Source organism: Pseudomonas quercus (assembly GCF_012033695.1).
Lineage (GTDB): Bacteria > Pseudomonadota > Gammaproteobacteria > Pseudomonadales > Pseudomonadaceae > Aquipseudomonas > Aquipseudomonas quercus.
This window is the reverse complement of record NZ_JAAVJI010000010.1, coordinates 70,935-182,086: the sequence shown is the minus strand read 5'-3', so window position 1 is coordinate 182,086 and position 111,152 is coordinate 70,935. Positions and strand designations below refer to the sequence as shown.

The following is a 111,152-nucleotide window of genomic DNA, read 5'->3' as shown; positions in this document are numbered from 1 at the left end:
CCACTTTTCGGAAGCCGTTGCTGCCTTCCAGGTAGGCAGCAACGGCTGTGAGCTTGAACTGATCGGTGTACTTACCCATGGATCCTCCCAAGGTTGGGTAGGTGTCCAACTTCTTGGGGGCAGTCCAGTCTTGTAGGACCTGGCGCAGCTAGGGAACGAATTGCACCTGATATCCCAAGTGTCTGTACGGCCAGGTTCGCCGGCTACGCCAGCTCCCACAGCGCACAGCCTGGTGCAAATCCTGTAGGACCTGGCGCAGCCAGGGAACAGCTTTTTCCGATGTTTCAGGGTTTGGGAAGGCTTGATCTGCCGGCTATGGCAGCGCCTACAGTTTCCGATACGACGGGTTAGCTTAATCTGCCCAAGGCAGGGCTCTGGCCTTGTTCAGGTTGTTCAGGTAATCCGCCCCGCCCAATTGCCCCATCTGCTGCCGAATCCATGCTGCCCGGCGCAGTACATACGGGCTGGGCCTTGCAGCACTCCACTCCCGTGGTGCAGGCAACACAGCTGCGAGCAGGCTGGCCTGTTGGCGTGAGAGGTTGGTTGCGCTGGTATGGAAGTGGTGCTGCGCTGCCGCTTCCGCACCGAATACGCCGTCATCCCATTCAGCACTGTTGAGGTAGACCTCAAGAATACGCTGCTTGGGCCACAGCACCTCGATCAATACCGTGAACCAGGCTTCCAGCCCTTTGCGCAGGTAGCTACGCCCAGACCACAGGAACATGTTCTTGGATACTTGCTGGCTGAGCGTACTGGCGCCTCGAAGTGCACCACCTTGCTCGTTGTGGGAAAACGCGGCACGTATGGCCTGAAGGTCAAAACCCCAGTGGAAGGGAAATTTCTGGTCTTCACCCGCGATAACCGCGACTTTCAAGTCGTCTGGCAGGCTGCTCCAAGGGCGCCATGTGCGCTGCAGGTCTATGGGCTGGCCGTCGAGCCACGACTGAACCTTGCGTTCCACCATCAAGGCCGTGCCAGGTGGCGGTACCCAGCGAAGCACCAGTACCAGCGCTACGCTACCAATGACAAACCACATGAGAACGCGACGAATGTGGTGCAGTAAAGTCCCTAGCATAGTGAGCTTGGCCCGGCCGAAAGAGCGGGCCATTATACAGGCCTGATGCCTGTCGATCTGGACGAACCTTTATGTTGCGTAGTTTCCTGATGTTGGCGGCCGTTTTCGGCTTTACCGGTGTTGGCTTGGGTGCTTTTGCTGCTCACGGCCTCAAAGGCCGTCTCACGCCTGAGTACCTGGCTATCTTTCAAACGGGTGTGCAATACCAACTGGTTCACGCCCTGGCCTTGCTAGGCGTTGCCGTGTTGGCTAACGTGCTGCCGGGCCGCCTGATCGGTTGGGCGGGCGCGTCGTTTTGCCTGGGTATCGTCTTGTTTTCCGGCAGCCTCTACGCACTTACCCTGACCGGTGTCGCCCGCTTGGGGATCATTACACCCTTCGGTGGGCTGGCTTTCCTGGCGGGCTGGGCCTGCCTGGGGCTAGCTGCCTGGCGCCTGGGCTGAGCCTGGCCGTCGCACGCGCCTTGGTCGAGAAGGGGGATCGGGCTAGAATGCACGCCCTCACTTTTCCAGATGGCGCCCTACATGCGCATACAGTTGAACGGAGATGCCTTCGAGCTGCCCGACGGTGAAACGGTCGCTGGCCTATTGGCCCGCATGGATCTGGCCGAGCGTCGTGTCGCTGTCGAGCTGAACCTGGACATCGTGCCTAGAAGCGCACATGCCAGCACGCTACTGAACGAGGGTGACCAGGTGGAAGTGGTGCAAGCCATCGGTGGTGGCTAGCCCTGCCTGTGTCCCCTGTTCACCCACCTATGAGGATTATCCAATGAGTACCTCCCGCAGCGACAAGCCGTTCGTTCTCGCTGGCCGTACCTACCAATCCCGCCTGCTGGTGGGCACGGGCAAGTACCGCGATCTGGAAGAAACCCGCCAGGCCATCGAAGCGTCCGGGGCCGAGATTGTGACGGTTGCCGTACGCCGCACCAACATCGGCCAGAACCCAGGGGAACCCAACCTGCTGGACGTGTTGCCGCCCAGCCGTTACACCATCCTGCCCAATACTGCAGGCTGCTACGACGCCCTGGAAGCCGTACGCACCTGTCGCCTGGCCCGTGAGCTGCTCGACGGCCACAACCTGGTGAAACTGGAAGTACTGGCTGACCAGAAAACCCTCTTCCCCAACGTGATCGAAACCCTCAAGGCCGCCGAAACGCTGGTCAAGGAAGGGTTTGACGTGATGGTGTACACCAGCGACGACCCGATCATTGCACGCCAACTGGCCGAAATCGGCTGCATCGCGGTCATGCCGCTGGCGGGGCTGATCGGTACAGGGCTGGGCATCTGCAACCCTTACAACCTGCAGATCATCCTGGAAGAAGCCAAGGTGCCCGTACTCGTGGATGCCGGTGTGGGTACTGCGTCGGATGCTGCCATTGCCATGGAGCTGGGCTGCGAAGCCGTGCTGATGAACTCGGCCATCGCGCATGCACAGAATCCCGTGCAAATGGCCGAAGCGATGAAACACGCGATCATTGCCGGCCGCCTGGCCTGGCTGGCCGGTCGCATGCCGAAAAAACTCTATGCCAGCGCGTCTTCACCGCTGGATGGCCTGATCAAATAAGAGCGTCCATGACTGATTCGCATAACACCCCGGCTGAGGGTGAGGGCACCCCGGCCCACCACCGTGCCATCAAAAGTTTCGTAATGCGCGCTGGCCGCATGACTGAAGGTCAGCAGCGAGGCCTGGAGCAAGGCGGGCCATTGTTTATCCTGCCGTTGGCCGACGCACCTGTAGACTTCGACCAAGTGTTTGGCCGTGCGGCCCCACGAACGTTGGAAATCGGCTTCGGTATGGGGCATTCCCTACTGGAAATGGCCGCCGCTGCGCCAGAACAGGATTTCATTGGCGTGGAAGTCCACCGGCCAGGTGTGGGCGCACTGCTCAACGGTGTGCTTACACAAGGTTTGAAGAACCTGCGCGTGTACGACTGCGATGCGATCGAAGTGCTCAAGCGCTGCGTGGCCGATGCCAGCCTGGACCGGTTGATGCTGTTCTTCCCCGACCCTTGGCACAAGAGCCGCCACCACAAGCGGCGCATCGTGCAGCCAGCCTTTGCCGAACTGGTACGCACCAAGCTCAAGCCCGGCGGCGTGTTGCACATGGCCACCGACTGGGAGCCTTACGCCGAGTACATGCTGGAAGTCATGAACGTGGCACCTGGCTACCGTAACCAGGCTGTTGGCGGTGGTTGCGTGGAGCGGCCCAGCGAACGCCCCATCACCAAGTTCGAGCGCCGTGGCGAGCGGTTGGGGCATGGGGTATGGGATTTGAAGTTCGAGCGGGTAGATTAACCGTTGCCTCTGTAGGGAGCGGGCAAAGCCCGCGAATACCTCTGCGCCTTAGCGCGTTTGTTCGCGGGCTTCGCCCTCTTCCTACAGTAGTTTGGCTATTTCCTATCAGCCACCACTCCAATGGCCACCAATACTGCAATCAATGCGGGTGCCAGGCTGTAGTTGTTGAATTGCTGCAAACCACGCAATACCCAAGGTGTGGCATGAATCAGCAACGCGCCACTGCCCACTGCGCAACCTAATGCTAGGGCCGGGGCGCGTAATGCGCCGCTGAAGCTCCCTACTTTCTGCGCGCCCCAATTTTTCACATGGGAGCCGAACAGCACCAGCGCGCAGCCTACCAATGCCAGGGCAATTTCCGACAGGTTGCCTCGGCACCAGCGCGACATTGTTTCAAGCACATCCAGTAGCGGTTCCATCTCGGGTCCTTAGGTCAAAAACAGTTGCAGAAGGTCGTTGAGAAACAGCTGGCCTCGTGGGGTCGCGGCCAGCCGCTCGGGATCTGCCAGCAGCAGGCCTTTGCGTTCGGCCACAGCGCGGCCTTCGGCCAGGGCAGCCAATGGCAAGCCGGTGCGTGCCGTGAACAGCGCGGCAGGCACGCCATCGGTCAGCCGCAAGGCATTCATCAGAAACTCGAACGGCAATTCTTCTGGTTCGAGTACCTTGTCGCCTGCCATGAAAGGTTTGGCCAGGTTCAGGTAGTCCTTGGGCAGGCGGGTTTTCCAGGTACGCCGTACGGTGCCGTCCGCTGCCGTAAGCTTGCCGTGGGCCCCAGCGCCGATGCCGATGAAATCCCCGAAGCTCCAGTAATTGAGGTTATGCCGTGCCGCACGGCCCGGCCGGGCGTAGGCCGACACTTCGTACTGGGCAAAGCCTGCACTGGCTAGCAGGGCCTGCCCGGCCTCCTGGATATCCCAGAGAATGTCGTCTTCAGGCAACTGAGGCGGCTGGTTCCAGAACACCGTATTGGGTTCCAGGGTCAGTTGGTACCAGGACAGGTGCGTAGGGGCGAGCGCGATGGCTTGGCGCAGGTCGCCCAGTGCTTCGTCCTGGCTTTGGCCGGGCAAGCCGTGCATCAAGTCCAGGTTGAAGTTATCGAACCCCGCCCGCCGCGCCATTTCCGCAGCCCGCAGCGCTTCATCGCCACTGTGGATACGCCCCAGCGCTTCAAGCTTGTCGGCCTGGAAGCTCTGCACGCCGATGGATAGCCGGTTGATGCCCAACGCGCGGTAGGCTGTGAACTTGTTCTGTTCGAACGTGCCTGGGTTGGCCTCAAGGGTAATTTCCACGTCAGCGGCCATAGGAATGCGCGCGCGCAGCCCGTCCAGCAAACGACCCAACGCTACCGCACTGAACAGGCTGGGTGTGCCACCGCCAAAGAAGATAGACGTCAGCGGCCTGCCTAGAGCTCCCGGCAGCTCTCGGTCGAAGTCGTCCAGCAACGCGCTGACATAGGCGTCTTCAGGGATGTCCGGCCCGGCTGCATGGGAGTTGAAGTCGCAATAAGGGCACTTTCGAACACACCACGGGATATGGATGTACAACGCCAATGGCGGCAAGTCAGGCATCGGCGTCACTCAACGCCCAAGCGCTGGCGCAACAGGGCCATGGCACGTGCCCGATGGCTGAGCTGGTTCTTTTCGGTAGGGCTGAGTTCAGCACTGGAGCAGTTGCGCTCAGGCACCCAGAACAGTGGATCGTAGCCAAAGCCATTGGCACCGCTGGCCGCCTGCAGAATACGGCCATGCCACAGGCCTTCGCACAGGATGGGCAGCGGGTCGTCGGCATGGCGCACTAGCGCCAGTACGCAGACGAACTGCGCGCCACGCTCGGCTTCAGGCAAACCTTCAAGGGCAGCCAGCAGTTTGGCATTGTTGGCTGCATCACCCTGCCCATCGGCGTAGCGAGCAGAATAGATGCCTGGCGCGCCGCCCAAGTGGTCCACGGCCAGCCCTGAGTCGTCCGCCAGTGCGGGCAGGCCCGACAGGCGTGAAGCATTGCGGGCTTTGAGAATGGCATTCTCAACAAAGGACAGCCCGGTTTCTTCCGGCTCGGCCTGGCTGAACTCGCCCACCGAGCGCAGGTGCACCTGGTGGCCCAGCATGGCCTGGAGTTCTTTGAGCTTGCCGGCGTTATGGCTGGCGAGTACCAACTGCGTAAGCGTAATCATGAGGTAAGGGCTTCATCCGTATCGGCGGTAGCGCGCCGAAAAATAGCGGGCAGCATGCCCCTCGACAGTGGCGGGGGCAAGCGCGGGGGCCAAACGGTCAAACGGCCATATGTTCAGGGCGCAGCTGGGGGCTGCTCAGCCGATAGATGCCAATCTCGCCCAGCAGGTTGGGCCAGGCCCGGCTGGCCCAGCCATGGCGGTGCTGGTGATCGACCGCCAGGCGTTCCAGTACTTGTGCATTGCGCTCCCGGCACAGGGCTTCGAAATCTTCGAAGGTGCAGAAGTGGATGTTAGGCGTGTTGTACCAGGTATAGGGCAGGAATTCTGACACCGGCATGCGCCCTTTGGTGGCCAGGTACCAGCGGCAACGCCAGTGGCCGAAATTGGGGAAGGTGATGATGCATTGCCGGCCAACCCGTAGCATCTCTTCCAGAATACGGTCCGGGTACTCCATGGCCTGCAGGGCCTGGGTCATGACTACCACATCGAAACTGTTGCTGGCGAAATTGCCCAGCCCCTTGTCGACGTTCTGCTCAATCACGTTCACGCCTTTGCGCACGCATTCATTGATGTTGTCAGGGTCGATTTCCAGGCCGTAGCCGGTCACGCCTTTGTGGTCGCGCAACCACGCCAGGAGTTCGCCATTACCGCAGCCCAGGTCGAGTACCCGGCTACCGGCCGGTATCCATTCCTGGATGATTTCCAGATCGGCTCTCATGGGCACCTCAGATCGCAATACGGTTCATATAGCGGGCAAATGCCTGCAAATAGCGTGGAATGGGGATCAGGAAGGCATCGTGGCCCTGGGGCGCATCGATTTCCAGGTAGGACACACTTTTGCGTGCTGCCATCAGTGCATCGACGATTTCCCGTGACCGGGCCGGTGAGAAGCGCCAGTCGGTGGTAAAGGACATGATGCAGAAATCTGCCGTCACGCCTGAAAGCGTTTTGGCCAGGTCATCCCCATGGGCAGCCGCGGGGTCGAAGTAGTCCAGCGCCTTGGTCATCAACAGGTAGGTGTTGGCGTCGAACCGCCCGGAAAACTCTTCACCCTGATACCGCAGGTAGCTTTCTACCTGGAATGCCACACTGTGAAAGTCATACGCCAGCTGATCGCTTTTGAGCTCTCGGCCGAATTTCTCGCCCATGGAGTCATCTGACAGGTACGTGATGTGGCCCACCATGCGTGCCAGCATCAGCCCGCGTTTGGGAATCACGCCTTCAGCCTGGAAGTCACCGCCGTGGAATTCAGGGTCTGAGAGGATGGCTTGCCGCGCCACTTCGTTGAAGGCGATGTTTTGGGCCGACAGCTTGGGTGCCGAGGCGATGGCCACACAATGGCGCAGCCGATCGGGGTAGCTGATCGCCCATTGTAGCGCTTGCATGCCGCCCAGGCTGCCGCCCACCACGGCCGCCCACTGTTTGATGCCCAGCCTGTCGGCCAGGCGGGCCTGGCTGTGTACCCAGTCTTCCACAGTAAGCACTGGGAAGGTCGCCCCAAACGGCTTGCCCGTAACAGGGTCGGTACTGCCAGGCCCTGTGGAGCCGTTGCACCCACCCAGGTTGTTCAAGGCAACCACAAAGAACCGGCGGGTATCGATGGGCTTGCCTGGGCCAATGGCGCTGTCCCACCAGCCTGGTTTGCGATCGGCTTCGCTATGAAAGCCGGCTGCATGGTGATGCCCTGAAAGCGCATGGCAGATCAGGACAGCGTTGCTGGCGGTGCTGTTGAGCTGGCCATAGGTCTCATAGACCAGTTCATAACTGGCCAGCGAGCGGCCACAGGCCAAGGGCAACGGTTCACTGAAGCGCGCCACCTGTGGCGTGACCAGACCAACCGAATCGTCGGGGAAGGCTGTAGGCATCGACCCTGCTCTCACTCAAATGAGGCGTAAGGATAAGGAGGGGGGGCGAAGGGGGCAAGGCTTTGCCCCTGTCTATCTTGCCCAGCATCACAAGCGCGGGCAAAGCCCGGCGCCTGGGCGGTTAGGATGCTATGCCTACCGGTCAGATCAACGTGCGCAGAATCTGCGGCATGCCAGTCATGGCCGCCAGGTTGTTGATCACCAGCATGTCCAGCAGCTTGAGCACCATGAAGGCAAGAATCGGCGAGATATCCAGGCCACCCAGGCTAGGCAGGAGGCGGCGGAAGGGTGCCAGTATGGGCTCGCAGATCTGGTTGACCAGTTCTGCGCCAGGGTTGTGGCTGGCCGGTGCGACCCACGAAAGGATCACACTGATAATCATGGCGAAGAAGAAGATGTTCAGAAACAGCGCAGTGACACCAATGATCGACCAGATCAACAGCTGCACAGGGTTACCTGTGGTGCCATAGGCCAGTAATAAGGTGAGCGCCATTACGACCAACTGAATGACGATGGCCAGCAGCAGCGAGGACATGTCCAGGCCGAACAGGCTGGGAATCACCCGGCGGATGGGGCGCAGCAGGGGTTGAGTGGCCCGCACCGCGAATTGGCTCAGGGGGTTGTAGAAGTCTGCCCTCACCAGTTGCAGCACAAAACGCAGCAGCACAATCAGCAGGTACAAGCTGCCAAGGGTTTGCAGCACGTAAATCAATGCGGTGTTAAGTCCAATCATCTAATGCTCCTTAGTTGGCCAGTTGTTCGGCCAGTTCTTTCGAACGGTGCGCCGCAGCGCTGAGGGCCTTCGCTACCAATGCTTCAAAACCATTCGCTTGGAAAGCCTTGATGGCGGCTTCCGTCGTACCTCCCGGCGAAGCGACCCGACGGCGAAGCTCGGCGGCATCCGCGTCGCTGGTCGATGCCATCTGTGCGGCGCCCAGTGCGGTTTGCTCAGCCAATGCTTCAGCGGTGTCACGGGGCAGCCCTAGGTCCACACCGGCTTGAGTCATGGCTTCGATCATCAGGAAAAAGTAAGCCGGGCCGCTTCCGGAAACAGCCGTCACAGCGTGTAGCTGCGCTTCGGTGTCCAGCCACAGAGCAAGGCCTACTGCGCCTAGCAACCGCTCGGTAACGGCTTTCTGGTCGTTCGTCACTTGTGCCGTAGCGTACAGCCCGCTGGCGCCTTGGCGAAGCTGTGACGGGGTATTAGGCATGCAGCGTACCACCGGGTATTCGCCCAGCCAGGCTTGCAGGCTGGCGCACGTGATCCCGGCAGCCACGGAGACGATCAACTGGCCAGGTTGCAAGGCGGGGCGCAAGGCCTCGCACACGCCCTTCATAACCTGCGGCTTGACGGACAGCACGATGACGTCAGCGCCTTTCACCGCTTCGGCATTGTCTGCAAAGGTGGCGATGCCGTAGGTGCTACCAATGCGCGCGCGGGTCTCCTCACTGCGGGCGCTGGCGGTTATATGGCTGCTGTCGATACCTTCAGCCCGTAGCCCGGCGATCAGGCTGGTGGCCATGTTGCCGGCACCAATAAAGGCAATGCGTGGTGTGCTCATGGGAAATCCTTCGAATCGGTTCAAACAGGGGCGTTGGGCGTGCTGTAGTCGCGGGCGCCAAAGAGCGCAGTGCCTATGCGTACCCAGGTCGCGCCTTGGGCGATAGCTGCCTCCAGGTCGTCACTCATGCCCATGGACAGCGTGTCCAGGCCAAGGCTTAGCCCATCGCGCAGGGCAGTGACCCGAGCAAAGGTCGCGTTCTGCTCGGTAGCCTCCGTGCTGGGCTCAGGAATGGCCATCAAACCACGCAAGCGCAGGCGTGGCAGTGCAGCGACGGCACTGGCCAGGGCCGCCAGGTCTTGCGGCTCACAGCCGGCCTTGCTCGCCTCGCCGCTGATGTTCACCTGCAGGCAGATGTTCAGCGGTGGCAGGTGGGGTGGGCGTTGCTCGGACAGGCGCTGGGCAATTTTGAGCCGGTCGACCGAATGCACCCACGCGAAGTGCTCGGCGATGGCCTTGGTTTTATTGGACTGGATCGGGCCGATGAAATGCCAGGTCACGTCCAGGTCGGTAAGCTCGGCCTGTTTGGCCAAGGCTTCCTGCAGGTAGTTTTCACCGAAATGATGCTGGCCTGCAGCATGGGCTTCACGTATGGCCTGGGCCGGCTTGGTCTTGCTCACGGCCAGCAGGTTCACGCTGCTCGGCTCACGGCCTGCAGCCTGGGCTGCCGCGCCAATTCGCGCACTCACCGAAGAAAGGTTGTCTGCTATGGTGGACATTACTTGGCGCCAGCGGCTTTAGGGGTCTGCGGCATTCTACCTGCTTGTCTGTATTTGGGGAGTCTCATGGACATTACCGAGTTGTTGGCCTTCAGCGCGAAACAAGGCGCGTCGGACCTGCACCTTTCTGCCGGGTTGCCGCCCATGATCCGCGTAGACGGCGACGTACGCCGAATCAACCTGCCGCCACTGGACAACAAGGCGGTGCAGGGGCTGATCTACGACATCATGAATGACAAGCAGCGCCAGGACTTCGAAGAGTTCATGGAAACGGACTTTTCCTTTGAGGTGCCGGGCGTAGCGCGGTTCAGGGTCAACGCCTTCAATCAGAACCGGGGTGCTGGTGCCGTGTTCAGGACCATCCCCTCCAAGGTGCTGACCATGGACGACCTGGGCATGGGTGATGTGTTCAAGCGCATCACGGATGTTCCCCGCGGGCTGGTGCTGGTGACAGGGCCTACAGGGTCGGGCAAGTCCACCACCCTGGCGGCTATGATCGACTACCTCAACAGCAACAAGCACCACCATATCCTTACCATTGAGGACCCGATCGAGTTCGTTCACGAATCCAAGAAATGCCTGGTGAACCAACGCGAAGTGCACCGTGACACGCTGGGCTTCTCTCACGCCCTGCGCTCGGCCTTGCGAGAAGACCCGGATGTGATCCTGGTCGGGGAGCTGCGAGACCTGGAAACCATTCGCCTGGCCCTGACCGCTGCGGAAACCGGCCACCTGGTGTTTGGCACCTTGCACACCACTTCGGCGGCCAAGACCATCGACCGTGTGGTGGACGTGTTCCCGGCAGAGGAAAAAAGCATGGTGCGCTCGATGCTCAGTGAGTCACTGCAGGCGGTGATCTCACAGACCCTATTGCGCAAGATCGGCGGGGGGAGGGTGGCGGCCCATGAAATCATGATCGGCACGCCGGCTATCCGTAACCTTATCCGGGAAGACAAGGTGGCGCAGATGTACTCGGCCATCCAAACCGGCGGTTCGATAGGTATGCAAACCCTGGATGCGTGCCTCAAGGAACTGCTGGCCAAAGGCATCATCGCGAAGGATACGGCCCGGGAAAAGGCAAAAAGCCCAGACAGCCTGTAAACCTGGCCCCTAACGTACTGCAGGTTGCCGGCCTCCGCCTTGGGCTGCAACCGGTCCAACAGCAGGCAGCCACGGTATGACCTGTAGGCGTTCGCGCAGCGCGGGCGCAGCGGGCGAACCTTGGCAACTGATACACCGCGGCGGCCCGTTCCCGGTCTCCGCCTTTGGCTGCGCCCGGTCCCACAGCAACCAAGGCTCACGCGCCTGCCCCCTTGTGGGAGTTCGCGCAGCGGACGAACCTTGGCAGCCATTACACCATAGCGACTTCAGGCTTCCGCCTTTGGCCACAACTGATCCCACAGCAAGCCGCCGCGCTGTAGCGACCTCAGCGTTGGGTAATGCGAAGGTTCGCCGTGGCTGGCTGCTTGGGCAATACCCGCTTGGCAACCACGTAATGCTGGTTCCAGTAAGGCTTGTTCAGTGTGTCGATAGACACGGCCTTGCCCCGGCGAGGCGCATGAATGAACTTGCCTTCGCCCAGGTAGATGGCCACGTGGTTTACACGGCCACTCTTGATATTGAAGAAGATCAAGTCCCCAGGCTTGAGGTCGGCACGTGCAACCTTGACGCCGTGGCCGTCTGCCATGGCATTGGAGGTGCGAGGCAAGTTCACAGCCTTCACGTCGTTGAAGGCGTACTTGACCAGCCCGCTGCAATCGAAGCCTTTGCTAGGGCTGCTACCGCCCCATTTATAAGGCGTTCCCAGCACGTTGACTGCGCGGCTCAGCACCGCATTGCTCTGGCTGTTCTGGCGAGCGGCCATTTGTGCAGCGGCGGCCTGCGCAGAATGAGGTACAGCCTTGCGTACCAAATGACGCGGCGCACGTGGCGCATGTTCGGCGGTACCTGCTTGGGCGGTGTAACCCGAGAAGCTAGGAGGAAGGGTTTGCTCACGGTTGGAGGCGTAAGCGGCCAGTGGACATAAAAGGCAAATGGTTAGCCATGTCTTGAATATTGGGTGCATTCGGCAGGGCTCAGTGTAGTGGCGCGAAACTTTATAACAGCTTTTTTGCCTGTTTTTGGGCCACTGGTCGATCCAGAATCCGCCCATACCGAACCTTAGGCAGTGTTTTGTGTCTATGTAAACCAGCTAACCCCCGTAATAGCCCGGTTTGGGCACACTCTCCAGGCAAAGACCGCTTGTCGGCTCGCCGTGCAAAAGTCACAATTCTTTCCAGAAATTTTAATTATCACCCCGCAAGGCATCCCCTATGAATACCTATCAGCCCGAACCGCGGCTGCACGATACCCATAGCCTGATCTTCGGTTATGCCCTCTGGATTTTCGGTTTCACCGGCGCTCACCGCTTTTATTACGGCAAGCCGGTCACAGGTACCCTGTGGTTTCTTACCCTCGGGCTGTTCGGCATTGGTTGGTTGATCGACCTGTTTCTGATCCCGGCCATGGATCGCCATGCAGACCTGCGGTTTCACAGTGGCCCACTGGACTACAACATTGCCTGGCTGCTGCTGACCTTCCTCGGCCTATTTGGCGTACACCGCCTGTACCAGCGCAAATGGATCACGGCGGTGATCTACTTCTTCACCGGCGGGTTGTTTCTGGTGGGCGTGCTGTATGACTTCTGGACACTCAACGATCAAGTGTCCAAGGAAAACCGCGACGCGTATCGGGGGTGAGACAGGTGCCCTGGCCATGCATTGAGCATGGCCCTAGGCGTGTTGAGCGTAGGACCATGCCTCTGCAAAGCGCACTCATGCAGGTTAAGTGACGGTTCAGGCCTGGTGGCTGACCTTTCCGTCCACCAAGGTATAGCGCACAGCGCCGGGCAAGCAGTGGCTCATGAACGGGCTGTTCTGGCCGCGGGAATGCCAGTGCTCGCCGGCCAGGGTGGTGGCATTCAGGTCGAACAGCACCACGTCCGCTGGTGCCCCCACCTTCAGTTCACCTGCCGGCAACCGCAGGGCCTGCGCCGGGCCTGCCGTCAAGCGGGCCAACAGGGTGGGCAGGTCCAGCACGCCTTCTTCCACCAAGGTCAGAGCCAATGGCAGCAACAGCTCCACACTGCTGATCCCGGGTTCTGTCGCACCGAACGGTGCCTGCTTGGCATCACGCTCGTGGGGTTGGTGGTGGCTGGAAATGGCTTGAATGACGCCGGCCTTGACCGCAGCACGTAACCCATCGCGGTCCTTGGCAGTACGTAGCGGTGGCAGCACGTGATACAGGCTTGAAAAACCGGTGAGCGCTTCGTCCGTGAGAATCAACTGGTACAGCGCCACGTCTGCTGTCACTGGCAAGCCACGCGCCTGGGCCTGGGCGATCATTTCTGCGCCACGGGCAGTAGTCAGCTGGCTGAAATGGGCGCGAACACCGCTTTGCTCCACTAGTAGCAGGTCCCTGGCCAGTGCCACTGTTTCAGCGGTCTCAGGTACGCCAGCCAAGCCCAGGAAACTGGCGATCGGGCCATCGTGCGCCAGCCCACCGGCCGCCAGGTCGCGGTCCTGGGAGTTGAACACCACGGTCAGGTCGAATGTGGCGGCATATTCCAGCGCTCTGCACAGGGTACGCGTGTTGTTGAAACTGTTCAGGCCATTGCCGAAAGCCACGCAGCCCACATCCCGCAAAGCTACCAGCTCAGCCAGCTGCTCGCCTTCCAGCCCTTTGCTCAATGCACCAACAGGAAACACCTTGCAGTGGCCGGCTTCGCGCGCACGGTCCAGGATCAGTTCGGCAACAGCCGAGGTATCCAGGATGGGGCGCGTCAACGGTGGGCAGCACAGCGAAGTCACACCGCCGGCTGCGGCGGCGCGGGTTTCCGTGGCGATGGTGCCCTTGCGGCTGTAGCCTGGCTCGCGCAACGAAACGTTGAGGTCTACCAGGCCTGGGGCGGCAATGAGCCCATGGGCGTCGATGTGTTGTGCCGCCCTGAAGGTGGCTGGGGCGGCGCCAATGGCCAGCACCTTGCCGTTCTCCAGGTGCAGGTCGGTGAGCTGGTCCAGGCCTGAGACAGGGTCGATCAGGCGGGCACCCATAATGCTTACAGTCACTGGAAACTCTCCTGCTCGATCTGCCGCTGTGCTGCCTGGCCGCTCATGGCCATGGACAGCACCGCCATGCGTACGGCAATGCCGTAGGTTACCTGGTTGAGAATCACCGATTGGGCGCCATCGGCCACGGCAGACTCGATCTCCACGCCACGGTTGATCGGCCCAGGGTGCATCACGATCGCATCAGGCTTGGCCAGGGCCAGCCGCTGGGTAGTCAGGCCAAACAGCCGGTAGAACTCTCCCTCGCTGGGCAGCAGGCCGCCTTGCATGCGTTCGCGCTGCAGGCGCAGCATGATCACCACGTCCACGTCCTTCAAGCCCTTGGCCAGGTCGGTATACACCGTCACGCCATACTGCTCTACGCCAACGGGTAGCAAGGTTTTGGGGCCGATCACACGAATGTCACGACATCCCAGGGTCTTGAGCGCAATCATGTTGGAGCGCGCTACTCGGGAGTGCAGGATATCCCCTACGATGGCCACGGACAGGTTTTCAAACCCTCCCTTGTGCCGGCGGATGGTCAGCATGTCCAGCATGCCTTGGGTGGGGTGCGCATGGCGGCCATCACCGCCATTGATCACCGCCACCTCTGGCGATACGTGTTCGGCAATGTAATGGGCGGCACCGGAGTCGGCGTGGCGCACCACGAACATGTCAGCCGCCATGGCTTCCAGGTTGCGCAGCGTATCGAACAGCGTCTCGCCTTTGCTGGTGGAAGAGGTGGACACGTTTAGCGTGATCACGTCTGCCGACAGCCGTTGGGCCGCCAGTTCGAACGTGGTACGGGTGCGCGTAGAGTTCTCGAAGAACACGTTGCATACGGTTTTGCCGCGCAACAAGGGCACCTTCTTCACTGCCCGAGCGCCTACTTCCAGAAATGAGTCAGCGGTGTCCAGAATTTCGGTAAGCAGCTCGCGGGGGAGCCCGTCTAAAGACAGGAAATGCCGTAACTGACCTTGGTCGTTGAGTTGCAGGGGGCGCTTTGCGTCGGTTGGCGTCATCGGGTGGACTCTTGAAGGCTGGCAGCAGCACCAATGGCCTGGCGCTCCAGGGTAAGCGGGGTAGGGCCGAGTAATTTTACCCGCTCGTCAGGGGCCAGGGACAGCGTGGCGCCCACTACATCAGGGCGGATAGGCAGCTCGGCTGCGTCCAGGTCCAACAGGCTTACCAAGGTCACGCTGGCCGGCCGACCGTAGTCGAACAGCTCGTTGAGTGCGGCACGCACCGTGCGCCCGCTCATCAGTACATCATCGATAAGCACAAGGTGCTGGCCTTCGATCTCGAAGGGCAGGCTGGAGGGGCGTACCTGAGGGTGCAGGCCGTTCTGGCTGAAATCATCACGGTAGAACGACACATCGAGCGTACCCAGCTCGGTGGCCTGCCCCAGCGCCTCCATCAGGGCCTGGGCAACCCAAACACCGCCGGTACGTATGCCGATGAAACGGGGGTTATCGATGCCTCGAGCCTGCAGCCTTGTCGTAAGGGCAGTGGCCATCTGGGCGATCAGGTCGGCGGGGTTGGGTAAGCTCATGCACACTCCAGGAAAGCGGCGGCCTGCGGCCGGGCAAGGTCAAGGTTCGGAAAGGTTTGCGGCGTTGGCCTCCAGCCAGCCTTCAAGTACCAGCCGTGCGGCGATCGCATCTACCGGGTTGTCCCGATAGCTGTGAGTCCGTTGCCCACGGGCTATGCGCTCGCCTTTGGCTTCAAAGGTGGTCAGGCGTTCGTCGTGGGTATGGACCGGCAGGTTGAAACGCCCATTGAGCTGGCGGGCAAACTTTTCAGCGCGGGCGCTCATGTCGCTGGGCGTACCGTCCATGTTCAAAGGCAGGCCTACCACCAGTGCATCGGGCTTCCACTCTTTAAGCAGGGCTTCGACTTTGAGCCAGTCCGGCACGCCATTCTGGGCTTTGAGCACGCACAACTCGCGGGCTTGGCCAGTGATCACCTGGCCAACAGCCAGGCCGATCTGCTTGCTGCCGTAGTCAAAGCCGATCAACAACCGAACCGCCATCAGGCGTGCCCCGCCTGGCTGGTGAGCAGGCTCAGGTTGATCCCGAGGCGCTTCGCGGCGGCCGTCAGCCGGGCTTCACTGGGTATATCGAACAAAATGGCAGGGTCGAAGGAGCAGGTCAGCCAAGCGTTTTCGGCCATCTCGCTTTCCAGTTGCCCCGCTTCCCAGCCGGCGTACCCCAGCGTGATCAAGCTTTGCTCGGGGCCGCTGCCGTCAGCGATAGCGAACAGCACGTCTTGGGACGTGGACAGCGATACGCCGCCCAGCTCTACCGTGGCATCGAACACCGGGCCACTGGTATGCAGCACGAAGCCGCGGTCCATTTGAACCGGCCCCCCGCCATACACTGGCACCAGTTGCGCCGACAACGGAGGCGTTACGTCTGGCCGGAGCTGTTCGAGAATGTCAGCCAAGTTCAGCTCCTGTGGCCGGTTCACTACCAGCCCCATGGCACCGCGCTCGGTGTGCTCGACGATATAGGTCAGCGTCTGGGCGAAATTGGGATCGGCCATGTGTGGCATGGCGATCAGGAACTGATGCTTGAGGTAGCTGGTTTCAAGGGTCTTCATAGGCGTAGTTTGGCGCTGCCTCTGGGGGCTTTCAAGCGGTGGGCATTCAATAGCAACCCTAATTGCTGGACAACCGGTCACCTTTGGCAAACCGCCAGGTCCGAATGATTTCGAGCCGGTCGATGTCCGAAAGGTCCCCGGTAAACGGCGCAAAAGGCGCTGCAAGGCGCACAATGCGCTGAGCAGCTTCATCCAGTAGAGGCTGCCCGGAGGACTCGAGTACCAACACTTCGTACAGTGAACCATCACGGTTGATCGACACCAGCATCCGTAGATTGCCGTAGATCTGCTGTTGGCGCGCCTGTTCGGGGTAGTTCAGGTTCCCGATACGCTCCACCTTCTTGCGCCAGTCTTCCTTGTACCAGGCCCCCTTGTCGCGCATGGTCGAGGCCGCGCTCAAACGGTAGATGCGGGGGCGCTTGGCATACGCCTGCTGCTCGTTTGAAAGTTCGGCTTCAAGGCTGGCGATCTCGCTGGACAGCTGGGAACTGTCGAAGTCGGGTGTGGCGGGCTGGGGCTTCTCGTCCACAGGCTGTTTCTGCGGCCGTGCTTCGGTCTTGTGCACCTGTGTGGCAGTAGTGGCCACGGCCTTGGTTTTCTGCGGCGCATCCTCGCGTACTGGGCGGGGCGCAGGGGGTGGGGTCACCTTGTTGATCTGCTCGCTCTGGAACGGCGCTACTTCCGTGGTTTTCGGCACGGCCTTGTGTTCGAGCGTGCCACTGCCCTGTTGGTTGTCCTGGGCGAGAAAGTCGGCTTTCTCTGGCGCCTTGTCACTTTTGAAGGTGGACAAGGTGATTTCAAGGGTTTTACTGATTTGCGCAGGCGGTTCCAGGCTGAAGCTCACGCCAAGAATGACGGCCAGGTGCAACAAGGCAGCAACGAGCAGCGCAAAACCCAAGCGGTCCGCGGGGCGGTCAGCCTTTGGCGCAAGCTTTGAAGAGAGCATGGTAAAACTGGTCATTAAGTACCCGGCCTGGCCCTGGGCGCGTAGCAGCGAATGGCGGGGCATGATACTCCATATGCCCCGCTTCGCGTCGCCCAGGTAACGTTAGCGCGCCTGAAGCTTGCGCTCGATGGCGTCCATCAGCAGGCCACCGATGTCTGTGCCGTAGGCTGCATCGATTTCCCGCACGCACGTGGGGCTGGTGACGTTGATCTCGGTCAGGTACTCGCCAATCACGTCCAAGCCTACGAACAAGAGCCCTTTCTCGCGCAGGCTGGGGCCTACCTGGGCAGCGATCCAGCGGTCACGGTCGGTCAGGGGGCGCGCCTCGCCACGGCCACCGGCTGCCAGGTTGCCACGGGTTTCCCCAGCCGCAGGAATGCGTGCCAGGCAATAATCCACGGGTTCGCCGTCGACCATCAGAATGCGTTTGTCGCCTTCGGTAATGGCAGGGATGTATTTCTGCGCCATGGTCTGGTGGGTGCCGTGAACCGTCAGGGTTTCCAGAATCACAGACAGGTTGGGGTCACCTTGGCGGTGGCGGAAAATGGATGCGCCACCCATTTCATCCAGCGGTTTGAGAATCACGTCGCCGTGTTCGGCCACGAAATCGCGAATGATGTCCTGGCGCCGGCTCACCAGCGTGGGCGGGTTGCACTGCGGGAACTGAGTGGCAAACAGTTTCTCGTTACAGTCGCGCAGGCTCTGCGGCTTGTTCACTACCAGTACACCCGCGCGCTCGGCCTGCTCCAGGAAGTAGGTGGCGTACACGAACTCGATGTTGAAGGGCGGGTCCTTGCGCATCAGGATCACGTCCAGGTCCTGCAGCGCGATGTCCTGGGGTGCTTCCAGGGTGTACCACTGCTCCGGGTTGGCGAAAACCTTCAGCCCACAGGCCTTGGCGCGCGGTTGGCCATTGGCCTGGTACAGGTCCGGCAGCTCCATGTAGGTCAGTTCCCAACCGCGCGCCTGTGCGGCGAGCAACATCGCCAGGGATGTGTCCTTCTTGTAGTTGATGCGCGAAATAGGGTCCATGACGATGCCGACGCGGATGGGCATGGTGGTGTGTCTCCAGGCAGGATGAGCAGGTTTTGATGGCGCTCAGGGTGGCCCGCGCGAACCCGATGGTCAAGCGTATGCACAAGGGTGCAACATAGAACCACGGCTGGGAGTGTGCTAAAAGGCTTCCAGCATATGCCTATTGCTTGCCAGCGAGCAGGGCCTGCAGGGTGCCATGGGCAGGCCTACATTCACCGGCCATTCACTCTCTTTCAATGAGCACCTGATGGAACAGCATTCGCCAACCTTGAAAGTTTTGGTGGTGGACGACTCCAAAACCATTCGCCATACCGCCGAGACACTGTTGCAGCAGGTGGGATGCCAAGTCATTGTTGCCGTGGACGGCTTCGACGCATTGGCCCAACTGGTCGATCATCGGCCAGACGTAGTGTTCATTGACGTAATGATGCCCCGCCTAGACGGCTACCAAACCTGCCAATTGATCAAACAGAACGCCCGTTTCGCAGGAACTTCAGTGATAATGCTGTCGTCGCGAGAAGGCTTGTTCGACCGGGCGAGGGCGCGGGCGGTTGGCGCAGATCGGTTTTTGACCAAGCCCTTCGACCGCGCTGCATTGCTGGAGGCTATCCAGGCTCAGGTGCCTGGTTTCCAGCCGCTGCTACCCTGAAGGGTACAGCAGGTGCCGCGACGGCTTACTCTTAATCGAACGAGGAACAGCATGGCCCGAATCCTGATTATCGATGACTCGCCAACCGAGCTTAAAAAGCTGACCGGCATGCTCGAGCGCCTAGGCCATCAAGTACTCAAGGCAGCCAATGGGGGCGACGGCGTTGCGCTTGCCCGGCAGGAAAAGCCCGATGCTGTGCTGATGGACATCGTGATGCCTGGAATGAACGGTTTCCAGGCCACGCGCCAACTGACCAAGGACGAGTCCACGGCCACGATTCCTATCATCATTATTACCAGCAAGGACCAGGAAACCGACAGGGTGTGGGGTGCTCGCCAAGGCGCACGGGAATACCTGACCAAACCGTTCGAAGAAAGCGCACTGGTGGCGGCGCTCCAGAACGTACTGGTGGGCTGACAGCACGGATGAACCCCTCGTATACCGCGTTCGAATTGTTGTTGGCCATTGACCAACGCTGTCGACTGCGCGCCACCGGCCTTCCGCTGGAACAGGAAGGCGAACCGCCCTGGAGTGGTATCAGCTTTCGCATGGGCAATGGCTGGTACGTGGCGCCCATGGCCGAAGTTGCCGAAGTGTTGCCCGAGCCACGCATGACCCGTATTCCTGGCGTGAAGCCCTGGATGCTGGGTGTCGCCAACGTGCGTGGTCGCCTGCTGCCAGTGATGAACCTGTCGGGGTACTTCGGTGCAGCGTTGTCCAGCCATCGGCGGCAGCGCCGGGTACTGGTAATCGACCACGATGATGTGTTCACGGGGTTGTTGGTAGACGAAGCGCCCGGGCTTCAGCATTTTCCAGCGGCGGACCTGGCGCCCGTACGGCCAGAGAGCCTGGACGAAGCCTTGGCGCCTTTCGTAAAAGGCTATTTTCTCCATGAGCGTGAGTGGGCGGTGTTCAGCCCCTACGCGCTGGTGACGGCAACGGAGTTTCTGAATGTGGCGGCATGACACCTTGGCAAGGCGAACGCGATGAGCAGTGCGGTCAAAGGCAACCCTTTGCAAGGCTCCAGAAGCACCGCCCAAATTGCAGGCCTGTTCGTGGCGCTGGTAGTGCTCATCATGCTGTTGTTCGCCAACTTCGCCTACCTCAGCACCCAAGCCAACCATGACAAGCAGTACATTGGCCATGCAGGCGAGCTGCGCGTGGTGTCCCAGCGTATTGCCAAGAACGCTACCGAAGCGGCAGCAGGCAAGGCCGATGCCTTTCGCGAGTTGACTACGGCACGCAACGAATTCGACCGTCGCTGGCACTACTTGACCGAAGGCGACACCCATACCGGCCTGCCGCCCGTGCCTCACACGGTGCATGAGCAAATGATCGCCGTGCAGCGCGACTGGGACCGGCTGCGCAAAAGCGCGGACACTATCCTGGCCAGCGAGCAGACAGTGCTCTCGTTACACCAAGTGGCCGCTACGCTCGCTGAAACCGTGCCTCAGCTACAGCTCGAATCTGAGAAAGTGGTGGATAACCTGCTGCGTCGCGGTGCTCCTGCAGAGCAGGTGGCGGTCGCGCAACGGCAATCCCTGTTGGCCGAACGAATTCTGGGGTCGGTCAATATCGTATTAGCCGGTGATGAAAATGCGGCCCGCGCTGCCGAGGCCTTTGGCCGCGATGCCAATCGTTTTGGCGTGGTGCTCAATGGAATGCTCAACGGCAGCAGTGCCCAAGGTATACGCCAGGTAGACGACCCTATAGCCCGTGCGCGGTTGCAGGAGATTGCCGAACTGTTTGCGTTTGTATCCGGTTCGGTGGGCGAAATACTGGAGACCTCGCCTGAGCTATTCAGGGTCAGGGCAGCGTCAACCGAGATTTTCAACCTGTCCCAGACCCTGTTGGATGAAGCCTCACGCTTGGCAGAAGGGCTGGAGGACAGGGCCGGTGCACGCACGTTGGACGTAGTGGGTGGCTACCTGCTGGGCCTGCTGGCCTTGGCCTGTATCATTCTGATGGCCACCATCATGGTGCGCGAGACCAACCGGCGCCTGCGTGAAACGGCTGAAAAGAACGAGCGCAGCCAGCACGCAATCATGCGGCTGCTGGATGAGATCGAAGGGCTGGCGGCGGGTGACCTGACAGTAGCCGCCTCGGTAACCGAAGACTTCACAGGCACCATTGCAGACTCCATCAACTACTCCATCGACCAGTTGCGGGACTTGGTAGCGACCATCAACCGTGCGGCCGAGCGTGTCTCTGCTGCCGTGCAGGATACTCAGGGTACGGCGCGGCAGTTGGCCAAGGCGTCCGAGCATCAGGCCCAGCAGATCAGCGAGGCGTCCAGAGCCATCAGCGATATAGCGCAGTCCATCGACCATGTGAGCAGCAATGCCTACGAGTCGGCCAAGGTGGCCGAGCGCTCGGTCAACATTGCCAACAAAGGTAGCGAAGTGGTGCACAACACCATTCAGGGCATGGACGTGATTCGTTTCCAGATCCAGGACACCTCCAAGCGCATCAAGCGGTTAGGTGAGTCTTCCCAGGAAATCGGCGACATTGTCGGCCTGATCGATGACATCGCAGAGCAAACCAACATTCTTGCACTCAACGCAGCTATTCAGGCGTCCATGGCCGGGGAGGCCGGTCGTGGTTTTGCGGTGGTCGCCGATGAGGTCCAGCGCCTGGCAGAGCGTTCCTCGGCCGCCACCCGGCAGATCGAGATGCTGGTGCGGGCTATCCAGGCCGACACCAACGAGGCCGTGATGTCCATGGAGCAGACAACCTACGAAGTGGTGCGCGGCGCGAGGTTGGCACAAGATGCAGGCGTGGCCCTGGAGGAAATCGAAAACGTTTCCCAAGACCTGGCCGCTCTTATCCAGCGTATTTCCAATGCGGCCCAGCAGCAAACCTCGTCGGCTGGGCAAATTTCCCACACCATGGCCGTGATTCAGGAGATCACCACGCAAACGTCTTCGGACTCCACCGCTGCGGCCGAAAGCATGAGCAACCTGGCCCAGATGGCGGGTGAAATGCGGCGTTCCGTGTCCGGCTTCACCTTGCCAACGCCTACCGAGCGATGAGGAGAGGGCAATGAACCTGGACCGGGAAGGGCGTGCCGATGTGGTTGGCCTGCAATGGCTCAGGCCGGAACTGGCGGCAACCTTGGCCGAGGCCCGGCAGGCCTTGGAGGTAGCGCCAGGGGTGCAGGGCCTTGAAGCGTGCGCCAAGGCCCTGCACGGGGTGGTGGCTGCCTTGGGGTTCGTGAATTTTCCTGGCGCTGCGCGGCTTGCCTGTGACCTGGAGCGGCTGGCGAGTTTGCCGCAGCCGTCGGCTGCCTCTATTGACGCCTTGCGCCACCTGATCGACCGCTTGCCCGGCTACCTGGACAGGGTGGCTACTGCGCGCCACGACCTGCCACTGTTGCTGCAGCCCTGGCTCAATGAAGTGCGCGGTACCTTGGGTGAGCCGCCTCTGTCCAGTGACGACCTCACACGCCTCATGGGATTGCCTGCGCCACATGAGCCGGCTCGAAGCATGCCCGCCGTTACCCCGGACCGCGCAGGGCTCGGGCCACTGATCGCGGCACTGTGCGAGGAACTGTCAAGAAACAAGGCTCGGCTAGACCAGTACCTCCAAGGCAGCCCGCATGATGGCAGCGCACTTGCTGCCATTGCACCGTCGTTGCGGCGAATTGCCGATGCCCTAGCGGTGTTGGGGTTCCAGCAGCCCCGCCGTACGATCCTGGATCAGATGGGGACAATCCACAGCCTTGCGAACGGTGAACAGCCGGCCGACACGTCAGCCGTCATGGACGTTGGTGGGGCACTGCTTTATGTAGAAAGTACCTTGTCCGGTATGGTGGGCCCTGAAGACCTAGTGCCAGGCGCGGCGCAAATCCCGCCCACAGAGCTTGAGCGTATTCATCACCTGGCCATTGAGGAAGGCCTGACGGCGTTGGAGCGTATCGAGCAGTCCATCAGCGAATGCGTGGACGGTGGGTGGGCAGCAGAACGGCTAGTGGCCATTCCTGCGCAGTTGCTTGAGCTGCGTGGCGCGCTGGCCATGGTACGCCCGGAAGCGCTATTGACGCTGATCGGTGCCCTTGAAAGCTACGTGCACGAGCACCTGCTGCCTGCCGTTCAACCCCCGCCCCAGGGTGTACTTGAAACACTGGCCGACGCGCTGTGTGCGATCGAGTGGATGCTGCGCCGCTGGATGGTAGACCCACGCGAGGCCGAAGAAGCGTTGTTGGCCAGTGCCCGCCATGCCCTGGACGGGCTTGCTGCCAAGCAGCCCCCGCACATGGCCGACAGCGTCGCTCCTGGCACGGCGTTGCTGGAGGACGCGCCGCTGGATACACAGCTGCTTGATATCTTCTACCATGAGGCGCGCACCTACCTGGAAATTCTCCGAGGGTTTCTGCGCAAGGCCACCGCTCCGGCAGTGGTGACCGACGCCTTGCAACGTGCATTGCATACGCTCAAGGGCAGCGCATTCATGGCAGGCGTGGTACGCATGGGCGAGATGGCGGCACCGGTGTACCGTCTGTGCAAAGAGTTTCACGCACGGCGTCGCGCCTTCGGCCAAGCAGAGCTGGACGTGCTGAGCAGTGCGCTGGCATTGCTGGAGCAAAGCCTTGAGCAGGTGGGGCGCCATACGCCTGAGTGCATTACGGATACGTCCACATTGGCTGAGCAGGTCGATACGCTGTTGTCACAGACGCCTGCAAACCTGGAGGTAGCCGACCCTGACACAGAGGCACAGCACGTACGCCGGCGACTGCTGATCGAAGGCATCGACCATCTGGACGATGCGCAAGCGCACTTGACGGCCTGGCGGCAAAAGCCAGGCCCCTACACTGGCCTTCCAGCATTGCTGGGCACGCTCGATAGCCTGGCAGAACAGGTACACGGGGCTGCGGTTCCGGCCATGGACAGGCTATGCGAGGCGTTGCTCGACCTTTACGGTGCTATCGAAGAGGCCAGCCTCGCCGCGTCACCGGCAGTGCTCAATGATGCCGAGCGGGCACACCAGGCACTTTATGACATGTTCGACGAACTGGCAGCGGGCCAGGACGTGCATGCGCGGCCGGAGGCCGTGGCTTGCTTGCAGCACTGGCTGGAGCATGCGCTAGATCCCTCAGCACTGGGCGCTGTAGGCAGCTCATCTGTGGACCCGCTCGCCGGGCGGGCCTTGCCTGTACCCACAGGCGGTAAGGCTACCGAAGAGGCGCTTCACGCCTTCTTCCTTGAAGAAGCCGCCGACCTCCTCGAAAGCGCCGACGAAGCGCTCCGGGTGTGGTTGCAAGATCCTCAGCGAGAGAGCGCGCTCGTAGCGCTTGAGCGGGACTTGCGCACGCTGGCAGGTGGCGCTCGGCTGGCAGGCCTATCCGCGCTGGGCGGCTATGCAGACGCTTTGGGGGCGCTCTACGGGGTACTGCACGCCAATGGTGGCAAAGATGAGGATGGGCGCGCGCGCCAGGCACACCTGCGGTTGCACCAATGGTTGGCCCACTTGGCAGACGCACGCCCTGACGTGCTGCCCTTGGACGTTTGGTTAAGCGAACTGACCGCGCCCTTGCCCCTGCCGAATGAGGATACGCTGACATCAGGAGAGGAAGCAGTCCGCGCCAGCGAGCGTGAGCTGCTGGAGGTCTTTCTGGATGAAGGCGCTGACTTGATCGAAAGCGCGGGCGCCGCTCTGGCCCGCTGGCAAGCGGAGCCTGGCAACGCCCTGGAAGTGGAGAACCTGCTGCGTGACCTGCATACGCTCAAAGGGGGCGCGCGCATGGCCGAGGTGGGGCCGGTGGGCGACTTGGCCCATGAGCTGGAAACCCTCTACGAGCGAGTATCGGCCGGTGAGCTGCAACCTGCGCCCGCACTGTTCAAGTTGTTGCACAAGGGGCACGATCGTCTTGCGCTGATGCTTGATACTGTGCGCTCTGGCGAACCTGCACCGGTAGACTTCACCCTGCTCGATGCCGTGCAAGGCTATGGCAGCCGAATTCTGCCACCGCTGCGTGAGCCGTCACGCCCTGCTATAGCCGACCTGACAGCACTGTCGGAGCGGGGCGGCACTGACCAGATAAAAGTGGCAGCGCAAACCCTGGAAGACCTGGCTAACCTGGCCGGTGAGGCGTCCATCACCCGAGGGCGTGTGGAGCAGCAGGTGAACGATGGTCAGGCCGCCATGCTGGAGATGGAGACCACCCTTACCCGTATGCGTGACCAGTTGATCCGGCTGGACAGCGACACGCTGCAACCGCCTGCCGGGCGCCAGGCCTCGTCGGGTGCCGAGGATGCCTTCGATCCTCTGGCACTTGAACGCCAGACCCACCTGCGCGAACTCAGCCGAGCGCTGCTCGAAGCGGTATCGGACCTGTCCGACCTGAAGGAAACCCTCGCCGCGCGCAACCACGAAGCCCAGGCCCTGCTTGCCCAGCAGGCGCGTATTTGCTCAGGGCTGCAAGAAGGGCTGATGCGCACACGCATGGTGCCCTTCTCTCGCGTGCTCCCACGCTTGCAGCGCATTGTGCGCCAGGTGGCTGAGGAGTTGGGCAAGGACGTACTGTTCGAATCCACTGACACCGAAGTGGAAATGGACCGTACCGTATTGGAGCGGATGATTGCGCCTTTGGAGCACATGCTTCGCAACGCCATCGATCACGGCCTTGAAAGTGCGCAAAGGCGGCTTGCCGCCGGTAAGCCAGCGCGAGGGCTGATTGCCTTGCGCGTCGCCCATGAAGGCGGCGAGATTGTGATCGAGATGAGCGATGACGGTGCCGGTATTCCACTAGCGGCTGTCCGTGAAAAAGCCATCAAGCGGGGTTTGCTTAGCCCCGACAGCGACCTGCGTGACCACGATGTGCTTCAGTTCATTCTTCAGCCAGGGTTTTCCACCGCGCAGAAGATCACGCAGATTTCAGGCCGTGGCCTGGGTATGGACGTGGTGCATGAAGAGGTAAAGCAGTTGGGTGGAAGCATGAGCATCGATAGCCATGCCGGCAGCGGTGCACGCTTTGTGATTCATCTGCCGTTCAGCGTGTCCATCAACCGCGCGCTGATGGTGCAGTGTGGCGAGCAACTGTTCGCGGTCCCTCTCAACAGCATCGAAGGCATTGTGCGGGTGGCCACGGAAGAACTGGAAGCAGCTTATCACGGGGCGCAGCCGCGCTACCGCTATGCACAGCTGTCGTATGACCTGCGCTACCTCGGCGACGTGCTGGGCCTTACGCCCCGCCCTTCGCCACTGGAAGGGGGTATTCCACAGCCTCTGCTGCTGGTACGTGCGCCGGATCACCAGGTGGCTCTGCATGTGGATGCCTTGGTGGGGTCCCGGGAAATTGTGGTGAAAAGCTTGGGTCCGCAGTTCGCCGCAGTGCCGGGGCTCACGGGCGCCACCATTCTAGGCGACGGGCGCGTGGTGCTGATTCTGGACCCACTTGCGCAGATTCGAGCCTCGCACCTGCGCCCCTGGGCTGCCGCAGCCCCGGCAACCCGGTACGTTTCACCGCCCACAAAACCTCTGCTGGCCATGGTGGTGGACGACTCAGTGACGGTGCGAAAGGTCACCAGCCGCTTGCTTGAGCGCCATGGTATGCGCGTAATCACTGCACGCGACGGTGTGGAAGCCTTACAGGTGCTGGTGGACCACCTGCCCGATGTGCTGCTGGTGGACATTGAAATGCCACGTATGGATGGCTTCGAGTTGGTCAGCAAGCTGCGTGCCGACGCACGGCTGGCCAGTATCCCTGTCATCATGATCACCTCACGCACAGGCGAAAAGCACCGCCAGCGCGCCATGGCCTTGGGGGTAAGCGAGTTTCTTGGCAAGCCCTACCAGGAGTCGCAGTTGCTGCACCTGATTCGCTTCTGGAGCAGCAAGCATGCCTGAGCGCGCGTTTTCCCGTCGTGACGCCTTGAGCACGCTGCTATTGCCCCTGGCCGATCGGCAGTTGATTGTGCCCGATGTAGCGGTCGCTGAACTGATCGGCTATCGCCTAGGTGTGCCTGCCGGTGTAACAGCCCCTTGGGACTTGGGCGATGTCCCTTGGCGCGGGCGTGAATTGCCTTTGGTGAGTTTCGAAGCCGCGTGTGGCCAAACCCTGCCCTGGGGGGAGCGGGTGCGCATCGCCGTCATGCACGGTGTAGGTGACGCCTTGCCCTTCTATGCACTGCTGATGCAGGGCATACCCCGCACGCTGCGCGTGGACAGCCAACTGAGCTACATCGACGTACCGCTGGCGTCGCTGGAACTGGCCGCCGTGGTGGCTGGCAATGAGGTCGCCCGCGTGCCAGACCTGGATGGCCTGGCCGACATCATCATGCGCGGGCGCTTCAGTTCGGGTTGAAATCACCCCATAGCTGCTGCGCCAGTGCCAGCGCCACCACCGGCGCGGTTTCAGTACGCAACACCCGTGGGCCCAGCCGGGCAGGGTGGAAGCCTGCGCCCTGTGCCTGATGTACTTCCGCGTCGTTGAGGCCGCCTTCGGGGCCGATCAGAAAGGCCAGGGAGCCTGGCGCCGGGTGGCTGCCCCAAGGCGCAGAGACCGGGTGCAGGACCAGTTTCAGGTCGGCCTTGCACTGAGCCAGCCATTCAGTAAGTGGCAGAGGTGGGTGAATCACGGGGACGGTTGACCGCCCGCTTTGCTCGCAGGCACTGATTGCAACCTGCCGCCAGTGGGCTAGGCGCTTGTCTGCCCGCTCGTCCTTGAGCCGGACCTCGCAGCGCTCACTGACAATAGGGGTCAGCTCGTTTACGCCTAGCTCAGTCGCTTTCTGAATGGCCCAATCCATGCGTTCACCTCGGCTCAGGCCTTGGCCCAGGTGAATGTGCAAGGGCGACTCCGGCAAGCCGGGTAATACCTCATCCACCTGCACGCTCACCGTTTTCTTGCCAACCTGCATTAAGGTAGCCAGGTACTCCTGCCCCTCGCCATTGAACAGCTGCACGCGATCCCCTTCGGCCAGGCGCAATACGCGGCCGATGTAATGAGCCTGGGCCTCGGGAAGGTGGTGTTCACCCATCGCTAGTGGCAGGTCGACAAAGAAGCGGGAAAGTCTCATGGGCTAGATCGTCCAACACAAATAGTAAAGAAAGCGAGTGTTTCACTGGCCCTGTGGTTAGCCAGGGTCCCGGAAATTCGGGTGCAGGCCCTGCGCTACACTCACCGGCGCCCGCTCGCGTGTGGCCAGGTCAATGCCTTCAGCGGCGACTTCGGCCAGGAAGTCGATCTGCTCGGGCGTAATGATGTAGGGCGGCAGGAAATACACCACGCTGCCCAGCGGGCGCAACAGGGCACCCCGTGTCAGGGCATGCTCGAATACCTGAAGGCCGCGTCGCTCTTGCCAGGGGTACGCCTGGCGAGTGGCCTTGTCTTTCACCATCTCGATAGCCAGCACCATGCCGGTCTGGCGCACTTCTGCCACATGGGGATGGCTTGCCAGGTGGGCCGTTGCATCACCCATGCGCTGCGCCAGGGCCTGGTTGCGCTCGATGACGTTGTCCTGCTCGAAAATGTCCAAGGTGGCCAGCGCCGCTGCACAGGCCAGCGGGTTGCCGGTGTAACTGTGGGAATGCAGGAAAGCGCGCAGAGTGGAGTAGTCGTCGTAGAACGCCTGATACACATCCTCTGTGGTAAGGCAGGCTGCCAATGGCAGGTAGCCGCCCGTCAGGGCCTTGGACAGGCAGAGAAAGTCTGGGCGGATACCCGCCTGCTCGCACGCAAACAGAGTGCCGGTGCGGCCGAAGCCTACGGCAATCTCGTCGTGAATCAGGTGCACACCGTAGCGGTCACAGGCTTCGCGCAGCAGCTTGAGGTACACCGGGTGATACATGCGCATGCCACCGGCGCCTTGAATCAGCGGCTCGATGATCACAGCGGCAATGGTGGCGTGGTGTTCGGCCAGGGTGCGTTCCATGGCCTGGAACATCGTGCGCGAATGCGCTTCCCAGCTGACGCCCTCAGGCCGCAGGTAGCAGTCCGGGCTCGGGACCTTAAGGGTATCGAGCAGCAGGGCCTTGTAGGTCTCAGTGAACAGCGGCACGTCACCTACGGACATGGCGGCGATGGTTTCGCCATGGTAACTGTTGGTCAGGGTCACGAAGCGCTTCTTGCCGGGCTGGCCGCGGTTGAGCCAGTAGTGAAAGCTCATCTTGAGCGCGACTTCGATGCAGGACGAGCCATTGTCCGCGTAGAACACGCGGTCCAGCCCCTGGGGCGTGATATTGACCAGGCGTTCGGATAGCTCGATCACCGGCGCATGGCTGAAGCCGGCCAGAATCACATGTTCAAGCTGGTCCACCTGGTCTTTGATGCGTTGGTTGATGCGCGGGTTGGCATGGCCAAACACGTTTACCCACCACGAGCTAACAGCGTCGATGTAACGCTTGCCGTCGAAGTCTTCAAGCCATACGCCTTCACCCCGCTTGATCGGGATCAATGGCAAGCGCTCATGGTCTTTCATTTGCGTACAGGGATGCCATAGTACGGCCAGGTCTCTGTCTATCCACTGCTGGTTCAGGCTCATGCTGCTGACTCCACGCCGCCGCGAACGGGGCTTATAAAAAATGATGCGCAAGCCTATGCAATGCCTGCCCATGGGGCAACTGCCAATGCCAAGCGGCAGGGCTAAGCCCGATTAACTTTGCCTTAACGCCACAGCCGGATAATTCCTATCGCCGGCTTCGATAGTTCAAAGCGAAAAAATTCGCTTTTTTTCGATAGGTAAGCGGTTAATCTTCTCTTACGTTTTCTGAGGGCGCTGCCATGCAGCTTCGCAATTCACCTTCACGTTATGGCGCAGTTAGCATGTTCTTGCACTGGGGCGTGGCATTGGCCGTGTTCGGTATGTTTGCCTTGGGCTTGTGGATGGTAGGCCTGGGTTACTACGACCCCTGGCGCAAGGCCGGCCCGGAACTCCACAAGAGCATTGGCCTGGTGCTGTTCTTCTTTATGGTGCTGCGTGTGATATGGCGTGTTGCAAGCCCACCGCCGCCGCCAACAGCCAACCAGGCCAAGCCTACCCGGATCGCTGCCGTCGCTGTTCACGCGTTCCTGTACTTGGACATCTTTCTGGTAATGCTGACGGGCTACCTGATTTCTACCGCAGACGGGGTAGGTATTTCAGTATTCGGGCTGTTTCAAGTGCCTGCCGTGTTCAGCGGTATCGAAAACCAGGCCGAGCGGGCAGGGGACATCCACCTCTACCTGGCCTGGGCCTTGGTAACGTTCGCCGTGCTGCATGGGCTAGCCGCTCTCAAACACCATTTCATCGACAAAGATGCCACCTTGGTGCGCATGCTAGGTCGTCGCGCTTGACTACCCTGTACCGTACTTACTGCAAAGGAACTGAAAAAATGCTGAAACACACGCTGGCCGCGCTGGCCCTTGCAACCGCAGGTTTGACCGCTGGCCAGGCTATGGCTGCTGACTATCACATCGACAAGGAAGGCCAGCACGCCTTCGTCAACTTCAAGATCAGCCACTTGGGCTACAGCTTCATCACCGGTACGTTCAAGGACTTCGACGGCAACTTCAGCTTCGACGCCGCCAAGCCGGAAGACAGCAAGATCGACGTGACCCTGAAGACGGCCAGCGTGTTCACCAACCACGCTGAGCGTGACAAGCACATCAGCAGCAAGGACTTCCTGGACGTTGCTAAATACCCGGAAGCGACCTTCAAATCCACCAGCGTAAAAACCACCGGTAAGAATGCCGATGGCAAGGTAACTGCTGACGTGACGGGCGACCTGACGCTGCAGGGCGTGACCAAGCCCGTCGTAATCAAGGCGACCTTCCTGGGTGAGGGCAAGGACCCATGGGGCGGCTACCGCGCAGGTTTCGAAGGCACCACCAGCATCAACCGCAAGGACTTTGCACCCAAGACCATGGACCTGGGCCCGCAGTCCGATACTGTTGAGCTGTACTTCGTGTTCGAAGGTGTGCAGAAGAAGTAAGGTGTTTATGTCATAAAAAACGCCGCGTTCCTTCTAGGGAGCGCGGCGTTTTTTTATTACCGGACGGCTAGTTCCGTCACGCTTCACTCCGACGCGTCAGCAGCGCAGGCTTTTCACCCGTCTTGGCCCGGTTCTGCAAGTCATCGAGTTGCTCGGCCGTCAAGGTACGGTCCAGCTTGGACTCTTTCATGATGATCTTGGGTTTAGGGGCTTCGCGCCGTGCTTCGGTTACCGCCGGTGTATTGCCTTCATCCCGTGGGCGACGGTTGCGTGAGTTGTCGCGGCGGTTCTGGCCAGCGCCTGCACCCTGCGAACCGTTATTACGTGGGCCGTTGCGCTTCGCGCCATCACCCTGGGTACGCGGCGTGGCTGAAGCATTGCGCCGAGGTGCCTGCCCCGTTGGCGCTGCTGTTGCTGCCTGGCCTGTAGCGGTACCTGGGCGGCGATTACGGCCCTGGCCCTTGCCCTGATACGGGCTTACGTAATCCGCACGGTTACCGAAGTTATCGACGTCGTCGTCCAGGAAGGTTTCCGGGTCGCGGTTGCCCAGCTCGGCTACTGCTGCGCCAGCGGATACAGGGCGTTGAGGCTGGCGACCACGCGCGGGGCGGTTGCCTGGCTCACGCGGGGTGGATGCACGCGGCTCACCACGGTTCTCACTGCGCTCACCCGCCGTTTTTTCCCGTGGCTTGCTGGTGCCTTTGTCCTTGCCTTTGTCCCTGCGCCCACCGTTGGCAGGTTTGTCTGCGCGTGCTTCTCGCCCACCACGTGGCTTGTTGGCCGGCTGCCGTTCCCGAGTCTCGGGCTTTTCGGCTTCGATGGTGCTTGCATCAAAGCCCATCAGGTCACCGTCGGCAATCTTCTGCCGGGTCATACGTTCAATGCTCTTAAGCAGCTTCTCTTCGTCGGGCGCAACCAACGAGATGGCCTCACCATTACGCCCGGCGCGGCCTGTACGGCCAATGCGGTGAACGTAGTCTTCCTCAACGTTGGGAAGTTCGAAGTTCACCACGTGGGGCAACTGGTCGATGTCCAGGCCGCGAGCGGCGATGTCGGTGGCGACCAGTACGCGCACTGTACTGGCCTTGAAGTCTGCCAGGGCCTTGGTACGTGCATTCTGGCTTTTGTTGCCATGGATGGCAGCGGCGGTAAGGCCGTGCTTTTCCAGGTATTCGGCGAGGCGGTTAGCGCCATGCTTGGTGCGGGTGAATACCAAGACCTGTTCCCAGGCACCTTGGGTAATCAGGTGCGCCAACAGTGCACGCTTATGGCTGGCGCCAATGCGATAGATGCGCTGTTCGATGCGCTCCACTGTGGTATTGGGCGGGGTAACCTCAATGCGCTCGGGGTTGTGGAGCAGCTTTTCTGCAAGGTCAGTGATGTCCTTGGAGAAGGTGGCCGAGAACAGCAGGTTCTGGCGTTTTTCCGGCAAGCGCGCCAGCACTTTCTTCACGTCATGGATAAAGCCCATGTCAAGCATGCGGTCGGCTTCGTCCAGTACCAGGATTTCAACGTGGTTCAGGTCCACGCTGCCTTGGCCGGCCAGGTCCAGCAAGCGGCCAGGGCAGGCCACCAGCACATCGACGCCTTTGGCCAGGGCCTGTACCTGAGGGTTTACACCCACGCCACCGAAAACGCAGGCACTGACAAACTTCAGGTCGCGTGCATAAAGGCGGAAGCTGTCATGGACCTGTGCAGCCAGTTCGCGTGTGGGGGTAAGCACCAGTACGCGAGGTTGGCGAGGGCCATGACGCTGGGATTTGTCCGGATGGCCGGCGGGGAACAGGCGTTCCAGAATAGGCAGCGCAAAGCCGCCGGTTTTGCCAGTACCCGTCTGGGCGGCAACCATCAGGTCGCGGCCCTGCAACACGGCGGGAATAGCCCGCTGTTGCACGGGGGTAGGCTGCGTATAGCCAGCGGCTTCGATAGCGCGGACTAGAGCCTCGGAGAGACCGAGGGAAGCAAAGGACATGGGCAATCCTGTTCATAATGGGGGCTAGAGCCCAGGGAACGTTTGCCTGGCGCGGGGCGGAGATCGACGCAACCGCGTCCGGTACTGCTGGCGCTCGCAAGGTGTCGCAGCGAGCTGCCGGGGCAAGAGCCAAGGCACGGGCATGCGAAGAGGGAGTGCGAGGTCCGGCGTCCGGGCGTAAGCCTGGCGGGAACGCCGGAGTATAACAGAGCCTTGACGCTGCGCTGTGATTTGCCTGCCAGAAGGTAAGGTTTTTCTAGGAAGCGTACGGGCTTGTGACTGTAGAAGCGGGGGCCGGCCTTCCGGCATAGCCCGTGAACAGGAGAAGCGCTTACCGCGACAACCCCAGGTTCTGCCATACCGCCAAGCTGGCTTGCGCCTGGTTCAAGGTATAGAAATGCAGGCCCGGCGCGCCGCCTTTGAGCAATTGCTCGCACATGCGGGTAATGACTTCTTCGCCAAATGCTTGAATGCTTGCCGCGTCGTCGTGGTAGGCCTCCAGCTGCTTGCGAATCCACCGAGGAATCTCGGCGCCGCAGGCTTCGGAAAAGCGCGCCAGCTTGCTGTAGTTGGTGATAGGCATGATGCCCGGCACGATCGGGATGTCCACGCCCAGCTTCTGCACGCGCTCTACAAAGTAGAAATAGCTCTCGGCATTGAAGAAGTACTGGGTGATTGCACTGTCGGCACCGGCTTTGGCCTTGCGGGCAAAGTTGGCCAGGTCTTCCTCGAAGTTACGCGCCTGCGGGTGCATCTCCGGGTAGGCAGCCACTTCGATATGGAAGTGGTCACCGGTTTCAGTGCGAATGAACTCCACCAGGTCATTGGCGTGCCGCAATTCACTGGACGCCATGCCCATGCCTGAAGGCAGGTCGCCACGCAGGGCAACGATGCGCTTGATCCCTGCATTACGGTAGGTAGCCAGCAAATCGCGCAGTTCGGCTTTGCTATCGCCTACGCACGATAAGTGCGGTGCCGCAGGAACATGCACCTCGCGTTCCAGCTGCAACACCGTGTCCAGCGTACGATCACGGGTAGACCCGCCAGCGCCATAAGTGCAAGAGAAAAACGCAGGGTTATGCACCGCCAGTTGGCGTGCTACTTGAAGAAGTTTTTCATGACCTGCATCGGTCTTCGTGGGGAAGAACTCGAAGCTGAAGGCTTTATCGGTAGAAAGCATAGGGGCAGCTCTTCTGGAAAAGGCTGCAAACAGCAGGCTGCAGGGGCCGCCCGGTTACCCAGACCGCCGCCTGCTGCCTGCTGCTTGCCGCTTATCAGTAACGGTAGGCGTCTGGCTTGAACGGACCTTCAACAGTCACACCAATGTACTCGGCCTGCTTGGGCGTTAGTTGAGTAACTACGCCGCCGAAACCGCGGACCATTTCCAGTGCCACTTCTTCGTCTAGCTTTTTAGGCAGCACTTCAACCGTAAGGCGTTTGGCTTTGTCGGCTGGCGACAGGTCTGCAAACTTTTGCGCGAAGAGGTGAATCTGCGCCAGCACCTGGTTAGCGAACGAACCGTCCATGATCCGGCTTGGGTGGCCAGTGGCGTTACCTAGGTTCACCAGGCGGCCTTCGGCCAGCAGAATCAGGTAATCGTCATTTTGCGCGTCGAAGCTGCCGGCACCGGTGCGGTGGATCTTGTGCACCTGGGGCTTGACCTCTTCCCACGCCCAGTTCTTGCGCATGAAGGCCGTATCGATCTCATTGTCGAAGTGGCCGATGTTGCATACCACCGCACGCTTTTTCAGGGCACGCAGCATATTGGCATCGCACACGTTCACGTTACCGGTGGTGGTCACCAGCAGGTCGATACGGCCCAGCAGGTCGGCATTGACCGACGCCTGGGTGCCATCGTTGATGCCGTTGTTGAACGGCGAAACCACTTCATAGCCGTCCATGCAGGCTTGCATGGCGCAGATCGGGTCCACTTCGCTGACCCGTACGATCATGCCTTCCTGACGCAGGGACTGCGCCGAGCCCTTGCCCACGTCGCCATAGCCGATCACCAAGGCCTGCTTGCCGGACAGCAAGTGGTCGGTGCCGCGCTTGATGGCGTCGTTCAGGCTGTGACGGCAGCCGTACTTGTTGTCGTTCTTGCTCTTGGTAACCGAATCGTTCACGTTGATGGCCGGCACCTTCAGCGTGCCTTTGGCCAGCATGTCCAGCAGGCGATGCACGCCCGTGGTGGTTTCTTCGGTCACACCGTGAATGCGCTCAAGCACCGCAGGGTATTTGTTGTGCAGGATTTCGGTAAGGTCGCCGCCGTCGTCCAACACCATATTGGCGTCCCAAGGCTGGCCGTCCTTGAGGATGGTCTGCTCGATGCACCATTCGTATTCAGCTTCGGTTTCACCCTTCCAGGCGAACACAGGGATGCCGGCGGCAGCAATGGCAGCAGCGGCCTGGTCCTGGGTAGAGAAGATGTTGCAAGACGACCAGCGTACTTCGGCACCCAGGGCTACCAGGGTTTCGATCAGCACGGCGGTCTGGATGGTCATGTGGATGCAGCCCAGGATTTTAGCGCCCTTGAGCGGCAGCTCGCCCGCGTATTTGCGGCGAATGCCCATGAGTGCGGGCATTTCGGATTCGGCGATGATGACTTCGCGACGGCCCCAGGCAGCAAGGGACATGTCGGCAACTTTGTAATCGGAAAAATCGGCAGGCGTCAGTACAGCACTCATTGATGAGTCTCCATTCGTAGTAGGCGAATGGGCGCCGTTGTGCGTTCGGGCAAGTGCCCGGGGCCGAACCTTCGCCGGCCATGCTAACGCCCCAACCGAGCCTGACAGGATGACCTGCTGCAGCGCCCCTCGGGTGGGTGGCGGGACGCCCGCAAGCAGCGGGCGGTCAAACGTTGAACAGTATATAGGGTGGTGGGGTGGGTGTCGAACCCCTCTGCCATGCTAATGTTCGAGCCATTCCTGGCTAGCGGAGGCACCTATGAATTTCCACACTCGCAAATGGGTCAAGCCTGAGGACCTCAACCCCAACGGCACCCTGTTCGGTGGCAGCCTGCTGCGCTGGATCGACGAGGAGGCGGCCATCTATGCCATTGTGCAGTTGGGCAACCAGCGCGTGGTCACCAAGTACATTTCGGAAATCAATTTCGTCAGCGCATCTCGACAGGGTGACATCATCGAGCTGGGCATCACGGCCACCGAATTCGGGCGCACGTCCATTACGTTGACGTGTGAAGTACGTAACAAGATCACCCGCAAGAGCATCCTCACTGTGGACAAGCTGGTATTCGTTAACCTGGGCGAAGACGGCCTGCCTGCACCCCATGGCCGTACCGCGATTCGCTACATCAAGGACCAGTTTGGGGAGGAAGGGCTGGGTGGCTGACGCAGCTTCAGGAACTGCCCTACGCGATAATAGGAAATGGCCGGCTTTCGCCTGGAAATGGTTCGGGAACACTAACGCCTTTCCATGCCGAGGCCGTCTGCCATGCTCAAACTGCTACTTCCTTTGCTACTGGCCGCAGGGTGTACCTCTGGGCTGACCAACAGCGATTTCGAGGCGCAATCACGCCCTGCGAGAAAACCTCCACTCGTCGATTGCAAAGCCGCCCCCTTACAAACGCGATGCGTGCATGAATACCCAGGCGCCAGCGCAGATCGCTATTGAACACACGGTTTTCGTACCTTTGCCGACATCAGGTTGAGGCATACTGGCTGTACCTATCAGCCTGATAACCCATGTCGAGGCCGCAATGACCCTTGCTTACTGGTGTGTACTGATTGTCATCCTGTTGCCATACGTGTGCACGGTAATAGCCAAAATAGTGGGTGACCGTTTCGGGCCTGCGGCCAACCGCGACCCACGCGCCTGGCTGGACCAGCAGCAAGGCATGGCCCGGCGCGCCAATGCAGCGCAACTCAATGGCTTTGAAGCTGCGCCTGCATTTGCAGCGGCGGTGATCATTGCTCACTTGGCTGGAGGCGCTCAGCAAGGCACGCTCGATACCCTTGCCCTGGTATACGTGGCCAGCCGAGTGGCCTATGTCCTGTGTTACCTGGCCGACCTTGCGCGGTTGCGCTCTGCCGTATGGTTTTTAGGGGTAGGCATCATCGTCGCGCTGTTCTGTGTGGCGGCCTGAGTGGCTGTCACTTGTCTAGCTCGTCTACCGCTTCCTGCAGTTCCTTGCGGGATTCGGCCAGCTTGTCCTTGCGCTTGTTGATCTTGTCCGGGTCGCCTTTGCTCATGGCCTTGTCAAGGTCAGCCTGGCGCTGGCTCACCTCACGCTTGGCATCGAGTACTTTTTTCTCGCGTGCCTTTTGCAGGCTCTCATCGTTGCAGTTGGCCTGCAGCTCGCCCAAGGCGATTTGTAGCCCTTCCAGCTGGTTGGCATTGCCAGCCGCACGAGCACGGTCGATCTGCTCGGTCACCTGCTGTTCCTTGGCAGCACACCCTTTGAGTTCAGTGTCGTCGTCTAGGGTAGCGGCAAGCACCGGCTGAGCCACGGCGCCGAACGCGATGGCCAGGGTAAGCAGAACTTTCATGAGGTCTCCGGAGAAATAGGGCGGAATTCGCGCCCATTGGAACGGATGTCCGGGTGAAGTTCAAATCCTTCCACAAACCCATCGACCTCCAACTGGTGCAATGCAGCCGCCATTTCCCTTGCAGGTGGATGATGGAAAAAGGCCACTAACCTGGCGGCTCGGGTGCTGCCGATGCCGGTTTCCTTGACCCACTGTGCCGCGTCGCGGTTTACCAGTGCCGCCCAGCTACCAACGGTAGCCGCGCTTCCCATAGGGGGCACGCCCATCGCTTTAAGCCAGTGTCCGAAAGGTTTTTTCCGGGCGTTTGCAAAACTTTCGGCAATTCGCTGGGCAGAACGGGGGCCGATACCGTCCACTGCCGCCAGGGCGGCTACATCCAGCGTAAGCCAGCTGTGCAGCGTAGGCAGCAGCCCTGCATCCAGAAGGCGCGCCCAAGTGCCTTTGCCCATATGAGCAAGGCCCAGCGTCTCGGGGTGGCTGAGCCATTGAAGGCGGGCCAGGTATTGGCTACGGCAGCCTTCGACAGGTTGCCAGCACGAGAGGGCGTTGTAGCGGCCCGGGTCCGGAGCTTGCACCGGTGTACGCAATGGGTTGCGCCACACCACTTCCCCCAGCCGGGGAATGGTCAACCCGGCCAGCTCCAGCGAGACCTGATCGCCAGGTTGCACATCCAAGGCTTGCCAGCGCCGTAGTGAGCCCAGGCTGGTACGTTTGACCACGCGGTCGTCCAGGCGAACCGGGTGCAGTTCCAATACGGGGGTGATTCGCCCGGTTCTGCCTACCTCGAACGTGATGTTCCGCACCTCCGCCAACACGCTGCGCACAGGGTATTTCCAGGCCGCGATCCAGTAAGGTGCTTGTGCTTTCCAGCGGTGTGCTGCCGGGCGGTGGCTGTCGCGCAGGATAATGCCGTCCGTGGCGAAGGGCAGAGGGCTGTTGTACCAGCGGTCACGCCAGTGGCTGGCGTCTTCGACGCTATGTACTCGGTGGCTATAGGCGTGCGGGTCTGGAAAACCGAGCCTGGACAGGTCAGCAAGCCGCTCGGCCTGAGTGCCAGGGCCTTTGGGCCAGTCCCAGGGAAAGAAGCCCAATTGGCTGGCATCGCTTTCAGGCAGCTCGCGGCGCGCCAGCAGCCCAGCCGCCTGGCTGCGTGCATTTCGGCTGCCTGCCTGAGCCTGCACATGGTTATCAAGGCGCACGTAGACCTCGCCCTGCAGTTCCAGGTCGCGAGGCTGAGGTAATGTGGCCGGCAAGCCGGGAATATGCCGGGCATTGGCAGTCCAGTCATGGCCGTGCGTACCATCGCCACGGCTGATGACTTGAGTAAGCTGCCCGCGCTTGTAGATCACAGTGACTGCCACGCCGTCCACTTTAGGCTGCACCCACACCTCCTCGCGCGCAGCCAGCCAGGCTTTGGCATCGCCTGCGTCTATGAGTTTGGCAACGCCGGTGTGAGGGGTAGGGTGGGGAATGGGGCCGGTGGCGCTGGCCGTTGCGTTCAATGCGGGCGCCCTGCTTTGTGGGAAGCATGCTTGCCATAGGCCAAGCCGCTCAAGCGCTTGGTCATACAGCTCATCGGCGATCACCGAGACGCCGTCGCGGTGGTACGCCCGGTTCCACTCATCCACCTGGCGTTGAAGGGTTTGAACGCGCGTTGCCGCCTGGTCCGGTCGCCAATCGGGGCATCCCCAGGCAGAGGAAACAACCAGCAGTGCCAGGCTGCCGAGCCACGAAGGAGAAAACCGCATAGTGAGCATCCTTGCTCAAACGAGGAGTCACGTAGCCTAGAACGAAAAAGGCCTCCCGCGGTGGGGAGGCCTTTTCCAAGTGTTTCCAGCTCGGCGCTTACAACCCTGCCGCCGCCTTCAACGCATCGGCACGGTCTGTCCGCTCCCAGGTGAACGCGGTGAAGGTGTCATCACCTACGGTCATTTCATACGGGTTGCGGCCAAAGTGGCCATAGGCGGCAGTCGCCTGGTACATGGGGTGCAGCAGGTCTAGCATGCGGGTGATGGCATATGGGCGAAGGTCGAAGTGCTCGCGCACCAGTTGAATGATCTTCTCGTCCGCCAGCTTGCCGGTGCCAAAGGTGTTCAGCGAGATGGAGGTAGGCTGAGCCACGCCGATGGCGTAGGACACTTGAATCTCGCAGCGGTCGGCCAGGCCGGCGGCCACGATGTTCTTGGCGACATAGCGGCCAGCATAGGCGGCCGAGCGGTCGACCTTGGACGGGTCCTTGCCGGAGAACGCACCACCACCGTGGCGAGCCATGCCGCCGTAAGTATCGACGATGATCTTGCGGCCAGTGAGGCCACAGTCGCCCACAGGGCCACCAATGATGAAGTTGCCGGTGGGGTTGATGTGGTATTGAGTGTCTTTGTGCAGCAGTTCGGCAGGCAGGCTGTGCTTGACGATCAGTTCCATCACGCCTTCGCGCAGGTCACTGTATTTGACCTCAGGGTTGTGCTGGGTAGACAGCACAATGGCGTCGATACCTGTCACGCGGCCGTTTTCGTAGCGGCAGGTGACCTGGGACTTCGCGTCCGGGCGCAGCCACGGCAGCAGGCCGGATTTACGCGCCTCGGCCTGGCGCTCCACCAACGCGTGAGAGAAGCGGATGGGGGCTGGCATCAGTACATCGGTTTCGTTGCTGGCGTAGCCGAACATCAGGCCCTGGTCGCCGGCGCCCTGGTCTTCAGGCTTGCTGCGGTCAACACCTTGGGCGATGTCTACCGACTGCTTGCCGATAATGTTCATCACAGCGCAGGTCGCGCCATCGAACCCCACATCGGAGCTGTTGTAGCCAATGTCGATGATGACCTTACGCACGATCTCTTCCAGATCGACCCAAGCCGACGTGCTGACTTCGCCAGCAATGATTGCCACGCCGGTTTTGACCAGGGTTTCGCACGCGACCCGGGCGTGTTTGTCTTCCGCGATGATGGCGTCCAGCACCGCATCGGAAATCTGGTCGGCGATCTTGTCCGGGTGCCCTTCAGACACAGACTCGGAGGTGAAAATGGAGTATTCGCTCATGTCGACGGCTTCCTGAAAAAATTACCGATGAAGAGTGTTGCCAGCCGGCCGCCGGAAATGGCGGACCTGTATCTGGAAACCGTTACGTAGGCCCACATAGAGCCCATCCCCGGGGTGAAGCCCCGCAGCGGTGGCCCAGCGGGCCAGTTCTTCCTGTTCAAAACCTAACCAGAGATCTCCGCAGGCCGTCCTGGCCCAATCCTGGTCATGGCTACACAATTCGGTGACAAGCAGGCTACCACCTGGGTTCACCCGCGCTGCCAGTTGCCTTACGGCTTGGGCAGGGTCAACGAAATGGTGTAGCACCATGTTCACGATTACGCAGTCGGCGCTCAGTACCGTGTCGCCCAAGGCATCGTCCAGCCGCAGGTCGACATTGCCTAGACCTTCCCGTAGGCACAGCTGGCGCGCCAGCTCCAGCATTTCCGAGCTGTTGTCCATAGCGGTCACCTGGCTGAAGCGGCGGGCGAGGTCTGGTAGAAACCCTCCATCCCCCGGCCCCACTTCCAGTGCCGTAGCGCCGGGCTCTATCACCAAGGTGTCAAGTAACGCCAGCAGGCTTTCCCGGTACTGGGGCAGCCCGGCAATCAAATCCTGCTGGGCGCGGAAACGGTCGGCAACACGTGAGAAAAAGACCTGGCTGGCGGTGGCACGCTGGCGCTCGACCTCGGCCATGCGCTGCTGAGCCTCAACCGGTAGCGCCAGGCTGTCTGCTTCTTCAAGCAATGCGCCGTGCAAGCGCCGCCCGGTGCGGTGGTCCGCTGGCAGGCTGCGGCGGTAGAAAATGGCATTGCCTTCACGGCGCGTGGCGACCAGCCCGGCTTGCGCCAGCACCTTGAGGTGGTGGCTCATACCGGATTGGCCGATGTCGAAGATTTGCGCAAGCTCCAGTACGCCAAACGAATCGTTAGCCAATGCTCGCAGGATATTCAGGCGCAACGGATCGCCCCCGGCTTTGCACAGGCTGGCCAGGTCATCGGCAGGTTCATGGCGAATGGACGGTACGCGAAGGCTCATAGGGAGCGAAGTCTAGTGCGGCCCTGATCGGCTCGCAAGGTTAATATCAAAAAGTTTTGATATTGGAGAAGCGCTTAAGTGGGAAATATTCAGGTGGCCGCCTATCTTTGATTGCGAGCGCACCGACCATGGGCGAAAATGCCGCCTTTGCAGTTTCATCTTCAATGGAGATCAGCGATGCCCAGCCGTCGTGAGCGTGCCAACGCCATTCGTGCCCTCAGCATGGATGCTGTGCAGAAAGCCAACAGCGGCCATCCCGGCGCCCCCATGGGAATGGCCGACATAGCCGAAGTGCTATGGCGCGACGTACTCAAGCACAACCCGGCCAACCCTGCCTTCCTGGACCGTGACCGTTTTGTAATGTCCAACGGCCATGGCTCGATGCTGGTGTATTCGTTGCTGCACCTGACTGGCTACGACCTGTCCATTGATGATCTCAAGAACTTCCGCCAGCTGCACAGCCGTACGCCTGGCCACCCGGAATACGGTTATACACCAGGTGTGGAAACCACCACCGGCCCGTTAGGCCAGGGCCTGGCCAATGCTGTAGGTTTCGCCATTGCCGAAAAGGCGTTGGCGGCCCAGTTCAACCGGCCCGGCCATAACATTGTCGACCACAACACCTATGTGTTCATGGGCGACGGCTGCATGATGGAAGGCATTTCCCACGAAGTGTGCTCGTTGGCCGGTACCCTGGGCCTGGGCAAGCTGATTGCGTTCTACGACGACAACGGCATTTCCATCGATGGCGAAGTGGAAGGCTGGTTCAGCGATGACACGCCCAAGCGCTTTGAGGCCTATGGCTGGCAGGTTATTCGCAATGTAGACGGCCACGATTCAGACGAAATCAAGACAGCCATCGACACTGCCCGTAAAAGCGAGCAGCCCACGCTGATCTGCTGCAAGACCACCATTGGCTTCGGCTCGCCCAACAAGCAGGGCAAGGAAGAGTGCCACGGCGCGCCCTTGGGTGCGGACGAGATCGCGCTTACCCGTGCCAACCTGAAGTGGAACCACGCGCCGTTCGAGATCCCAGAGGACATCTACAGCGAGTGGAACTGCCGCGAGAAGGGCATGGCTGCAGAAGCCGAGTGGGACCAGCGTTTCGCGGCGTATTCGGCCGAGCACCCAGACCTGGCCAACGAACTGATCCGCCGCGTCAGTGGTGAACTGCCCGATGATTTCGCCAAGCAGGCCGATGCCTACATCGAGCAACTGGCGGCCAAGGGTGAAACCATTGCCAGCCGCAAGGCCAGCCAGAATACCCTCAATGCCTTCGGCCCGTTGCTGCCCGAACTCCTGGGCGGCAGTGCCGACCTGGCCGGCTCCAACCTTACGCTGTGGAAAGGCTGCAAGGGCATCAGTGCCGAGGACGCTGCAGGCAACTACCTGTACTACGGCGTTCGCGAATTCGGCATGAGCGCCATCATGAACGGCATTGCCCTGCATGGCGGCTTCGTGCCGTATGGTGCCACCTTCCTGATCTTCATGGAGTACGCCCGCAACGCTGTGCGCATGTCTGCGCTCATGAAGAAGCGCGTGCTGTATGTGTTCACCCACGACTCCATCGGCCTGGGCGAAGACGGTCCTACACACCAGCCTATCGAGCAGCTCGCCAGCCTGCGTTGCACGCCGAACCTGGATACCTGGCGCCCAGCAGATGCCGTAGAGTCGGCCATTGCTTGGAAGCACGCACTTGAACGCAACGACGGCCCGTCGGCGCTGATCTTCTCCCGTCAGAACCTCACCCATCAGCCCCGTGACGCCGAGCAATTGGCCAATGTGGCCAAGGGCGGTTATGTACTGAAGGACTGTGCTGGCGAGCCGGAGCTGATTCTGATTGCGACGGGTTCGGAAGTAGGCCTGGCCGTATTGGCTGCCGATGCGCTGACGGCTGACGGGCGCAAGGTGCGCGTGGTGTCCATGCCAAGCACCAGCGTGTTCGACGCACAGGACGCTGACTACAAGCAAGCGGTGCTGCCGCTGGAAGTGACCGCGCGGATCGCCATCGAAGCTGCCCACGCCGACTTCTGGTACAAGTACGTGGGCCTGGAAGGGCGCATCGTAGGCATGACCACCTTTGGTGAGTCTGCCCCTGCTCCTCTGCTGTTCGAGGAATTCGGTTTTACCGTGGACAACATCGTAGGCATCGCCAACGAGCTCCTGGAAGACTGACCCGCCCCACCGCCGCGGCCTGCCCGGTACGGGCGGCACCGCGGCGGTGCTGCCTGCCAAGGTGTAAACCGCGCCATGCCCTTATCTCGCCCTTACCGGGTTGCCCTCAATGGTTACGGCCGTATTGGCCGTTGCGTGCTGAGGGCGCTTTACGAACGCCGTGATCGCGCTGGCATCGAAGTGGTCGTGCTCAATGACCTGGCCGACCTGCCCAGCCTGGAATACCTCACTCGTTTCGATTCCACCCATGGCCGTTTTCCAGGTGACGTAGGCATTGATGGCGATTGCCTGCGCATCAACGGTGACCGGCTGCGTGTATTGCGCAGTGCCACGCCCGAAGGTGTGGACTGGGCTGCGCTGAACCTGGACCTGGTCATGGAATGCTCTGGGGCTTGGCACACTCGGGCCGACGGTGAGCGTTTCCTGGCCGCAGGTGCCCCTCGTGTACTGTTTTCACAGCCCATGGCCAGTGAAACAGCCGTGGATGCCACGGTGGTGTACGGCATCAATCAGCATCACCTCACCGGTGCTGAGCGGTTGCTGTCCAATGCCTCCTGCACTACCAACTGTGCAGTGCCGCTGCTGCGGTTGCTGGATGCCGCGTTTGGGATCGAATACGCCTCCATCACCACCATACACTCGGCCATGAATGACCAGCCGGTGATCGATGCCTACCACCATGAAGACCTGCGCCGTACGCGTTCGGCGTTTCAGTCGGTGATCCCTGTGTCGACAGGGCTGGCACGGGGTATCGAGCGCCTGCTTCCGGAACTTGCGGGCCGAATTCAGGCCAAAGCAGTGCGCGTGCCTACCGTCAACGTGTCGTGCCTGGATATCACCTTGCAAACGGCACGTGATACCACCGCGCACGAAGTCAACCGGCTATTGCGCGAAGCCGCCACAGGCGGGCCCTTGCGAGGCTTGCTGGCCTATACCGAGCTGCCGCATGCCAGTTGTGATTTCAACCATGACCCACATTCGGCCATTGTCGATGCCAGCCAGACCCGTGTGTCTGGCCCTCGACTGGTCAACTTGCTGGCTTGGTTCGACAACGAATGGGGTTTTGCCAATCGAATGCTGGATGTCGCAGGCCACTTCCTCGGCATCGCTACTACAAAAATGAACACGCCTAAGGACTGACACCATGACCGTGTTGAAAATGAGCGACCTGGACCTTCAGGGCAAGCGCGTATTGATTCGCGAAGACCTGAATGTTCCGATCAAGGATGGCGTGGTGGCCAGCGATGCGCGCATTGTCGCCTCGCTGCCAACCATCAAGCTGGCGCTGGAAAAAGGCGCTGCCGTAATGGTGTGTTCGCACCTGGGCCGCCCCACCGAGGGCGAGTTCTCGGCAGAGAACAGTCTCAAGCCTGTGGCGGACTACCTGAGCAAAGCCTTGGGCCGTGACGTGGCGTTGGTCTCGGATTACCTCGATGGCGTGTCGGTGGAGCCGGGCACTGTGGTGCTGTTCGAAAACGTGCGCTTCAACAAGGGCGAGAAAAAGAACGCAGACGAGCTGGCGCAGAAATACGCCGCACTTTGCGACGTGTTCGTGATGGACGCCTTTGGCACCGCCCACCGCGCCGAAGGCTCGACCCATGGCGTAGCAAAGTTTGCAGAGGTAGCGGCCGCAGGCCCACTGCTGGCTGCCGAGCTGGACGCATTGGGCAAGGCCTTGAAGGCGCCAGCCAAGCCGATGGCCGCCATTGTGGCGGGCTCGAAGGTTTCGACCAAGCTCGATGTGCTCAATAGCCTGAGCACAGTATGTGACCAGTTGATCGTAGGGGGAGGCATTGCCAATACTTTCCTGGCAGCGGCAGGCCATAAGGTCGGCAAATCCCTGTATGAGCCCGACCTGCTAGATACCGCGCGTGCCATTGCTGCCAAGGTCAACGTACCGCTGCCGGTTGACGTGGTAGTGGCCAAGGAATTCGCCGAATCAGCACAGGCTACCGTGAAGGCCATCGCTGACGTTGCCGACGACGACATGATTCTGGACATTGGCCCGAAGACGGCTGACCAGTTTGCAGCGTTGCTGAAAAGCGCGAAGACCATCCTGTGGAACGGCCCGGTGGGTGTTTTCGAATTCGATCAGTTCGGTAACGGTACCAAGGTGCTGGCCAAAGGCATTGCTGAAAGCCCGGCGTTTTCCATTGCAGGGGGTGGCGATACCCTGGCCGCGATCGACAAGTATGGCATTGCGGACCAGATCTCCTACATCTCTACGGGCGGCGGTGCCTTCCTTGAGTTTGTGGAAGGGAAAGTATTACCAGCCGTTGAAATGCTCGAACAGCGTGCAAAAGGCTAATTGGCCATGGCCCGCAGCGCTCTGCTACTGATGCTGCTAGGTGCGCTTGCGGCCTGTAGCCATGATGCCAGCCCAGGTTTTGGAGGGAAGGGTGAGGGTGCCGAACCTGCCGCCAAATGCACCGAGCAGAATTGGCGTATCCGTTGGATGGAAGAAACCGCACCTGTGATCAACAAACGGCAGGGGCAAGAGGCACTCGACAGCTACGATGCCGAGGCCGAAGAGGGCACCAAACCCTGCCCGTGAGCAACGAACTGGCCACGACAGAGTCTTTTTAGGACCGTCCTGGTGAATAAAGGGAAACGATCATGAAACCTGTTCTGGCTTTGGCCTGTGCGTTGCTCGTATTGTCCGGTTGCTCGATGTTCGGTGGCGAACGCAGCGCTTGTGAGGTCTTCAGCCCCGCACCTGTGAATGTGCCCAGCAATCAGAATGACCAGCGTGTACAAACCAATGCGACCGGCGATCCGACTGGAGGTCGCAACAACCTGCAAGATTGCGGGTCGCAGTAACCTGGCCGGCCTCGCTTGCGCAGGGCCGTTGCCGTTGGCTGTTATTCAGAATCAGATTGGCCAGGGCTTGGAACAGGCCCTGTGTATACCCCCGGGCTGAATGATGGCCCGTGGCTAGCCTGTAGGGCGGCTGCCTCTGGCAACCGTGCTTGCACCTTAAACGACCCTGGACCGGGAGAACTACAAACCATGGCACTGATTAGCTTGCGCCAGTTGCTGGACCACGCTGCCGAATTCGGCTACGGCGTTCCAGCCTTCAACGTGAACAACCTTGAACAGATGCGCGCGATCATGGAAGCGGCCGACAAGACCGATTCGCCTGTTATCGTGCAGGCGTCGGCGGGTGCGCGCAAGTACGCGGGCGCCCCCTTCCTGCGGCATCTGATCCTCGCAGCGGTTGAAGAGTTTCCGCATATTCCGGTGGTGATGCACCAGGACCATGGCACCAGCCCAGACATCTGCCAGCGCTCCATCCAGCTGGGCTTCAGCTCGGTCATGATGGACGGTTCGCTCAAGGAAGACGGCAAAACCCCGTCCGACTACGAGTACAACGTGCGCGTGACCAAGCAGACCGTGGCCTTCGCTCACGCCTGCGGCGTATCTGTGGAAGGTGAACTAGGTTGCCTGGGGTCATTGGAAACTGGCCAGGCTGGCGAAGAAGACGGCGTTGGTGCCGAAGGCACGCTGGACCACAGCCAGATGCTGACAGATCCGGAAGAAGCGGCCGACTTCGTAAAGCAGACCCAAGTGGATGCCTTGGCGATCGCCATCGGTACCAGCCATGGCGCCTACAAGTTCACCAAGCCGCCTACCGGCGACGTGCTTGCTATCGACCGCATCAAGGAAATTCACAAGCGTATTCCGAACACCCACCTGGTGATGCACGGTTCGTCCTCGGTACCTCAGGACTGGCTGGCGATCATCAACGAGTACGGTGGTGACATCAAGGAAACCTACGGCGTACCTGTTGAGGAAATCGTCGAAGGTATCAAGTACGGCGTACGCAAGGTAAACATCGATACCGACCTGCGCCTGGCGTCCACGGGGGCAATCCGCCGCTTCATGGCGCAGAACCCAAGCGAATTCGACCCACGCAAATACCTGGGCCATACCGTGACGGCCATGCGCGATGTCTGTATTGATCGTTACGAAGCGTTTGGTACGGCAGGCATGGCTTCGAAGATCAAGGCGCTGTCCCTTGAAGTCATGTTCCAACGTTACGCCAAAGGTGAATTGGCCGCCAAGGTCAATTAAGCCGTTATAAACGAAGCGCAACTAAAAAAAGCGGCCGATGAGATGTTTTCATCGGCCGCTTTGTTTTTACATGCAAGCTGTAGGGCTGCTAATCAGAAGGCTATTTTTTTGCCATTGCATCATGGCTAATTGATAGCTTTGTGAAGGTTACCTGCCCCCCTTCGGTGGCATACCCTGTATTGTCCTGCACATACACACCTGCCTTGAAGTACAGGTCTTTTGTTTTCCAGGTATCGTCGAGTTTGGTCGACCAATGATAGTTGGCCGCATCCACGCTAAGCAGCCCGGTCGTATCCAAATGAATAGTGTAGTCAAACTTTTCATTCATCTTCACGCCCGTACCTATCTGGATTACGGTGGGCTCGTCCTGGGAGGGCGAAGGGCGCAATTTGGCCACGATATTGCCGGTCTTGCTGCTGGTCTTGTACTGATACTCCAGCTTGATCAGCGGCTCGTTGCTGCCATTCTGATGGATCTGGCCGATCACGATCTTGCCGCTTGAGGGTACTTTGGCCACGGTAATACTTGCACGCAAGTAGTTGTCGGCAGCTGAGTACTTCCAGTTATGCACAGAACCATCTACATTGGTTTCTCGCAATTCGCTGCGCGGGTACTTCGCACTTTTGGTAACCGAACCGGTTACGGGCGCCCAGAAGAAAAGGGTGCCGGTGTCGGCATGGAAGTAAGAGTCTTTGTAACCTTTCATCAATACTGGCGTATCGATAGTAGTCGCTGGAGTTCCAACAGGTACGCTGAGGTTCCAAGTGGAGAGGTCGATCATGATTATTCACCTACACTACTAATACTGGAAGTTGATGGCCAAATAATTCCACAGCACAACGCCGGATTAATCCGGATATATGAAAGGTGGCCTGCCTTTGTATGTAAAAAAATGTACACTGTTTTTATTTAGGCGCCATCCTCTTGGCGCCAGCCGTTTGTCGGCAGTGCATAACCCTTTGATTCAGAGCGATTCAGCAAATTACCATTCGTCGGCTTCGCGAGGGTTTTGAAGTTTTACCGTTGCGCCAAGCGACAAAAGCGAGGCTAGAGTGTCTTCTACCCAGGCCCAGCAAATGCTGGCTTGTGGCCACCTTGTAGATGAGAAGTAGCATGGATCGCGCCCTTACCAAACCCATTGAAGACCGGTCAACCGTGCTTGTGGTGGACGATTACCCAGAAAACCTTTTGAGTATGCGGGCCTTGCTGGAACGGCAGGACTGGCAGGTCATGACCGCCCCTTCAGGGGTAGAAGCCTTGGGGTTGCTGTTGCAGCACGAAGTGGATTTGGTGCTGCTCGACGTTCAAATGCCTGGCATGGATGGCTTTGAAGTAGCCCGGCTGATGAAGGGCAGCCAGCGAACGCGGCTTACCCCCATTATTTTTCTCACGGCCAACGAGCAGTCGGATGCAGCGGTACTCAAGGGCTACGCCAATGGCGCCGTGGATTACCTGTTCAAGCCCATTGACCCGGACATTCTCAAACCCAAGGTCCAGGCCATTCTTGAACAGCAACGCAGCCGGCGTGAGCTGCAACGCCTGACCAAGGACCTGGAAACGGCACGTGCTTTCAATGCCTCGGTATTGGAAAACGCCGCTGAAGGCATCTTGGTCATCGACGAGATCGGCAACATCCGTTTCGCCAACCCGGCCATTTCCCGCTTGCTAGGCGCAACGATCGACGAGTTGCAAAGCGCGCGCTTGCTGGACTTTATCGAAAAGCCAAGTGTGGTGAGTTGGCACGAATCAGAGTTCTTCCGTGCTTATACGCTGCGCGATATTCACCGGGTGCACGATGCCGTTTTGCGTACTTACTCAGGCCAATCGTTGCCCGTGTCCCTGTCGTGCGCGCCGCTTACGTCCGAAAAGGCCATGGTACTGACTGTCCAGGACATGTCAGTGGTGCGCAACCTGCACCAGCAATTGGAGTTTCAAGCGGTTACCGACCCACTGACCGGGTTGCTGAACCGTCGCGGCTTCTACCAGACCGTAGAAAGCGCATTGGTGCGCAATGAGCGGCCTGAGAAGAGCCAGGCTTTGCTGTACCTGGACATGGACGGGTTCAAGCGTATCAACGATACCCATGGCCACGATGCAGGCGACCGTGTGCTGCGCTGGGTAGCAGCGCAATTAAAAGCATTGCTACGCCCTTACGACATTATTGGCCGCATTGGCGGCGACGAATTTACCGTGCTGCTCGATACCTTGGATTACCCTGAGCAGGCTGCCAAAGTCGCGGAAAAGATTCTGGAACGCATGCGCAGTTGCACTCAGGTCGACGGCCTTGAAGTGAGCCTGGGTGTGAGCATCGGTATCGCAACCTACCCTGAATGCGGCGTCAGCCTTGAGCATTTGCTGCGCGCAGCAGACATTGCCATGTATGCCGCCAAGCAGGCTGGCAAGCAGCAATATCGGTATTACGACCAGGACCTGAACGTGCGCGCCCGCTCGCGCTTGCTGTTGGAGGAAAGCGTATCGGCGGCCATCGAGCACAAAGAGTTTTCTCTGGTGTACCAGCCCCAGGTACGCCTGGCGGACGGCCGCTTGCGAGGCTTTGAAGCCTTGCTGCGCTGGCAGCATCCCAGTGTGGGGGATGTGCCGCCTGGGCTGTTCATTCCATTGCTTGAAGAAGCACGCCTGATCAGCCGGCTTACGTCATGGATCTATCAGGAGGGTGCGTCACAACGCCGGCAGTGGCGTGAGCGCTTCGAGGAGGACCTGGTCCTGAGCATTAGCCTGAGCAATGCTCAGTTCAGCATGCCCAACCTGATAGCCGACCTGCAGCATGCTATTTCCACTAACGGCCTTATGCCCCATCAGTTGGAAATCGAGGTCGTGGAGCCTTCGCTATTGCATAACCCCGAGGAGACTCGCCGGCAATTGTCCTTACTGCGAGGTTTGGGCGTACGGGTGGCATTGGATGATTTCGGGGCAGAGCATTGTTCGTTGAAGATCCTGCGTGACCTGCCTATCGATACGCTCAAGCTGGACCGGCAATTGATCGGCAACCTGCCAGGGTCTCAGCGGGATGCTGCTATCGCACGCGCTATCATTGAGCTGTGCCGCGAGTTTTCCATTACCGTAATTGCTGAAGGTGTAGAAACCGCAGAGCAGTACCGCTGGCTGGTCGACAATGGCTGCCAATACATCCAAGGGTTTATGGTGGCCCGCCCCCTTACAGCGCTGGATGCCACACAATTCCCATTGAGTGCCTCGCCTGACGCGTAGCCCCGGCCTTTATAAGGCAGGGGCCGGGGTGGTGACAGCCTTGGGCTGCGCCAGGTGCGCAGCCATTGTGCGCAAAGGAGCCAACTGCCGGCCGATCAGCGCCAGTTGGCCTTGAACCAGGCGCTGGTTTTCATCCAGCTCCTCAGGCATTTGCTCCAGGCGCTCAGCCAGCGCCTGCTCCTTTTCATCGTGTACGACCACCGGGCTGTGTTCAGCAAGCCCCGTGGCAATCTGGTCCAGGCTCGACGCCAGTTGCTCGCCTACGCCTAGGATCAGCTCGTCCCGCACGGGCTCGGGAAGGTCTGTGCCCCGGTGAGCGCCCAGGCCGGATAGGTAACTGAGCAAGGTATGAGACAGCACAAGGAAGCGAAACCCAGCGTCTGCCTCTTTGCGGAAGTGCCCAGGCTCCAGCAGCATATTGGCCAAGGTGGTAGAAAGCGCCGCATCGGCGTTGTGCGCATTGCGACGTGCCAAGCGGTAGGCCAGGTCATCGTGCTTGCCCTCAGCGTATTGGCGCAATATCTGGCGCAGGTAGGCGCTGCTGCAGCTCAGTGTATTGGCCAGCACTTTGTTCAGCCGGCGGCCTTGCCAATCCGGCAGGAACAGGAACACCAACAGGCCCGCAATCAGGCTACCAAGTAGGGTGTCCAGCAGCCGTGGCAGGAACAGCCCATACCCATTGCCCGTTTGGTTGAAGCAGAACAGCACCATCAGGGTAATGGCCGCTGTGGCCAGGGTATACCGCGTGGTGCGGTTGACGAAGAACACTAACCCTGCCGCAACGGCAAAGAACGACTGTACAAGAGGGCTAGGGAAGAGGTCGAACAATGCCCAGCCCACGGTCAGGCCGATGGCAGTGCCTATGATCCGCTGGCCCAGTTTGCGCCGAGTCGCGCCGTAGCTGGGCTGGCAAACGAATAGCGTGGTGAGGATGATCCAGTAACCTTGGCTAGGGTGAATCAGGTGCACCATGGCATAGCCAATGGTCAGGGCCAGCGGCAGGCGCAGCGCATGACGGAACAGCAAAGAGGTTGGCGTAAGGTTCTGGCGAAGGCGTTTCCACACATCGGTCAGGCTTCGCGGCGAGCGGTCCAGCAGGCTGCTATCGGTAGCCTCGGCCAGAATGTCCGGGTTGCTGGCGTCACTGAGCAACCGGTCCAGGGTGCCCAAGTTCGTCGCCAATGCCCTGAGAGACCTGAGTAGCCCTTTCCAGGCCGGGTTGCTTTGAATGCGCAAGTGCTCAAGCGAGGCATGAAGGTCGCTCAAGGCTTCGGCAAAGGTGTCGTCATACACGAACGGCTGGCGTAATTGCAGGGTTTCGGACAACCGCTCGCAGGCACTGCCTTGCTGGCGCAACAGGCGCTGGCAGCGGAACAGTACGTCGCTATGGAAGAAAGCCTCAGCCAGGGCGTTATAGGGGTAGTGGGTGGAACTGGCGCGTTCGTGAATGTCCTGGGCCAGGAAATACAGCTTCAGGTAGCGGCTCACCTTCGAGCCTGGACGCGAGTTGCCAACCCGGTTGAAGATAATTTCCTTGGACGTGTTCAAGGCTGCCACCACACGCCCGTTCTGCCGTGCCAGCTCCAGGCGTCGACCCTCAACGTCCAGCCCGCGGATGGGCTCGAACAGTGAGGATTTCATTTTCAGGTATAGGCCCAGCTCCCGGAAGACACTGGCCAGCCCCTGCTGTACCGGCTGGTTTGAGAACATTGCCTGCCAGACCACAGACAGCACGCCATACCAGGCAGCACCGGCCACCAACAGTGCGGGCTCGTGCCAATAGCTGGCCAGTTCGCCGCCGCGCTGGTCCACTCCGATCATGGTGTACACCGACAAGATCAATGTGGCGTAGGCAATAGCGCCATAGCGTTCCCCCAACGCACCCAGCATGGTGAGTGCGAAGCTGGCCAGTGCCATGGACGCTACGAAAAACAGGGGGTAGGGGAATAGCAGCTCCACTGAGAACGCCGCGATACTGAAACACACGAGCGTGACTAGCAAGGCGTTGAGGCGACCCTGCCAGTTATCGTCGGTCTCGGCCAGGGCGCTGGCGATGATGCCGAGAAACAGAGGGATCAGCATGTGCAGGTCATTGCGCGACCAGCACAGCACCATGCTGCCGGTAAGGGCAATGAATACCCGTACGCTATAGCTGAACTTGTCTCGCGCCCAGAGGCGGCGCAGCGTATTGCCAAACGATCTCGAAGCCATGGAGAAAGAGGCCTGGTTCTAATGCCGCGATCATACAGGATTGATGGCGGCTTCAAGCGAAGGCGTACCTAGGAAGAGCAGCTGATTTCCAAATGCTTGCCCCAGTCTGGAGGGCGCATGGCATAGGCTTCCATACCCGGCTGCGCGTCGAATGGGTGAGCCAGCACCTGGTGCAACCGGCGCACTTCCGTATAGTCGCCCGCTTCAGCCTCTTCGATGGCTTTCTGGGCCAAGTAGTTGCGTAGCACGTACAGCGGGTTCACGGCATTCATCCGTTGGCTGCGTACCTCTGAGCTTTCAGAAGGCTGGCGAGCAAGGCGGGCCAGGTACAGCGCGGCCCACTCGTCAAAAACAGCCAGGTCGATGAAGTCATCGCGTACTACGTTCAGGGCCGCCTCAGGGGCCTGCTCACCCAGGCGCCGGAAGAACAGGTTGTAATCTACAACGCCGGTCTGCATCAGTTGCAGCAAGCGCTCCAGCAGGCCTTGGTCCTCGTCTTCGGCCGTGGTGAAGCCGAGGCGACGGCGCATCAGGTCCAGGTAGTTGGCCTGGAACAATGGCAGGAACAGCCCCAGCGCTTCGCGTAGTGCCTCTACTTCAATCAGCGGTGTAAGTGCCTGGGCCAGGGCGCTCAGGTTCCAATGTGCGATAGGCACCTGGTTGCTGTAGGCATAACGGCCTTGGTCGTCTGAGTGGTTGCAGACAAAGCGAGCGTCGAAGTCATCGAGAAACGCAAATGGGCCGAAATCGAACGTGATGCCCAAGATGGACATGTTGTCCGTATTCATGACCCCATGGCAGAAACCGTACGCTTGCCATTTGGCGATCATTTCGGCGTTGCGTTCTACTACCGTACGGAACATGGCCAGGTAGGGCTGTTCGGCGGCTTGGCAGTCCGGGAAATGGTTGGCCAGCACATAATCGGCCAGCTGTTTGTGCTGCTCAGGCTGGCGGGTGTAATAGAAGTATTCAAAGTGGCCGAAGCGCACATGGCTGGGCGACAGTCGCAGCAGCATGGCGGCGCGTTCTTGGCGTTCGCGCCATACCGGGGTGTCCGAGGCTGTTACGCACAGTGCGCGGGTGGTGGGAATGCCTAAGGCGTGAAGGGCCTCGGAGGCCAGGAACTCGCGAATTGAAGAGCGCAGTACCGCCCGCCCGTCGCCCATGCGCGACCACGGGGTTTGCCCAGCGCCTTTGAGGTGCAGGTCCCAGTGTTCGCCCGCCTCGTTGACCACCTCCCCCAGCAGCAACCCGCGGCCGTCGCCCAACTGCGGGTTGTAGTGGCCGAACTGATGGCCGGAATACACCATGGCGCGGGGCTCGGCGTCTTCCCACAGTTTGTGGCCACTGAATACCTGCGCAAACAGTGGGTTCTGTGCCTCTGAGGGTGCCAGGTTCAGCAGCGCCATGGCGGCTTCGCTGGCGACTACAACACGCGGCCCGTCGATGGGTTCGGGCAGCACATGGGCGGAGAACGCGTCGCCCAGGCGCGCAAATCGGTTATCGAACTCAAGTTCGTCCAGCGTTTTCATTGTCACGTCCTGGAAAGGTCCATAGGGGGTGGACCCTCCTCAAGCGGGATCAGTTTGATCGGGATCGACCCGGCGCATTACCAGCTGTTCCTCCAACACCTGTGGATTCTTGAGGTGAACCTCTAGCTGGCGGAAGGAAATCGCCACGCCATGCTTCTTGAATTCGGTGTTGATCAGCCGGTTGATCTCGTCCAGCACAGGGTTACGGTCACCCAGGTCCCGCACATGCATGCGCAGTTCATGGTCCAGGCTGCTCTCGCCAAAGGCCAGGAAGTACACGATAGGTGCCGGCTCTTTCAATACACGCGGGTTTTCGTCGGCGGCCTGTAACAGTAGCTTGCGCACCACGTCCAGGTCCGAACCATAGTCCACACCGATTTTCAGGGTTACCCGAGTAATGGTGTCGGTCAGCGACCAGTTGATCAGTTGCCCGGTGATGAAGGTTTTGTTGGGGACAATGATGTCCTTGCGGTCAAAGTCCGTAATGGTGGTGGCACGGATGCGGATTTTGCTGACCGTCCCCGACAGGGCGCCGATGGTGATGGTGTCGCCGATGCGAACCGGGCGCTCGAACAGGATCATGATGCCGGAAATGAAGTTGGCGAAAATTTCTTGCATGCCGAAACCAAGGCCCACGGACAGCGCGGCCACCAGCCACTGCAGCTTGTCCCAGCTTACCCCCAGCGTGGAGAGCGTGGTAACGAAACCCACCCCCGCAATGGTGTAGGACATCAATGTGGTGGTGGCATAGGCACTGCCCTGGGCCAGGTTCAGTTTGGACAGCACGAACACTTCAAGCAGGCCCGGCAGGTTGCCTGCCAGCACGAACGTGATGCAGATGATCACCAGCGCACCTAGCAGGTCTCCCAGGCTGATGGGCACCATGCTCATGTTGGCACCGGTGCCACTGGTGTATTCGTACAGGGTGATATTGTCCAGGTAAGCGAACACGCTGATCAGGTCTGACCATACCCAGTACAGCGCGCCCAGGAACGTGCCCAGCAGCAGGAGGCGGATCAGGCGCAGCGACTGCTGGTTTACCTGCTCGATGTCCAGCGTAGGCTCTTCGATCAGGGTTTCCGGGTCGCCCCCGATTTCCCGCGTGGCCTGGCGTTTGGCCAAGGCACGGTTGTAGGCCAGCCTGCGCGCTGCCACGCTCAGCCCCCGCACAAAGGCGGCCTCGATCACCAGCCAGAGCATCATCAGGTAGAGCGTGGCAATCAATCGGTCGGTGAGTTTCAGGGCGGTGTAGTAGTAACCAAAGCACACACCAAGGAACAAGCCCACGGGCAGCAGTGTAAACAGCACAGCGATCAGTTTGCGGAACAGTGACGCGTTCTGATGGGTAGGGCTTGCCAGCAGCAAGCGGCTAAGCAACCAGGCCATCAGGGCGAAGCAGGTGAGTACCACCAGAATACCCAGTGTGTCTTCAGCCAGCCCTGACGGCTGCAGCTCAGCCACGGCCACTACGGCGACCAACGCTATCACCACGATGCCTAGGCGCCTCACCCAGCCTTGAAGAAAGGCCACCTGTGCCTTTTCCCAGCGGAAATGAAGCTCGGCCACCCCACGCGGGGCCAGTATCCGGTACGCCGTGTAGAACATCAGCCAGGCCTTGGCCATTTGCAGCAGGGCCGAACCCAGGCTCAGGTTCTGCCCCCGAGCGTCGATTTGCAGGGCAATGCCGCACACTGCCAATGCCAGGGCAACAGGCATGGCCAGCAAAACGTTGACCAGGATGGCCAGCGGCGTATTCCACTGGCTATCCCTGCGGAAATGCCCCACGTTACGATGAACCTGGTTGAGCTTGCTGTACAGGTACTTGCGCCGCCACAGCAACGCCCCGATGGCTAGCAGCAGGGGCAGGAACAACAAGGGCCGCTGCGCAAGGCCGTCGCTCAGCTCATGTACGCTGGAGGCCCACGGCAGCGTGGTCACCTGCTTGGCCAGGCGCCGAGGCAGGTTGCTGAACCATTCAAGGTCCAATGGCTTGTTGCTGGGTATCCAGAACATCTGCTCGTCAAGGGTGGCGCGCAAGCCCTGGGCCATGTCCAGCAATTGCTTCTGGTTGAGCTGCAAGGTAATGGATTCGTTGAGCAGGGCGCTCAGCTCACGGTTCAGCCGCTCCAGCAGGTCCGCCCGGGTTACGGCTATGTCCAGCAAGGATTTGCGCAGCGCAGGGGTGACCGTTTCGGCTGGCTGGCTGGCAATCAATGTGTCCACATAGGCCGTAGGATTGTTCAGCGCTTCGCGCTGCTGGTTGATTTCGAATTGGTACAAGCGGATATCGGCGATTTTGTCTGCCAGGTTCCGATCCACTTTCAGCGTTGGCAGGGCCTGCTTCTGGGTGTAGAGAATCTTGGAAAGCAGCAGGCTCCCTTTGAGCACGCTGATTTGCTCATCCAAGGCCTGATCGGCCTGGCCCAGCGTGTCCAGTTGCTGCTTGGTGTGAAGGTTGCGCTGGGTGAGCTCGTTCAGTTCGTCCGTGCTGCGCAACAGGTAGTCCGACAGTTTCACGTTGGTGGCACTTTCGGTAGCCAGCACGCTGCTGTTGCCAGCCTTTTGTGCTTCAAGCGACTGTTGAGTGACTGTTTCCTGGGATTGTGCGAGCCGCTTCTGGTTGATCAGCGATTGCAGGTCCTGGGATTCCTGAGCCAGGCGGCCGATTTTCTCGATCAGCAAGTCGTGCTGGCTATTGCCCAGATCCTGCAGGAGGCTGTTACCTGCCAGCTCCTGGCGGCGCAGGGCGATGAGCGCATTGAGCGCGGCTTGCTCGGCCAGGTACTGGTTGCGCAGGTCACTGCTGAGGAGCTTGCCGCTGTCCTTGCCGCTTTTGAGCACAAGGTTGATCTGCTGGATACGCGTCTGCGCATCGGCAATCTCGGTTTGGGCGCGTTCCGGCCGGGTCTGTGCCGTAATGGCCAGGGTATTGGCCTCGCCCAGTGCCTTTTGCAACTCGGTCTGCTGGGCGCTGCGGTCTGTAAGCAGCTGCTCCAGTTGCGGCACGGTAGCGGTGGCATAGCGCTGTGTGACAGGCAGCACCTTGGAAGCCTTGAGCCTGTCCAGGTCGTGCTGGTTTTCGCTGGTCTGGCGAGGTGCATCGGTGATCTGCTGCTTGACGCTGGTCAGCTGCTTTTCACGGTCCGCCTTGGTCAACAGAAAGGTGAGCGTCTGTTCGAGTACCTGCTCCAACGCTTTCTGGTCTGCATCTGGCAGCTTTCGGTCAGCGATGTGGTCCAGGCTTTGCTGGACCGATTCTGTGGTAGGGGCGTCCGCGGCGAAGGCGGCGCATGTGAACAACCCAAGCAGGGCAGTGCACAACAGGGCGCGCAAAATAGGCATGTTCAAGGCAGGGGCAGAGGGCTGAGCGCAGTATTTTACGGGCTATGGCGGGGTTGTGGCAGTGCTATGTGCACAAACCCCACCTAGCTTTTGTTTCACGCTACAGAAACAGCCCTGGGCCGGGCTTGCTGCCTTCCGGGAAGCGTACGCCTACCTTGGCAATACGGTTGGCGTCCATAGCGGCTACGGTCCAGAGGGTGCTGTTCCATTCCACTTGGTCCCCGACGACCGGTGCACCACCCACGCGGCTGTTGATAAACCGCCCCAGAGAGGTCTGCGGGTCCTCGCCCTCAAGCTTCAGGCCATACAGGGCCGCTACGGCGCCTAGCTCTGCATCGCCTTCGAGAACGAAATCGCCGAAGAAGCGTAGGTCCAGGCCACGCTGTGGCGCCTGGCTGAACAGCTTGCCCAAGGCGGGAAGGTCGTGCTCATGGCCGATGACGCACAGAATGTCCCCCACTTCCAGCACGGTACTACCGGAGGGGTGAAGCAGTTGCTCATTGCGGAACAACGCAGCAATACGTGTGCCCTGAGGCATCTTCAGCTCGCGCAGTGCCGCGCCGATGCACCATTTCTCCGCGCCCAAACGATACACGAACAGCTCCCACTCGCTGGTGTGGTGCACTTCCAGCGCTGAGCGGGAAATGGGTGCTGGGTCTGGCGGCACGGTGACTTTCAGCCACTTGGCCATCCAGGGCAGGCTGGTGCCTTGAAGCAGCAGCGATATCAGCACAATGAAGAAGGCCAGGTTGAAATACAGCTGGGCCTGGGGGAGCCCGGCCATGAGCGGGAATACGGCCAGAATGATCGGCACTGCCCCGCGCAAGCCTACCCAGCTGATAAAGCCTTTTTCTTTGCCATGGAACGCTTTGAACGGCAGCAGGCCCACAAATACCGACAGTGGCCTTGCCACAAGGATCATCCACAGCGCCAGGCCCAATGCTGGCAGTGCAATAGGCAAGAGGTCATGAGGGGTTACCAGCAGCCCTAATACCAGGAACATACCGATCTGTGCGAGCCAGGCCATGCCATCGAGCATGTGCAGAATGCTATGGCGGCTACGGATAGGCCGGTTGCCCAGCACCAGGCCACACAGGTACACCGCCAGGAAGCCACTGCCATGCAGGGCATTGGTGAGTGCAAACACGACCAGCCCGCCAGCAATAACGAGAATCGGATACAGCGCCTGGGCGAGGTTGATGCGGTTTACCAACTGCAGCAGCACCCAGCCACCGGCCAGGCCCATGATCGCGCCAATGCCGAACTCGCGGAGCAGGTGAACCAGCAGGCTCCAGTGCAGGCCGGTCTGGTGGGTGGCAAGCATGTCGATCAGTGTGACCGTCAGGAATACGGCCATGGGGTCGTTACTGCCCGATTCGATCTCAAGCGTAGCCGTAACCCGCTCGTTCAGGCCTTTGCCGCCTAGCAGCGAAAAGACAGCCGCTGCATCAGTGCTGCCAACGATGGCACCGATCAACAGGCCTTGGGTGATGCTCAGCCCAAATAGCCAGGCAGCCAGCATGCCTGTAAGGCCGGTGGTGATCATCACGCCCACAGTGGCCAGTGACAGGGCCGGCCATAAGGCTACGCGGAAGCTGGCTACCCGGGTGCGGAGCCCACCGTCCAGCAGAATCACCGCCAGCGCCAGGTTGCCCACCAGGTAAGCTTGGGGGAAGTTATCGAAAACGATGCCTGCGCCGTCGACGCCGGCGGCCATGCCGACTCCCAGTATGATGACCAGGATCGGAATGCCCAGGCGCGAAGACAGTGAGCTAACCAGGATACTGGCACCTACCAGCAGCGCCCCGATAAGGAACAGGCTGTTGATGGCGGTAGCGGTCAAAAGGCAATACTCCAGATTAGAAAAGCATGGATCGTGCCAAGGGATTCTAACCTGTGTATTGCCTTGTCTGTCAAAGTTGCAAGCCAGGATCGCGATATATACCGCCGGTGACTATGGGGAGCACAGTGGGCCAGCCACCAGCTCCCTACGCTTCACCCAATCGATGCTGCGCCGTTTCAGCGCTATGGCCCAAGATGCTATCAATGGCCCCATTGCGTGGCGGGAAACAATTGCTCTGTCAAACCTGGGTGTTTTACTTGAGCTGCCCAAGCCGCTCGATCAAAGGGCGTGCCTGTACGCAGGTCGAACACGCGACGGCCATCGGCTTTATCGGTCTCACGCAGCTTTACCAGCATGAACCGGTATCGTTGTGTACGAACTTCCTTGATGGATTCGATCAGGAAGCATCGCCCTGGCATAAAAACAGTTTCTGCCTCCTGATCGACCATGGACAACGGGCCTATCGGTGTGCCGCTCTGGTAATCACCAGCAGGCAGCTGGTAGATCACTGAGCTTTCATCAAATTGATGAATAACGTCTTCCGGGCCCACTACGTGCTTGGGCGCCACGAAACTCTTGAGCGCGTAAGGGTTTTCGGTGAAGGACGTAATGTCCGTAGTTACCAATACGTCACCTGCCGTGACAGTGCCACTGCGTAACCAAGCCCCTGACGTGTTCCGCCCTGCATTTCCACCCCGCCATAGAGGGGCGGCATTGCTTTTAGGCAGGCGTTCCAATGCATTGAATAGCGTTTCGAGGTAGGCCGGCAAGTCGCCGTCCCCGGCTTCAAAGGCATGACTGACACCAAAGCGGAACAGGTGATTGGGAAAGTGGGACTCGCTCGTATAAATACGCACCAAGTCGTTCACATACTGCCCATTCTGCCGCCAGGTATAGAAGCGCTCATCATTGACCTTGATATACCCGTAACCATGCTCGTCGACTAAAAAGGCTTCCCCAGGCGGAAGTTCAGGTAATGCTGCTTTGGCCAGCACCTCTCTTTGCCGAGCAATGGCACGTGTCGCCACCTGTGCACTTTCGATGGGGGTATCACCAAGGTATACGTCCCAAAAAGGCGTTTCCACTGGAGGGGTGCCACCTTCCAAGCCTGGAGCGTCCAGCCATTCCCATTGACCTTGCTCGCCCAAGCGAACGGGCCGCAAAGGAGCGAAGGCAAAAGGAGCCGTTGGCCGGACCACAAGCCATGTATGCAACTGCCCGCTATAACGTACCCTGTAGGCTCGCCCACCTAAGGTAATCCAGGTTTGCCCACGAGGTGTGAGGCTGACGCCTTCCATGAAATTGCCAGGGGCCGACGGGGCGGGCAAGCTAGGTGGGTTCTGGGTTTGAAGCTCGCTCAGTTCGCTTTCTGCCAGCGCTGCTGGTTGCCAGGTATCCAGAGAAACCAAACGTTCATGAGGTGGGGGCTCGAATCGCAATCCTCTTACACTAAGCCCGAGGTCAGCCAGCGAGAACAAGGTAGCAATGGCGTCGAATACACCGCTAACCATCGCTTGCTTTCGCCGTTCTGGCGAACTGGTATTCAGCGCTGCGTCGATATCCAGCCCTAGTCGGCTGGCACCGGCAATAAGCACGCTCAGGCTTAACGGCCAAGCTACCAAGGCAAAAGGCGTAAACACCTGTAGAAAAGCCCCCAGGTAGCCGCGCCACAGTGCCTTGCGTAGCGCATGGTTGCTGATCAATGCGTTCTGATGGGTATGCAGGTCATTTCGCGCTAGCGTTTCCAGAAGGGTGAACAGGCTATGCGGATACGCCTCGCCGTTGCCAAAGGGCCAATGGGGGTTTGCAGGTGTGCCGATATGTGCCCGCAAGCGTTCCAGGGCCTGATGGCGGCGCTCTGCGTTATACAGCTGCGCCACCCAGGCTTCAGCCTCAGGCGAGGCCAGGTGTGCAGCCACTGCTCGGTGTAGGGCAGGCATGCTCTGAAAGCCGCGAATGATCGGGGTGGCGGTGGGGGTATAGAGCATCACGCGCCCATTAGGCGTGCGAAGCGTGAACAGAGGCGCGTCGGCCTCGCCTGTATAACCCTGTACGTGCACTGCAGAAACATCCCCAGGCTGACTCAGGCCGGCCAGGGTCACCGGTTGGTGAGGAGCCACTCCAGCGTAGTGTTCGAGCGCGCTAAGGTCTTGAGGCAATAGCAGCCCTTCTGTCAAAGCCTGGCGAGCGGCGCCTAGCAAGCGCACTTTGGTCAGTAACCTGAAATCGTTACCGTGGGTTTCCCAGAATCGCTCGGTGCGTTGGCGGACATGGTCAGCGAAATCCAGCGCCCAGAAGTCTTCCATCACGGCACTGGGCAGCAATGGGACCTCGTTGCGTTCGTTGTATTCTGTAGCGCCCGGCCCTTGCTGATAAAAGCCGCTGTAAAGGTCCAGGTTGTCAGGGGCTTGCTGAGCAGCTTCGTCGAAACGCCTCACTACCAACTCAGTAAAGGTGAGGGATTCGACCGGAGGTCCGTTATGTGCCCAGCCCGTGAACGGCCCGTGGCGGGTGTGGCTGGTTTCGAAGCGGTGCCACCAGACCTTGTCTGGGTTCCATTGCTCACCCGTGTGTTTTAAAAGGCATTGCGCCGCCACTTGCCGAGCCAGCGTATGCAAATCGGGCCAGGCGTCCATGTAGGCGCGCGCACGTTGGGCCACGGCATGGGCTTCATCCAAAGGGGTTGAGGGAGGGGGCGAAAGGAATAGGTTGGCGTGCACCGTGAGTGCTCCATGCAGTTCAAGGAAGCACTATTAACCGGGATGCGCAGCTGATGATGGTGGTAGATATTCCCTGCCCGGTATGAGCCACTGGCCCCAGGCATTGCACCTGGGGCCATTGACATCAACCGATGGTCATCAAGCTGGCATTGCCGCCGGCTGCCGCCGTGTTCACGCTGACAGAGCGCTCGATGACCAAGCGCTCCAAGGCAATGGCGGTTTCACCCTGCGACAAGCCCTGCACACCTACGATGGCACCCCCACGGTTGGCGATGATCTCGCAGACTTGACGCAGCTGGTCGGAATCACCGTGGTGGATGACAGCGTCAAATACCGCCTCATCCCGCTTCCAGTCAGCGATTACCTGTACACGCGCTTGGACGTCTTTAGGCAGCTTGCCGAACACTGAACGGGCAGGCTCGCCCTCTACCAGCACGGCGCGGCTACCAACGGCCAGCGTCGCCGCCACTTGGCATAGCAGGTCAGCTTCGTTGTCTGCCAGGCACAGCACGTGTTCACGAGGGAGCACCATGTAGGTGTTGCGCTCGCCGGTCGGGCCAGGCAACAGGCGTGATACGCCGCTTTGAGACTGGGCCGCGTACTGGCTGCATACGTCAGCCAGTGTTGCCTGTTGACTACCTTGTGCCCAGGCCTGCAAGGCATGCAGCGGTTTGAGCAACGCTTCGCGAACCCGGCTATCCGGTGCGCTGGTGTCGCCACGCTCGAAGGTACGGTTTACGGCATCGCTTGGGCGGGTGGACAGCAGGCGATACAGGTACAGCGGGCCGCCGGCTTTCGGGCCGGTGCCAGACAGGCCCTCGCCGCCGAAGGGCTGCACGCCCACTACGGCACCCACCACGTTGCGGTTAACGTACATGTTGCCGGCGTTGACGGTTTCCGTGACCCTGGCGATGGTTTCATCGATACGGGTATGTACACCCAAGGTTAGGCCATAGCCAGAGGCATTGATTTGGGCCAGCAGCGCGTCAAGGTTTTTGCGCTGGTAGCGCACCACGTGCAGGACCGGGCCGAAAATCTCGCGCTTGAGTTCATCAAAGCTTTCCAGCTCGATCAACGTTGGCATCACGAACGTCCCACGGCGGCACTCGGCAGTATCAGTGATAGCCATCTGGTAAACCGTGCGGCCTTTTTCGCGCATGCCTTGAATGTGCGCTTCGATCCCGGCTTTGGCTTCGGCGTCGATCACCGGGCCGATATCCACGGCCAGGCGTTCAGGGTTGCCCAGGCGGGCCTGAGCCATCGCGCCCTTGAGCATTTCGATCACCCGGTCTGCACTGTCTTCCTGCAAGCACAGAACGCGAAGGGCCGAGCACCGCTGGCCAGCACTGTCGAACGCCGACGACACCACGTCGATCACAACCTGTTCGGTGAGTGCGGACGAGTCTACGATCATCGCGTTCTGGCCACCGGTTTCGGCAATCAGCGGAATCGGACGGCCTTGGGCATCCAGGCGGCCAGCGATGTTGCGTTGAAGCAACCGGGCCACCTCGGTAGAGCCGGTGAACATCACACCCTTGACACGTTCGTCCCCAACCAAGCCCGCACCCACGGTTTCCCCGCGGCCTGGCAGCAGTTGCAGCACGCCTTCAGGGATGCCGGCTTCCAGCAGGATGCGTACCGCCTGGGCCGCTACCAGCGGCGTCTGCTCGGCAGGCTTGGCCAGTACTGGGTTGCCTGCTGCCAGCGCAGCAGCCACCTGGCCAGTGAAGATGGCCAACGGGAAGTTCCATGGGCTGATGCAAACCACAGGGCCAAGTGGGCGATGGTCGTCATTGTTGAAGTCGTGGCGTGCCTGTACAGCGTAGTAGCGTAGGAAATCCACCGCTTCACGCACTTCGGCTATGGCGTTGGCAAAGGTTTTGCCCGCCTCACGTACTAGCAAGCCCATCAACGGCTGAATCTGCGCTTCCATCTGGTCTGCAGCACGCTCCAGAACCGCCGCGCGCTCGGCAGGCGGCGTGGCTTGCCAGATTGGGCCATTGATCAGCGCGCATTGGAGCGCAGCATTCACGTCAGCAACATCGGCTTCCTGCACGTGGCCTACCAGGTCACGGTGGTCGGATGGGTTGAGAACAGGCTGAGCCGGTGCCTGGGAGCTTTCGCAGCCCAGCATCGGGCCAGCGTGCCAGCTGTTATGGGCCGTAGCCAGCAAGGCACTGCTCAGGGACGCCAGGCGATGTTCGTTGGCCAGGTCGATACCTGCCGAGTTGCTGCGCTCGCTGCCATACAGGTCGCGCGGCAGGGGAATACGCGGGTGCGGCAAGCCGAGCGCACCTTCCTGGGTACCCATCTGTTCGATGATTGCCACAGGGTCGGCCACCAGTTCCTGAATGGAAATGGTGTGGTCGGCAATACGGTTGACGAAAGAGGTGTTTGCGCCGTTTTCCAGTAGCCGGCGTACCAGGTAGGCCAGCAGCGTTTCATGGGTGCCAACCGGTGCATAGACCCGGCATGGGCGGTTCAGCTTGCCATCAGCCACCTTGCCCACCACCTGTTCGTACAGCGGCTCGCCCATGCCATGCAGGCATTGGAATTCATATTGGCCAGGGTAGTAGTTCTGGCCGGCGAGCTGATAGATGGCCGCCAGGGTGTGGGCGTTGTGGGTGGCGAATTGTGGATAGATCGCTTCAGGGACCGACAGCAGCTTGCGAGCGCAGGCAATGTAGGAGACGTCGGTGTACACCTTGCGGGTATACACCGGGTAGCCTTCCAGGCCCTCGACCTGGGCCCGCTTGATTTCGCTGTCCCAATAGGCGCCTTTTACCAGGCGGATCATCAGGCGATGGCGGCTGCGGCGGGCCAGATCGATCACATAATCGATCACATACGGGCAGCGCTTCTGGTAGGCCTGGATCACGAAGCCAATCCCGTTCCAGCCAGCCAGTTGTGGCTCGAAGCATAGGCGCTCCAGGAGGTCCAGGGACAGCTCCAGGCGGTCGGCTTCTTCAGCGTCGATATTCAGGCCGATATCGTATTGCTTGGCCAGCAGGGTAAGGGACAACAGGCGCGGGTACAGCTCTTCCATCACGCGGTCGTACTGGGCGCGGCTGTACCGAGGGTGAAGGGCAGACAGTTTGATGGAAATGCCTGGGCCTTCGTAGATGCCGCGCCCGTGGGAAGCCTTGCCGATGGAATGAATGGCCTGCTCGTAGGAGGCCAAGTACTTCTGGGCATCATGCTCGGTCAGTGCGGCTTCGCCCAGCATGTCATAGGAATAGCGGAAGCCTTTGTTTTCGAACTTGCTGGCGTTGGCCAAGGCTTCGCCAATGGTCTCGCCGGTAACGAACTGCTCGCCCATCAAGCGCATGGCCATGTCCACGCCCTTGCGGATCATGGGCTCGCCACGCTTGCCAATGATACGGCTGAGGGAGGAGGTAAGGCCCGCTTCGTTATGGGTGGACACCAGTTTGCCGGTAAGCAGCAAGCCCCAGGTCGCTGCGTTCACGAACAGAGACTTGCTGTTACCCAAATGGGGCTGCCAGTTGCCGTTGCTGATCTTGTCGCGAATCAGTGCGTCGCGGGTGCCTTTGTCCGGGATGCGCAGCAGCGCCTCGGCCAGGCACATCAGCGCTACGCCTTCCTGCGATGACAGCGAGAACTCCTGCAGCAAGCCCTGCACCAGGCCCGCACGGCCAGTGGCGTTTTTCTGGTTGCGAAGCTTTTCTGCAATGGTGGCCGCCAGCTTATTGGCAGCGCCCGCCATGGGAGCCGGTAAACGGGCCTGCTCCAACAGCATGGGTACCACCTCCTGCTCGGGGCGGCGGTAGGCACCGGTGATGGCCGCCCGCAGTACCGATTGAGGGTGAATGCTTTCAGCGAACTCCAGGAAAGGCTGGTGCGTTGGGTCAGCATGGACCTCGCCTGCGTCATCGCCTGCATTAGCAGCGGCGCCGTTGATTTCGGTCAGAGATGCTCCACCCTCGAGCTTTTCAAGGTAATTGAAGATCGCTTGCTTGATTAGCCAGTGCGGCGTGCGGTCGATGGACTGTGCTGCGGTCTTCAAGCGTTCGCGAGTTGGGTCGTCAAGTTTGACCCCAAGGGTGGTCGTCGCCATTTTAATTGTCCTCATCGGGTTGCCACTGTCGCGTGGCTTGTGCGTTGGGCAAGACTATCCCCGCACATGGGCGGGTGCAACCCGGTGCAACCCTAATTATTGAACTATTTCTCAAGCGGTAGCGTGTTAAGAAAAAAGCTAAAAGCGCACCGTTTTTGTGCGTCTTCACTATTTTCAGCGGTACGGCTGGCGTATTTTTCCGTTTTTTACGTAGGACAATTCCTAAACTGGCGTTCCTGCCTTGTAACGTCGGTGAACCACTCCCTAGGATGCGCCTTCTCGGTGCAACCCTGGTGCACCTCCAATAACAAGGACATGAGACCCGCCGAATGAGTTTGAGCAACCCTACCCTTATTTCTTTCCTTGTTTATATCAGTGTCATGCTGCTGATCGGCCTGCTGGCCTGGCGCGCCACGCGCAACCTTTCCGATTACATCCTCGGTGGGCGGCGGCTTGGTGGGGTAGTCACTGCCTTGTCCGCAGGCGCCTCAGACATGAGCGGATGGTTGCTGATGGGCCTGCCGGGTGCGATCTATGTCAGCGGGCTATCAGAAGGGTGGATTGCCTTGGGCTTGGTGATAGGCGCTTACCTGAACTGGCGCCTGGTGGCAGGCCGCTTGCGTATTCATACCGAATACAGCGGCGATGCGCTCACGTTGCCCGATTATTTTGCCGCTCGGTTCAATGACCACAGTGGCTTGCTGCGCGTCGTTTCTGCACTTGTGATCCTGGTCTTTTTCACTATTTACTGCGCTTCCGGCATCGTGGCAGGTGCTCGCCTGTTTGAAAGCACCTTCGGCCTGCCCTATGAAACGGCCTTGTGGGTAGGCGCTGGCGCCACCATTGCCTATACCTTCATAGGCGGTTTCCTGGCTGTCAGCTGGACCGACACCGTGCAAGCTTCCCTGATGCTGTTTGCATTGATCCTTACGCCTATCGTGGTAGTGCTCGCGACGGGAGGTGTGGACACTGCGTTCATGCACATCAACGCGGTAAATCCAGCCAGCTTTGACATGCTGCGAGGTACTACGTGGCTCGGCATTGTGTCTCTGCTGGCCTGGGGGCTGGGCTATTTTGGACAGCCTCATATCCTGGCGCGGTTCATGGCAGCCGACTCGGTGAAATCCATTACCAAAGCACGCCGTATTTCCATGGCCTGGATGATCCTGTGTTTGGGCGGCACCTGTGCAGTAGGCTTTTTCGGCATCGGGTACTTCCAGGCCAACCCTGAAATGGCCGGGGCTGTGACCGCCAACCCAGAGCGGATCTTTATCGAAATCACCCGTATTCTGTTCAATCCATGGGTAGCCGGCGTATTGCTCTCGGCCATTCTTGCCGCCGTCATGAGCACCCTGAGCTGCCAGTTGCTGGTGTGCTCCAGTGCACTGACGGAAGATTTCTACCGTCATTTCCTGCGTAAATCTGCATCGCAGCGTGAGCTGGTCTGGGTAGGCCGTGCGATGGTATTGCTGGTAGCGTTGGTCGCCATTGCACTGGCTTCAGACCCAGACAGCCGAGTGCTGAGCCTGGTAAGTTACGCCTGGGCCGGCTTTGGTGCGGCATTCGGGCCCGTCGTGATCATCTCGGTACTGTGGAAAGGCATGACCCGTTACGGCGCACTGGCAGGTATCGTGACCGGTGCCACCACTGTGGTTGCGTGGAAGATGCTAGGCGCACGTGAAGCCTATGCATTCATGGCCCAGGTGTATGAAATCATTCCCGGTTTTATCCTGGCTTGTGCGGCCATTGCGCTGGTAAGCCGGTTGACCCACACCAGCGAAACCGTGAAGCAGCGCTTTGCAGCAGCCGATCAGGCCTGGCGCGCCCAGCGCAGCTGATCGCCACCTGGCTCCTTGGCCTTTGGCTGAGGGGCCAGAGCGCGGTAAACTCCGGCACCCTGCAGGAGTATCCATGAACTACCGTCACGCCTTTCATGCCGGCAACCATGCCGACGTTTTCAAGCACCTGGTACTGAGCCGGCTTTTTGCGCTGATGACGCGCAAAGAGCAACCGCTGGCCTACCTGGACACCCACGCAGGCGTTGGCCTCTACGACCTTCAAGGCGACCAGGCGAGCCGGACAGGGGAGTACCTTGAAGGCATTGCACGGCTTTGGCAGGCGGAGGCCCCGCCAGAGCTGGCCGCCGACTACCTTCGCATCGTGCGCAAGCTGAACCCGGAGGGTGAGCTGCGCTATTACCCTGGTTCACCGGAGCTGGCACGCCGGCTGGCCCGCCAACAGGACAGCCTGCAGTTCAATGAAAAGCATCCCGATGACGGCTTGGCGCTGAAGGACAATATGAAGCGCGACCCCCGCGTGGCTGTTCATCGGGGCGAGGGCTGGCACGTGCCTAGGGCTTTGCTCCCTACGCCGCAAAAGCGCGCGATCGTGTTGATAGACCCGCCTTTCGAGCAGCCGGATGAATTGAAACGCTGCGCGTTGGCTATCAAAGAAGCGGTTGCCCGGATGCGCCAGACAGTGGTGGTGGTGTGGTACCCGATCAAGGACGAGCGTGGCATGCGGCGGTTCTACCAGGAGCTAACCAGCACAGGCGCCCCCAAGTTGTTGAAGGCTGAATTGTTTGTGCACCCGGCAGACACAGATACCCGGCTCAATGGCTCTGGCCTGGCCATTGCCAACCCGCCGTGGGGGTTGGAAGAAGAGCTGAATACCTTGTTGCCGTGGCTGGCTCAATTGCTCGGGCAAAGCGGTGGAAGCTGGCGAGTGGACTGGCCGATTCCTGAATAACCTATGTCAACCTGGCAGGCACACGCCCGTGCCGCCGATGCCGCAATAACCTTGAGGGTTTTTTGCCAGGTATTGCTGGTGATAGCCCTCGGCGTAGTAGAAAGCAGGCGCTTCCCGAATGTCAGTCGTAATGGTGGCTAGCCCAGCCTTGAGCAGCTCAGCCTCGAATACCGCCTTGCTGTCCAGGGCTGCCTGCAATTGTGCCTCACTGGTGGTATAGATCACCGATCGATACTGGGTGCCTTTATCGTTGCCCTGGCGCATGCCTTGGGTAGGGTCATGGGACTCCCAAAATACCTTCAGCAGGTCTTCGTAGCGGGTTGCCTTGGGGTCAAAGACCACCATCACCACTTCGCTATGGCCTGTGAGGCCCGAGCAGACTTCTTCATAGGTGGGGTGAGGGGTGAACCCTCCTGCATAACCTACGGCAGTGGTATAGACGCCCGGCTGTTGCCACAGGCACCGCTCGGCACCCCAGAAGCAGCCCAGGCCAAAATAGGCAGTAGCCAGTTCCGCAGGGAAGGGGGGCTGAAGCGTATGGCCATTCACAAAATGCTCAGGGGGCACCGCCATAGCTGTTTCGCGGCCGGGCAAGGCCTGTTGTGCTGTAGGAAGGTCGTTCTTGTGTACGAGAATCTGAGAGCGCAGGACCATGAGCTTCTCCGCGATGGTTTGATGGCAGACCCTCAGTTTGCCTCAGGCAAGCGTGACTGTCAGGCTGCCGGGCCACGTGGGTAGCGTTTGAGCGCTTCCACCAACCGAGCAGAGGGAATTGGCCGGTCGAATAGGTAACCCTGGCCTACGTCACAGCGATGGCGCCGAAGGAAGTTGAGCTGTTCCGCGGTTTCAATACCTTCGGCAACCACTTTGAGCTTGAGGTTGTGGGCCATGGCGATCACGGCAGACGTGATTTCCATATCATCCTGGCTGGTGGGAATGTCGTTAATGAAACTGCGATCGATTTTGATGATGTCGATCGGGAATTTTTTCAGGTAGCTCAAGGAGGAGTAGCCAGTACCGAAATCATCCATGGCCAACGAGAGGCCCAGGCCTTTGAGCTGCCCTAGCAGCAAGCGGGTGTCCTCCGTGGCTTCCAGCAAAAGCCCTTCGGTCAGTTCAAGCTCAAGCAAGTTGGGCGGCAGTTGCTCTTCCGTGAGGATCTGGCTGATGGAAGCGACCAGGTCCGGGTCTGAGAACTGCTTGGGGGATAAGTTGATTGCCACATGCAAGGGGCCATACCCCGCCGCCGTCAGGTGTTTGCTCATGCGGCAGGCCTGGCGAACCACCCACTTTCCAATGGGAATGATCAAGCCCGTTTCTTCGGCAACACTGATGAACTGGTCTGGGCGAATCATGCCCTTTTCAGGATGATTCCAGCGTAGCAAGGCTTCCATGCCCAACAAGCGACCGGACCGCAGGCACAGTTTGGGCTGGTAGAACACTTCCAGTTCATTCTGGGTCAGCGCGCGGCGCAGGTTGTTCTCCACAAACAGCTTGTAGCTGGCCTCGGCATTCAAAACCTCGGTAAACACCTGCACCTGATGTTTGCCATTGGCCTTGGCCTTGTGCAAAGCAAGGCCTGCGTTTTTCATGAGCGTTTGTGGGTCGCGCCCATGCAAAGGTGAGCACGCCAAGCCTACCGAGGCCGTCACGTTAATAAGCTGGTTGTCTACGAACATGGGCTTGTCGAGCGTCTTCAGTACCTGCAACGCCAACTGCTGCCCGGCTTCAGGGTCGGTATTGTCCAGCAATACCGCAAATTCATTACTGGCAAACCGGGCCAGGGTGCCAGAAGGGTCAAGGCTGTTGCGCAGCCGCCGAGCCAGGCTGATCAACAGCTTGTCACCGGTCTGGTGACCCAGGCTGTCGTTGATCCGCTTGAAGTTGTCGATGTCCACGAGCATGAGCGCTACGGGGGTTTCCACATCCGAGGCGAAGCGTTCATCCAGGCTGCGAATGAATGATGGCCGGTTACCCAGGTTGGTCAGGTTGTCTGTGTAGGCCAGGCGCTCGATACGCTGCTGCGCCAGTTTGGATTGAGTTATGTCCTCGTAGATGCCGATATAGTGAGTCAGTTGTCGCTGGTCGTTGAATACCTTGGAGATCGACAACTGGCCCCAATAGGGCTCAAGGTTCTTGCGGCGGCTTTTGAACTCGCCCTGCCAACTGTTGCTTTTGGCCAGGCTGGAGGGTGCGTCGAATAACAGTTCGTTCAGGTTTTCCAGCGCAGGCAGTTCGGACAAGCGATGCCCATGCACTTCATCAGACGTGTACTGGGTAATCGCCGCAAAGCTTGGGTTCACGTACTCCACTACGCCATCGCAATTGACCAGCAGAAAGGCATTGGCGCTCTGTTCCACCGCGCGCTGGAAAAGGTGAAGCGCACTGGCCGCAGTACGGCGGTTATGGTTGGTGATCACTTGAGCAAACTGGTCCGCCAGCTCGCCTGCAAAGGCGATTTCATCCGATTGCCAGGTTCGCTCTGTACTTTGCTCAAGGCACAGTACGCCTACCACTTGGCCATCCACACGTATGCTGGCATCCAGCACTGAAACCATCTTGCCGTGATGGTCTTGGTGTTCCGAGTGGCGAGGCCTGGGATCGCCCACCGTATTGTTGGGATCTACCACACGGCTGCGGTGCAGGGCGTCCAGGTAGCCGGCATATCGGCTGGCATCAATGGGCGCTGGCATGAAATAGGTGTGGCTGGCGGCCTCGTAAGCCCGGATAGGCACCAGACGCTGGCCTTCAAGGTGCCAGAGGCTGGTGCCATCGATCTGAAAGAGATCGCACGCGCTGCGGGTGATCAGCTCAGCCGCTTCACGTAGCGGATCATTGGTACTGTAACGCTGGCGGGCCAGGCGCAGGATAAGGTCTTGCTGGCCTCGCACGCGCTCTAGATGCTGAAGCTGTTCTCGCTGGGCGCGGTGGTTCACTTCAAGGGCAATCTGCAACTCACCCTGCTGGCCTTGGGCAGCCGCGCTAAACGCTCCCATGCCGCCTGGCACATCGTCTACGACCAGCAGGTACCCTCTGAGGAGCTGGCGGCTTTGCTGTTTATAAGGCTCGCCTACTTCCAGAATACTCAGTGGCCCATGGGATGAATGCAGTACGTAGCGCACTTGGTAATGAGGGCGTTCTGCCAGCTGCTCCGCGATGGCCTCATGCAACTGGTAGCGGGCTTCGGGTTCCATCAGGCTGGCATAGGGAGCGCCTACCAGTGCACAGAGTTCGGCGGCGGGCGTGCCGAAGTCTTTTTCGCAGCTTGGGTCCAAATACAACAAAGCCCAATTGGGCTCGTTCAGCCGCTCGAAACGCAGCATGCCCAAGCGGGAGGGCACCGGTAGCTGCGTAACGACCTCGGCCGCCATACGATTGGCAGCATCCGGCTGGCTTTTCATAAGCGCTCGCTTGAGAAATTCGGTTTACACAGATCCGTCTGATGAAAAAGGTGTGCCTGGCAAGGTTGCATCATGGAATCGCGACTGACAAGCGCAAGAATGGCCTTATGCCTTCAGTCAACGTGCTAAGCGTCGGATTCAGTTCGTACGCAAAGCGGCGTTTAGGCAAAGCAACCGCTCCACTATTAGTCAAAGCAACCGCTCCACTATAGTCGACATCTAATTGGCGTCAAATAGTGAATTGCGCTGCACGTGCTTTTTGTGCGGCAATCAAGCGCCCTATGAGGTGTAAAACGGCAACCGCAAAAAAAACCCCGCCGAAGCGGGGTTTAGGGTTCAAGCAGATGTTTCAGCAGGCCGCACCTTTGCTTTGCGCGGCAGCGCTTTACAGCAGCATGGACCGGATATCCCCTAGCACATCGCTCAGCCGCTTGGTAAAGCGGGCTGCCGCAGCGCCATTGATCACTCGGTGATCGTAGGACAACGACAACGGCAGCATCAGGCGAGGTTGGAACGCCTTGCCATCCCACACTGGCGCCATTGCAGCCTTGGATACACCTAGAATCGCTACTTCAGGCGCATTGACGATAGGTGTGAAGCCTGTACCGCCGATGTGCCCGAGGCTGGAAATGGTAAAGCAGGCGCCCTGCATGTCGTCCGACGCCAGTTTCTTGGTACGTGCCTTTTCGGCCAGTGCAGCGGCTTCGGCAGCCAGTTGCAGCAGGCTTTTCTGATCAACGTTCTTGATGACGGGTACCAGCAGGCCGTCCGGCGTATCCACAGCGAAGCCGATGTTCACGTACTTCTTGCGAATGATCGCCTTACCGCTAGGTGCCAGCGAGCTATTGAAGTCTGGCAGCTCCTTGAGCAGGAAAGCGCAGGCCTTGAGCAGTAACGGCAGCACGGTAAGCTTCACGCCCGCTTTCTCGGCCACCGCTTTCTGGGCCACCCGGAAGGCTTCCAGCTCGGTAATATCGGCCTGGTCGAACTGGGTCACGTGAGGCACGTTCAGCCAGCTGCGGTGCAGGTTGGCAGCGCCCACCTGCATCAGGCGCGTCATCGGTACTTCTTCCACTTCACCGAAGCGGCTGAAGTCCACGACCGGAATCGGCGGAATGCCCGCACCACCGGTCGCGCCGGCAGCAGCGGTGGGCGCTGCCTTGGCCTTGGTCATCATCGCCTTGACGTACACCTGTACGTCTTCCTTGAGGATTCGACCGTGAGGGCCTGTAGCACTGACCTGGGCCAGGTCTACACCGAACTCGCGAGCCAGCAGGCGCACTGCCGGGCCGGCATGCACTTTGCCACTTGGCGCGGCCGCTGGTGCAGCCGGTGCTTGGGCAGGCGCAGCGGGTGCCTTGGCCGCAGGCGCAGCAGGGGTTGCAGAGGCTTGGGGCGCTGGGGTCGCCGCCGATGCTGCCTGCGGTGCACTACCTGCCACTTTCAGCTTGAGAATCAGGTCCCCGGTACCCACGTCGCTTTCCAGCTGGGCGATCACGCTTTCCACAATGCCCGCTTCCGGGCTTGGGATTTCCATGCTGGCTTTGTCGGACTCCAGGGTAATCAGCGACTGGTCTTTCTCGACCTTGTCGCCCGCCTTGACCAGTACTTCAATGATCTTGGCTTTGCCCGATGAACCGATGTCCGGTACGTGAATATCCTTCACGGTATCGGCAGTGGGTGCCGATGCCGGTGCAGCAGCAGGGGCAGGTGCCTGGTTCTCGGCAGCAGGGGCGGGTGCACTCGCAGCCGGCGCAGGCGCGGCGCCTTCACCTTTGAGCTTGAGGATCAGGTCACCGGTACCAACTTCGTCGTTCAGGTTCACGCTGATGCTTTCCACTACGCCGGCCGCCGGCGAAGGAATCTCCATGCTGGCTTTGTCTGATTCCAGCGTGATCAGGGACTGGTCTGCTTCGACCGTGTCGCCCACTTTCACCTGGATCTCGATCACCTGGGCTTTGCCCGAGGAGCCGATGTCCGGAACGTGTACGTCCTGGCTCGCACCACCACCGTTGGCAGCAGGTGCGGGCGCCGAGGGCCGGGTTTCTTCGGCATTGTCTGGCGCGCTGGCAGGTGCCTCAGCTGCAGGTTCGGCGGCAGGTGCTGCAGCTTGTGCGGCGCCCTCGACCTCCAGCTCCAGCAACTCGTCGCCTTCCTTCAGGCGATCGCCCAGGTTGACCTTGATGGCTTTGACCACGCCAGCCTTGGGCGCAGGTACTTCCATACTGGCCTTGTCCGACTCGAGTGTTATCAGGCTTTGTTCGGCTTCGATACGGTCGCCGACCTTTACCTGAATCTCGATAACTTCCCCTTCACCGCTGCCGATGTCAGGTACGCGAATAAGCTCACTCACGAATGTTCTCCTCAGCAGTCCAGGGGGTTGCGTTTGTCAGGGTCAATGCCAAACCGGGCAATGGCTTCGGCCACGACCTTCGGTTCGATATCGCCACGGTCTGACAAGGCTTCCAGGGCAGCCAGCACAATGAAGTGACGGTCCACTTCAAAGAAGTGACGCAGTTTCTTGCGGCTGTCGCTACGGCCGAAGCCATCGGTACCCAGTACCTTGAACTCCTTGCTTGGAACCCACTGGCGGATCTGTTCGGCAAACAGCTTCATGTAATCGGTAGACGCAATCACCGGGCCCTTACGACCGCTCAGGCACTGCTCTACATACGTCTGCTCAGGCTTCTGGCCTGGGTGCAGGCGGTTGCTGCGCTCTACGGCCAGGCCATCGCGACGCAGTTCGTTGAAGCTGGTAACGCTCCATACGTCTGCACCCACGTTGAACTCCTCGCGCAGGATTTTCGCGGCCTCACGCACTTCACGCAGGATGGTGCCCGAACCCATCAGTTGCACGTGGTGTGCAGCCTCGCGGGTGTCGTCTTCGAGCAGGTACATGCCTTTGATGATGCCTTCTTCAGCGTTCACTGGCAGCGCAGGCTGGGTGTACGCCTCGTTCATCACCGTGATGTAGTAGAAGATGTCCTGCTGCTCTTCCATCATCTGGCGCATGCCTTCGCGGATGATCACCGCCAGTTCATAGCCATAGGTGGGGTCGTAGGTACGGCAGTTCGGAATGGTCGCTGCCATCAGGTGGCTGTGGCCGTCTTCGTGCTGCAGGCCTTCACCGTTGAGGGTGGTACGGCCGGCGGTGCCGCCGATCAGGAAGCCACGGGTGCGGCTGTCGCCAGCGGCCCAGGCCAGGTCGCCAATGCGCTGGAAGCCGAACATCGAATAGAAGATGTAGAACGGCAGCATGGGCTGGTTATGGCAGCTGTACGAGGTGCCAGCCGCGATGAAGCTGGACATGGCGCCCGCTTCGTTGATGCCTTCTTCGAGGATCTGACCCTTCTTGTCCTCGCGGTAGAACATCACCTGGTCTTTGTCCACAGGCTCGTACAGCTGGCCTACGGAAGAATAGATGCCCAGCTGACGGAACATACCTTCCATACCGAAGGTACGGGCTTCGTCCGGAATGATCGGGACGATGCGGTGGCCCAGTTCCTTGTCCTTGACCAGTTGGGTCAGGATGCGCACGAATGCCATGGTCGTGGAGATCTCGCGGTCCCCTGAACCATCGAGAATGGCCTTAAGGGTTTCCAGCGGCGGCACGGGCACGTTGAAGCTCTTGGCCCGGCGTTGCGGTACGAAACCACCCAGAGCGGTACGGCGCTCGCTCAGGTACTTGGCTTCGGCACTGCCCGGCTCAGGCTTGTAGAACGGCAGCTTTTCCAGGTCTTCGTCGCGCACTGGCACGTCGAAGCGGTCACGGAATTTGCGCAGGCTGTCTACATCCACTTTCTTGGTGTTGTGGGCCGTGTTTTTCGCTTCGCCAGCACCCGTGCCATACCCTTTGATGGTTTTGGCCAACACCACGGTCGGCTGACCGTTTTTGTTGTTCACGGCGTCATGGTAGGCCGCATAAACCTTATACGGGTCGTGGCCACCACGGTTGAGCTTCCAGATCTCGTCGTCGGACAGGTCAGCGACCATGGCCTTGAGTTCTGGTGAGTTGAAGAAGTGCTCGCGAACGAAGGCGCCGTCTTTGGCCTTGTAGTTCTGGTATTCGCCGTCGATGACTTCGTCCATGCGACGCTGAAGGATACCGTCGGTGTCCTTGGCCAGCAGTGGGTCCCAGAAGCGGCCCCACACCACCTTGTTCACGTTCCAGCCACCGCCACGGAATACGCCTTCGAGTTCCTGGATGATCTTGCCGTTACCGCGAACCGGGCCATCGAGGCGCTGCAGGTTGCAGTTGATGACGAAGATCAGGTTGTCGAGCTTTTCGCGGCCTGCCAGGGAGATCGCGCCCAAGGATTCAGGCTCGTCGCACTCACCGTCACCCATGAAGCACCAGACCTTCTGCTTGCCGGCCGGGATGTAACCGCGCGCTTCGAGGTACTTCATGAAACGGGCCTGGTAGATCGCCTGGATCGGGCCCAGGCCCATGGACACGGTGGGGAACTGCCAGAAGTCAGGCATCAGCCAAGGGTGCGGATAGGAGGACAGGCCCTTGCCGTCCACTTCCTGGCGGAAGTTGTCCATTTGCTCTTCGCTGATGCGACCTTCCATGAAGGCACGGGCATAAACGCCAGGCGAGGCATGGCCCTGGAAGAAGATCAGGTCGCCGCCGTGTTCGTCGGTCGGGGCCTGGAAGAAGTAGTTGAAACCGATGTCATACAGCGTCGCACTGGAGGCGAAGCTGGAAATATGTCCGCCCAGGTCCGGGTCCCTGAGGTTGGTGCGAACGACCATGGCCAGCGCGTTCCAGCGTACCAGCGAGCGGATGCGGCGTTCCATGAACAGGTCGCCAGGCATGCGTGCTTCGTGGGTAACAGGAATGGTATTGCGGTAGGGCGTAGTGATTGCGTAGGGGAGTTGCGAACCACTGCGGGTGGCCAACTCGCCCATGCGAGTCATCAGGTAGTGAGCGCGGTCTTCGCCTTCTTTGTCGAGAACCGACTCCAGGGCGTCCAGCCATTCCTGGGTTTCGACGGGATCGAGGTCTTGCATGGCTTGCTCCAGGGCGGAAAGGCCACCAGAATCGATGACCTGAGTTTGCGACTGGCCTTGTGGGCAGACGACATGAATTCTTGGATCACCGGTTGGTTGGCCCGGCGTCCTGTAGTTTTACTACAAATCAGCGTGCATTTCATGCACCGCAGCAGCAGGGGCATCAGGAAAACCACCCACATTAACACTTCGATTCCGCATAGGCTTGCCTGCGGAATTGATCGAGCTAACCAGGAAGTAGCCTTGCACGGTTAAACTACGACGGTTGATGCCAATATTGATCTATTTTCCGCTATTTCTAGCCTTTGTTGGACAGTCTGATCAGTAGCGCGGTTTTTCTGGCCCTAACACTGTGCGCATTTGAGCGCCACCAAGGATAGACCATGACCCTTCCGGCGTTGATCCCCCTACCCGACGTACTGCGCGACATGGCAACTGCACGCCTGGCCAGCCTCGCCGAAGCTGAGGCCTGGCCTGAGCGTTACCTTCAAGCCTTTGAACAGGTAGGTGCAGCCAGCGACTTCGTATTTGAACACGCCCGCCGAGACCCAAGCCTGTTACCAGCGCTGATCGACAGCGGCGACCTGGACCGTGCCTATGCCCCCGGCGAGCTGCGGCAGCAGATACAGGCCGCCGTGCGTGAGTGTGGGGACGAAGAAGCCCTTGGCCGAACCCTTCGCCGCCAGCGAGCTCGCCACCAAGTGCGGATCATCTGGCGTGATCTGATGCGTGTCACGGACCTGCAAGGGACCTGCACAGACCTGTCTAACCTGGCCGATGCCTGTATAGACGAGGCTTATCAATGGCTGTACCCGCGGCATTGCCAGCAGTTTGGTACGCCTGTCGGCCACCATTCCGGTGAGCCTCAGCAACTGATTGTGCTTGGCATGGGTAAGCTGGGTGCCGGTGAATTGAACCTGTCTTCGGATATTGACCTGATCTTTGCCTATCCGGAAGGCGGTGAAACCCAGGGTGTCAAACGCCCGCTGGACAATCAGGCCTTCTTCATCCGCTTGGGCCAGCGGCTGATCAAGGCACTAGACCCCGTCACGGCCGATGGCTTTGTGTTTCGGGTGGACATGCGTCTACGGCCTTATGGCTCCGTGGGTGCGTTAGTGCTCAGCTTCAATGCCCTGGAGCAGTACTACCAGGACCAAGGCCGAGACTGGGAGCGCTACGCAATGATCAAGGCGCGTGTGGTGGCCGGGGACCAAACCGCTGGCGCCCAGTTGTTGCAGATGCTTCGGCCCTTCGTATACCGCCGCTACCTGGATTTTTCAGCCATCGATGCGCTTCGCACCATGAAGCAGCTTATCCAGCAGGAAGTGCGACGCAAAGGCATGGTCGACAATATCAAGCTCGGTGCCGGTGGCATTCGCGAAGTCGAATTCATCGCCCAGGCGTTTCAGCTGATTCACGGCGGGCGTGACCTCAGCCTGCAACAGCGCCCACTGCTGGGCGTGCTGGACACACTGGAACAGCAAGCCTACCTGCCGGCCAATGTGATCGCCGAGCTGAGAGAGGGCTATGCCTTCCTCCGCTACACCGAGCATGCGTTGCAAGCCATCGCCGATCGTCAGACCCAGACGCTGCCTGACAACGACTTGGACCGAGCTCGTGTGGCCTTCATGCTAGGTTTCAGTGACTGGCCGTCATTCCATGCCAGGCTGATGCACTGGCGCGAGCGAATTGCATGGCACTTCGGCGGTGTGATCGCCGCCCCGGATGAGGACGAAGACACCGGAGAAGTGGTAGTAGGAGCCGAATGGCTGCCCCTCTGGGAGGAGGAGCAGGACGATGAGGCCGCCTGTCGACAGTTAGCGGAAGGCGGTTTCATGGACCCCGCCAAAGCCTTGGAGCGCTTGGCCAGCCTGCGTAACAGCGGCCAGCTTCGCGCCATGCAGCGTATGGGGCGGGAGCGGCTGGATGCGTTTATCCCCCGGCTGCTGGCCCAAGCCAGTGAGCAGGCCGAGCCTGACCTGGTGCTTGAGCGTGTGTTGCCTTTGGTAGAAGCCGTGGCCCGCCGCTCAGCCTATTTGGTGCTGCTGACCGAAAACCCGGGTGCCTTGCGCCAGCTGCTGACATTGTGCGCTGCCAGCCCCTGGATTGCCGAGCAGATGACCCGCTTCCCCCTGCTTCTGGACGAACTGCTCAACGAGGCACGGTTGTTTCACCCACCGCTGGCGCCAGAGCTGGCTGCCGAGTTGCATGAGCGCCTGGCTCGCATTCCCGAAGACGACCTTGAACAGCAAATGGAAGGCTTGCGGCATTTCAAGTTGGCCCATAGCTTGCGCGTAGCCGCCTCGGAAATCGCCGGCACGCTCCCGTTGATGAAAGTCAGTGATTACCTGACCTGGCTGGCCGAAGCCATTCTTGCCCAAGTACTGGAATTGGCTTGGCGCCAGACGATCGCCCGCCATGGCACCCCTGTACGGCCCGATGGCTCCCCGTGCGCGCCGGGTTTTGTGATTGTGGGCTACGGCAAAATGGGTGGCCTGGAGCTGGGGCATGGGTCGGACCTGGACCTGGTGTTCATTCATGATGCCGATGGCGCGGCTGAAACGGACGGCGAGCGCCCTATCGACGGGGCTCAATTCTTTACCCGCCTGGGCCAGCGCATCATTCACCTGTTGACCGCGCACACCAACTCGGGGCAGTTGTACGACGTGGATATGCGCCTGCGGCCTTCTGGTGCGGCGGGGCTGCTGGTGAGTTCGCTGGGCGCCTTCGAGCGTTACCAGCAACAGGAAGCCTGGACCTGGGAGCATCAGGCGCTGGTTCGGGCACGCGTGCTGGTGGGGGATAAGGACGTTGCGCAGTCGTTCGAGCGCATCAGGGCTCAGGTGCTGGGCCGCGAGCGTGCCATGGAGCCTCTGCGTGACGAAGTCAGCGAGATGCGCGCCAAGATGCGCGACAACCTTGGCACACGGCTAACCCTTGCCGGGACGGCGGCCAATGCCTTTGATAGCCAGGCACGGTTTGACATCAAGCAAGACGCCGGAGGTATCGTCGATATCGAATTTATGGTGCAATACGCGGCCCTGGCGTGGTCGCGCCAGCATCCTTCATTGCTGCGCTATACCGATAATATCCGGATTCTCGAAGGGCTTGAGCAGGCAGGGTTGATGCACCCTGCTGATGCCAGCCTGCTGCGAGAGGCCTATAAGGCCTACCGCTCCGTTGCCCACCGTCGAGCCTTGCAAAAGCAGGCCGGGGTGATAGCCGGAGACCAGTTCGTAGCCGAGCGCCACGAGGTCATGCGGGTCTGGGCCTTGCTCGGGCTGCGTTAAACTCTGATTTCCGGGGAGGCGTTGGCCTCCCTGACCGTTGCGGAAAACCCATGAGAATTTTGATCATCGGGCCCAGTTGGGTCGGCGACATGGTGATGGCCCAGACGTTGTTCCAGTGCCTGAAGGTCCGTCACCCCGATTGCCAGATCGACGTGCTCGCTCCGGAGTGGAGCCGGCCCATCCTGGAGCGCATGCCTGAAGTTCGCCAGGCGCTGAGCTTCCCGCTGGGGCATGGCGCACTGGAACTGGCCACCCGGCGCAGGATCGGCCGCGCGCTTAAAGGCCAGTATGACCAGGCTATTGTATTGCCCAATTCGCTCAAATCGGCGTTGGTACCCCTGTTTGCAGGGATTGCCCGGCGCACGGGCTGGAAAGGCGAGTTCCGCTATGGCCTGCTCAATGACCTGCGCCTGCTGGACAAGGCGCGCTACCCCTTGATGATCGAGCGCTTCATGGCGCTGGCATTCCCGCCAGGGGAAACACTACCCATGCCGTACCCTCAGCCACGCTTGCGAATCGACCCCGCCAGCCGTGAGGCTGCCCTGGCGCGCTTTGGCCTGGTGCTGGACCGGCCGGTGCTCGCACTGTGCCCCGGTGCCGAGTTTGGCGAGTCCAAGCGGTGGCCAGCCGAGCATTACGCAGACGTGGCCGAGGCGCGTATTCGCCAGGGCTGGCAAGTGTGGCTATTTGGTTCGAAGAAGGACCAGCCTGTGGCCGAGGCCATTCGCGAGCGGTTGATTCCTGGCTTTAGGGAGGAGTCTGTCAACCTGTGTGGCGATACGTCTTTAGCCGAAGCCATCGACCTGATGTCCTGCGCAGACGCGGTGGTATCCAATGATTCAGGCCTGATGCACGTGGCCGCGGCGCTTAATCGCCCATTGGTCGCCGTATACGGCTCCACGTCGCCCGGCTTCACACCGCCATTGGCCGATCAGGTAGCCGTGGTACGGCTGGGTATCGAGTGCTCTCCGTGTTTTGATCGTACCTGCCGTTTCGGCCACTACAATTGCTTGCGCCTGCTGGAGCCGCAGCGGGTGGTCGATGCACTCAAGGGCATGGAAGCACCAGATACCGTTCAGCTGATGGCAGGGGCCGATTAAGTGCGGGTATTGCTGATCAAGACGTCTTCACTGGGGGATGTCATTCATACGTTGCCGGCGCTCACGGATGCTGCCAGGGCTATTCCCGGCATTCGCTTCGACTGGGTTGTGGAAGAGGGCTTTCGTGAAATTCCCACCTGGCACCCGGCGGTCGACAGGGTCATTCCCGTTGCCATCCGCCGCTGGCGAAAAAACCTGTGGCAAACGGTGAAAGGCGGTGAGTGGCGTCATTTCAAGCAGCAAGTACGCGAGCACACCTATGACCTGGTGATTGATGCCCAAGGCTTGTTGAAGAGCGCCTGGCTCACCCGCTACGTGAAGGCGCCCGTGGCCGGCCTGGACAAACGTTCGGCACGTGAACCCTTTGCAAGCCGATTCTACGACCGCAAGCTGGGTGTGGTTCGCGGTCAGCACGCGGTGGAGCGGATACGCCAGCTGTTCGCCCTCGCCTTGGGTTACGACTTGCCAAACACTTTCGGCCAGTATGGCCTGAGCCGTTCACGGCAACATGAGGTACCCCATGCCATACCGTTCGTGGTGTTCCTGCACGGTACTACCTGGGATGCCAAACACTGGCCCGAAGCCTATTGGCGTGAACTGGCCGAGCGTCTAGGCCTGGCCAACATTGGCGTGCGGTTGCCGTGGGGCAATGAGGCGGAGTTCCGGCGTGCCCATCGCATTGCCGCTGGCCTGAACAATGTGGCAGTCCTGCCCAAGCTCAACCTGGCAGGCGTGGCAGACACGCTAGTGAAAGCGCGTGCGTGCGTGGCTGTGGACACTGGCCTTGGCCACCTGGCAGCGGCACTGGATGTACCCACCCTGTCGCTGTATGGCCCTACCAACCCGGGGCTTACCGGGGCTTATGGGCGTACCCAGGAGCACTTGGCCAGCAACTGGTCCTGCGCCCCGTGCCTGCAGAAACACTGTACCTACAAGCCGACGCCGGAAGACCTGCAGCGGCATGACATAAAACGCGAGTGGCCCTTGTGCTTCACTCGCGTCAACCCTGAGCGAGTGGCAGGGCGCCTGAGCGCGCTGCTGCTGGCCGAGGACCTGCGTTGATGCAATTGGCTTTCGTGTTGTACAAATATTTCCCATTCGGCGGCCTGCAGCGTGACTTCATGCGCATTGCCCTTGAATGTCAGCGCCGTGGGCACCAGATTCGCGTGTATACGCTCATCTGGGAGGGCGACGTGCCAAAAGGTTTTGAAGTGCTGGTCGCCCCCATCAAGGCATTGTTCAACCACAGGCGTAATGAAAAGCTCAGTGCCTGGATGGCGGCAGACCTGGCCAAGCGCCCGGTGGACCGGTTGGTCGGCTTCAACAAGATGCCAGGCCTGGACGTGTACTACGCTGCAGACGGTTGCTACGAAGACAAGGCGCAAACCCTGCGTAACCCCATGTACCGGCGCTGGGGCCGCTACCGCCACTTCGCCGAGTACGAACGCGCGGTGTTCGCCCCCCAGGCACGCACCGAGATCCTGATGATCTCCGAAGTGCAGCAGCCGTTGTTCATCAAGCATTACGCAACCCCATTGCAGCGCTTCCATCTGCTGCCGCCCGGCATTTCTCAAGACCGTCGCGCGCCTGCCAACGCCGCTGATGTACGTGCAGCGTTCCGCGAAGAGTTCGGGCTGGGAGAGCACGACCGCCTGCTGGTTCAGATCGGCTCAGGCTTCAAGACCAAAGGCGTGGACCGCTCGCTCAAGGCCTTGGCTGCCTTGCCTCCAGCCTTGCGCCAACGTACCCGCTTGTTCGTGATCGGCCAGGACGACCCCAAGGTGTTCCAGCTGCAGAGCACGGCCCTGGGCCTGAACGATCAGGTACGGTTCATGAAAGGGCGCAGCGATATCCCTCGATTCCTGCTAGGGGCAGATGCGCTGATACACCCTGCTTACAACGAGAACACCGGCACTGTGCTGCTCGAAGCCGTCGTGGCAGGGCTGCCCGTGCTGGTTACAGCGGTGTGTGGCTACGCCCACTACATCGAAGAGGCCGACGCCGGGATCGTATTGCCCGAGCCCTTCGAGCAAACGGACCTGAATCGTCACCTGCAACGCTTGCTCGAAGACGATGCGGCCCGCACCCAATGGGCTCACAACGGGCTGGCCTTCGCGGCCACCGCCGACCTGTACAGCATGCCGGAGCATGCCGCTGATGTGATCCTTCAGGAGCGCAGCGCATGAAGCTGATGCTGGCATCACCCTTCAACCGCCTTTGGGCCGACCAGGATCCCTTCACCGCTGTGGAGCGCCTTCAAGGTGAGGTGTACCGAGAGCTGGAAGGGCGGCGTACCTTGCGTACCGAAGTGGAGGGGCGTGGGTACTTTGTGAAAATCCACCGCGGCATCGGGTGGGGAGAGGTGTTCAAGAACCTCTCGAGTGCCAAGCTTCCTGTATTGGGTGCGGGTCAGGAGTGGGTCGCCATCAACCGGTTGCACGAAGCGGGCGTGCCTACCATGACTGCTGTGGCGTATGGCGAGCGTGGTGCCAACCCCGCCGCCCAGCATTCGTTCATCGTGACCGAGGAACTGGCGCCCACGATCAGCCTGGAAGACTACAGCCTGAATTGGCGCGAACAGCCTCCCGCGCCCGTGACCAAATGGGCGCTGATCCAACGGGTGGCAGACATGACCGGTGGCATGCACAGGGCGGGGGTGAATCATCGCGATTGCTACATTTGCCACTTCCTGCTGCACACCGATCAGCCCTTCGATGCTGCCACATTCCGCTTGTCGGTGATCGACCTGCACCGGGCGCAAACCCGTCGCCGGATCACGCGGCGGTGGCGCGACAAGGACCTGGCCGCGTTGTATTTCTCGGCGTTGGATATCGGCCTTACCCAGCGAGACAAACTGCGGTTCCTGCGGGCCTATTTCCAGCAGCCTTTGCGCCAGGTATTGCGCGAGGAGGCCACTCTTGTCGCCTGGCTGGGGCGCAAGGCTGACAAGTTATACGAACGCAAACAGCGCTATGGAGATGCACTCTGATGGCGGGCTGGACCCTCGACCCCGGTTACGAAGACCTTGCCACGGTATTCGGCAGCCTGGAGGCGGTGTTCGCCCTGCAAGGCGAACGGCTGACCCGGGACCCGATGTCGGAGCTGATCAAAGTGATGCATGCGGGCGTGGCCTACTACGTCAAGCGCTACACCAGCGCGGGCAAAGGGCTGCGCCGTTACCTGGGCAAGCCGCGAGTCAAAGCCGAATGGCAAAACCTGAAACGGTTCGCCGAATGGGGTATCCCTACCGCCCATGTGGTGGGCTTCGGGCTGGAGCGCGACAAAGGGTCCTTCGAACGCGGTGCCATGATTACCCGTGAACTGCCCGCCACCGAGGACCTGCTCGCGCTGGTCAAGCATCAGGACCCACGCTTGCGTGATGGCGTATGGGTAAGGCGGATGAGTGCGCAACTGGCCCAGCACACACGCACGCTGCACGATCATCACTTCACCCACAATGATCTGAAATGGCGCAATGTGCTGGTCGACGCCGACGGTAGGCTTTACCTCATCGATTGCCCCAATGGCGCCTTCTGGTGGGGGTTCATGCTGCGTTACCGGATCACCAAGGATCTGGCCTGCCTGGACAAAGTCGCCAAATATGAACTGTCAGCGACCCAGCGGTTGCGGTTCTATCTGCAGTACCGGGGGCGAGCACGCTTGAATGCTTCGGATAAAAAGCGCATCCGGCATATCGTTACCTTTTTCGAGGGCCGGGAATAAGTGAAGCCTTTTATCGCACCGAGCGACCAGCCTTTGCTGGCCAGTCATGGCTTGACCGACTTCGAAGCATTATGGGCGTTGCCCCTGTCGGCCGTGGACGAGGCCAATGTGGGCCGTGGCGGCTGGAGCCAGGTATTCCGCCTCGATGTCGGCACTCAGGGTTTTTACCTCAAGCGGCAGGCCAATTACCTCACGCGCAGCCTGCGCCATCCCTTGGGTGAACCTACGGTCACCCGGGAGTTTCGCAATATTCGGCGCTATGAACAGCTGTCCGTGCCAGCATTGGAGGCCAGCTATTTCGCAGAGCGCCGACAGGGCAGCGAGTGGCAAGCCATGTTGCTGACCCGGGCATTGGATGACTGGAGCGAGCTTGGCGCCTGGCTGGCGCAATGGCCTGTGCTCACACCCACCCGCCGCGCCAAGTTGGTGGAGGCCTGTGGCGAACTGGCGCGCCGGCTGCACAGCGCCGGTATGGTGCACGGCTGTTTCTACCCCAAGCATATTTTTCTGCGTGCCGAAGGCGATGCGTTCGAGGCGCGATTGATCGATCTTGAGAAAACCCGCACCGCCTGGCTGGGCCAGCGTGACCGGGTACGGGACCTGGAGCCGCTGCTACGCCGTGCGACTGCATGGTCCGAAGCGGACATCCGCGGGTTCCTCGCAACCTATCTGCAAGCGCCTGCCACAGACACCCGAGTGACTGCCTGGATGGAACAATTGCTCGTGCGGCGGCGCCACAAGGAGACACGTTAATGTCGTTGCACCAACTGGCCAAGGCCGGCCGCTTGCCACCGTTGCCGATCACGCTGCCGCTGGCCGATGCTGCGGGCCCCGCTGAGCTGCAGTTACTGTCGTTGTTACGGGTTCTGCCGGGGCAGCGTTATGTCGGGGCTGGCGTATGGCGCGGGCGGGCAGTGCTTGCCAAGCTATTGGTCGGCCCACGTGCGGCGCGGCAGTTCCAGCGCGAACGCGATGGCGCACGCTTGCTGGCCAGCCAAGGCATCGCCACGCCTGTGCTATTGGCCGACGGCCTGCGTGAAGGCGAAGGCGGCTGGTTACTTTTCGAGTTTGTGCAGGGCGGCGAAAGCCTTGCCACGGCGTGGGAAAAGGTGGAGCGCTTGCCGCCACTGGCCGATGCGCAAAGCGACGTGCTGGGCCAGGCGCTGGCCTCCATCGCAGGGTTGCACGCCAAGGGGCTGTGGCAGGAAGACCTGCACCTGGACAACCTGCTGCGCTGTGACGGCCGTGTCTACGTGGTGGATGGCGGTGGCATGCGTGCTGAACAGCCCGGTCATGCCTTGTCGCGCCAGCGTGTGCTGGAAAACCTCGGAGTGTTCTTCGCTCAGTTGCCCAAGCGGCTGGAACCTTACCTGGAAGAGCTGCTGGTGTACTACCTGCTGGCCAACAGCGAACATGCCTTGCCGCTGGAAGCCCTGGAAAAACAGATCGCCAAAGTCCGGGCCTGGCGCCTGCGCGATCTGTTGGCCAAGGCTGGTCGCGATTGCACCTTGTTCAGCGTAACGCGCGGGCCGTCCCTGCTGCGGGCGATCGTGCGTAACGAGGAAGCGGCCATGCTGCCTGTGCTTGAAGGGGCTGACCGGCTGATCGAGCAAGGGCACCTGTACAAGACCGGCGGTGCCGCCACGGTGGCCCAGGTCACTGCCAATGGCCGTCCTTTGCTGATCAAGCGCTATAACATCAAGGGGGTCGGGCACTGGTTCAAGCGGTTCTGGCGGCCGAGCCGAGCGTGGCATTCCTGGATAGAGGCCCAGCGCTTGCAGTTTCTGGACATCGCTACCCCCCGCCCGCTGGCCGTGCTGGAAACCCGGACGCTGGGGCTGCGCGGCACTGCCTACCTGGTTACCGAACATTTACAAGGCTCTGACCTGATGCACTGTTTCAGTGGCCATGTGGAGGACGGGCAGGTGCCCGAACCGCAGCTCACGGCACTGGATGCTTTGTTTGCCAGCCTGATTCGCGAGCGTATCAGCCATGGCGACATGAAGGGGCACAACCTGTTCTGGGAGCAAGGGCAATGGGCATTGATTGACCTCGATGCCATGCAGCAGCACAGTACCGAGGCCAGTTTCGCGCCGGCCTATGCCAAGGATCGTGCACGCTTCCTACGCAACTGGCCTGCGTCGAGCGCGTTGTACCGCCAACTGGACGAACGCTTGCCTCGCCTGGGGTAAACGTTCGCCGGTTCCTTTAGAGGCTGAACCACTCACTGCTAAGGTTGCTCTGCCGCACCTTGGCTTGCCAGCCCGCGCCTTCGGTGTAGCGCAGCACCATGGTCAGGGTCGACACCGAGTCTTGGCGCTGGGGAATGGTCACTGTGTAGCGGTCGGGCAGCAGGCTTGCGCGAACCGCCATCACGCTCTGGCCGATGCGTACATAAAGCCGGCCCTGGATCGATACAGGGCGCCCTGGGGTGACGCCGGAAGGCGGGTCTGTCAGTTCTATCTCGCGCAAGAGCGCGGGAATGTCAGGCGTAATGCCGTACCAATGCAGATCCTCGATCATTTCCCACTCACCGTCTGCGTTCTTGCGCACCACAGGCTTATGCATCGCCTGCGGCATGCGCGCATCGACCACTCGCCAGTGTTCACCGTCGTGCAGCACCTCATACTGGCGACCATCACGGTCCTGGATGAAAAAGGTGGAGTTCCCGTTTTCGCTATATGCTTCGTATACCTGTTCGGCATAAACAGTCGCCAGGTGGTAGTGCAGGTGGATATGTTGGTCTTTGAGTGCGTAGTGGGTCTGCAAGGGCACAGGGGTCCCCATGGGCACACGACGCACCAATTTGCCGAACAGCGGGCTGGTCGCTAACGCGACGGATGCCTCGAACAGGTTCGCGTAACCATCGAACGCATGTAGCAATACAACCTCAGGGGGCTCTTCGCCAATGGCCATGTACGCTCGGGAGAATGCCCACAGCGCCCGGGTAAGAGCGAAAACGCCAGCGATCCGGCCTGGAAGGAACATGCATACCACTTCTGTCAGTGTCACCGCCACGTCCGTGAAGGTTTGCAGGTTTACCTCTTGGTTGGACGCGCTCAAGGCATCGGCATTGGCCATGGTCAAGCGTGTTTCAGAGCGATAGGCATTGTTGAAAAAGTCGCCTTTGATTTTATGGGCGCTCACAAGGGTTGCCAGGATGGGCGTGCCCAGAAGGCGTCCGATCGCGTCACGTTCGGCCAGTGCTATGTGATTGAGAATGTAATCTTTATTGATAGGGGCGTTCAGCCAGCGACTGGCCACGGCTTGTCGATCACTGAACCAATGCCAGCTTTGCCGTGTGGGGCTGTTACTGGCGTACAACAGCACTGGCCGGGCTTGAGCCGTCTCTTCAGGGCCAATCAGGTACACCCCGTCCAAAGGCGTACTCCGAATAAGTAACTGCCATACGCCGATGGCTTCGTTGTCCACAGGCGGCCTGTTCGCAGGCAGCGGATTGTTCAACACTGTTTCAATCCACATCCACGGGCGTTCATCGGAGCCTAGCTGATCGCGGTATCGGGCTTTGAGGGCTTCGCTGCGAAGCTTTGCCCGCATCAACCGAGCGTGGCGCTCCTGCCTCCATTGCGCTTCCGGGCCGTAACGCAGCCTTTTCAGCAGGTAACGACCATAGCTGCCACCTACATTGGTTCGTCGCACCACGCCACGTACCTTGGCTGCGGTCAGCCCCTCGATCGGGTGGCCGTTGTCGTCGCTTATTTGGGCGGTAAGCAGGTAGTCGAAGTCCAGTGGCGAGATGTTTTCCAACGCCAGATCTACCAAGGTTCTGGATTGCGCGGTGAGGCTGATGCTGGGGCCAGTGTGGTCGGGCCTGCGGGCGGCGACCGAACCTGAAGGGGCCAGCGGGTTGACCAGTGGTCCGATAGAGGCACCGCTGGTGACCGTGATGATGATTCGTTCGGGAGGCAGGGTAATGCCCAAGTCTCTGAGCGCTTTGATAAGCTCACGGCGAGCGTAGTGCTGCAGCCACTCCGGGTTGGCGAACTCCCTATGCGAAGGTAATCCCGGCGCTATGGCATTAGCGGTGGCCAGCCCCAATTCGCGCATGGCTATGATTAACTCCAAAAGTTGCGCTTGGGACAGGCCGTGCATCCAGTGTGGCATGTCTCGCTCTAACAATTGCACGTAGCGCGTGACCCGCAAATGCTGGCTGGACAGCAGCTCTACAAGGTCCGCTGCCTGTGCCAGGTGGGCACTCGCGCTGTCTAGGTCGTGTAGCTGGAAATGGGTATGAGCTTGCTCCCAAGCCTGCGATACCGCAGCGCGCTGACGCCGCTCCAATTGAGCTTGCAGGTGCGCAAACAGGTCACCTTTTATAGGCTCGAACGTGAGCGCGGTCAGGCGCAGGCTGGCGTGCCGGCGCTCCGGGTCGAGCGCCATCCGAAGTGCGTCCCCCTGGCGGTCGTCTTCCAAGCGTTCGGCCAGTGCCTGGTGCAACGAGGTGAGTGAGTCAAACGTTTCCAAGCCATAGGCCAGGGTGTTGAGCAGTACGGGCTCGTGGGGAAATCGGCGTGGGTCGTGCCAGGCGAGCACGAATGCGCCCGGAAGCATCCAGCGTGTCGTGTCGCTGTGCAGTACCAGCAAACCCCGCCAAAGAGCTTGGGCATGATCATCAGTGAGATAGCGAACCTGTTCGGCCGCAGAAGTGCTTAAGGTGCGGTCTAGGCTTCGCAGATGCGCTTGGGCATGCAGCTGCGCCCGACACAACTGTTTCAGCCAGTGCCTGATAGCCTGGCCTTTCACTTGTGTGATCGTCCAGTAACGGGTCAAGGCGTCCAGGTAGATCTGCCGAGCGTCAGGCACGGTAGTTGAGAGAAACCTATGCACCCAGCGGTTCTGTTCCTCGGTAACAGGGGTAAAGCCGTCTCGGTGAATGCGTTGGATTCTGCCATCGGTCACGGCTTCGCCAAGCGCTATTCGGCAGATGTGATGTGTCAGGGGCGCTTGTTCGAGGTATAGCTGATCCAGAGGTACATCCCCTAAATCGCCTGGTACAGCGTCCTTGAAGCGCTGGCTAAGGGTATCGAAAAGCGTCGGCAGTTGACGCATTCCTTGCTTCAGCTCTTCGTCCAGAGCATTGAGACGGCTTAGCGGGTCGATTTCGTCCATGGTCAGGGGCTCCTTCGAGAAAAGGTGCCAGCCTGTCAGGCTTAGCCGAGGGCGGGGCGTGCATAGGTATTGAGGCGACGGCGGTTGAGTTATACTCCGGCGTTTTCGATTAACAGCAATATCGGCGCCCACTATGGCGCGTATTGAGCAAACAGAGGCTCTGACCCTTGGCATTGACGATTCTCGGGCTGTCCGGCGCCCTCAGCCACGACCCTTCCGCTGCGTTGTACATCGACGGCAAGCTCATCGCTGCCGCTGAGGAAGAGCGCTTCGTACGGGACAAGCATGCCAAGAACCGCATGCCGTACGAATCGGCCAAGTTCTGCCTGGAGCAGGCTGGTATCACGCCTGCCGACGTAGACGTGGTCGCCATTCCTTTTGCGCCCATCAGCCTGTTCGGCAAGGCGCGCTGGCACTACGCCAAGCGGTACTGGTATGCCCCAGACCGCGCGCTGGACGCACTGCTGATGGGCAACCGCCGCTACAAGCGCTATCGCAACAAGATCGTGTGGTGCCTGGAGCAGCTGGGTTTCGACCCTAAGAAAGTGAAGATCGAGCCTGTCGAACACCACTTGGCGCACGCCTCCAGTGCCTACCACTGCTCAGGGTTCACGGAAAAAACCGCGATCCTGGGGATCGATGGCAAGGGTGAGTACGCTACGACCTTCTTCGGTTATGGTGAAAACGGCAAGATCCATAAGCTCAAGGAATTCTTTGACCCTGATTCGCTAGGCGGCCTGTATGGCGCGATCACCGAATTCCTGGGCTTTGAGATGCTCGATGGCGAGTTCAAGGTCATGGGCATGGCGCCCTATGGCGATGCCAGCAAGTACGACTTTTCACGCCTGGCCTCTTTCGAGAATGGCGAACTGGTGATCAACACCGACTACGCCAACGTGATTGGCCTGCGCCGTTACAAGGAAAAGGGCAAGGGTTTCTACTTCTCGCCCAAGCTGATCGAGTGGCTGGGTCCCAAGCGCGAGGGTGACATCGCCGACGAACCCTACATCCACTATGCCGCCAGCATGCAGGCGCTGTTTGAAAAGCTTGCGTTGCAGATGATCGACTACTACTTGGGCGACGTGCTCAAGGAAACCGGCAAGCTGGCCTTCGCCGGTGGTTGCGCGCTGAATGTGAAGCTGAACCAGAAGATCATCGCTCGCCCGGACGTGAAAGAGCTGTTCGTGCAGCCTGCCTCCGGCGATGCCGGTACGGCCGTAGGGGCGGCTGCCTATGTCTCCCATGCTCGCGGTGTGCCTGTCGAGAAGATGGAGCACGTGTACCTGGGCCCTTCCTACTCCAATGAGGACGTGATCGCCGCCTGTGCTCGCCACCCGAGCAAGCCGGTGTGGAAGCAGATCGAGAACATGCCTCAGGCAATCGCGAAAATCATGGTAGAGGGCAACCCCGTCGCCTGGTTCCAGGGGCGCATGGAGTTCGGCCCGCGTGCACTGGGCGGCCGGTCGATCATCGGCTGCCCAAGCGTGCCGGGTGTGGCTGATCGCATCAACCATCAGATCAAGTTCCGCGAGCGGTGGCGCCCCTTCTGCCCATCCATGCTCGATACCGTGGCGCCGCAGATGATCAAGGTCGACCACCCGGCCCCCTTCATGACCTTCACGTTCGAGGTGGCTGAAGAGTGGAAAACCCGCGTGCCGGAAGTGGTTCACGAGGACGGGACCTCCCGTGCCCAAGTGCTCAAGCGCGAATACAACCCGCGCTACTACGACATGATGAAGGCCCTCGAAGACCTTACAGGCAATGGGGTATCCCTCAATACGTCGCTCAACCGCCGTGGTGAGCCCATGATCTGCTCGCCTACTGACGCACTGAACATGTTCTTCGGGTCGGACCTGCAATACCTGATCATGGAGGATATTCTGGTGGTGAAGGAAGGCGTGAACGCCCATGACACAAGCGCCTGAGCGGCGGATACTGCAGTTCTGCCACGGGTATGACGGTCCTTTTCTGGACTGCGCCCGGCAGTACGCCAGCCTGTTCGCCGGCAGTGGTTACGCGGTGACAACGGTGTTCCTTACAGGCCGTGCCAACCCTGAGGTGGCTGCGGCCTGTGATTCAGCCGAGGTGCTGTTCATGGAGCTGTCTTCGCGTGACGTGCGTGGCTTGAAACTGAAGGCCATTGCTCAGCTTCGCGCCATCGTGGCCAGCCGGAACTTCGCATTCTGCATTGCCCACCGTTTCAAGCCGATCTACATCACGCTGCTGGCCACCCGTTTGCCTGTTATAGGCGTGCATCACGCCTTCGGCGATTACCAGCGGCCGGGGCGTCGCCTGTTCGCTCACCTGTTCAAGCGCCGGCTCAGCCTGCTGGGGGTATCGAATGCCGTACGGGATGATATGCGCCGCTGCCTGGCTGGCTGGCCTGCCGAGCGCATCCAGACTTTGTACAACCGGGTAGACATCAAGGCCCGCCAGCACAGGCTGTACAGTGCAGCAGATGCACGCAAGGCGTTAAGCCTGCCGGAGGCCGACTGGATTGTGGGCACCGCTGGCCGGCTGCACCCGGATAAGGACCAGGCTACGTTGTTGAGAGGGTTTGCCCAGGCGTTACCGTGCCTGCCTTCGGCAGCACGGTTGGTGATCATGGGTGAGGGCAGGCTGGAAGCTGCGCTGAAACAGCTCGCTCTGGAGCTAGGTATTGTCGAGCGCGTAACGTTTACCGGCCAGGTTACCCATGCTGCACGTTATTTCAGGGCCTTCGACGTATTCGCCCTTAGCTCGGATCATGAGCCCTTTGGAATGGTGTTGCTCGAAGCGATGGCTGCAGGCGTTCCTGTCATTGCCACCGCGTGTGGCGGCGCACAAGAAGTGGTGGAAGGCGTCGGTTTATTGTTTCCGCTTAGGGATACGCAAGCGTTGGCCGGCCTGCTGGCCGAAGTGGCCGGTTACGACCAGAGCCGTCGTGACGCCCTGGCCAAGGCACTTCAGGACCGCGTACAGGACCGTTTCAGTGACGATTCGGTAAGAAGCGCCTTCTGGCAGTTGCCTACGGTGGAGCTGTTGAGTAAGCGCCAATGATATTAAACAGGTTTCAATACTGGCGCGAGCGAGGCTGGGACGTGATAGGCGCTGCTGACTATGCCAGCGCTTGGGCCCGGTTTGGAGGCAGTGTAGCGACCCACCCTGACGTGGTAGAGCGCTTGGCGGGCCTGGCCGACATCCCGGTTCGCTACCTGGGCTGGCAGCAAGGCGGCGAGCTTTGTGCCGCAGTGCCTGTCTGGGGCCGGCACCTGGCCTTGTCCAAGGACGTGCTCAAGCAACGGGGCAAAAAGGGGATGTTCGACCTGGGCAATGCGGAAATCATTCTGCCCGCAAAGCCCGGCACCCTGGCGCCATTGCGCCATTGCGGGCGTTACCTGGGTGAGCCGAATACCGGGCGGTTCAGTGGCCTTTCGATGCAGGCCGAAACCTTGGCGCTGGCACGTGAACCCGAGGCCTTGTCCAAGAAGTTTCGCTACAACCAGCGCCGCGAACTCCGGTTGCTGGAAGACGCAGGGGGACAAGTGCGGGCCGTCAGCGAGTTTTCACCGGCGGAATTTGCCGCGCTCTACTGTGAGTTGTTCCAGCGGCGCTGGGGCTTCCCGGCTACGGGTGCCGATCGTATGGCGGATGTACTGACGCTGTTACAAACGTTCATGATGGGCTCTGTACTGTTTCTCAATGACGCCGCCATAGCCATACAGCTTGTCTACCGTGTAGAAGCGCCGGAATGGGTCAGCGTGGAGTACGTCAACGGCGGCGTGGACCCGCAGACGCGAGCGTTTAGCCCAGGCAGTGTGCTCAGTTACTTGAATACTCAAGCCGCCTGGGAGGATGCACGCGCACTGGGTAAAGACCTGCGGTTTTCGTTCGGGCGTGCCGACCGTGAGTACAAGGCCCGCTGGTGCAATGCCACACCGGTATTCAAGGTATGAGCCGCAAGCAGGCGCTCCTCAAGCGTCACCGCCGCAACAAACGGTTGGCATTGTTCGTAGGCATCAGTGCCTTCCTGCTTATCGGCATATTTGTCGCCTGGTGGGTCACCCCGATATTAGCGCTATTGTCGTGGGCCGCTCATGAAGCCTGGTTCGCTGACCACCTGTTTTACTCGCCCCGGCAAGATTACCAGTACGCGTTTGGCGAGGGTGCGCTACAGGCCAAGGCAAGCTGGGTTGATGGCCGGCTGTGTGTGACAAACCCCCTGCCCACAGGGAGCGACCTGACTATCATTGTCGAGGTACAGCTTCGCGGCACGGTGCCAAGTCGTTTTCTGGACCCGGCGGTCCTCATCGAGCACGCCGATGTTCAGACGTTCGAGCGAAACTGTGCAGGCCTGCGTTACCTGAACCTTTCTGCACACGCCAGCGCTCTCCAGGAAGGTGTACGCTTGAAGGGCCGGTACTGTCGTATCGTCGGCGAGCCGAAGGTATGGGTGTTTGTCCAGCCCAACTACCGTGAACAGCGTGTAATGGTGATTGCGCCGCATGCCGATGATGCGGAGCTGGCAGCCTTTGGGCTGTACAGCCAGGCTGTGGAAAGTTGGATCGTCACCCTTACCGCAGGTGAGGTAGAGGCTGAGCACTACAAAGCCATGGGCCTTGCCAAGGAGCAGGCAGCCCAGCTCAAAGGGCGCCTTCGTGCCTGGGACAGCATTGCCGTACCGCGCTGGGCGGGTGTGCCTGAAGCCCGCTGTGTGCAACTGGGATACTTCTGCTTGCAGCTCGAGGCCATGCGAGCCGCGCCGCAACAGCTCGTTTCTTCTCGAGAGGCCGGCTTGTGCGATACGCGCCTGTTCCGGCAGTTCAATACCCTGGCGTTACCGGGTGATGATGGAAAGCCCACATGGCACAACCTGGTGGCAGACTTGCGCGCGCTGATTGAGCAGGCCCGCCCAGGCGTGATCGTTTTGCCAGATACCACGCTCGATCCGCACCCTGATCATGTGCAGGCGCACCACGCCGTGCGGGAAGCATTGCGCAGTACCCACTGGCAGCCCACACACCTGCTGGGCTATGCGAACCACCTGCATGACAACGATCGCTGGCCCATGGGCAACGCTCATGAAGGTATTGCCCTGCCGCCGGTGTTCGAGCCGGGTACAACCTTCTGGCCAGTCAGCCTGCCGCTGGATGAACACGCTCGAATGAACAAAGCGATGGCACTTGGCATGATGCATGACTTGCAACCTCGGCTCGCACTCAAACGACGTGTACGTCGCGTGCTTCAACACGTGCTGGCCGGTCGGCGCTGGGCCGTGGAAGGTGAGAATGAGTTTTTCCGTAAGGCCGTGCGGCGCCATGAGCTTCTATGGCGGCTTGAACGATGATGCGTGACATCCTGGCAGGTGATGAGAGACGTTTATGAAGGTTCTGTTTCTAGTGCAAAAGGACCAGCGCGCCATTCTGGATGAGCTGTACAAAGGTGTTGCCGAGCATTGCGAGTGCGACCTGCGCTGGCTGGATAGTGATGAGCAGCGACACCTGCGTCGGTATTTCAAGCGGGAGGTCGATATAGGTCGGTACGACCGCATCCTGTTCTTCTTGCGTTTTAAACAAGAGATTCGACAGGTAGCGTTCATCCGTACGCTGCCTAACCTGGTCATCCTCGAACACGATGCCTACCAGAATTACATTGCCTGCAAATACACCGGGAAATTCAGTGAGCATTACCGTCAATTGCCTTGGGCACGGGTTATCAGCTCAGGGGCTCAGGTAGCCCAGCGGCTGCGCGATGAAGGCTTTGACGCGCATTTCGTACCAAAGGGTTATGACCAGACCCTTGTCGGCGAGCTAGGGCTTGTACGCGATATAGAACTGGGGTTTGTAGGCAGCTTGAAGAGCGTTGCCTACGCCCAGCGCAAGGCGTTCCTGGAGGCTCTGGCCGATGTGGAGGAGTTGCTTGTAACCCGAACGGAGTCGGGCGCCGATTACAACACCATGCTCAACCGTATCCGCTTCTTTGTAAGCGCTGATGTGGGCATGGGTGAGTACATGATCAAGAATTTCGAAGCCATGGCCGCTGGCTGTGTTCTGCTTGCCTACGATCAGGGTGAAGAAGAGAACCGGGCACTAGGTTTTGATGACATGCAAAATGTGGTGCTTTACCAAGACCTGGCGCACTTGCGGCATAAGCTACGCGTGCTGCGAGAGCAGCCTGAACTGGCACGGGAAATCGCCGCCCAAGGGCAGGCCCTGGTTCAAGAGCGTTACGGGTTTCACAGCATAGGTGCGCAGATCGTGGAATGTCTGCGAGCACCCTTGCGATTGCAGCCTGCCCCGGGTCCCTTGGCCCGCTTACGCGCCGCATTGGGTTTCTGAGTACAGCTTCATGGACGTCTTGGCCTGCTAGGCGTATTTACACAGGCGGCATGTGTGTCGCTTACATTGCATTAAGCCTAAGGGGCCGTTTTTGACAAGTCAGTCTTACCACCGCTATTTCACGTACGCTTTGGTGGCGTTCATCCTGAGCTTTGTCCTCCAAAGCTCGGCGAAGTGGACCAACAACCTGTATTACGCCTTTATCGCACTGCCTGGGTTGGTAGCATTGATCCGTTGTAGGGGTGCAGGCTTGTTCCGTCAGCCCATTGCAATTGGGTGGTTGGTGCTTCTGGCGTGGTGCCTAGTGCCCGCGGCGCGAGAAGAGGGTACGCAGTTCTACAAGCATATCCTCTATACCGGGCTGTTCGTGTTCATAGTGGCTAGCCTGCCAGAGCGGGACTTCTTCTACCGGGGCGGGGTAGCCCGTGCGTTGTTCTGGATGCTCGCCCTGTACACCTATGCTTGTGCCACGTACGCCTACCTGTCAGGCCACATACCCTTCGGTTCGCGGGTAGACATACTGCCCGCCCGAATGGAAAACGTGATTTATACAAGCATCTGGCTCATGTGCGCGCTTGGCCTGGCGCTGCCTACATGGACCCGTGAGCGACGGTATGTAGAGATGGCCCTGGCCGGTCTGCTGGCCTTCGTGGCGGTAGCCTTTGTGCTGCAGACCCGTACTGGCATCGTGGGCGGTCTTTTCATCGTGGGCCTATGGAGCCTGTACAGTATCTACCGCTACCCGCGCATCGCAAGTGCAATTGTCACAGTACTCGTGCTGGGCACTGGCGTAGCTCTATGGGCCATGTGGAACGAGCCTTGGTTGACTTCGCTGATCGGCCGAGGCGACTCCTACCGGATGGACCTGTTCCGCATCATGACCGGCGAATGGATGCATTGTGGGTGGGTACTAGGGTGCGGGGTGAATTTCCACACCACTCAAACCTTGCCCGGAGGCATTCCTATTCCGCATCCGCACAACATCTTCGTTGCGTTCGGGCTGTACACCGGCGGGGTATCCCTGTTGATCTTCCTGCCCCTTATGATTGCTACGCTCTGGCAGGCCTGGCGCCAGCGTGATCCATGGGGGCTGTACCTGGCAGCTGCCTTGCTAATGCTCAACTTCGATGGCAGCAAGCTGGTAGGCAACCCGGATGAGCTATGGGTGCTGGTGCTACTGCCAGCCGCCGTTATTTTAGGTGGCGCATTGCATCAGCGGATCAAGACCCTGCCAGCGCCGCGCTGACGGCGTGTGCCGGGCAGCACTGCTGCCCGGCCATGTACCCTGCTACGAAAGCGTCGCCTTCCTCGGCAAGCCATTGCTGGTCCTGCGGGTAACGCAGCATATGCTTGAAATTGCGCTCGCGCAGTGAACGGCTCAGGGGGCGGCGATAGAAGCGCAGGTCGGCAATGTCGATCAAGCCTAACGTGCCTTCGGGGGTAAGCACTATGTTACCTAGGTGAGCAGATCGGAAATACACGCCTGTTTCGTGCAGGTGGGCAATGAAACTGCCCAATTGCCTTTGTAGCGCAGATGATGCGGCTTCCTGGCCAATGAGCTGGCGAAGAGTGTGGCCAGGCAAGGGGGCGTAGTGCACAGCATCGCGTTCGATCTCGCTGATGCGATACAGGCCTGTCACCTTCGGGCAGGGAATGCCACGCGCTGCCAGGCGATTGCAATTGTCGGCAAAGCGTTTGGCGTAGGGGTACCAGGCCGCCGACGTGAACAGGCGCTTTCGCCGGAACAGCTTGAGCATGGAGCCGTCTTGGAGCCGTAGCACCTTGTCCCCGGAACCATCGGCTTCCAGTACCTGGGCTCCTTCTCTCAAGGCCATGTAACGGCCGCAATCAAGCGCTTGCATTCCTACTCCTGCACAGGCCCTCCAAGGTGGGGCGACCACTATGGTAGCGCACCCGGCTCTATGATGGCCCCTGTGGTACACTGCGCGGCTCTTTCAACACGATGATTTCTCATGAGCAACCCTGAGCCTTCTGAGCCCTCGAGCCTGAAAATCTATCTGCGGCTATTGTCCTACATGCGTCCATATGTAGGGTTGTTCAGCCTTAGTATCGTGGGCTTTGTGGTATTCGCATCCACCCAGCCCATGTTGGCAGGTATCCTCAAGTATTTCGTCGATGGGCTGAATAACCCGCAGGCAGTACTGTTCCCTACTGTGCCTTACCTGCGCGACCTGCAGTTGCTGCAGGCAGTCCCTTTGCTTATCGTGCTGATCGCTGCTTGGCAGGGGCTGGGGTCCTATCTGGGCAACTACTTTCTCGCCAAGGTCTCGCTTGGGCTGATCCATGACCTGCGGTTGTCTCTGTTTGACAAGCTGTTGGTGCTGCCTAACCGTTATTACGATACTCATAACTCTGGGCACTTGATTTCGCGGATTACGTTCAACGTGACCATGGTCACGGGTGCCGCTACGGATGCCATCAAAGTTGTGATTCGCGAAGGCCTGACGGTGGTCTTCCTGTTTGGCTACCTGCTGCTGATGAACTGGCGTCTTACACTGGTGATGTTGGCCATCTTGCCGATCATTGCAATCATGGTCAGCAGCACCAGCAAAAAATTTCGCAAGCAAAGCAAAAAGATCCAGGTCGCCATGGGTGATGTCACGCACGTGGCTTCCGAAACCATCCAAGGTTACCGGGTCGTCCGTAGTTTCGGCGGTGAGCACTATGAGGCTGAGCGTTTTCGGCAGGCTAGCCAGAGCAACACCGACAAACAATTGCGCATGACCAAGACCAGTGCCATCTATACGCCGATGCTGCAACTGGTGATCTACACCGCCATGGCGGTGCTGATGTTCCTGGTGTTGTGGCTGCGCGGCGATGCCAGCGCAGGCGACCTTGTGGCCTATATCACGGCCGCCGGCCTGTTGCCTAAGCCGATTCGACAGTTGTCGGAAGTGAGCTCGACCATTCAGCGCGGTGTGGCAGGGGCGGAGAGTATCTTCGAACAACTGGACGTATCGCCTGAAGTAGACACAGGTACGCTAGAGCGTGATCAAATCAGCGGCCGGCTTGAAGTGCGTAACCTTACGTTCACTTACCCTGGTACTGACAAGCCCGTTTTGAATGACATTACGTTTACAGCAGAGCCCGGGCAGATGATCGCCTTGGTAGGCCGTTCCGGCAGTGGCAAGTCCACGCTGGCCAACTTGATCCCGCGCTTCTACTACCATACTGAAGGCGCCATTCTCTTGGATGGCCTGGAAGTGCAGAATTATCGGTTGCGCAACCTGCGCAAGCATATAGCTCAGGTGAATCAGCAGGTCACACTGTTCAACGATACTGTCGCCAACAATATTGCCTATGGCGATCTGGCCGGTGCGCCGCGCGAACACATCATTGATGCAGCCACGGCTGCCTTTGCCCGGGACTTCATCGAACAGCTTCCCCAAGGATTTGATACCGATGTAGGGGAGAACGGCGTGCTGTTGTCAGGTGGCCAGCGCCAACGCCTGGCGATCGCGCGTGCCCTATTGAAGAATGCCCCCCTTCTTATCCTGGATGAAGCGACCTCCGCCTTGGATACCGAGTCCGAACGGCATATCCAAGGGGCCCTTGATCACGTCATGAAAGGGCGTACTACACTGGTCATTGCGCACCGGCTATCCACAATCGAAAAAGCCGACCTCATTCTGGTCATGGACCAGGGCCGGATCGTAGAGCGCGGGACTCACCAGGCGCTGCTTGAGAAAAACGGGTTCTACGCCAGGCTGCATGCGATGGGCCTGGAAGAGCCGGGCAAAAGGGACATTGCCTGATACGTTGGCTGAAGTAAGCAACCGGACGAACCGCTAGTGTGTCCCCTGTGGCAATTTGCTACTGTCTACTCTGGCCTGCATGGCCCTGCCAGAGGGGATACTGTCCTGTCTCACCGTGAAGTCATTACTTGTCAAAACGCTAGCTAGCCCATCAATGGGCAGCCTGTCGGGGGGTGGGCTACCGGCCCGTGGCCCACGGCGGCTGCCTGAGCCCTTCCGTACCAACCGATGCCTCTTTATCAACGTATTCGGCTGTGAAGGCGACGCAATCCATGCCGCGTTGTTCGGCGCTACCAACCCCGGCCATGTGCCGCTACGGTGGTATGAGCGTACGTTTCCCGAGCATTACGCCACCAGCTTCAAGTTTGCCTTTGTGCGTGACCCTGTAGAGCGCGCCTATGTGGCCTGGGCGCGGCTGATGGAGGCCGAGCTGTTTCGGGCAGCAGAAGCGGCGACGGACATGGATGCCGATGAAGGTTTCGACCGGTTCGTGGCGCGCTGGATGACCCCTGCCACAATCCTGAACCACCCTGAATTCGCACCTCAAAGCGATTTTCTGGTAGATGCCAGAGGCGATCTCAAGCTCGATTTCCTGGGCCATTACGAAACACTGCTACGGGATTTTGGCTCACTACGGGATTTTCTGTGTATTCCTGCCGTGCTGCCTTGGTCCGATACAGCCTACGAACGTACCCCGCAGCGGGTGCGCTATGCCGTAGGCGCTTTCACCCGCAAGCGGCTACGCATGCTTTACGCACAAGACTACGAGCTGCTGGGCTACGCTTGAGCCCTTGGAGTGCCCTGCCCGGCACCGGAGTTCGGGGGTTTTGCTGCCCTGTGTTACTATCGCCGCCCTGTTAACTGTAGATGGGTTGGGCCATGAAGTTGTCGATGCCGCGTTTCGATCAAGCACCTGTCTTGGTGGTCGGTGATGTGATGCTCGATCGCTATTGGCATGGCGGCACCTCCCGCATTTCGCCGGAAGCACCGGTGCCTGTGGTGCGCGTAGACCAGATCGAAGACCGCCCGGGTGGTGCAGCGAACGTGGCTTTGAACATCGCAGCCCTGGGTGCGCCGGCGTCGCTGGTGGGCGTAACTGGCGAAGACGAGGCGGCCGAAAGCCTGTCGGCCAGCCTGAGCGCTGCAGGTGTGAACACCAGGTTCCAGCGCATCAGCCACCAACCGACTATCGTCAAGTTGCGTGTTATGAGCCGCCACCAGCAGCTATTGCGCATCGACTTTGAAGAGCCCTTTGCTACCGACGGTGTTCAAATGAGCCACGATGTCGAGTCGCTGCTTGCAGGCGTAAAGGTGCTGGTACTGTCTGATTACGGCAAGGGCGCCTTGCAAAACCACCAGGCCTTGATTCAGGCGGCCGTTCAGCGCGGCATCCCGGTACTGGCAGACCCAAAGGGCAAGGATTTCACACGCTATCGCGGAGCGAGCCTGATCACGCCAAACCTGAGCGAATTCGAGGCGATCGTGGGCCGTTGTGCTGACGAAGCTGACCTGGTTGCCAAAGGCGCTTCACTGATGGCAGAGCTTGAGTTGGGCGCATTGCTAGTGACGCGTGGCGAGCATGGCATGACGCTGCTGCGCCCGGAGCATCCTGCGCTGCACCTGCCGGCGCGCGCCCGCGAAGTGTTCGACGTCACCGGTGCAGGTGATACCGTCATCTCTACCCTGGCCGCTGCCATCGCAGCAGGCGAAGCCCTTCCCCAGGCCGTGGCACTGGCCAACCTGGCGGCGGGTATCGTGGTAGGCAAACTGGGCACGGCGGCCATTAGCGCCCCCGAGTTGCGCCGTGCCATTTCCCGTGAGCAAGGGTCCGAGCGCGGTGTCCTGACCCTGGACCAGTTGCTGCTGGCCATCGAGGATGCCCGTGCGCATCACGAGAAGATCGTATTTACCAACGGTTGCTTCGATATCCTGCACGCTGGGCATGTGACCTACCTGGAGCAGGCCAGAATGCAAGGGGACCGCTTGATCGTGGCCATCAATGACGATGCATCGGTGGCCTGCCTGAAAGGGCCTGGTCGCCCGATCAACAGTGTGGACCGGCGTATGGCCGTACTGGCGGGGTTAGGGGCGGTGGATTGGGTCGTCAGCTTTTCGGAAGATACCCCTGAAAACCTGCTGCGTCAGGTTAAGCCGGACGTATTGGTCAAGGGGGGCGACTATGGCGTGGATCAGGTGGTAGGCGCCGATATCGTCAGGGAATACGGCGGCACTGTGCAAGTGCTGGGGCTGGTGGAAAACAGCTCCACCACGGCCATTGTAGAGAAGATACGCAACCGCTAAGGCTTGCCGCCTTTGCCTTTGCGCACCAGCCGCATGAACGCCTTGGCTTTGGTGGTAATGCGCTTGAGGCCGGTCTTGGGCTTGACCGGCGCATGTATGCCCTGGCGTGCCAGCCATTCGCGCCAACGTACTCGGTCTTCACTGACCACCCAGCCTTCCTGGCGGCCGAAGCTTTCAGCCAGGTACAGGCCACGGGTAGGCGCCTTGGTCAGTCTGCCTTTACGCAAGGTATACAGTTCTGGTAACGGTGCGCCGTTTTTCAACGGGATCAGGTATAGGTCAGGGCGGCTTTTATTAAGCCGCGTAACCAGCTCCCCTTTTTCCAAGCGTTCGTCCACGTGATACAAGCTTAGGCCTTGGGCCTCCCTAGGCACTTCCAGGCGCATGTCGTAGACCAGTTGCAACGAGGCCGTGGGCAAGTGCACATAAGCACGTGGCTGTTCGATAAGGGTAAGGTTGCCACTGCGCACAGGCAGGGCCTCTCCCTTGGCAGGGCTCAGTGTGAAGGGAGCTGTTTCGCGATACCGCAGTGCGGGGCTATAGGGCGTTGGCAGCCAGGTATCCTTGAAGCGGCCATTGAGCCAACCTTCTGGGGTTTCCAACAGGCATTCTTCGGCAACCTCTTGAACAGCGGTGTGAAGCGGCAGGTTTAGCTCATGTGCTGGCACATACCCGGAAATCAACTTGAGTACAACATCGCCACGGTCGACCCGCTGATGGCGCACCAGCACCCAGTATTCCAGGCCTTCCCATACCAGCGTCATGCGCACGGACACGCCTAGGTTAGCCAGTTCCACACGAAAGCGGTGCGGGTCCTCCACGGTGATGGGGCGGCGCTTTTCGAGGGTTTGGCTAAAGTTGATTGGCATGCCCACCCCCTGATAGGCAAGCCCTTCAGGGGTCGCCTCTACCGAGAGGGGCAAGGTCTTGAAATTGGCAGGGTTGTTGCGGAGAAGGGTGCGCGGCATGAATATTCCTTATTAGCGTGCCGCCACATCCCTTACACACCCTAGTGATTGTTCAGGACCTTGGCGACAGTGGCCACGTTATGGGCCAGATGCACGGGGTTGATAGTGCCGACTATGGCGGCGGTCACGCCCGGCTGAGTAAACAGGGCTTCAAAACTCGCGCGTACCGGATCGATGCCTGGCTGCTGACATGCGTGGCCGCTGGCCAGTGCCTTTTTGATCAACAGGCCTTTGTCATGTAACGCTGCGTATTCAATGACCGGCCGTTCCGTCTGTTCGTTCAGATTGTAGGTCACCATGGCGCAGTCACCGTGCTCCAGCGCCTTGAGCCCGCCTTCCACGGTTTTCCCCGAGAAACCATAGGCGCGCAGCTTGCCTTCCTGCTTGAGCCGGGCCAGGGTTTCGTACACATCGGTGTGTTCCAGAATATGCAGGTCATTGCCGTCTGAATGCACCATTACAAGGTCGATGCAGTCGGTTTCCAACCGGCGCAAGCTGCGCTCGACAGAAAGGCGAGTGTGCTCGGCACTGAAATCAAAGCGGGACTGATTGTTCTCGAACTCTTCCCCCACTTTGCTCACGATGACCCATTGGTCGCGTTGGCCACGCAGCAGTGGGCCCAGGCGGGTTTCGCTGTGCCCATAGGCAGGGGCAGTGTCCAGCAAATTGATGCCCAGTGCTTGCGCCTGACGCAAGAGTGCAGCAGCGGCCTGGTCGTCCGGGATGGTAAAGCCATTGGGGTATTTCACGCCCTGGTCTCGGCCAAACTTGACGGTGCCCAGCCCGAGAGGTGAGACGGCCAGGCCGGTGGCCCCCAGGGGACGGTGCAGATCATGCAAAGAAGGCAGGCTCACGGCAGTGCCTCCCAGGCAGTTTTGCCCAAAGGTGGTTGGGGGAGTTCAGGCAGAGGCATTGCTGGGCCGGGCTGAATGCCATCGCGGTTGAACGCTGCCATTACCCTGTCAGCAAAGTCGGGTGCCAGCGCCAGCTTGGTCGGCCAGCCCACCAGCAGCGGGCCATCGTCGGCAAGAAAGGCGTTGTCTGGCCGTACCAGGCCGGATTGGGCCGGTTCGGCACGGTCTACACGCAAGGTTGCCCAGTGCACTTGGCTCAAGTCTACCCAGGGCAGCAACTGGCTGACTTCGTGGCGTGCGGCCGCGATCTGCTGCGCTTCGCTGCGAGCCACGCCCTCGGCCTCGGCCAGCTCCCCGCCCAGGTACCACACCCATTGGCCATCCGGGGCAGGGTGGGTGGTCACGGTCATGCGCGGCTTGGGGCCTCCTCCCAGGCAATGGGCGTATAGCGGCTTGAGCGCAGCGCCTTTGGCCATGACCATATGCAGCGGCCGGCGCTGCATGGCTGGCTGGCTGACACCCAAAGCGTTGAGCAACGTCTCGTTGCCCGCGCCGGCGCTCAGTACAAGCCGCTGTGCACGCACTTCCCGCCCGTCCACAAGCAGCCCTACCACCTGGTTGCCCTCACGCAGGGGTTCAAGGCGTTCAGCGGCCAGCAGGCTGCCCTGTGCCAGCTCCGCCAAGCGGGCGACCAGGCTAGGCACATCCACGACCAATTCAGCCAGGCGGTAAACCTTGCCTTTGAAGGCAGGGTTTTGCAGCGCGGGTGGCAGTTGGTCACCCTTGACCGCATCCACGCGCCCACGCACCGCCTTGCTAGCGAAAAAGCTGGTGAGGTTGCCTGCCAGCGTGCCCGGGGACCACAAATAATGGGCTTCGGAGAGCAGGCGCACGCCGCGTAGGTCCAGCTCACCGGTACCGGCCAGGGCCTCACGCCAGCGGCGTGGCATGTCGGCAATGGCTTCCGAAGCGCCGGTCAGCGCGCCGTGCAGGGCGTATTTGGCACCCCCGTGAATAATGCCCTGGGACTTGAGCGTCTGCCCGCCCCCAAGGCTGCCTTGCTCCACCAGTACAGTAGACCAGCCTGCCCGGCGCAGGCGTGCGTTGAGCCATAGGCCAGCGACGCCAGCGCCGACAATCAGCACATCAGTGGAAATAGGGGTGGGCATCAGTGACCTCATTGCGCAAAACAGGCCGTCAGTATACCTGTGTAGCGGTCACCGAAACCGCAAACTCGCCGCAGGGGTCAGTGGCCCGCCGTTTTCGAAAACAGCTGGATCACCACCACCCCTGCCACGATCAGCCCCATGCCGGCCATGGCCGGCACATCCAGCCGTTGCCCATAGATGAACAGCGCCGCAATGCTCACCATCACGATGCCCATGCCAGCCCAGATGGCATAGGCAATGCCTACCGGAATCGAGCGCACTACCAGCGTGAGCATGAAAAACGCAATGCCATAACCGATGATCACCAGCGTGAGCGGAAGCGGTGTACTGAACCCCTTGACGGCCTTCATGGACACGGTAGCGATCACTTCAGCGCAGATGGCGATAGCCAGGTAGTAGTAGGCGGTCATGGCAAGTCCTTAGGGTGTTTGCTGCATTCTAAATCAGGGGGGGAGAAGAGGAGCAAGCTACGTGGTTGAGGTCGTCTCTCAGTCAAGCTAACATAGCGGAAGCGTCAAAAAGTACAACTTGAGAGGAGATATCAATATGGAATCGAACCATTTTTTTCTCGTGTCCTTGTTACTAAAGCAAACTCGAAAATGCCCTCTGCTCGAAGCGATGCAACCCTGACCTTGCCGACTGAAGTGGCCGCTATTATCGCAAGCGGTCGCAAAAGTACTAGTGAAATCAAGGCGGCCTTTAAAAGCGCCTCGCTTCGTCTAAGGCAGGGTTGAAAAACAGATGGCCGATGGAAGCTACAATTACATATACAAGGAGTTGGTGGAGAGTGAAGATGACATACTGGGGATTATCGCCTATTCCCTGTATAAGCGGCAAAAAATAGAATGCATCCGAAATTTCAAAGATAAGACTGGAAATAATCCTGCTGATAAAGATCTCGTCCCGTTTCATGATGTTAGTAACAGCGCATCACAGCTTGAAAGCTATCGCAATCAGGCTAGCCAGCTAGCCCAGAATTTTCTTGATATAAGCTTGAGCACTGAAGCTCAGCGTCTGGAAAAGTACTATGCCGATAAGGCTAATGAAGAGATAAAGAGCATTAGGCCTGGATTCTGGATAGGCGTCTGGCAGAGTGTCGTTGGGTCCGTGGTTTTCGTTTCTTTATTGGGGTTCCTGGTGTTTTTTACGTGGAGCTTGAATCAAGGGCCAAAACAGGTGATTGAGCAGGTGTTTGATATAAAAATCATTAGTAGCACCGATGCCGAACTTGACAGCGCACAAGTGGATAAGGCTGTTAATGGTTGATGGATAGCAATTTTTCTAGAATATTGGCCAAAAGAAAAAACACTTGCGCTCATCACGAGCCCTAGCCCCTGGGGTACACTTCTTCGCCATGAAAAGACCCCTCTATACCCTCCTGTTTCACCTCGGTTTACCGCTGATCGCCCTGCGCCTGTGGTGGCGTGCTCGCCGGGCGCCGGCGTATGCCCAGCGCATTGGCGAGCGCTTCGGGCGTGGGTTGCCTGCCATGACGCAGGGCGGCCTTTGGGTGCATGCCGTGTCGGTGGGCGAAAGCATCGCCGCCGCGCCTTTGGTACGTGCGCTGCTGGAGCGCTACCCCCAGTTGCCGATCACCCTCACCTCCATGACGCCTACCGGTTCCGAGCGCATCAGGGCGTTGTTTGGCGACAGCCCTCGCGTGCAACATTGCTACCTGCCCTATGACCTGCCGTGGGCCATGGGCCGCTTCCTCGACCATGTACGGCCCAGCCTGGGCATCATCATGGAAACCGAACTGTGGCCCAACCTGGTGGACCAGTGCACGCGGCGTGGCATTCCTGTGGCATTGGCCAATGGCCGACTCTCTGCCCGTTCTGCGCGAGGCTATGGGCGATTTGCCGGCCTGACTGGCCCTATGCTCAGGCAGATGAGCCTGCTGGCGGTGCAGACCGACACCGAGGCTCAGCGTTTTCTTGACCTAGGCGCGCGGGCCGAAACTGTCACGGTGACCGGTTCCATCAAGTACGACCTTCACCCCGACTCCACTTTGGGTCAGCGGGCGCATGCGCTACGTGAGCAATGGCAGGCTGCCCAGCGGCCCGTCTGGATCGCCGCCAGTACACACCAGGGAGAAGATGAAATTGTTCTGGCCGCACACCGACAACTGCTGGCCAGCCACAGTGACGCACTGCTGATACTAGTGCCCCGGCACCCGGAGCGCTTCGCTCAGGTGGGCGATGTAATCGAGCAGTCGGGCTTTAGCTTTGCTCACCGCGCCGCAGGCGAAGCGGTAGGGCCAGGTACACAGGTGGTGCTAGGCGACACCATGGGCGAGTTGCTGTTTCTGTATGCACTGGCCGACATTGCCTTCGTGGGGGGCAGCCTGGTAGCCAATGGCGGCCACAACCTGCTCGAACCTGCCGCCTTGAGCAAACCGGTGCTCAGTGGCCCACACCTGTTCAATTTCCAGGACATTGCCCAGCGCCTGCAAGACGCCAAGGCGCTGGAGGTGGTAGAGAATGCCGAGCACCTGGCCGAGGCCGTGCGCAACCTGATCGAACTGCCCCAGAACGCCCGTCGTAAGGGCGAAGCCGGGTTGGCTGTGATGAAAGCGAACCAGGGTGCGTTGGAGCGGTTGCTGGCAGCGGTGGGTGGGTTGGTGAAGAAACAGCGCTGACGGGGTTTGTGTTCCCGGCCTGCGCCTTCGGCTGCGACCGGTCTTACAAGATACACTTCTATAACGCGGTGCGGCGCAATCTGCGCCCCAGGACTATTTGCGGTTTGGCTTGAGCAGGGCTTGCGCCTGGGCCTGAAGGTCTGGTGGCAGGAAGTCCTTGTCCGGGTTGTAGTCCGGCTTGAGGTACTGCCCCAGGTCTTGCAAGTCTTGGGGGCTCAGGGTCCCGGCAGCCTGTTTCAATCGCAGGTTGTCCAGAATGTAGTCGTAGCGGCTGTTGTTGTAGTCCCGTACCGAGGCATACAGCTGGCGTTGGGCGTCCAGTACATCCACGATGTTGCGGGTGCCCACCTGGTAGCCGATTTCCGTGGCCTCCACGGCGCTCTGGTTGGAAATGATCGACTGCTTGCGCGCGCCCACCAGTTCCACGTCCGTGTTGACCGCGCGATGCAGGTTGCGGGTGTTCTCTACCACCTGGCGGCGCAGGCCTTCGCGGCGGTATTCGCTCTGGCTGAAACGCTGATAGGCCTCACGTACCTGGGAGCTGGTCAGGCCACCACTGTACAGCGGAACCTCCAGGCGCAAACCAATGGTGCGCCGCTCCACATCGCCACCGTACTCCAGCCCGTTGATACCGGTCGGGTTGCTCAACTGGAAATTGTCGTTGTCGCCCTTTTCGTATTGGGCGATGGCGTCCAGGGTAGGGGCATGCCCGGCCTTGCGCTGACGCAGCGTCTGTTCGGCGGCATCCACGGCAAAGTTGCTGGCCTGCAACTGCAGGTTCTGCTGTGACGCCGTATCCACCCAGGCGCGGGCGTCATTAGGCAACGGCGGCAGTATGGGCAGGGTATGCACTACACCCTGAATCGCGTTGTATTCCCGGTTGGTCAGGGTGATAAGGGCCTGGAAGGCATCGGCCACCTGGCGTTCGGCCAGGCTGCGATTGGCGCGCGCGGTATCGTAGCTGGCTTGGGACTGCAGCTCGTCGGTCTTGTCCGTGAGGCCCACGGTAAAGCGTTCCTTGGACTGGTCCAGTTGCCGGCGCAAGGCATTTTCTTCTGCACGTGCCGTGGCCAAGCCATCCTGGGCGCGCAGCACGGCAAAATACCGCTCGGCGGTTTGCAGGATAAGGTTCTGCTCGGTGTACGACAGTTCCAGCCCCGCCTGCTCATCGGTGGCCTTTGCTGCCTTGAGCTGGAACCAGCGGTCCGCTCGGAAAATCGGCTGGCTAAGGCTTGCCCGATAGGACGTGCCACTGCGGGTGGCCGTTCTGGCGGGTTGCTCCAGGGCCAGACGAGTGTCGTTTACGTCGGCGCCCGCGGACAGGTTCGGCAGCAGCCCGGCGCGGGCTTGGGGTACGGCTTCCTGGCGCGCTGCGAAGTCTGCGCGCGACGCCGCCAGGTCTGCGTTGTTCTCGGTCGCCTGCTGGTACACGCTCATCAGGTCATTTTGGCTGGCCAACGGTGCGGTGGCCGCATAAGCGCCCAAAGCCTGCAAGCCCACCATCCCCACTGCCACCCGTATTGCGCGAAACATAGTCAATCCTTTGTTATTAAGCCCACCACTGCAGCCTGGCCTGTACGACCTGCGCGGGGGAAGTATTATCCATGAGCGGTTGGCGTTACCACTGCTATGTGGCTATGCTTTGCATCGTTCTTGTCGGGGTGCCCCAAGCGAGGGGCTGAGATCGGATAATTCCGGATCCCGTTGAACCTGATCAGGTTGATGCCTGCGTAGGGAACAAGATTTCTCGCTTCCCGGCGAGTCCTCTTTGTGCTCGGTCCGGGATGTCGTTTGCGAAAACGCCTCTTTCCGTTCCAGCACAGCTTCGCTGCCACAGGTCCATTGCGCCCCAGGTTCGCCTCGACGTTCCTTTGCCTGGCTGGAGCACCTGTATGAGCGATCAGAAAAACAACGTATCTCACCTCAGTGAATCGGCCCAGGTCGATCAGCAGTCCGTCCAACCCTTGCCACGGTCCCGCAAGGTGTACGTCCAGGGTTCTCGCCCGGACATCCGCGTGCCCATGCGCGAAATCAGCCTCGACGCCACACCCACGGACTTTGGCGGTGAAATCAACCCGCCGGT

The 111,152-nt window shown here is 60.0% G+C and carries 88 protein-coding genes, 1 pseudogene and 2 riboswitches (1 of these 91 only partly in view); of the genes and pseudogenes, 45 read left to right on the top strand and 44 right to left on the bottom strand.

The window, feature by feature from the left end; translation table 11 throughout:
- Positions 1–352: 352 nt before the first annotated feature.
- Entirely contained in the window at positions 353–1,075 is a 723-nt protein-coding gene (gene mtgA / locus HBH25_RS16600; protein WP_420708498.1) for a monofunctional biosynthetic peptidoglycan transglycosylase, read from the bottom strand.
- A gap of 71 nt (positions 1,076–1,146) precedes the next feature.
- On the opposite strand from mtgA, the gene HBH25_RS16595 reads away from it, so the two are divergent.
- From HBH25_RS16595 to trmB, 4 genes are all read left to right on the top strand, one after another.
- Positions 1,147–1,518, top strand: a complete 372-nt coding sequence (locus tag HBH25_RS16595; protein ID WP_168085050.1) for a DUF423 domain-containing protein — start codon at positions 1,147–1,149, stop codon at positions 1,516–1,518.
- Between the two features lie 81 nt (positions 1,519–1,599).
- Positions 1,600–1,800 (top strand): sulfur carrier protein ThiS, encoded by a 201-nt coding sequence (gene thiS / locus HBH25_RS16590; RefSeq protein ID WP_168085049.1) that lies wholly within the window; start codon positions 1,600–1,602, stop codon positions 1,798–1,800.
- Positions 1,801–1,843: 43 nt separating this feature from the next.
- Positions 1,844–2,638 (top strand): thiazole synthase, encoded by a 795-nt coding sequence (locus HBH25_RS16585; protein WP_168085048.1) that lies wholly within the window; start codon positions 1,844–1,846, stop codon positions 2,636–2,638.
- 8 nt (positions 2,639–2,646) lie between these two features.
- Complete coding sequence (gene trmB / locus HBH25_RS16580; RefSeq protein ID WP_168085047.1) at positions 2,647–3,369, top strand: tRNA (guanosine(46)-N7)-methyltransferase TrmB; 723 nt, start codon at positions 2,647–2,649, stop codon at positions 3,367–3,369.
- Positions 3,370–3,464: 95 nt separating this feature from the next.
- Here the strand turns inward: trmB and HBH25_RS16575 are convergent, their stop codons facing one another.
- From HBH25_RS16575 to HBH25_RS16540, 8 genes are all read right to left on the bottom strand, one after another.
- A complete protein-coding gene (locus tag HBH25_RS16575; RefSeq protein ID WP_168085046.1) occupies positions 3,465–3,788 on the bottom strand; it encodes a DUF3392 domain-containing protein in 324 nt (107 codons plus the stop codon).
- A gap of 9 nt (positions 3,789–3,797) precedes the next feature.
- Positions 3,798–4,937, bottom strand: coding sequence for a radical SAM family heme chaperone HemW (gene hemW / locus HBH25_RS16570; protein ID WP_168085045.1), 1,140 nt, complete (start codon positions 4,935–4,937; stop codon positions 3,798–3,800).
- A 5-nt stretch (positions 4,938–4,942) separates the two neighbouring features.
- The gene (rdgB, locus tag HBH25_RS16565) at positions 4,943–5,539 is read right to left on the bottom strand and encodes an RdgB/HAM1 family non-canonical purine NTP pyrophosphatase (RefSeq protein ID WP_168085044.1); all 597 of its coding nucleotides are present in this window, start codon (positions 5,537–5,539) and stop codon (positions 4,943–4,945) included.
- 97 nt (positions 5,540–5,636) lie between these two features.
- Positions 5,637–6,257, bottom strand: a complete 621-nt coding sequence (gene metW, locus HBH25_RS16560) for a methionine biosynthesis protein MetW (protein ID WP_168085043.1) — start codon at positions 6,255–6,257, stop codon at positions 5,637–5,639.
- A gap of 7 nt (positions 6,258–6,264) precedes the next feature.
- Positions 6,265–7,404: a homoserine O-succinyltransferase MetX gene (metX, locus tag HBH25_RS16555; RefSeq protein ID WP_168085042.1), complete on the bottom strand. Its 1,140-nt coding sequence runs from the start codon at positions 7,402–7,404 to the stop codon at positions 6,265–6,267.
- A 142-nt stretch (positions 7,405–7,546) separates the two neighbouring features.
- A complete protein-coding gene (locus HBH25_RS16550; RefSeq protein WP_168085041.1) occupies positions 7,547–8,137 on the bottom strand; it encodes a YggT family protein in 591 nt (196 codons plus the stop codon).
- A gap of 10 nt (positions 8,138–8,147) precedes the next feature.
- The gene (gene proC / locus HBH25_RS16545) at positions 8,148–8,966 is read right to left on the bottom strand and encodes a pyrroline-5-carboxylate reductase (protein WP_168085040.1); all 819 of its coding nucleotides are present in this window, start codon (positions 8,964–8,966) and stop codon (positions 8,148–8,150) included.
- A gap of 20 nt (positions 8,967–8,986) precedes the next feature.
- Positions 8,987–9,685 carry a YggS family pyridoxal phosphate-dependent enzyme gene (locus tag HBH25_RS16540; protein WP_168085039.1) on the bottom strand — a complete coding sequence of 233 codons (699 nt, stop codon included), beginning with the start codon at positions 9,683–9,685 and terminating at the stop codon, positions 8,987–8,989.
- Positions 9,686–9,751: 66 nt separating this feature from the next.
- On the opposite strand from HBH25_RS16540, the gene HBH25_RS16535 reads away from it, so the two are divergent.
- Complete coding sequence (locus HBH25_RS16535) at positions 9,752–10,786, top strand: type IV pilus twitching motility protein PilT (RefSeq protein ID WP_168085038.1); 1,035 nt, start codon at positions 9,752–9,754, stop codon at positions 10,784–10,786.
- Between the two features lie 325 nt (positions 10,787–11,111).
- Here HBH25_RS16535 and HBH25_RS16530 read toward each other — a convergent pair whose 3' ends face one another.
- Complete coding sequence (locus HBH25_RS16530) at positions 11,112–11,750, bottom strand: C40 family peptidase (protein WP_168085037.1); 639 nt, start codon at positions 11,748–11,750, stop codon at positions 11,112–11,114.
- A gap of 247 nt (positions 11,751–11,997) precedes the next feature.
- Between HBH25_RS16530 and HBH25_RS16525 the strand changes: the two genes are divergently transcribed.
- Positions 11,998–12,423 carry a TM2 domain-containing protein gene (locus HBH25_RS16525; protein WP_168085036.1) on the top strand — a complete coding sequence of 142 codons (426 nt, stop codon included), beginning with the start codon at positions 11,998–12,000 and terminating at the stop codon, positions 12,421–12,423.
- 96 nt (positions 12,424–12,519) lie between these two features.
- On the opposite strand, the gene HBH25_RS16520 is transcribed toward HBH25_RS16525, so the two are convergent.
- The 7 genes from HBH25_RS16520 to gshB form a co-directional block, all read right to left on the bottom strand.
- A complete protein-coding gene (locus HBH25_RS16520; RefSeq protein WP_168085035.1) occupies positions 12,520–13,791 on the bottom strand; it encodes a dihydroorotase in 1,272 nt (423 codons plus the stop codon).
- Positions 13,788–14,792 (bottom strand): aspartate carbamoyltransferase catalytic subunit, encoded by a 1,005-nt coding sequence (locus HBH25_RS16515; protein WP_168085034.1) that lies wholly within the window; start codon positions 14,790–14,792, stop codon positions 13,788–13,790. The genes HBH25_RS16520 and HBH25_RS16515 overlap by 4 nt, the downstream gene beginning before the upstream one ends.
- Positions 14,789–15,322, bottom strand: coding sequence for a bifunctional pyr operon transcriptional regulator/uracil phosphoribosyltransferase PyrR (gene pyrR, locus HBH25_RS16510; protein ID WP_168085033.1), 534 nt, complete (start codon positions 15,320–15,322; stop codon positions 14,789–14,791). The genes HBH25_RS16515 and pyrR overlap by 4 nt, the downstream gene beginning before the upstream one ends.
- Before the next feature lie 39 nt (positions 15,323–15,361).
- Complete coding sequence (gene ruvX / locus HBH25_RS16505; protein WP_168085032.1) at positions 15,362–15,802, bottom strand: Holliday junction resolvase RuvX; 441 nt, start codon at positions 15,800–15,802, stop codon at positions 15,362–15,364.
- Positions 15,802–16,371: a YqgE/AlgH family protein gene (locus tag HBH25_RS16500; RefSeq protein WP_168085031.1), complete on the bottom strand. Its 570-nt coding sequence runs from the start codon at positions 16,369–16,371 to the stop codon at positions 15,802–15,804. The genes ruvX and HBH25_RS16500 overlap by 1 nt, the downstream gene beginning before the upstream one ends.
- 58 nt (positions 16,372–16,429) lie before the next feature.
- Positions 16,430–17,332, bottom strand: coding sequence for an energy transducer TonB (locus HBH25_RS16495; protein ID WP_168085061.1), 903 nt, complete (start codon positions 17,330–17,332; stop codon positions 16,430–16,432).
- 87 nt (positions 17,333–17,419) lie between these two features.
- On the bottom strand, positions 17,420–18,373 hold the full coding sequence (gshB, locus tag HBH25_RS16490; protein WP_168085030.1) for a glutathione synthase: 954 nt from the start codon (positions 18,371–18,373) through the stop codon (positions 17,420–17,422).
- Between the two features lie 226 nt (positions 18,374–18,599).
- Here gshB and HBH25_RS16485 point away from each other — a divergent pair, with 226 nt between their 5' ends.
- Genes HBH25_RS16485 through HBH25_RS16460 form a run of 6 tightly spaced genes read left to right on the top strand, consistent with a single transcriptional unit; the run spans position 18,600 to position 27,303 of the window.
- Positions 18,600–19,001, top strand: coding sequence for a response regulator (locus HBH25_RS16485; RefSeq protein ID WP_168085029.1), 402 nt, complete (start codon positions 18,600–18,602; stop codon positions 18,999–19,001).
- Between the two features lie 51 nt (positions 19,002–19,052).
- Positions 19,053–19,418: a twitching motility response regulator PilH gene (gene pilH / locus HBH25_RS16480; RefSeq protein WP_168085028.1), complete on the top strand. Its 366-nt coding sequence runs from the start codon at positions 19,053–19,055 to the stop codon at positions 19,416–19,418.
- A gap of 8 nt (positions 19,419–19,426) precedes the next feature.
- A complete protein-coding gene (locus tag HBH25_RS16475) occupies positions 19,427–19,966 on the top strand; it encodes a chemotaxis protein CheW (RefSeq protein WP_168085027.1) in 540 nt (179 codons plus the stop codon).
- 21 nt (positions 19,967–19,987) lie between these two features.
- Entirely contained in the window at positions 19,988–22,033 is a 2,046-nt protein-coding gene (locus tag HBH25_RS16470) for a methyl-accepting chemotaxis protein (protein WP_168085026.1), read from the top strand.
- A 10-nt stretch (positions 22,034–22,043) separates the two neighbouring features.
- Positions 22,044–26,846 carry a hybrid sensor histidine kinase/response regulator gene (locus HBH25_RS16465; protein WP_168085025.1) on the top strand — a complete coding sequence of 1,601 codons (4,803 nt, stop codon included), beginning with the start codon at positions 22,044–22,046 and terminating at the stop codon, positions 26,844–26,846.
- Entirely contained in the window at positions 26,839–27,303 is a 465-nt protein-coding gene (locus HBH25_RS16460) for a CheW domain-containing protein (protein WP_168085024.1), read from the top strand. The genes HBH25_RS16465 and HBH25_RS16460 overlap by 8 nt, the downstream gene beginning before the upstream one ends.
- On the opposite strand, the gene HBH25_RS16455 is transcribed toward HBH25_RS16460, so the two are convergent.
- Together HBH25_RS16455 and HBH25_RS16450 are read right to left on the bottom strand one after the other, a co-directional pair.
- A complete protein-coding gene (locus tag HBH25_RS16455) occupies positions 27,290–28,018 on the bottom strand; it encodes a 16S rRNA (uracil(1498)-N(3))-methyltransferase (protein WP_168085023.1) in 729 nt (242 codons plus the stop codon). The two genes, HBH25_RS16460 and HBH25_RS16455, sit on opposite strands and share 14 nt — an antisense overlap.
- Before the next feature lie 57 nt (positions 28,019–28,075).
- Complete coding sequence (locus HBH25_RS16450; RefSeq protein WP_168085022.1) at positions 28,076–29,482, bottom strand: adenosylmethionine--8-amino-7-oxononanoate transaminase; 1,407 nt, start codon at positions 29,480–29,482, stop codon at positions 28,076–28,078.
- Between the two features lie 239 nt (positions 29,483–29,721).
- On the opposite strand from HBH25_RS16450, the gene HBH25_RS16445 reads away from it, so the two are divergent.
- Complete coding sequence (locus tag HBH25_RS16445; RefSeq protein ID WP_168085021.1) at positions 29,722–30,273, top strand: cytochrome b; 552 nt, start codon at positions 29,722–29,724, stop codon at positions 30,271–30,273.
- 38 nt (positions 30,274–30,311) lie between these two features.
- A complete protein-coding gene (locus HBH25_RS16440) occupies positions 30,312–30,911 on the top strand; it encodes a YceI family protein (RefSeq protein WP_168085020.1) in 600 nt (199 codons plus the stop codon).
- Between the two features lie 76 nt (positions 30,912–30,987).
- On the opposite strand, the gene rhlE2 is transcribed toward HBH25_RS16440, so the two are convergent.
- The 3 genes from rhlE2 to ahcY all read right to left on the bottom strand — a co-directional run bounded on the left by rhlE2 (position 30,988) and on the right by ahcY (position 35,567).
- Entirely contained in the window at positions 30,988–32,883 is a 1,896-nt protein-coding gene (gene rhlE2 / locus HBH25_RS16435; protein ID WP_168085019.1) for an RNA helicase RhlE2, read from the bottom strand.
- A gap of 331 nt (positions 32,884–33,214) precedes the next feature.
- Positions 33,215–34,063 carry a methylenetetrahydrofolate reductase [NAD(P)H] gene (gene metF / locus HBH25_RS16430; protein WP_168085018.1) on the bottom strand — a complete coding sequence of 283 codons (849 nt, stop codon included), beginning with the start codon at positions 34,061–34,063 and terminating at the stop codon, positions 33,215–33,217.
- A gap of 94 nt (positions 34,064–34,157) precedes the next feature.
- Positions 34,158–35,567 (bottom strand): adenosylhomocysteinase, encoded by a 1,410-nt coding sequence (ahcY, locus tag HBH25_RS16425; RefSeq protein ID WP_168085017.1) that lies wholly within the window; start codon positions 35,565–35,567, stop codon positions 34,158–34,160.
- Between the two features lie 22 nt (positions 35,568–35,589).
- Positions 35,590–35,704: riboswitch (S-adenosyl-L-homocysteine riboswitch) on the bottom strand.
- A 122-nt stretch (positions 35,705–35,826) separates the two neighbouring features.
- Here ahcY and HBH25_RS16420 point away from each other — a divergent pair.
- Positions 35,827–36,231, top strand: coding sequence for an acyl-CoA thioesterase (locus HBH25_RS16420; protein ID WP_168085016.1), 405 nt, complete (start codon positions 35,827–35,829; stop codon positions 36,229–36,231).
- A 367-nt stretch (positions 36,232–36,598) separates the two neighbouring features.
- Positions 36,599–36,985, top strand: a complete 387-nt coding sequence (locus tag HBH25_RS16415) for an MAPEG family protein (protein ID WP_168085015.1) — start codon at positions 36,599–36,601, stop codon at positions 36,983–36,985.
- Positions 36,986–36,992: 7 nt separating this feature from the next.
- On the opposite strand, the gene HBH25_RS16410 is transcribed toward HBH25_RS16415, so the two are convergent.
- From HBH25_RS16410 to HBH25_RS16395, 4 genes are all read right to left on the bottom strand, one after another.
- The gene (locus tag HBH25_RS16410) at positions 36,993–37,388 is read right to left on the bottom strand and encodes a DUF1090 domain-containing protein (RefSeq protein ID WP_168085014.1); all 396 of its coding nucleotides are present in this window, start codon (positions 37,386–37,388) and stop codon (positions 36,993–36,995) included.
- Positions 37,385–39,136 carry an NAD-dependent DNA ligase LigB gene (gene ligB, locus HBH25_RS16405; RefSeq protein WP_229631940.1) on the bottom strand — a complete coding sequence of 584 codons (1,752 nt, stop codon included), beginning with the start codon at positions 39,134–39,136 and terminating at the stop codon, positions 37,385–37,387. The genes HBH25_RS16410 and ligB overlap by 4 nt, the downstream gene beginning before the upstream one ends.
- 97 nt (positions 39,137–39,233) lie before the next feature.
- Complete coding sequence (gene metK, locus HBH25_RS16400) at positions 39,234–40,424, bottom strand: methionine adenosyltransferase (protein WP_168085012.1); 1,191 nt, start codon at positions 40,422–40,424, stop codon at positions 39,234–39,236.
- A 21-nt stretch (positions 40,425–40,445) separates the two neighbouring features.
- Positions 40,446–41,441, bottom strand: a complete 996-nt coding sequence (locus HBH25_RS16395; protein ID WP_168085011.1) for an ArsR/SmtB family transcription factor — start codon at positions 41,439–41,441, stop codon at positions 40,446–40,448.
- Positions 41,442–41,618: 177 nt separating this feature from the next.
- Between HBH25_RS16395 and tkt the strand changes: the two genes are divergently transcribed.
- From tkt to fba, 6 genes are all read left to right on the top strand, one after another.
- A complete protein-coding gene (tkt, locus tag HBH25_RS16390) occupies positions 41,619–43,616 on the top strand; it encodes a transketolase (RefSeq protein ID WP_168085010.1) in 1,998 nt (665 codons plus the stop codon).
- 75 nt (positions 43,617–43,691) lie between these two features.
- Positions 43,692–44,756 carry an erythrose-4-phosphate dehydrogenase gene (gene epd / locus HBH25_RS16385; RefSeq protein WP_168085009.1) on the top strand — a complete coding sequence of 355 codons (1,065 nt, stop codon included), beginning with the start codon at positions 43,692–43,694 and terminating at the stop codon, positions 44,754–44,756.
- Positions 44,757–44,760: 4 nt separating this feature from the next.
- Entirely contained in the window at positions 44,761–45,924 is a 1,164-nt protein-coding gene (locus HBH25_RS16380) for a phosphoglycerate kinase (RefSeq protein WP_168085008.1), read from the top strand.
- Positions 45,925–45,930: 6 nt separating this feature from the next.
- A complete protein-coding gene (locus tag HBH25_RS16375) occupies positions 45,931–46,170 on the top strand; it encodes a hypothetical protein (RefSeq protein ID WP_168085007.1) in 240 nt (79 codons plus the stop codon).
- A 62-nt stretch (positions 46,171–46,232) separates the two neighbouring features.
- Positions 46,233–46,436 carry a hypothetical protein gene (locus HBH25_RS16370; protein WP_168085006.1) on the top strand — a complete coding sequence of 68 codons (204 nt, stop codon included), beginning with the start codon at positions 46,233–46,235 and terminating at the stop codon, positions 46,434–46,436.
- 189 nt (positions 46,437–46,625) lie between these two features.
- On the top strand, positions 46,626–47,690 hold the full coding sequence (fba, locus tag HBH25_RS16365) for a class II fructose-bisphosphate aldolase (RefSeq protein ID WP_168085005.1): 1,065 nt from the start codon (positions 46,626–46,628) through the stop codon (positions 47,688–47,690).
- Positions 47,691–47,790: 100 nt separating this feature from the next.
- Here fba and HBH25_RS16360 read toward each other — a convergent pair whose 3' ends face one another.
- Positions 47,791–48,471, bottom strand: coding sequence for a polysaccharide lyase family 7 protein (locus HBH25_RS16360; RefSeq protein WP_168085004.1), 681 nt, complete (start codon positions 48,469–48,471; stop codon positions 47,791–47,793).
- A 332-nt stretch (positions 48,472–48,803) separates the two neighbouring features.
- Between HBH25_RS16360 and HBH25_RS16355 the strand changes: the two genes are divergently transcribed.
- Entirely contained in the window at positions 48,804–50,918 is a 2,115-nt protein-coding gene (locus tag HBH25_RS16355; protein ID WP_168085003.1) for a putative bifunctional diguanylate cyclase/phosphodiesterase, read from the top strand.
- A gap of 9 nt (positions 50,919–50,927) precedes the next feature.
- Here the strand turns inward: HBH25_RS16355 and yccS are convergent, their stop codons facing one another.
- From yccS to putA, 6 genes are all read right to left on the bottom strand, one after another.
- Positions 50,928–53,129: a YccS family putative transporter gene (gene yccS, locus HBH25_RS16350; RefSeq protein WP_168085002.1), complete on the bottom strand. Its 2,202-nt coding sequence runs from the start codon at positions 53,127–53,129 to the stop codon at positions 50,928–50,930.
- Positions 53,130–53,197: 68 nt separating this feature from the next.
- Positions 53,198–54,661: a protein adenylyltransferase SelO gene (gene selO, locus HBH25_RS16345; RefSeq protein WP_168085001.1), complete on the bottom strand. Its 1,464-nt coding sequence runs from the start codon at positions 54,659–54,661 to the stop codon at positions 53,198–53,200.
- A 39-nt stretch (positions 54,662–54,700) separates the two neighbouring features.
- Positions 54,701–58,003: a mechanosensitive channel MscK gene (mscK, locus tag HBH25_RS16340; RefSeq protein ID WP_168085000.1), complete on the bottom strand. Its 3,303-nt coding sequence runs from the start codon at positions 58,001–58,003 to the stop codon at positions 54,701–54,703.
- A 100-nt stretch (positions 58,004–58,103) separates the two neighbouring features.
- Positions 58,104–59,846, bottom strand: coding sequence for a potassium/proton antiporter (locus tag HBH25_RS16335; protein WP_168084999.1), 1,743 nt, complete (start codon positions 59,844–59,846; stop codon positions 58,104–58,106).
- Positions 59,847–60,046: 200 nt separating this feature from the next.
- Positions 60,047–62,566: a dermonecrotic toxin domain-containing protein gene (locus HBH25_RS16330; RefSeq protein ID WP_168084998.1), complete on the bottom strand. Its 2,520-nt coding sequence runs from the start codon at positions 62,564–62,566 to the stop codon at positions 60,047–60,049.
- A 124-nt stretch (positions 62,567–62,690) separates the two neighbouring features.
- Positions 62,691–66,641 carry a trifunctional transcriptional regulator/proline dehydrogenase/L-glutamate gamma-semialdehyde dehydrogenase gene (putA, locus tag HBH25_RS16325; RefSeq protein ID WP_168084997.1) on the bottom strand — a complete coding sequence of 1,317 codons (3,951 nt, stop codon included), beginning with the start codon at positions 66,639–66,641 and terminating at the stop codon, positions 62,691–62,693.
- A gap of 329 nt (positions 66,642–66,970) precedes the next feature.
- Between putA and putP the strand changes: the two genes are divergently transcribed.
- Both putP and HBH25_RS16315 read left to right on the top strand, forming a co-directional pair.
- Positions 66,971–68,479: a sodium/proline symporter PutP gene (putP, locus tag HBH25_RS16320; protein WP_168084996.1), complete on the top strand. Its 1,509-nt coding sequence runs from the start codon at positions 66,971–66,973 to the stop codon at positions 68,477–68,479.
- Between the two features lie 73 nt (positions 68,480–68,552).
- On the top strand, positions 68,553–69,389 hold the full coding sequence (locus HBH25_RS16315) for a 23S rRNA (adenine(2030)-N(6))-methyltransferase RlmJ (protein ID WP_168084995.1): 837 nt from the start codon (positions 68,553–68,555) through the stop codon (positions 69,387–69,389).
- 6 nt (positions 69,390–69,395) lie between these two features.
- On the opposite strand, the gene msrA is transcribed toward HBH25_RS16315, so the two are convergent.
- From msrA to aceE, 4 genes are all read right to left on the bottom strand, one after another.
- Positions 69,396–70,043, bottom strand: coding sequence for a peptide-methionine (S)-S-oxide reductase MsrA (msrA, locus tag HBH25_RS16310; RefSeq protein WP_168084994.1), 648 nt, complete (start codon positions 70,041–70,043; stop codon positions 69,396–69,398).
- A gap of 59 nt (positions 70,044–70,102) precedes the next feature.
- Complete coding sequence (locus HBH25_RS16305; protein WP_168084993.1) at positions 70,103–72,790, bottom strand: sensor domain-containing phosphodiesterase; 2,688 nt, start codon at positions 72,788–72,790, stop codon at positions 70,103–70,105.
- 385 nt (positions 72,791–73,175) lie between these two features.
- Complete coding sequence (gene aceF, locus HBH25_RS16300) at positions 73,176–75,143, bottom strand: dihydrolipoyllysine-residue acetyltransferase (protein ID WP_168084992.1); 1,968 nt, start codon at positions 75,141–75,143, stop codon at positions 73,176–73,178.
- An 11-nt stretch (positions 75,144–75,154) separates the two neighbouring features.
- A complete protein-coding gene (gene aceE / locus HBH25_RS16295) occupies positions 75,155–77,803 on the bottom strand; it encodes a pyruvate dehydrogenase (acetyl-transferring), homodimeric type (protein ID WP_168084991.1) in 2,649 nt (882 codons plus the stop codon).
- Between the two features lie 446 nt (positions 77,804–78,249).
- Between aceE and glnE the strand changes: the two are divergent.
- The 8 genes and pseudogenes from glnE to HBH25_RS16255 form a co-directional block, all read left to right on the top strand.
- Positions 78,250–81,093 (top strand): annotated as a pseudogene (gene glnE, locus HBH25_RS16290) (bifunctional [glutamate--ammonia ligase]-adenylyl-L-tyrosine phosphorylase/[glutamate--ammonia-ligase] adenylyltransferase); the annotation flags it as partial.
- 50 nt (positions 81,094–81,143) lie between these two features.
- Positions 81,144–82,193, top strand: coding sequence for a lipopolysaccharide heptosyltransferase II (waaF, locus tag HBH25_RS16285; protein WP_168084989.1), 1,050 nt, complete (start codon positions 81,144–81,146; stop codon positions 82,191–82,193).
- A complete protein-coding gene (waaC, locus tag HBH25_RS16280; RefSeq protein ID WP_168084988.1) occupies positions 82,194–83,255 on the top strand; it encodes a lipopolysaccharide heptosyltransferase I in 1,062 nt (353 codons plus the stop codon). It begins immediately after the preceding gene.
- Complete coding sequence (locus tag HBH25_RS16275; protein WP_168084987.1) at positions 83,255–84,379, top strand: glycosyltransferase family 4 protein; 1,125 nt, start codon at positions 83,255–83,257, stop codon at positions 84,377–84,379. Before waaC ends, HBH25_RS16275 begins: the two co-directional genes overlap by 1 nt.
- Positions 84,376–85,182, top strand: coding sequence for a lipopolysaccharide core heptose(I) kinase RfaP (rfaP, locus tag HBH25_RS16270; protein ID WP_168084986.1), 807 nt, complete (start codon positions 84,376–84,378; stop codon positions 85,180–85,182). The genes HBH25_RS16275 and rfaP overlap by 4 nt, the downstream gene beginning before the upstream one ends.
- Positions 85,182–85,916 (top strand): lipopolysaccharide kinase InaA family protein, encoded by a 735-nt coding sequence (locus HBH25_RS16265; protein ID WP_168084985.1) that lies wholly within the window; start codon positions 85,182–85,184, stop codon positions 85,914–85,916. Before rfaP ends, HBH25_RS16265 begins: the two co-directional genes overlap by 1 nt.
- Positions 85,917–86,669, top strand: a complete 753-nt coding sequence (locus HBH25_RS16260) for a lipopolysaccharide kinase InaA family protein (protein ID WP_168084984.1) — start codon at positions 85,917–85,919, stop codon at positions 86,667–86,669.
- Positions 86,669–88,108, top strand: a complete 1,440-nt coding sequence (locus tag HBH25_RS16255) for a lipopolysaccharide kinase InaA family protein (protein WP_168084983.1) — start codon at positions 86,669–86,671, stop codon at positions 88,106–88,108. Before HBH25_RS16260 ends, HBH25_RS16255 begins: the two co-directional genes overlap by 1 nt.
- Before the next feature lie 16 nt (positions 88,109–88,124).
- On the opposite strand, the gene HBH25_RS16250 is transcribed toward HBH25_RS16255, so the two are convergent.
- Positions 88,125–91,046, bottom strand: a complete 2,922-nt coding sequence (locus HBH25_RS16250) for a dermonecrotic toxin domain-containing protein (RefSeq protein ID WP_168084982.1) — start codon at positions 91,044–91,046, stop codon at positions 88,125–88,127.
- Between the two features lie 167 nt (positions 91,047–91,213).
- On the opposite strand from HBH25_RS16250, the gene HBH25_RS16245 reads away from it, so the two are divergent.
- The 6 genes from HBH25_RS16245 to HBH25_RS16220 all read left to right on the top strand — a co-directional run bounded on the left by HBH25_RS16245 (position 91,214) and on the right by HBH25_RS16220 (position 98,609).
- Positions 91,214–92,971: a carbamoyltransferase family protein gene (locus HBH25_RS16245; RefSeq protein ID WP_168084981.1), complete on the top strand. Its 1,758-nt coding sequence runs from the start codon at positions 91,214–91,216 to the stop codon at positions 92,969–92,971.
- Complete coding sequence (locus HBH25_RS16240; RefSeq protein ID WP_168084980.1) at positions 92,955–94,085, top strand: glycosyltransferase; 1,131 nt, start codon at positions 92,955–92,957, stop codon at positions 94,083–94,085. The genes HBH25_RS16245 and HBH25_RS16240 overlap by 17 nt, the downstream gene beginning before the upstream one ends.
- A complete protein-coding gene (locus tag HBH25_RS16235) occupies positions 94,085–94,981 on the top strand; it encodes a GNAT family N-acetyltransferase (protein WP_168085060.1) in 897 nt (298 codons plus the stop codon). Before HBH25_RS16240 ends, HBH25_RS16235 begins: the two co-directional genes overlap by 1 nt.
- Complete coding sequence (locus tag HBH25_RS16230; protein WP_168084979.1) at positions 94,978–96,372, top strand: PIG-L deacetylase family protein; 1,395 nt, start codon at positions 94,978–94,980, stop codon at positions 96,370–96,372. The genes HBH25_RS16235 and HBH25_RS16230 overlap by 4 nt, the downstream gene beginning before the upstream one ends.
- Positions 96,373–96,406: 34 nt before the next feature.
- Complete coding sequence (locus HBH25_RS16225) at positions 96,407–97,363, top strand: glycosyltransferase family protein (protein WP_168084978.1); 957 nt, start codon at positions 96,407–96,409, stop codon at positions 97,361–97,363.
- 91 nt (positions 97,364–97,454) lie between these two features.
- Entirely contained in the window at positions 97,455–98,609 is a 1,155-nt protein-coding gene (locus tag HBH25_RS16220; protein WP_168084977.1) for an O-antigen ligase domain-containing protein, read from the top strand.
- On the opposite strand, the gene HBH25_RS16215 is transcribed toward HBH25_RS16220, so the two are convergent.
- Positions 98,584–99,225, bottom strand: coding sequence for a phosphotransferase (locus tag HBH25_RS16215; RefSeq protein ID WP_168084976.1), 642 nt, complete (start codon positions 99,223–99,225; stop codon positions 98,584–98,586). The genes HBH25_RS16220 and HBH25_RS16215 overlap by 26 nt on opposite strands.
- 111 nt (positions 99,226–99,336) lie before the next feature.
- Here HBH25_RS16215 and msbA point away from each other — a divergent pair, with 111 nt between their 5' ends.
- From msbA to hldE, 3 genes are all read left to right on the top strand, one after another.
- Complete coding sequence (gene msbA, locus HBH25_RS16210; RefSeq protein ID WP_168084975.1) at positions 99,337–101,139, top strand: lipid A export permease/ATP-binding protein MsbA; 1,803 nt, start codon at positions 99,337–99,339, stop codon at positions 101,137–101,139.
- A 154-nt stretch (positions 101,140–101,293) separates the two neighbouring features.
- Positions 101,294–101,926 carry a sulfotransferase family 2 domain-containing protein gene (locus HBH25_RS16205; protein ID WP_168084974.1) on the top strand — a complete coding sequence of 211 codons (633 nt, stop codon included), beginning with the start codon at positions 101,294–101,296 and terminating at the stop codon, positions 101,924–101,926.
- 92 nt (positions 101,927–102,018) lie between these two features.
- A complete protein-coding gene (gene hldE / locus HBH25_RS16200) occupies positions 102,019–103,440 on the top strand; it encodes a bifunctional D-glycero-beta-D-manno-heptose-7-phosphate kinase/D-glycero-beta-D-manno-heptose 1-phosphate adenylyltransferase HldE (RefSeq protein ID WP_168084973.1) in 1,422 nt (473 codons plus the stop codon).
- On the opposite strand, the gene HBH25_RS16195 is transcribed toward hldE, so the two are convergent.
- The 4 genes from HBH25_RS16195 to HBH25_RS16180 all read right to left on the bottom strand — a co-directional run bounded on the left by HBH25_RS16195 (position 103,437) and on the right by HBH25_RS16180 (position 106,841).
- On the bottom strand, positions 103,437–104,408 hold the full coding sequence (locus HBH25_RS16195) for a metal ABC transporter ATPase (RefSeq protein WP_168084972.1): 972 nt from the start codon (positions 104,406–104,408) through the stop codon (positions 103,437–103,439). The two genes, hldE and HBH25_RS16195, sit on opposite strands and share 4 nt — an antisense overlap.
- 41 nt (positions 104,409–104,449) lie before the next feature.
- Complete coding sequence (locus HBH25_RS16190; RefSeq protein ID WP_168084971.1) at positions 104,450–105,262, bottom strand: aldo/keto reductase; 813 nt, start codon at positions 105,260–105,262, stop codon at positions 104,450–104,452.
- Positions 105,259–106,431 (bottom strand): NAD(P)/FAD-dependent oxidoreductase, encoded by a 1,173-nt coding sequence (locus HBH25_RS16185; protein WP_168084970.1) that lies wholly within the window; start codon positions 106,429–106,431, stop codon positions 105,259–105,261. Before HBH25_RS16185 ends, HBH25_RS16190 begins: the two co-directional genes overlap by 4 nt.
- A 77-nt stretch (positions 106,432–106,508) precedes the next feature.
- Positions 106,509–106,841 carry a DMT family transporter gene (locus HBH25_RS16180; RefSeq protein WP_168084969.1) on the bottom strand — a complete coding sequence of 111 codons (333 nt, stop codon included), beginning with the start codon at positions 106,839–106,841 and terminating at the stop codon, positions 106,509–106,511.
- A 331-nt stretch (positions 106,842–107,172) separates the two neighbouring features.
- Between HBH25_RS16180 and HBH25_RS16175 the strand changes: the two genes are divergently transcribed.
- Positions 107,173–107,697 (top strand): hypothetical protein, encoded by a 525-nt coding sequence (locus HBH25_RS16175; protein ID WP_168084968.1) that lies wholly within the window; start codon positions 107,173–107,175, stop codon positions 107,695–107,697.
- Positions 107,698–107,785: 88 nt separating this feature from the next.
- Positions 107,786–109,069, top strand: a complete 1,284-nt coding sequence (gene waaA, locus HBH25_RS16170; protein ID WP_168084967.1) for a lipid IV(A) 3-deoxy-D-manno-octulosonic acid transferase — start codon at positions 107,786–107,788, stop codon at positions 109,067–109,069.
- Between the two features lie 93 nt (positions 109,070–109,162).
- Here the strand turns inward: waaA and HBH25_RS16165 are convergent, their stop codons facing one another.
- The gene (locus tag HBH25_RS16165; protein ID WP_168084966.1) at positions 109,163–110,602 is read right to left on the bottom strand and encodes a TolC family outer membrane protein; all 1,440 of its coding nucleotides are present in this window, start codon (positions 110,600–110,602) and stop codon (positions 109,163–109,165) included.
- A 114-nt stretch (positions 110,603–110,716) separates the two neighbouring features.
- Positions 110,717–110,823: riboswitch (TPP riboswitch) on the top strand.
- Between the two features lie 138 nt (positions 110,824–110,961).
- Between HBH25_RS16165 and thiC the strand changes: the two genes are divergently transcribed.
- A protein-coding gene (gene thiC, locus HBH25_RS16160) for a phosphomethylpyrimidine synthase ThiC (protein WP_168084965.1) crosses the window boundary here: on the top strand, positions 110,962–111,152 show its 5' portion. 1,696 nt of this gene lie beyond the right edge of the window; the window shows 191 of its 1,887 coding nt (coding positions 1–191); its start codon is at positions 110,962–110,964; the stop codon falls past the right edge of the window.

Coding starts and splice junctions, on each gene's coding strand:
- mtgA (WP_420708498.1), bottom strand. CDS start 1,075: ATGCTAGGGACTTTACTGCACCACATTCGTCGCGTTCTCATGTGGTTT.
- HBH25_RS16595 (WP_168085050.1), top strand. CDS start 1,147: ATGTTGCGTAGTTTCCTGATGTTGGCGGCCGTTTTCGGCTTTACCGGT.
- thiS (WP_168085049.1), top strand. CDS start 1,600: ATGCGCATACAGTTGAACGGAGATGCCTTCGAGCTGCCCGACGGTGAA.
- HBH25_RS16585 (WP_168085048.1), top strand. CDS start 1,844: ATGAGTACCTCCCGCAGCGACAAGCCGTTCGTTCTCGCTGGCCGTACC.
- trmB (WP_168085047.1), top strand. CDS start 2,647: ATGACTGATTCGCATAACACCCCGGCTGAGGGTGAGGGCACCCCGGCC.
- HBH25_RS16575 (WP_168085046.1), bottom strand. CDS start 3,788: ATGGAACCGCTACTGGATGTGCTTGAAACAATGTCGCGCTGGTGCCGA.
- hemW (WP_168085045.1), bottom strand. CDS start 4,937: ATGCCTGACTTGCCGCCATTGGCGTTGTACATCCATATCCCGTGGTGT.
- rdgB (WP_168085044.1), bottom strand. CDS start 5,539: ATGATTACGCTTACGCAGTTGGTACTCGCCAGCCATAACGCCGGCAAG.
- metW (WP_168085043.1), bottom strand. CDS start 6,257: ATGAGAGCCGATCTGGAAATCATCCAGGAATGGATACCGGCCGGTAGC.
- metX (WP_168085042.1), bottom strand. CDS start 7,404: ATGCCTACAGCCTTCCCCGACGATTCGGTTGGTCTGGTCACGCCACAG.
- HBH25_RS16550 (WP_168085041.1), bottom strand. CDS start 8,137: ATGATTGGACTTAACACCGCATTGATTTACGTGCTGCAAACCCTTGGC.
- proC (WP_168085040.1), bottom strand. CDS start 8,966: ATGAGCACACCACGCATTGCCTTTATTGGTGCCGGCAACATGGCCACC.
- HBH25_RS16540 (WP_168085039.1), bottom strand. CDS start 9,685: ATGTCCACCATAGCAGACAACCTTTCTTCGGTGAGTGCGCGAATTGGC.
- HBH25_RS16535 (WP_168085038.1), top strand. CDS start 9,752: ATGGACATTACCGAGTTGTTGGCCTTCAGCGCGAAACAAGGCGCGTCG.
- HBH25_RS16530 (WP_168085037.1), bottom strand. CDS start 11,750: ATGCACCCAATATTCAAGACATGGCTAACCATTTGCCTTTTATGTCCA.
- HBH25_RS16525 (WP_168085036.1), top strand. CDS start 11,998: ATGAATACCTATCAGCCCGAACCGCGGCTGCACGATACCCATAGCCTG.
- HBH25_RS16515 (WP_168085034.1), bottom strand. CDS start 14,792: ATGACGCCAACCGACGCAAAGCGCCCCCTGCAACTCAACGACCAAGGT.
- pyrR (WP_168085033.1), bottom strand. CDS start 15,322: ATGAGCTTACCCAACCCCGCCGACCTGATCGCCCAGATGGCCACTGCC.
- ruvX (WP_168085032.1), bottom strand. CDS start 15,802: ATGGCGGTTCGGTTGTTGATCGGCTTTGACTACGGCAGCAAGCAGATC.
- HBH25_RS16500 (WP_168085031.1), bottom strand. CDS start 16,371: ATGAAGACCCTTGAAACCAGCTACCTCAAGCATCAGTTCCTGATCGCC.
- HBH25_RS16495 (WP_168085061.1), bottom strand. CDS start 17,332: ATGACCAGTTTTACCATGCTCTCTTCAAAGCTTGCGCCAAAGGCTGAC.
- gshB (WP_168085030.1), bottom strand. CDS start 18,373: ATGCCCATCCGCGTCGGCATCGTCATGGACCCTATTTCGCGCATCAAC.
- HBH25_RS16485 (WP_168085029.1), top strand. CDS start 18,600: ATGGAACAGCATTCGCCAACCTTGAAAGTTTTGGTGGTGGACGACTCC.
- pilH (WP_168085028.1), top strand. CDS start 19,053: ATGGCCCGAATCCTGATTATCGATGACTCGCCAACCGAGCTTAAAAAG.
- HBH25_RS16475 (WP_168085027.1), top strand. CDS start 19,427: ATGAACCCCTCGTATACCGCGTTCGAATTGTTGTTGGCCATTGACCAA.
- HBH25_RS16470 (WP_168085026.1), top strand. CDS start 19,988: ATGAGCAGTGCGGTCAAAGGCAACCCTTTGCAAGGCTCCAGAAGCACC.
- HBH25_RS16465 (WP_168085025.1), top strand. CDS start 22,044: ATGAACCTGGACCGGGAAGGGCGTGCCGATGTGGTTGGCCTGCAATGG.
- HBH25_RS16460 (WP_168085024.1), top strand. CDS start 26,839: ATGCCTGAGCGCGCGTTTTCCCGTCGTGACGCCTTGAGCACGCTGCTA.
- HBH25_RS16455 (WP_168085023.1), bottom strand. CDS start 28,018: ATGAGACTTTCCCGCTTCTTTGTCGACCTGCCACTAGCGATGGGTGAA.
- HBH25_RS16450 (WP_168085022.1), bottom strand. CDS start 29,482: ATGAGCCTGAACCAGCAGTGGATAGACAGAGACCTGGCCGTACTATGG.
- HBH25_RS16445 (WP_168085021.1), top strand. CDS start 29,722: ATGCAGCTTCGCAATTCACCTTCACGTTATGGCGCAGTTAGCATGTTC.
- HBH25_RS16440 (WP_168085020.1), top strand. CDS start 30,312: ATGCTGAAACACACGCTGGCCGCGCTGGCCCTTGCAACCGCAGGTTTG.
- rhlE2 (WP_168085019.1), bottom strand. CDS start 32,883: ATGTCCTTTGCTTCCCTCGGTCTCTCCGAGGCTCTAGTCCGCGCTATC.
- metF (WP_168085018.1), bottom strand. CDS start 34,063: ATGCTTTCTACCGATAAAGCCTTCAGCTTCGAGTTCTTCCCCACGAAG.
- ahcY (WP_168085017.1), bottom strand. CDS start 35,567: ATGAGTGCTGTACTGACGCCTGCCGATTTTTCCGATTACAAAGTTGCC.
- HBH25_RS16420 (WP_168085016.1), top strand. CDS start 35,827: ATGAATTTCCACACTCGCAAATGGGTCAAGCCTGAGGACCTCAACCCC.
- HBH25_RS16415 (WP_168085015.1), top strand. CDS start 36,599: ATGACCCTTGCTTACTGGTGTGTACTGATTGTCATCCTGTTGCCATAC.
- HBH25_RS16410 (WP_168085014.1), bottom strand. CDS start 37,388: ATGAAAGTTCTGCTTACCCTGGCCATCGCGTTCGGCGCCGTGGCTCAG.
- ligB (WP_229631940.1), bottom strand. CDS start 39,136: ATGCGGTTTTCTCCTTCGTGGCTCGGCAGCCTGGCACTGCTGGTTGTT.
- metK (WP_168085012.1), bottom strand. CDS start 40,424: ATGAGCGAATACTCCATTTTCACCTCCGAGTCTGTGTCTGAAGGGCAC.
- HBH25_RS16395 (WP_168085011.1), bottom strand. CDS start 41,441: ATGAGCCTTCGCGTACCGTCCATTCGCCATGAACCTGCCGATGACCTG.
- tkt (WP_168085010.1), top strand. CDS start 41,619: ATGCCCAGCCGTCGTGAGCGTGCCAACGCCATTCGTGCCCTCAGCATG.
- epd (WP_168085009.1), top strand. CDS start 43,692: ATGCCCTTATCTCGCCCTTACCGGGTTGCCCTCAATGGTTACGGCCGT.
- HBH25_RS16380 (WP_168085008.1), top strand. CDS start 44,761: ATGACCGTGTTGAAAATGAGCGACCTGGACCTTCAGGGCAAGCGCGTA.
- HBH25_RS16375 (WP_168085007.1), top strand. CDS start 45,931: ATGGCCCGCAGCGCTCTGCTACTGATGCTGCTAGGTGCGCTTGCGGCC.
- HBH25_RS16370 (WP_168085006.1), top strand. CDS start 46,233: ATGAAACCTGTTCTGGCTTTGGCCTGTGCGTTGCTCGTATTGTCCGGT.
- fba (WP_168085005.1), top strand. CDS start 46,626: ATGGCACTGATTAGCTTGCGCCAGTTGCTGGACCACGCTGCCGAATTC.
- HBH25_RS16360 (WP_168085004.1), bottom strand. CDS start 48,471: ATGATCGACCTCTCCACTTGGAACCTCAGCGTACCTGTTGGAACTCCA.
- HBH25_RS16355 (WP_168085003.1), top strand. CDS start 48,804: ATGGATCGCGCCCTTACCAAACCCATTGAAGACCGGTCAACCGTGCTT.
- yccS (WP_168085002.1), bottom strand. CDS start 53,129: ATGGCTTCGAGATCGTTTGGCAATACGCTGCGCCGCCTCTGGGCGCGA.
- selO (WP_168085001.1), bottom strand. CDS start 54,661: ATGAAAACGCTGGACGAACTTGAGTTCGATAACCGATTTGCGCGCCTG.
- mscK (WP_168085000.1), bottom strand. CDS start 58,003: ATGCCTATTTTGCGCGCCCTGTTGTGCACTGCCCTGCTTGGGTTGTTC.
- putA (WP_168084997.1), bottom strand. CDS start 66,641: ATGGCGACGACCACCCTTGGGGTCAAACTTGACGACCCAACTCGCGAA.
- putP (WP_168084996.1), top strand. CDS start 66,971: ATGAGTTTGAGCAACCCTACCCTTATTTCTTTCCTTGTTTATATCAGT.
- HBH25_RS16315 (WP_168084995.1), top strand. CDS start 68,553: ATGAACTACCGTCACGCCTTTCATGCCGGCAACCATGCCGACGTTTTC.
- msrA (WP_168084994.1), bottom strand. CDS start 70,043: ATGGTCCTGCGCTCTCAGATTCTCGTACACAAGAACGACCTTCCTACA.
- HBH25_RS16305 (WP_168084993.1), bottom strand. CDS start 72,790: ATGAAAAGCCAGCCGGATGCTGCCAATCGTATGGCGGCCGAGGTCGTT.
- aceE (WP_168084991.1), bottom strand. CDS start 77,803: ATGCAAGACCTCGATCCCGTCGAAACCCAGGAATGGCTGGACGCCCTG.
- waaF (WP_168084989.1), top strand. CDS start 81,144: ATGAGAATTTTGATCATCGGGCCCAGTTGGGTCGGCGACATGGTGATG.
- HBH25_RS16275 (WP_168084987.1), top strand. CDS start 83,255: ATGCAATTGGCTTTCGTGTTGTACAAATATTTCCCATTCGGCGGCCTG.
- rfaP (WP_168084986.1), top strand. CDS start 84,376: ATGAAGCTGATGCTGGCATCACCCTTCAACCGCCTTTGGGCCGACCAG.
- HBH25_RS16265 (WP_168084985.1), top strand. CDS start 85,182: ATGGCGGGCTGGACCCTCGACCCCGGTTACGAAGACCTTGCCACGGTA.
- HBH25_RS16255 (WP_168084983.1), top strand. CDS start 86,669: ATGTCGTTGCACCAACTGGCCAAGGCCGGCCGCTTGCCACCGTTGCCG.
- HBH25_RS16250 (WP_168084982.1), bottom strand. CDS start 91,046: ATGGACGAAATCGACCCGCTAAGCCGTCTCAATGCTCTGGACGAAGAG.
- HBH25_RS16240 (WP_168084980.1), top strand. CDS start 92,955: ATGACACAAGCGCCTGAGCGGCGGATACTGCAGTTCTGCCACGGGTAT.
- HBH25_RS16230 (WP_168084979.1), top strand. CDS start 94,978: ATGAGCCGCAAGCAGGCGCTCCTCAAGCGTCACCGCCGCAACAAACGG.
- HBH25_RS16225 (WP_168084978.1), top strand. CDS start 96,407: ATGAAGGTTCTGTTTCTAGTGCAAAAGGACCAGCGCGCCATTCTGGAT.
- HBH25_RS16215 (WP_168084976.1), bottom strand. CDS start 99,225: ATGCAAGCGCTTGATTGCGGCCGTTACATGGCCTTGAGAGAAGGAGCC.
- msbA (WP_168084975.1), top strand. CDS start 99,337: ATGAGCAACCCTGAGCCTTCTGAGCCCTCGAGCCTGAAAATCTATCTG.
- HBH25_RS16205 (WP_168084974.1), top strand. CDS start 101,294: ATGGGCAGCCTGTCGGGGGGTGGGCTACCGGCCCGTGGCCCACGGCGG.
- hldE (WP_168084973.1), top strand. CDS start 102,019: ATGAAGTTGTCGATGCCGCGTTTCGATCAAGCACCTGTCTTGGTGGTC.
- HBH25_RS16195 (WP_168084972.1), bottom strand. CDS start 104,408: ATGCCGCGCACCCTTCTCCGCAACAACCCTGCCAATTTCAAGACCTTG.
- HBH25_RS16185 (WP_168084970.1), bottom strand. CDS start 106,431: ATGCCCACCCCTATTTCCACTGATGTGCTGATTGTCGGCGCTGGCGTC.
- HBH25_RS16180 (WP_168084969.1), bottom strand. CDS start 106,841: ATGACCGCCTACTACTACCTGGCTATCGCCATCTGCGCTGAAGTGATC.
- HBH25_RS16175 (WP_168084968.1), top strand. CDS start 107,173: ATGGCCGATGGAAGCTACAATTACATATACAAGGAGTTGGTGGAGAGT.
- waaA (WP_168084967.1), top strand. CDS start 107,786: ATGAAAAGACCCCTCTATACCCTCCTGTTTCACCTCGGTTTACCGCTG.
- HBH25_RS16165 (WP_168084966.1), bottom strand. CDS start 110,602: ATGTTTCGCGCAATACGGGTGGCAGTGGGGATGGTGGGCTTGCAGGCT.